The sequence below is a fragment of the Streptomyces microflavus genome (assembly GCF_014650075.1).
Classification (GTDB): domain Bacteria; phylum Actinomycetota; class Actinomycetes; order Streptomycetales; family Streptomycetaceae; genus Streptomyces; species Streptomyces microflavus.
Map to the genome: position 1 here is coordinate 1 of NZ_BMUG01000018.1, position 114,065 is coordinate 114,065.

At 69.4% G+C, this 114,065-nt stretch carries 102 protein-coding genes, 3 pseudogenes, 4 CRISPR repeat arrays and 1 riboswitch (1 of these 110 running past the window's edge); of the genes and pseudogenes, 51 read left to right on the forward strand and 54 right to left on the reverse strand.

The annotated features are described in order from the left end of the window. The first annotated feature begins 164 nt into the window (after window positions 1–164). The 10 genes from clsA (at window position 165) to IE264_RS35425 (ending at window position 10,203) form a co-directional block, all read left to right on the forward strand. On the forward strand, window positions 165–773 hold the full coding sequence (clsA, locus tag IE264_RS35380) for a cardiolipin synthase ClsA (protein WP_032758974.1): 609 nt from the start codon (window positions 165–167) through the stop codon (window positions 771–773). A gap of 113 nt (window positions 774–886) precedes the next feature. Beyond that, window positions 887–3,382 (forward strand): mannose-1-phosphate guanyltransferase, encoded by a 2,496-nt coding sequence (locus IE264_RS35385; protein ID WP_015607273.1) that lies wholly within the window; start codon window positions 887–889, stop codon window positions 3,380–3,382. Between the two features lie 101 nt (window positions 3,383–3,483). Beyond that, entirely contained in the window at window positions 3,484–4,398 is a 915-nt protein-coding gene (locus IE264_RS35390; protein ID WP_078618638.1) for a DUF881 domain-containing protein, read from the forward strand. Then, a complete protein-coding gene (locus IE264_RS35395) occupies window positions 4,395–4,727 on the forward strand; it encodes a small basic family protein (RefSeq protein WP_003970459.1) in 333 nt (110 codons plus the stop codon). Before IE264_RS35390 ends, IE264_RS35395 begins: the two co-directional genes overlap by 4 nt. Before the next feature lie 5 nt (window positions 4,728–4,732). Then, window positions 4,733–5,563 carry a DUF881 domain-containing protein gene (locus tag IE264_RS35400; protein WP_032758973.1) on the forward strand — a complete coding sequence of 277 codons (831 nt, stop codon included), beginning with the start codon at window positions 4,733–4,735 and terminating at the stop codon, window positions 5,561–5,563. Window positions 5,564–5,753: 190 nt separating this feature from the next. Further along, entirely contained in the window at window positions 5,754–6,539 is a 786-nt protein-coding gene (locus tag IE264_RS35405; RefSeq protein ID WP_078618637.1) for an FHA domain-containing protein, read from the forward strand. A gap of 42 nt (window positions 6,540–6,581) precedes the next feature. Continuing rightward, window positions 6,582–7,325, forward strand: a complete 744-nt coding sequence (gene ftsR, locus IE264_RS35410; protein ID WP_015607269.1) for a transcriptional regulator FtsR — start codon at window positions 6,582–6,584, stop codon at window positions 7,323–7,325. A gap of 53 nt (window positions 7,326–7,378) precedes the next feature. Further along, window positions 7,379–7,852, forward strand: a complete 474-nt coding sequence (locus tag IE264_RS35415) for a bifunctional nuclease family protein (RefSeq protein ID WP_006123076.1) — start codon at window positions 7,379–7,381, stop codon at window positions 7,850–7,852. Window positions 7,853–8,020: 168 nt separating this feature from the next. Continuing rightward, window positions 8,021–8,638, forward strand: coding sequence for a MerR family transcriptional regulator (locus tag IE264_RS35420; RefSeq protein ID WP_015607268.1), 618 nt, complete (start codon window positions 8,021–8,023; stop codon window positions 8,636–8,638). Between the two features lie 98 nt (window positions 8,639–8,736). Further along, a complete protein-coding gene (locus tag IE264_RS35425; protein WP_032758972.1) occupies window positions 8,737–10,203 on the forward strand; it encodes a DNA polymerase IV in 1,467 nt (488 codons plus the stop codon). Here IE264_RS35425 and IE264_RS35430 read toward each other — a convergent pair. Continuing rightward, window positions 10,125–10,496: a PRC-barrel domain-containing protein gene (locus tag IE264_RS35430; protein WP_032759006.1), complete on the reverse strand. Its 372-nt coding sequence runs from the start codon at window positions 10,494–10,496 to the stop codon at window positions 10,125–10,127. The two genes, IE264_RS35425 and IE264_RS35430, sit on opposite strands and share 79 nt — an antisense overlap. Before the next feature lie 132 nt (window positions 10,497–10,628). Further along, window positions 10,629–10,726: riboswitch (glycine riboswitch) on the forward strand. Window positions 10,727–10,920: 194 nt separating this feature from the next. Here IE264_RS35430 and gcvP point away from each other — a divergent pair. Beyond that, window positions 10,921–13,806, forward strand: coding sequence for an aminomethyl-transferring glycine dehydrogenase (gcvP, locus tag IE264_RS35435; protein ID WP_032758971.1), 2,886 nt, complete (start codon window positions 10,921–10,923; stop codon window positions 13,804–13,806). A gap of 94 nt (window positions 13,807–13,900) precedes the next feature. On the opposite strand, the gene IE264_RS35440 is transcribed toward gcvP, so the two are convergent. Together IE264_RS35440 and IE264_RS35445 are read right to left on the reverse strand one after the other, a co-directional pair. Beyond that, entirely contained in the window at window positions 13,901–14,107 is a 207-nt protein-coding gene (locus IE264_RS35440) for a DUF5999 family protein (protein WP_032758970.1), read from the reverse strand. A gap of 316 nt (window positions 14,108–14,423) precedes the next feature. Then, window positions 14,424–15,017 carry a hypothetical protein gene (locus tag IE264_RS35445; RefSeq protein WP_015607263.1) on the reverse strand — a complete coding sequence of 198 codons (594 nt, stop codon included), beginning with the start codon at window positions 15,015–15,017 and terminating at the stop codon, window positions 14,424–14,426. A 485-nt stretch (window positions 15,018–15,502) separates the two neighbouring features. On the opposite strand from IE264_RS35445, the gene IE264_RS35450 reads away from it, so the two are divergent. After that, entirely contained in the window at window positions 15,503–17,008 is a 1,506-nt protein-coding gene (locus IE264_RS35450) for a glutamate-cysteine ligase family protein (RefSeq protein WP_015607262.1), read from the forward strand. A 181-nt stretch (window positions 17,009–17,189) separates the two neighbouring features. Here IE264_RS35450 and IE264_RS35455 read toward each other — a convergent pair whose 3' ends face one another. Further along, the gene (locus tag IE264_RS35455; protein ID WP_190167872.1) at window positions 17,190–18,980 is read right to left on the reverse strand and encodes a substrate-binding and VWA domain-containing protein; all 1,791 of its coding nucleotides are present in this window, start codon (window positions 18,978–18,980) and stop codon (window positions 17,190–17,192) included. 196 nt (window positions 18,981–19,176) lie between these two features. On the opposite strand from IE264_RS35455, the gene IE264_RS35460 reads away from it, so the two are divergent. Further along, on the forward strand, window positions 19,177–19,956 hold the full coding sequence (locus IE264_RS35460) for a CPBP family intramembrane glutamic endopeptidase (protein WP_032759003.1): 780 nt from the start codon (window positions 19,177–19,179) through the stop codon (window positions 19,954–19,956). Between the two features lie 51 nt (window positions 19,957–20,007). Here IE264_RS35460 and IE264_RS35465 read toward each other — a convergent pair whose 3' ends face one another. The 5 genes from IE264_RS35465 to IE264_RS35485 form a co-directional block, all read right to left on the reverse strand. Next, entirely contained in the window at window positions 20,008–20,829 is an 822-nt protein-coding gene (locus IE264_RS35465) for a PhzF family phenazine biosynthesis protein (protein WP_032758969.1), read from the reverse strand. A gap of 113 nt (window positions 20,830–20,942) precedes the next feature. After that, on the reverse strand, window positions 20,943–21,188 hold the full coding sequence (locus IE264_RS35470) for a hypothetical protein (protein WP_032758968.1): 246 nt from the start codon (window positions 21,186–21,188) through the stop codon (window positions 20,943–20,945). Continuing rightward, entirely contained in the window at window positions 21,172–21,423 is a 252-nt protein-coding gene (locus IE264_RS35475) for a DUF6400 family protein (protein ID WP_032758967.1), read from the reverse strand. The genes IE264_RS35470 and IE264_RS35475 overlap by 17 nt, the downstream gene beginning before the upstream one ends. A 207-nt stretch (window positions 21,424–21,630) precedes the next feature. Then, the gene (locus IE264_RS35480; protein WP_032758966.1) at window positions 21,631–22,908 is read right to left on the reverse strand and encodes an MFS transporter; all 1,278 of its coding nucleotides are present in this window, start codon (window positions 22,906–22,908) and stop codon (window positions 21,631–21,633) included. A gap of 214 nt (window positions 22,909–23,122) precedes the next feature. Beyond that, window positions 23,123–24,154 carry a saccharopine dehydrogenase family protein gene (locus IE264_RS35485; protein ID WP_032758965.1) on the reverse strand — a complete coding sequence of 344 codons (1,032 nt, stop codon included), beginning with the start codon at window positions 24,152–24,154 and terminating at the stop codon, window positions 23,123–23,125. An 81-nt stretch (window positions 24,155–24,235) separates the two neighbouring features. Here IE264_RS35485 and IE264_RS35490 point away from each other — a divergent pair, with 81 nt between their 5' ends. Next, on the forward strand, window positions 24,236–24,826 hold the full coding sequence (locus IE264_RS35490; RefSeq protein WP_032758964.1) for a TetR/AcrR family transcriptional regulator: 591 nt from the start codon (window positions 24,236–24,238) through the stop codon (window positions 24,824–24,826). 526 nt (window positions 24,827–25,352) lie between these two features. Here IE264_RS35490 and IE264_RS35495 read toward each other — a convergent pair. Next, window positions 25,353–25,847, reverse strand: a complete 495-nt coding sequence (locus IE264_RS35495) for a hypothetical protein (RefSeq protein ID WP_032758963.1) — start codon at window positions 25,845–25,847, stop codon at window positions 25,353–25,355. A 294-nt stretch (window positions 25,848–26,141) separates the two neighbouring features. Between IE264_RS35495 and IE264_RS35500 the strand changes: the two genes are divergently transcribed. Further along, entirely contained in the window at window positions 26,142–26,756 is a 615-nt protein-coding gene (locus IE264_RS35500) for a PadR family transcriptional regulator (RefSeq protein ID WP_078657557.1), read from the forward strand. A gap of 73 nt (window positions 26,757–26,829) precedes the next feature. On the opposite strand, the gene IE264_RS35505 is transcribed toward IE264_RS35500, so the two are convergent. Next, the gene (locus IE264_RS35505; protein ID WP_032758962.1) at window positions 26,830–27,267 is read right to left on the reverse strand and encodes a type II toxin-antitoxin system Rv0910 family toxin; all 438 of its coding nucleotides are present in this window, start codon (window positions 27,265–27,267) and stop codon (window positions 26,830–26,832) included. A 62-nt stretch (window positions 27,268–27,329) separates the two neighbouring features. Then, window positions 27,330–27,542, reverse strand: a complete 213-nt coding sequence (locus tag IE264_RS35510) for a hypothetical protein (protein ID WP_015607250.1) — start codon at window positions 27,540–27,542, stop codon at window positions 27,330–27,332. Between the two features lie 255 nt (window positions 27,543–27,797). Between IE264_RS35510 and IE264_RS35515 the strand changes: the two genes are divergently transcribed. The 3 genes from IE264_RS35515 (at window position 27,798) to IE264_RS35525 (ending at window position 30,571) form a co-directional block, all read left to right on the forward strand. Next, a complete protein-coding gene (locus IE264_RS35515) occupies window positions 27,798–28,340 on the forward strand; it encodes a Clp protease N-terminal domain-containing protein (RefSeq protein ID WP_078657556.1) in 543 nt (180 codons plus the stop codon). Window positions 28,341–28,418: 78 nt separating this feature from the next. Then, window positions 28,419–29,444, forward strand: a complete 1,026-nt coding sequence (locus IE264_RS35520) for an EamA family transporter (protein WP_032758961.1) — start codon at window positions 28,419–28,421, stop codon at window positions 29,442–29,444. Between the two features lie 161 nt (window positions 29,445–29,605). Further along, entirely contained in the window at window positions 29,606–30,571 is a 966-nt protein-coding gene (locus IE264_RS35525) for a DMT family transporter (protein WP_015607247.1), read from the forward strand. Between the two features lie 63 nt (window positions 30,572–30,634). On the opposite strand, the gene IE264_RS35530 is transcribed toward IE264_RS35525, so the two are convergent. Next, a complete protein-coding gene (locus IE264_RS35530) occupies window positions 30,635–31,330 on the reverse strand; it encodes a pyridoxamine 5'-phosphate oxidase family protein (protein WP_032759001.1) in 696 nt (231 codons plus the stop codon). 47 nt (window positions 31,331–31,377) lie between these two features. Between IE264_RS35530 and IE264_RS35535 the strand changes: the two genes are divergently transcribed. Next, window positions 31,378–32,709, forward strand: coding sequence for an aminotransferase class I/II-fold pyridoxal phosphate-dependent enzyme (locus tag IE264_RS35535; RefSeq protein WP_078657555.1), 1,332 nt, complete (start codon window positions 31,378–31,380; stop codon window positions 32,707–32,709). A gap of 95 nt (window positions 32,710–32,804) precedes the next feature. On the opposite strand, the gene IE264_RS35540 is transcribed toward IE264_RS35535, so the two are convergent. Next, entirely contained in the window at window positions 32,805–33,872 is a 1,068-nt protein-coding gene (locus IE264_RS35540) for a DMT family transporter (protein WP_229887942.1), read from the reverse strand. Window positions 33,873–33,945: 73 nt separating this feature from the next. Between IE264_RS35540 and IE264_RS35545 the strand changes: the two genes are divergently transcribed. After that, on the forward strand, window positions 33,946–34,869 hold the full coding sequence (locus tag IE264_RS35545; RefSeq protein ID WP_015607243.1) for a LysR family transcriptional regulator: 924 nt from the start codon (window positions 33,946–33,948) through the stop codon (window positions 34,867–34,869). Here IE264_RS35545 and IE264_RS35550 read toward each other — a convergent pair whose 3' ends face one another. Then, the gene (locus IE264_RS35550; RefSeq protein ID WP_015607242.1) at window positions 34,870–35,343 is read right to left on the reverse strand and encodes a pyridoxamine 5'-phosphate oxidase family protein; all 474 of its coding nucleotides are present in this window, start codon (window positions 35,341–35,343) and stop codon (window positions 34,870–34,872) included. Between the two features lie 134 nt (window positions 35,344–35,477). Between IE264_RS35550 and IE264_RS35555 the strand changes: the two genes are divergently transcribed. After that, window positions 35,478–36,146 carry a cysteine hydrolase family protein gene (locus IE264_RS35555; protein WP_032758959.1) on the forward strand — a complete coding sequence of 223 codons (669 nt, stop codon included), beginning with the start codon at window positions 35,478–35,480 and terminating at the stop codon, window positions 36,144–36,146. A 19-nt stretch (window positions 36,147–36,165) separates the two neighbouring features. Here IE264_RS35555 and IE264_RS35560 read toward each other — a convergent pair whose 3' ends face one another. From IE264_RS35560 to IE264_RS35575, 4 genes are all read right to left on the reverse strand, one after another. After that, window positions 36,166–36,612 carry a Rieske (2Fe-2S) protein gene (locus tag IE264_RS35560; RefSeq protein WP_032758958.1) on the reverse strand — a complete coding sequence of 149 codons (447 nt, stop codon included), beginning with the start codon at window positions 36,610–36,612 and terminating at the stop codon, window positions 36,166–36,168. Between the two features lie 117 nt (window positions 36,613–36,729). Further along, complete coding sequence (locus IE264_RS35565; protein ID WP_032758957.1) at window positions 36,730–37,083, reverse strand: UBP-type zinc finger domain-containing protein; 354 nt, start codon at window positions 37,081–37,083, stop codon at window positions 36,730–36,732. Further along, window positions 37,080–38,567, reverse strand: a complete 1,488-nt coding sequence (locus IE264_RS35570; RefSeq protein WP_032758956.1) for an ATP-binding protein — start codon at window positions 38,565–38,567, stop codon at window positions 37,080–37,082. Before IE264_RS35570 ends, IE264_RS35565 begins: the two co-directional genes overlap by 4 nt. After that, window positions 38,564–40,240 (reverse strand): NAD(P)/FAD-dependent oxidoreductase, encoded by a 1,677-nt coding sequence (locus IE264_RS35575; protein ID WP_032758953.1) that lies wholly within the window; start codon window positions 40,238–40,240, stop codon window positions 38,564–38,566. The genes IE264_RS35570 and IE264_RS35575 overlap by 4 nt, the downstream gene beginning before the upstream one ends. Window positions 40,241–40,502: 262 nt before the next feature. Between IE264_RS35575 and IE264_RS35580 the strand changes: the two are divergent. Together IE264_RS35580 and cas3 are read left to right on the forward strand one after the other, a co-directional pair. Further along, window positions 40,503–40,613 (forward strand): annotated as a pseudogene (locus tag IE264_RS35580) (HipA family kinase); the annotation flags it as partial. A gap of 1,078 nt (window positions 40,614–41,691) precedes the next feature. Next, window positions 41,692–42,331: direct repeats of the CRISPR family, unit length 29 nt; unit sequence CGGAACACCCCCGCGTCGGCGGGGAGGAC. A 91-nt stretch (window positions 42,332–42,422) separates the two neighbouring features. After that, window positions 42,423–44,097: direct repeats of the CRISPR family, unit length 29 nt; unit sequence CGGAACACCCCCGCGTCGGCGGGGAGGAC. A 289-nt stretch (window positions 44,098–44,386) separates the two neighbouring features. Further along, window positions 44,387–47,206, forward strand: a complete 2,820-nt coding sequence (gene cas3, locus IE264_RS35585) for a CRISPR-associated helicase Cas3' (protein WP_229887944.1) — start codon at window positions 44,387–44,389, stop codon at window positions 47,204–47,206. Between the two features lie 143 nt (window positions 47,207–47,349). On the opposite strand, the gene IE264_RS35590 is transcribed toward cas3, so the two are convergent. Then, window positions 47,350–47,520 carry a hypothetical protein gene (locus IE264_RS35590; RefSeq protein WP_158706563.1) on the reverse strand — a complete coding sequence of 57 codons (171 nt, stop codon included), beginning with the start codon at window positions 47,518–47,520 and terminating at the stop codon, window positions 47,350–47,352. A 284-nt stretch (window positions 47,521–47,804) separates the two neighbouring features. Between IE264_RS35590 and casA the strand changes: the two genes are divergently transcribed. From casA to cas2e, 7 genes are all read left to right on the forward strand, one after another. Further along, entirely contained in the window at window positions 47,805–49,391 is a 1,587-nt protein-coding gene (gene casA / locus IE264_RS35595; protein WP_032759000.1) for a type I-E CRISPR-associated protein Cse1/CasA, read from the forward strand. A 74-nt stretch (window positions 49,392–49,465) separates the two neighbouring features. Next, complete coding sequence (casB, locus tag IE264_RS35600; RefSeq protein ID WP_063605774.1) at window positions 49,466–50,077, forward strand: type I-E CRISPR-associated protein Cse2/CasB; 612 nt, start codon at window positions 49,466–49,468, stop codon at window positions 50,075–50,077. Continuing rightward, window positions 50,074–51,237 (forward strand): type I-E CRISPR-associated protein Cas7/Cse4/CasC, encoded by a 1,164-nt coding sequence (gene cas7e, locus IE264_RS35605; RefSeq protein WP_032758951.1) that lies wholly within the window; start codon window positions 50,074–50,076, stop codon window positions 51,235–51,237. The genes casB and cas7e overlap by 4 nt, the downstream gene beginning before the upstream one ends. Further along, a complete protein-coding gene (cas5e, locus tag IE264_RS35610) occupies window positions 51,234–52,010 on the forward strand; it encodes a type I-E CRISPR-associated protein Cas5/CasD (RefSeq protein ID WP_032758950.1) in 777 nt (258 codons plus the stop codon). Before cas7e ends, cas5e begins: the two co-directional genes overlap by 4 nt. Further along, on the forward strand, window positions 52,007–52,657 hold the full coding sequence (cas6e, locus tag IE264_RS35615; protein ID WP_032758949.1) for a type I-E CRISPR-associated protein Cas6/Cse3/CasE: 651 nt from the start codon (window positions 52,007–52,009) through the stop codon (window positions 52,655–52,657). Before cas5e ends, cas6e begins: the two co-directional genes overlap by 4 nt. Window positions 52,658–52,713: 56 nt before the next feature. Then, window positions 52,714–53,652: a type I-E CRISPR-associated endonuclease Cas1e gene (gene cas1e, locus IE264_RS35620; protein ID WP_078657553.1), complete on the forward strand. Its 939-nt coding sequence runs from the start codon at window positions 52,714–52,716 to the stop codon at window positions 53,650–53,652. After that, complete coding sequence (gene cas2e, locus IE264_RS35625) at window positions 53,652–53,969, forward strand: type I-E CRISPR-associated endoribonuclease Cas2e (protein WP_032758946.1); 318 nt, start codon at window positions 53,652–53,654, stop codon at window positions 53,967–53,969. Before cas1e ends, cas2e begins: the two co-directional genes overlap by 1 nt. A gap of 16 nt (window positions 53,970–53,985) precedes the next feature. Further along, window positions 53,986–56,028: a CRISPR direct-repeat array (repeat unit 29 nt; unit sequence GTCCTCCCCGCCGACGCGGGGGTGATCCG). 91 nt (window positions 56,029–56,119) lie between these two features. Continuing rightward, window positions 56,120–56,453: a CRISPR direct-repeat array (repeat unit 29 nt; unit sequence GTCCTCCCCGCCGACGCGGGGGTGATCCG). 440 nt (window positions 56,454–56,893) lie between these two features. Here the strand turns inward: cas2e and IE264_RS35630 are convergent. Both IE264_RS35630 and IE264_RS35635 read right to left on the reverse strand, forming a co-directional pair. Beyond that, window positions 56,894–58,150 carry an MFS transporter gene (locus IE264_RS35630; protein WP_051821941.1) on the reverse strand — a complete coding sequence of 419 codons (1,257 nt, stop codon included), beginning with the start codon at window positions 58,148–58,150 and terminating at the stop codon, window positions 56,894–56,896. After that, complete coding sequence (locus tag IE264_RS35635; RefSeq protein ID WP_190167873.1) at window positions 58,147–59,532, reverse strand: NAD(P)-binding domain-containing protein; 1,386 nt, start codon at window positions 59,530–59,532, stop codon at window positions 58,147–58,149. The genes IE264_RS35630 and IE264_RS35635 overlap by 4 nt, the downstream gene beginning before the upstream one ends. A gap of 100 nt (window positions 59,533–59,632) precedes the next feature. Between IE264_RS35635 and IE264_RS35640 the strand changes: the two genes are divergently transcribed. Further along, on the forward strand, window positions 59,633–60,007 hold the full coding sequence (locus tag IE264_RS35640) for an ArsR/SmtB family transcription factor (RefSeq protein WP_051821940.1): 375 nt from the start codon (window positions 59,633–59,635) through the stop codon (window positions 60,005–60,007). Between the two features lie 22 nt (window positions 60,008–60,029). Here the strand turns inward: IE264_RS35640 and IE264_RS35645 are convergent, their stop codons facing one another. After that, entirely contained in the window at window positions 60,030–60,356 is a 327-nt protein-coding gene (locus tag IE264_RS35645; RefSeq protein ID WP_032758944.1) for an ArsR/SmtB family transcription factor, read from the reverse strand. A 69-nt stretch (window positions 60,357–60,425) separates the two neighbouring features. Here IE264_RS35645 and IE264_RS35650 point away from each other — a divergent pair, with 69 nt between their 5' ends. Next, a complete protein-coding gene (locus IE264_RS35650; RefSeq protein WP_032758942.1) occupies window positions 60,426–61,475 on the forward strand; it encodes a flavin-containing monooxygenase in 1,050 nt (349 codons plus the stop codon). Between the two features lie 4 nt (window positions 61,476–61,479). Here the strand turns inward: IE264_RS35650 and IE264_RS35655 are convergent, their stop codons facing one another. Continuing rightward, entirely contained in the window at window positions 61,480–62,784 is a 1,305-nt protein-coding gene (locus tag IE264_RS35655; RefSeq protein ID WP_158706562.1) for a hypothetical protein, read from the reverse strand. Window positions 62,785–62,907: 123 nt separating this feature from the next. Here IE264_RS35655 and IE264_RS35660 point away from each other — a divergent pair, with 123 nt between their 5' ends. Beyond that, window positions 62,908–63,642 (forward strand): TIGR02391 family protein, encoded by a 735-nt coding sequence (locus IE264_RS35660; protein ID WP_032758941.1) that lies wholly within the window; start codon window positions 62,908–62,910, stop codon window positions 63,640–63,642. A gap of 17 nt (window positions 63,643–63,659) precedes the next feature. Here IE264_RS35660 and IE264_RS35665 read toward each other — a convergent pair whose 3' ends face one another. From IE264_RS35665 to IE264_RS35675, 3 genes are all read right to left on the reverse strand, one after another. Next, window positions 63,660–64,715, reverse strand: a complete 1,056-nt coding sequence (locus IE264_RS35665; RefSeq protein ID WP_032758940.1) for an ArsO family NAD(P)H-dependent flavin-containing monooxygenase — start codon at window positions 64,713–64,715, stop codon at window positions 63,660–63,662. Window positions 64,716–64,851: 136 nt separating this feature from the next. Continuing rightward, a complete protein-coding gene (gene arsB, locus IE264_RS35670; RefSeq protein WP_032758939.1) occupies window positions 64,852–65,949 on the reverse strand; it encodes an ACR3 family arsenite efflux transporter in 1,098 nt (365 codons plus the stop codon). Next, a complete protein-coding gene (locus tag IE264_RS35675; protein WP_032758937.1) occupies window positions 65,946–66,254 on the reverse strand; it encodes an ArsR/SmtB family transcription factor in 309 nt (102 codons plus the stop codon). The genes arsB and IE264_RS35675 overlap by 4 nt, the downstream gene beginning before the upstream one ends. A gap of 91 nt (window positions 66,255–66,345) precedes the next feature. Between IE264_RS35675 and IE264_RS35680 the strand changes: the two genes are divergently transcribed. From IE264_RS35680 to pstS, 3 genes are all read left to right on the forward strand, one after another. Beyond that, the gene (locus IE264_RS35680; protein WP_032758936.1) at window positions 66,346–66,759 is read left to right on the forward strand and encodes an arsenate reductase ArsC; all 414 of its coding nucleotides are present in this window, start codon (window positions 66,346–66,348) and stop codon (window positions 66,757–66,759) included. Continuing rightward, window positions 66,756–67,745: a thioredoxin-disulfide reductase gene (gene trxB / locus IE264_RS35685; protein WP_032758935.1), complete on the forward strand. Its 990-nt coding sequence runs from the start codon at window positions 66,756–66,758 to the stop codon at window positions 67,743–67,745. Before IE264_RS35680 ends, trxB begins: the two co-directional genes overlap by 4 nt. 251 nt (window positions 67,746–67,996) lie before the next feature. Beyond that, window positions 67,997–69,115, forward strand: coding sequence for a phosphate ABC transporter substrate-binding protein PstS (pstS, locus tag IE264_RS35690; protein WP_032758933.1), 1,119 nt, complete (start codon window positions 67,997–67,999; stop codon window positions 69,113–69,115). 50 nt (window positions 69,116–69,165) lie between these two features. Here pstS and IE264_RS35695 read toward each other — a convergent pair whose 3' ends face one another. Further along, window positions 69,166–69,537, reverse strand: a complete 372-nt coding sequence (locus IE264_RS35695; RefSeq protein WP_051821938.1) for an ArsR/SmtB family transcription factor — start codon at window positions 69,535–69,537, stop codon at window positions 69,166–69,168. Window positions 69,538–69,689: 152 nt separating this feature from the next. On the opposite strand from IE264_RS35695, the gene IE264_RS35700 reads away from it, so the two are divergent. Beyond that, a complete protein-coding gene (locus tag IE264_RS35700) occupies window positions 69,690–70,361 on the forward strand; it encodes an arsenate reductase/protein-tyrosine-phosphatase family protein (RefSeq protein ID WP_051821937.1) in 672 nt (223 codons plus the stop codon). A 188-nt stretch (window positions 70,362–70,549) separates the two neighbouring features. Here the strand turns inward: IE264_RS35700 and IE264_RS35705 are convergent, their stop codons facing one another. The 6 genes from IE264_RS35705 to IE264_RS35730 form a co-directional block, all read right to left on the reverse strand. Continuing rightward, window positions 70,550–70,840: a hypothetical protein gene (locus IE264_RS35705; protein ID WP_158706561.1), complete on the reverse strand. Its 291-nt coding sequence runs from the start codon at window positions 70,838–70,840 to the stop codon at window positions 70,550–70,552. A gap of 9 nt (window positions 70,841–70,849) precedes the next feature. Continuing rightward, on the reverse strand, window positions 70,850–71,644 hold the full coding sequence (locus tag IE264_RS35710) for a response regulator transcription factor (RefSeq protein ID WP_032758931.1): 795 nt from the start codon (window positions 71,642–71,644) through the stop codon (window positions 70,850–70,852). 49 nt (window positions 71,645–71,693) lie between these two features. Further along, complete coding sequence (pstB, locus tag IE264_RS35715) at window positions 71,694–72,542, reverse strand: phosphate ABC transporter ATP-binding protein PstB (RefSeq protein WP_032758929.1); 849 nt, start codon at window positions 72,540–72,542, stop codon at window positions 71,694–71,696. 68 nt (window positions 72,543–72,610) lie between these two features. Continuing rightward, entirely contained in the window at window positions 72,611–73,519 is a 909-nt protein-coding gene (pstA, locus tag IE264_RS35720) for a phosphate ABC transporter permease PstA (RefSeq protein ID WP_051821936.1), read from the reverse strand. Then, window positions 73,516–74,466: a phosphate ABC transporter permease subunit PstC gene (pstC, locus tag IE264_RS35725; protein ID WP_032758928.1), complete on the reverse strand. Its 951-nt coding sequence runs from the start codon at window positions 74,464–74,466 to the stop codon at window positions 73,516–73,518. The genes pstA and pstC overlap by 4 nt, the downstream gene beginning before the upstream one ends. After that, window positions 74,466–75,440 (reverse strand): PstS family phosphate ABC transporter substrate-binding protein, encoded by a 975-nt coding sequence (locus tag IE264_RS35730; protein WP_032758927.1) that lies wholly within the window; start codon window positions 75,438–75,440, stop codon window positions 74,466–74,468. Before IE264_RS35730 ends, pstC begins: the two co-directional genes overlap by 1 nt. 401 nt (window positions 75,441–75,841) lie before the next feature. Between IE264_RS35730 and IE264_RS35735 the strand changes: the two genes are divergently transcribed. Beyond that, window positions 75,842–77,938 carry a PhoX family protein gene (locus IE264_RS35735; RefSeq protein ID WP_229887945.1) on the forward strand — a complete coding sequence of 699 codons (2,097 nt, stop codon included), beginning with the start codon at window positions 75,842–75,844 and terminating at the stop codon, window positions 77,936–77,938. A 611-nt stretch (window positions 77,939–78,549) separates the two neighbouring features. Here the strand turns inward: IE264_RS35735 and IE264_RS38290 are convergent. From IE264_RS38290 to IE264_RS35745, 3 genes and pseudogenes are all read right to left on the reverse strand, one after another. Further along, window positions 78,550–79,487 (reverse strand): annotated as a pseudogene (locus tag IE264_RS38290) (MFS transporter). A gap of 89 nt (window positions 79,488–79,576) precedes the next feature. Beyond that, window positions 79,577–80,203 (reverse strand): DUF305 domain-containing protein, encoded by a 627-nt coding sequence (locus tag IE264_RS35740; RefSeq protein ID WP_032758926.1) that lies wholly within the window; start codon window positions 80,201–80,203, stop codon window positions 79,577–79,579. Between the two features lie 89 nt (window positions 80,204–80,292). Beyond that, complete coding sequence (locus tag IE264_RS35745; RefSeq protein ID WP_229887947.1) at window positions 80,293–80,709, reverse strand: DUF6153 family protein; 417 nt, start codon at window positions 80,707–80,709, stop codon at window positions 80,293–80,295. 692 nt (window positions 80,710–81,401) lie between these two features. Between IE264_RS35745 and IE264_RS35750 the strand changes: the two genes are divergently transcribed. After that, a complete protein-coding gene (locus tag IE264_RS35750; protein ID WP_032758925.1) occupies window positions 81,402–82,439 on the forward strand; it encodes a C40 family peptidase in 1,038 nt (345 codons plus the stop codon). Window positions 82,440–82,470: 31 nt separating this feature from the next. On the opposite strand, the gene IE264_RS35755 is transcribed toward IE264_RS35750, so the two are convergent. From IE264_RS35755 to IE264_RS35790, 8 genes are all read right to left on the reverse strand, one after another. Continuing rightward, window positions 82,471–83,889 carry an NADH-quinone oxidoreductase subunit N gene (locus IE264_RS35755; protein WP_032758924.1) on the reverse strand — a complete coding sequence of 473 codons (1,419 nt, stop codon included), beginning with the start codon at window positions 83,887–83,889 and terminating at the stop codon, window positions 82,471–82,473. Then, entirely contained in the window at window positions 83,886–85,391 is a 1,506-nt protein-coding gene (locus IE264_RS35760; protein ID WP_032758922.1) for a complex I subunit 4 family protein, read from the reverse strand. Before IE264_RS35760 ends, IE264_RS35755 begins: the two co-directional genes overlap by 4 nt. A gap of 4 nt (window positions 85,392–85,395) precedes the next feature. Continuing rightward, entirely contained in the window at window positions 85,396–87,270 is a 1,875-nt protein-coding gene (locus IE264_RS35765) for an NADH-quinone oxidoreductase subunit 5 family protein (protein ID WP_032758921.1), read from the reverse strand. After that, complete coding sequence (locus tag IE264_RS35770; RefSeq protein ID WP_032758920.1) at window positions 87,267–87,572, reverse strand: NADH-quinone oxidoreductase subunit NuoK; 306 nt, start codon at window positions 87,570–87,572, stop codon at window positions 87,267–87,269. Before IE264_RS35770 ends, IE264_RS35765 begins: the two co-directional genes overlap by 4 nt. Next, on the reverse strand, window positions 87,569–88,132 hold the full coding sequence (locus IE264_RS35775) for an NADH-quinone oxidoreductase subunit J (protein WP_032758991.1): 564 nt from the start codon (window positions 88,130–88,132) through the stop codon (window positions 87,569–87,571). Before IE264_RS35775 ends, IE264_RS35770 begins: the two co-directional genes overlap by 4 nt. A gap of 19 nt (window positions 88,133–88,151) precedes the next feature. After that, window positions 88,152–89,093 (reverse strand): complex I subunit 1 family protein, encoded by a 942-nt coding sequence (locus IE264_RS35780; RefSeq protein WP_032758990.1) that lies wholly within the window; start codon window positions 89,091–89,093, stop codon window positions 88,152–88,154. Beyond that, window positions 89,086–90,357 carry a hypothetical protein gene (locus tag IE264_RS35785; protein ID WP_308428544.1) on the reverse strand — a complete coding sequence of 424 codons (1,272 nt, stop codon included), beginning with the start codon at window positions 90,355–90,357 and terminating at the stop codon, window positions 89,086–89,088. Before IE264_RS35785 ends, IE264_RS35780 begins: the two co-directional genes overlap by 8 nt. 77 nt (window positions 90,358–90,434) lie before the next feature. Next, window positions 90,435–90,791: an NADH-quinone oxidoreductase subunit A gene (locus IE264_RS35790; RefSeq protein WP_229887949.1), complete on the reverse strand. Its 357-nt coding sequence runs from the start codon at window positions 90,789–90,791 to the stop codon at window positions 90,435–90,437. A 129-nt stretch (window positions 90,792–90,920) separates the two neighbouring features. On the opposite strand from IE264_RS35790, the pseudogene IE264_RS38295 reads away from it, so the two are divergent. Next, window positions 90,921–91,136: pseudogene (locus tag IE264_RS38295) on the forward strand (class I SAM-dependent methyltransferase); the annotation flags it as partial. 273 nt (window positions 91,137–91,409) lie between these two features. On the opposite strand, the gene IE264_RS35795 reads toward IE264_RS38295, so the two are convergent. Beyond that, window positions 91,410–92,324: a M56 family metallopeptidase gene (locus IE264_RS35795; RefSeq protein WP_032758918.1), complete on the reverse strand. Its 915-nt coding sequence runs from the start codon at window positions 92,322–92,324 to the stop codon at window positions 91,410–91,412. Next, complete coding sequence (locus tag IE264_RS35800; protein WP_032758988.1) at window positions 92,321–92,689, reverse strand: BlaI/MecI/CopY family transcriptional regulator; 369 nt, start codon at window positions 92,687–92,689, stop codon at window positions 92,321–92,323. The genes IE264_RS35795 and IE264_RS35800 overlap by 4 nt, the downstream gene beginning before the upstream one ends. Before the next feature lie 449 nt (window positions 92,690–93,138). On the opposite strand from IE264_RS35800, the gene IE264_RS35805 reads away from it, so the two are divergent. Beyond that, window positions 93,139–93,843: a SanA/YdcF family protein gene (locus tag IE264_RS35805; RefSeq protein WP_032758917.1), complete on the forward strand. Its 705-nt coding sequence runs from the start codon at window positions 93,139–93,141 to the stop codon at window positions 93,841–93,843. A 131-nt stretch (window positions 93,844–93,974) separates the two neighbouring features. Here the strand turns inward: IE264_RS35805 and IE264_RS35810 are convergent, their stop codons facing one another. Then, complete coding sequence (locus IE264_RS35810) at window positions 93,975–94,625, reverse strand: TetR/AcrR family transcriptional regulator (protein WP_032758916.1); 651 nt, start codon at window positions 94,623–94,625, stop codon at window positions 93,975–93,977. Window positions 94,626–94,918: 293 nt separating this feature from the next. On the opposite strand from IE264_RS35810, the gene IE264_RS35815 reads away from it, so the two are divergent. Then, a complete protein-coding gene (locus IE264_RS35815; protein WP_229887950.1) occupies window positions 94,919–95,482 on the forward strand; it encodes a hypothetical protein in 564 nt (187 codons plus the stop codon). Window positions 95,483–95,582: 100 nt separating this feature from the next. On the opposite strand, the gene IE264_RS35820 is transcribed toward IE264_RS35815, so the two are convergent. Then, on the reverse strand, window positions 95,583–97,040 hold the full coding sequence (locus IE264_RS35820; RefSeq protein WP_051821933.1) for an MFS transporter: 1,458 nt from the start codon (window positions 97,038–97,040) through the stop codon (window positions 95,583–95,585). Window positions 97,041–97,204: 164 nt separating this feature from the next. Between IE264_RS35820 and IE264_RS35825 the strand changes: the two genes are divergently transcribed. Next, window positions 97,205–98,050 (forward strand): AraC family transcriptional regulator, encoded by an 846-nt coding sequence (locus tag IE264_RS35825; protein WP_051821942.1) that lies wholly within the window; start codon window positions 97,205–97,207, stop codon window positions 98,048–98,050. A gap of 30 nt (window positions 98,051–98,080) precedes the next feature. On the opposite strand, the gene IE264_RS35830 is transcribed toward IE264_RS35825, so the two are convergent. Continuing rightward, complete coding sequence (locus IE264_RS35830) at window positions 98,081–98,950, reverse strand: F510_1955 family glycosylhydrolase (RefSeq protein WP_032758915.1); 870 nt, start codon at window positions 98,948–98,950, stop codon at window positions 98,081–98,083. A gap of 671 nt (window positions 98,951–99,621) precedes the next feature. Here IE264_RS35830 and IE264_RS35835 point away from each other — a divergent pair. Then, on the forward strand, window positions 99,622–101,325 hold the full coding sequence (locus IE264_RS35835; protein WP_373301952.1) for a VanW family protein: 1,704 nt from the start codon (window positions 99,622–99,624) through the stop codon (window positions 101,323–101,325). Between the two features lie 42 nt (window positions 101,326–101,367). On the opposite strand, the gene IE264_RS35840 is transcribed toward IE264_RS35835, so the two are convergent. Next, window positions 101,368–102,039 carry a TVP38/TMEM64 family protein gene (locus IE264_RS35840; protein ID WP_032758914.1) on the reverse strand — a complete coding sequence of 224 codons (672 nt, stop codon included), beginning with the start codon at window positions 102,037–102,039 and terminating at the stop codon, window positions 101,368–101,370. Window positions 102,040–102,398: 359 nt separating this feature from the next. Between IE264_RS35840 and IE264_RS35845 the strand changes: the two genes are divergently transcribed. Both IE264_RS35845 and IE264_RS35850 read left to right on the forward strand, forming a co-directional pair. After that, a complete protein-coding gene (locus tag IE264_RS35845) occupies window positions 102,399–103,040 on the forward strand; it encodes a GNAT family N-acetyltransferase (protein WP_051821932.1) in 642 nt (213 codons plus the stop codon). A 100-nt stretch (window positions 103,041–103,140) separates the two neighbouring features. Next, the gene (locus tag IE264_RS35850; protein ID WP_229887954.1) at window positions 103,141–104,031 is read left to right on the forward strand and encodes a M15 family metallopeptidase; all 891 of its coding nucleotides are present in this window, start codon (window positions 103,141–103,143) and stop codon (window positions 104,029–104,031) included. A gap of 170 nt (window positions 104,032–104,201) precedes the next feature. On the opposite strand, the gene IE264_RS35855 is transcribed toward IE264_RS35850, so the two are convergent. Together IE264_RS35855 and IE264_RS35860 are read right to left on the reverse strand one after the other, a co-directional pair. Next, complete coding sequence (locus IE264_RS35855) at window positions 104,202–105,056, reverse strand: M56 family metallopeptidase (RefSeq protein ID WP_078657562.1); 855 nt, start codon at window positions 105,054–105,056, stop codon at window positions 104,202–104,204. A 53-nt stretch (window positions 105,057–105,109) separates the two neighbouring features. Continuing rightward, a complete protein-coding gene (locus tag IE264_RS35860) occupies window positions 105,110–105,478 on the reverse strand; it encodes a BlaI/MecI/CopY family transcriptional regulator (RefSeq protein ID WP_267884120.1) in 369 nt (122 codons plus the stop codon). Window positions 105,479–107,059: 1,581 nt separating this feature from the next. Between IE264_RS35860 and IE264_RS35865 the strand changes: the two genes are divergently transcribed. The 4 genes from IE264_RS35865 to IE264_RS35880 all read left to right on the forward strand — a co-directional run bounded on the left by IE264_RS35865 (window position 107,060) and on the right by IE264_RS35880 (window position 111,565). Beyond that, window positions 107,060–108,175, forward strand: coding sequence for a PLP-dependent cysteine synthase family protein (locus IE264_RS35865; RefSeq protein ID WP_032758911.1), 1,116 nt, complete (start codon window positions 107,060–107,062; stop codon window positions 108,173–108,175). Beyond that, window positions 108,172–109,464, forward strand: coding sequence for an MFS transporter (locus IE264_RS35870; RefSeq protein ID WP_032758910.1), 1,293 nt, complete (start codon window positions 108,172–108,174; stop codon window positions 109,462–109,464). The genes IE264_RS35865 and IE264_RS35870 overlap by 4 nt, the downstream gene beginning before the upstream one ends. Before the next feature lie 73 nt (window positions 109,465–109,537). Beyond that, window positions 109,538–110,764: a DUF1015 domain-containing protein gene (locus IE264_RS35875; RefSeq protein ID WP_032758909.1), complete on the forward strand. Its 1,227-nt coding sequence runs from the start codon at window positions 109,538–109,540 to the stop codon at window positions 110,762–110,764. Window positions 110,765–110,821: 57 nt separating this feature from the next. After that, window positions 110,822–111,565 carry a hypothetical protein gene (locus IE264_RS35880; protein WP_158706560.1) on the forward strand — a complete coding sequence of 248 codons (744 nt, stop codon included), beginning with the start codon at window positions 110,822–110,824 and terminating at the stop codon, window positions 111,563–111,565. 777 nt (window positions 111,566–112,342) lie between these two features. Here IE264_RS35880 and IE264_RS35885 read toward each other — a convergent pair. Beyond that, window positions 112,343–112,957, reverse strand: coding sequence for a TetR/AcrR family transcriptional regulator (locus IE264_RS35885; protein ID WP_032758907.1), 615 nt, complete (start codon window positions 112,955–112,957; stop codon window positions 112,343–112,345). 102 nt (window positions 112,958–113,059) lie between these two features. Here IE264_RS35885 and IE264_RS35890 point away from each other — a divergent pair, with 102 nt between their 5' ends. Next, window positions 113,060–114,065, forward strand: partial view of an MFS transporter gene (locus tag IE264_RS35890; protein ID WP_032758905.1) — the 5' portion only. Its footprint extends 392 nt past the window's final position; 1,006 of the gene's 1,398 nt are visible here — the first part of the coding sequence; its start codon is at window positions 113,060–113,062; its stop codon lies beyond the right edge, outside the window.

Below are 114,065 nucleotides of genomic sequence, written 5' to 3' on the forward strand. Positions count from 1 at the left end.
CGCCGAACAATTTTTCCGGGAAAGCCCCGCACCTATGGTGCGGGGCTTTTCTGCGTTCAGGCGCTGCAGCAGCGTCGCTCCGCCCACCCCCGTGCATGGGCCGGCGGAAGCTGAGGGTAAGGTCGGGGAGCATCATTCGCACGTTCTTCACAGGAGGCTCCCGGGTGGAGGTCCAGGAGACTCGGGTCCAGACGGACCGGGTCCTCACCATCCCCAACATCCTCAGCATGGCTCGCCTTGTCGGGGTCCCGCTCTTCCTGTGGCTGATTCTCCGCCCCGTGTTCGGCGGGCCCAACAGCGATGGCTGGGCGCTGCTGGTGCTGATGCTCAGCGGCATCAGCGACTACCTGGACGGCAAGCTCGCCCGGCGGTGGAACCAGATCAGCAGTCTCGGCCGGCTCCTGGACCCGGCTGCCGACCGCCTCTACATCCTCTCGACCCTTCTCGGCCTCACCTGGCGCGAGATCCTGCCACTCTGGCTCACCGCGGCCCTCCTGGCCCGTGAGCTCATGCTGCTGGTGATGGTGGCAATCCTGCGGCGCCACGGCTATCCGCCACCGCAGGTCAACTTCCTGGGGAAAGCTGCAACGTTCAACCTGATGTACGCGTTCCCCTTGTTGCTGCTCAGCGACGGGAGTGGTTGGCTGGCTACTGTGGCCGCCATTTTCGGATGGGCGTTCGCAGGATGGGGTACAACGCTGTATTGGTGGGCAGGGATCCTTTACGTGGTCCAGGTCCGCCGGCTCGTCAAGGCGGATGAAGTAGCCGATTGAGCTCGTTGATGCGGTGCCGTGCAGTGTGGCCGGCCCGCGGTGTGATGACTTGAATGATGCCCCGACGGGCGAACTCGGCTGACCGTCGTCTCTTATAGGAGGACGTTTCCGACATGAAGGCCGTCGTGATGGCTGGTGGCGAAGGCACACGCCTTCGCCCCATGACCTCGAGCATGCCCAAGCCGCTCCTGCCCGTGGCCAACCGGCCGATCATGGAGCATGTACTGCGGCTGCTCAAGAGGCATGGGCTCAATGAGACAGTAGTGACCGTCCAGTTCCTCGCCTCCCTCGTCAAGAACTATTTCGGGGACGGCGAAGAGCTCGGGATGGAGCTCACCTATGCCAACGAGGAGAAGCCACTCGGCACCGCGGGGAGCGTGAAGAACGCCGAAGAGGCGTTGAAGGACGACACCTTCCTCGTCATTTCCGGTGACGCGCTCACCGACTTCGACCTCACCGACCTCATCGCCTTCCACAAGGAGAAGGGCGGCCTCGTCACGGTCTGTCTGACCCGGGTCCCCAATCCGCTGGAATTCGGCATCACCATCGTCGACGAGAACGGGCAGGTCGAACGCTTCCTGGAGAAGCCGACCTGGGGCCAGGTCTTCTCCGACACCGTGAACACGGGCATCTATGTCATGGAGCCCGAGGTCTTCGACTACGTCCAGGCCGATACCTCCGTCGACTGGTCGGGTGATGTCTTCCCGCAGCTGATGAAGGAAGGCAAGCCGATCTACGGCTATATCGCCGAGGGCTACTGGGAAGACGTCGGCACGCACGAGAGCTATGTGAAGGCTCAGGCCGACGTCCTGGAGCGCAAGGTCGACGTGGAGCTGGACGGCTTCGAGATCTCGCCCGGTGTATGGGTGGCAGAAGGCGCGGAGGTCCATCCGGACGCCGTGCTCCGCGGGCCGCTGTACATCGGTGACTACGCCAAGGTCGAGGCGGATGTCGAAATCCGCGAGCACACGGTCGTCGGGTCCAACGTGGTCGTCAAGACCGGTGCCTTTCTTCATAAGGCCGTGGTCCACGACAACGTCTACATCGGACAGCACAGCAACCTCCGGGGCTGCGTGGTCGGCAAGAACACCGACATCATGCGGGCGGCCCGGATCGAGGACGGCGCTGTCATCGGTGACGAATGCCTGGTCGGCGAGGAGTCGATCATCCAGGGCAATGTGCGGGTGTACCCGTTCAAGACCATCGAGGCCGGTGCGTTCGTCAACACCTCGGTGATCTGGGAATCCCGTGGGCAGGCGCATCTCTTCGGGGCGCGCGGTGTCTCCGGAATCCTGAACGTCGAGATCACCCCCGAACTGGCGGTCCGGCTGGCCGGCGCCTATGCCACGACCCTGAAGAAGGGGTCGACGGTAACGACCGCCCGTGACCACTCCCGAGGCGCCCGCGCCCTCAAGCGGGCCGTCATCTCGGCCCTCCAGGCCAGCGCCATCGACGTACGGGACCTGGAGAACGTACCGCTGCCCGTGGCCCGGCAGCAGACGGCTCGGGGCAGTGCGGGCGGCATCATGATCCGTACATCGCCCGGAGTGCCCGACTCGGTGGACATCATGTTCATCGACGAGCGGGGCGCCGACCTCTCGCAGGCGCAGCAGCGCAAGCTTGACCGGGTCTACGCACGCCAGGAGTACCGCAGGGCCTTCCCCGGCGAGATCGGGGACCTGCACTTCCCGTCCAGCGTCTTCGACTCGTACACCGGCTCCCTGCTCCGCAACGTCGACATCGCGGGCATCGCCGACTCCGGGCTCAAGGTCGTCGTGGACGCCTCCAACGGTTCCGCCGGGCTCGTCCTGCCGAGCCTGCTCGGGCGGCTCGGGGTGGACGCCCTGACGATCAACCCGGGACTCGACGAATCGCGGCCCACCGAGTCCGCCGAGACCCGCCGCGCCGGCCTCGTACGGCTCGGCGAGATCGTCTCCTCGGCCCGGGCGGCCTTCGGTGTCCGGTTCGACCCGGTCGGTGAGCGGCTCTCCCTGGTGGACGAGCTGGGCCGGATCATCGAGGACGACCGGGCCCTGCTGGTCATGCTGGACCTCGTCGCCGCCGAGCGGCGCAGCGGACGCGTCGCCCTGCCGGTGACGACCACGCGCGTGGCCGAGCAGGTGGCGGCCTACCACGGCACACAGGTGGAATGGACGACCACCTCGCCCGACGACCTGACCCGGGTGGGACGCGAAGAGACCACCATCTTCGGAGGAGACGGGCGCGGCGGGTTCATCGTTCCCGAATTCAGCAGCGTCTTCGACGGGACGGCCGCTTTCGTCCGGCTCATCGGACTCGTCGCACGGACCCAGCTCACCCTGAGCCAGATCGATGCCCGCATTCCCCGTGCCCACGTCCTGCGCCGCGACCTCGCGACGCCCTGGGCGGTCAAGGGTCTCGTCATGCGCAGCGTCGTGGAGGCGGCCGGGGACCGCAGCGTGGACACCACGGACGGCGTCCGGGTGGTCGAGGCGGACGGCCGGTGGATCATGGTGCTGCCCGACCGGGCGGAGGCCGTCACCCATCTGTGGGCGGAAGGGCCGGACGACGCCTCGGCGCAGGCGCTGCTCGACGAGTGGTCCGCCGTGGTGGAGAGCGCGGGCGAGTGACCTCGTGACGCCGGGTGCACCGGAACTCCCTGTCCAGGGCGTTCCGGTGCACCGGTGGGGCCATTCGGCGGCAGCCGTGGTGACGTGCGACGATGTGCGGCATGTCGCAGCAGCCCCCCGATCGGAGCACACCCTCGCCGCCCGCACGTCCCGACGCCTCCATGTCGCTGCTGAACAACGTGATGGACCACAGCCTCGACGACGGTTACGCGGAGGCCTCGGCCCGCCGCAGGGCCGACGGGAGCGCGGGGCTGCCCCGTACGCTCAAGTCGAAGCTCGGCCTCGCCGCCGGTCTGGTGGTGGCCGCCCTGGTGGTCACCCTCGGTGCCGCCGAGGCGCGGGTGTCGGCGCCGGTCGTGGCGAAGGAACGGGAAGAGCTGATCGACCGCATCAACGCGGAGACGCGGGCGGCCGACACTCTGGAGTCGGATGTCGACAAGCTCCGCACCGACGTGAGCGAGCGGCAGCGCAAGGCCCTGGAACGTCATGGCGGGGACCAGGGGGAACTGGTGGCCCTGCTGTCCGGGGCGACCCCGGTCGAGGGCCCCGGGGTGAAGCTCGTCGTGGACGACGCCAAGAACACCGATCAGGGCGGCGGCGGACCCCGTGAGTCGTCGAGCTTCGCGGACACGGGCCGGGTACGGGACCGGGACATGCAGCGGGTCGTCAACGGCCTGTGGGAGTCCGGCGCCGAGGCCATCGCCATCAACGGGCAAAGACTGACGGCACTGTCGGCGATCCGCGCCGCGGGCGACGCCATACTGGTCGACAACCGGCCGCTCGTACCGCCGTACACGGTGCTCGCGGTGGGGGACGGGAAGAATCTCGCCGCCGCGTTCCAGGACAGCGCCGACGGCCAGTACCTCAACGCGCTCAAGGAGAGCTTCGACATCCGCACCAGCTTGTCCGAGCAGGCGAAGGTGCGGCTCCCCGCCGCGCCGAGCCTGATCGTCCGTACAGCAGAGCCGAAGGCCGCCGGCAGTGATGCGGCAGAATCAGGGAAGGGCACATCGTGATCGCCGTACTGGGCCTCGTCGTGGGAGTCGTGGTCGGACTGTTGGTCCGGCCCGAGGTACCGGCGGTGGTCGAGCCCTATCTCCCGATCGCCGTGGTCGCCGCGCTCGACGCGGTCTTCGGCGGCCTGCGGGCCATGCTCGACGGCATCTTCGTCGACAAGGTCTTCGTGGTGTCGTTCCTCTCCAACGTCGTCGTCGCCGCGCTGATCGTGTTCCTCGGCGACAAACTGGGTGTCGGGGCGCAGCTCTCCACCGGTGTGGTGGTCGTGCTCGGTATCCGGATCTTCTCCAACGCCGCCGCGATCCGTCGGCACGTCTTCCGGGCTTGAGGCCGATGAACAACGACGAGAACGCGCACAGCCAGCAGCCCGGACAGCCGGCACAGCCGGACGCCGGTGTGTCCGGCGCCCCGGACGAGCCGGGGCAGCCGCCCGCCGCCGAGGAGGTCTCCGGACGCCAGAGGCTGCTGGCGGGCCTGTGGCCGCCCCGGCTGAGCCGGGCTCAACTCATCGTCGCCGTGCTGCTGTTCGGACTCGGCCTGGGGCTGGCCATCCAGGTGCGGTCCACCAGCGACGACAGCACGCTGCGCGGGGCGCGGCAGGAGGACCTGGTCCGGATCCTCGACGAGGTCGACGACCGGACCCAGCGCCTCGCCGACGAGAAGCAGCGCCTGGACGACCAGCGCACCGAGCTGGAGAACAGCTCGGACCAGGCCGAGGAGGCCCGGAAGCAGACGCTGGAAAAGGAACGGCAGCTGGGGATCCTCGCGGGTACGGTGGCCGCCCAGGGGCCCGGCATCACGCTGACGATCAGTGACCCGTCGGGCGCGGTCGCGGCCGACAAGCTCCTCGACACCGTCCAGGAGCTGCGCGCGGCCGGGGCCGAGGCCATCGAGGTCAACGGCGTCCGAGTGGTGGCCAATACGTACTTCGCCGGGGACGGCGGGGACATCCAGGTGGACGGCAAGAAGATCGACGCACCGTACGAGTTCAAGGTGATCGGCAAGCCGCAGGACCTGGAGCCCGCCCTCAACATCCCCGGCGGTGTGGTGCAGACGCTGGAGAAGGAACAGGCCACGGCGGTCGTGGAGCGGTCCGACGACATCGTCGTCGACGCCTTGCGACCGGCGAAGCGGCCTGACTACGCTCGGTCGTCGTCCTCATGAGTGCGCCGGGCCCGGGGGCCGGTGGACGAGGGCGCGAGGTTGCGGGGGGTCGGCGCACCGGATTGGTGGCGCGTGGTGGAAACTGTCGGGTGGATACGGACGTTGTGAAGATGTCCGGGTCGGCAGGTGTGTTCATTCAGGGTTCGTCCTGCCCCACGGGCGGGTCTATGTCGGTCAAGGGGAATCGCCCGTGAAGTTGTTTGCGAAGTTGTTCGGGAAGAGTGCACGCGAGGACAGCAACAGTGCTGCCCGCCACCGCGCTCCGCGCCACGGCCAGGGCGAGGAGCAGGAGGCGGAGCGTCCGCTCTTCCGCGATGAGGTGTCCGGTGACGCCACTCAGGCTGGGCTCAGCGTGTCGTCCGTTGACCCTGCCGGTGCCGGCCGCATAGGTTTCGGCGAACCATCAACCTCACGTACGGGTGGAGGGTTCACCCCGGAGGGCTCGTCGATGCCGGTCTGTACGAGGTGCGGTCACCGCAATGCGGAGGCCAGCCGTTTCTGCTCCAACTGCGGAGCACCGTTGCGGGGCGGTGTCCCCGAGCGCGCCTCGGAGACGACGTCCACGATCTCCATCTCCGGTCTTGAGGCGTACGAGGCCGAGGCGACGGGCCAGACGGCTCTGCCCTCGCTCTCGCCCGAGGCCCAGGCGGCCGTCGACGCGCTGCCCGGAGGCTCGGCGCTGCTCGTCGTGCGCCGCGGTCCCAATTCCGGGAGCCGTTTCCTGCTGGACAGTGACCTGACGACCGCCGGCCGTCACCCGCAGAGCGACATCTTTCTCGACGACGTGACCGTGTCGCGGCGTCATGTGGAGTTCCGCAGGGGTCCGGACGGTAGCTTCACCGTGGGTGACGTGGGCAGCCTCAACGGCACCTATGTCAACCGTGAGCGCATCGATTCGGTCCTGCTGTCCAACGGCGACGAAGTCCAGATCGGAAAGTACCGCCTGGTCTTCTATGCGAGCCCGCGGGGCGTGTGACCAGCCCCCGGACTCCGTCCGGGGGGACCCCCAGGAAGGCCCATGCTGCGAACACCGACAGGCGGTGCCGGTGACGGTACCGCCACCGCGGACGCGCGCTGGGTGAGCATCGGAACGGTGCTCACCCGGCTGCGCGACGAGTTTCCGGAAGTCACGATCTCCAAGATCCGCTTTCTTGAGGCCGAGGGGCTCATCGAGCCGCAGCGGACTCCGTCCGGGTACCGGAAGTTCGCTCCCGGCGATGTGGAGCGCCTCGCGCAGGTGCTCCGCATGCAGCGGGACCACTATCTGCCGCTGAAGGTCATCCGGGAGCATCTGGACGCCCTGGCCCGGGGCGAGCAGCCCGTGCTGCCCTCGCCGGGCGGTCAGCGGGACCTCGGCGACGGGGTGTGGGACTCCGGCCCCGGTGCGGCGACCGCCGCACGGATCGGGCGGGCCGAGCTCCTGGCGGCCGCCCAGGTCGACGAGGAGCAGCTGGAGGAGTGGGAGTCCTACGGACTCATCGTCGTGGCTCCCGAGGGCGGCTACGACGCCGAGATGGTGACCGTGGCCAAGCTTGTGGCGGATCTGGGGCGATTCGGCCTGGAACCGCGCCATCTGCGCGCCATGCGTGCCTCCGCGGACCGTGAGGCGGGGTTGGTCGAGCAGCTGGTCGCCCCGCTGCGCCTGCACCGCAATCCGCAGACCAGGGCCCATGCCGAGGCCACTGCGAACGAGCTGGCCGAGCTCTCCGTAAGGCTGCACGCGGCGCTCGTCCAGACGGCTCTGCGCAGCCGTCTGCACTGAGCTCGGGGGAGCCCGACTACCCAAACATGGCGAGCACGTCCTAGGGTTGCTGTGTGAACGAGCTCGACGTTGTCGGTGTCCGGGTGGAAATGCCCTCCAACCAACCGATCGTTCTCCTGCGTGAAGTGGGAGGCGACCGGTACCTCCCCATTTGGATCGGTCCTGGGGAGGCGACCGCCATTGCCTTCGCCCAGCAGGGCATGGCTCCGGCCAGGCCGCTGACCCATGACCTGTTCAAGGATGTGCTCGAGGCCGTGGGCCAGGAGCTCACCGAGGTCCGCATCACGGACCTTCGCGAAGGGGTCTTCTACGCGGAGCTCGTCTTCGCCAGCGGGGTCGAGGTTAGCGCCCGGCCCTCCGACGCCATAGCGCTCGCCCTGCGGACCGGCACGCCGATCTACGGCAGTGACGGCGTGCTGGACGATGCGGGCATCGCGATCCCCGACGAGCAGGAGGACGAGGTGGAGAAGTTCCGCGAATTCCTCGACCAGATCTCACCGGAGGACTTCGGTACCAACAGTCAGTGACCGTCCCGCAAGGGTGTCGTCAGCGCATCCGACAAGCCTTTCCCGGAAGCGAGACACGGGAAACCACCCTCAGGGTGATTATCACTCGGCGTGCCGAGTGTGGCGATCGTTGACGCACCCCCAGTGACTGCCTACCTTCGAGTGGGCAGGTCAAGGACGGAGGTCGGCGTGAGAAGCAGCGGCGACGGTACGGCGGCGGGTGGGCCGTATCCGCAGCACGGCAGTGGAGCCGACCACGCCATCAGGCAGCCGGTTCAGCCGGCCGCGGTGGCAGCGGACGGCGTGGCAGCGGCGAGCGATATCGGCTATCGCGGACCGACGGCGTGCGCGGCGGCGGGGATCACCTACCGCCAGCTGGACTACTGGGCCCGCACGGGGCTCGTCGAGCCCAGCGTGCGACCGGCCTACGGGTCGGGGACCCAGCGTCTCTACAGTTTCCGGGACGTGGTGCTCCTCAAGATCGTCAAGCGGTTCCTGGACACCGGGGTCGCTCTGCAGAACATCCGCACCACGGTCCAGCACCTGCGGGCCCGGGGTTTCCAGGACCTTGAGCGCATGACGCTGATGAGCGACGGGGCGACGGTCTACGAGTGCTCCTCGCCCGACGAGGTCGTCAGCCTCCTCCAGGGCGGTCAGGGCGTCTTCGGGATCGCCGTGGGGGTCGTCTGGCGGGACGTGGACGTGGCGCTCTCCCAGCTCCACGGGGAGCGGGTCGACACCGGTGAGACCCTCATCGGCAACAACCCGGCCGACGAGCTCGCCCGGCGCCGCAACCGCGCCGGATGAGCGGCTGAGCGCACAGCGCAGGACAGAACGGGACGGCCCGGCACTCCACGGAGTGCCGGGCCGTCCCGTTGTCAGTGGCGTAGGGCAGCATCGGAGGTGTGAGACCCGCGCCGACCATCCTCCACCTGGACATGGATGCCTTCTACGCCTCGGCGGAGCAGGCGGCCAAGCCCAGCCTGCGCGGAAAGGCGGTCGTCGTGGGCGGCCTCGGCCCCCGGGGAGTCGTCGCCACCGCCTCGTACGAGGCACGGGTCCTGGGCGTCCACTCCGCGATGCCGACGGCCCAGGCCAGACGGCTCGCGCCGAACGCGGCCTACCTGGTGCCCCGGTTCTCGCTGTACCGCACCGTGAGCGAGCAGGTGATGGAGCTCCTGGGGCGGCTCTCGCCGCTGGTGGAGCCGCTGAGCCTGGACGAGGCCTTCGTCGACCTGGAGGCGGGCGGGGTGGCGGACGATTCGGTGTCGGCCCGGGCGATGGGGGAGCGGCTGCGTACGGCCATCCGGGAGGTGACCGGGCTCAGCGGATCGGTCGGGCTCGCCGGATCGAAGATGCTCGCCAAGATCGCCTCCGAGCAGGCCAAGCCGGACGGCCTGGTGCTCATAGAGCCGGGCACCGAGCGCGAGCTGCTGGCCCCGATGTCCGTACGGACCCTGCCGGGCGTCGGACCCGCCACAGGGGACCACCTCCGGCGGGCCGGCATGACCACCGTCCACGACCTGGCGGAGGCCGGTGAGGCCGAGCTCGTACGGCTGGTCGGCAAGGCCCACGGCCACGGTCTCTACCGGATGGCGCTGGGGCTCGACGACCGGCCGGTGGTCGCCGAGCGGGACGCCAAGTCCGTATCGGTGGAGGACACCTTCGATGTGGACCTGCACGACCGGGTGCGGGTGCGGGGGGAGGTGGAGCGGCTGGCGGTGCGGTGCGTGGAGCGGCTGCGGTCCGCCGACCGGTCGGGGCGTACGGTGGTGCTGAAGGTGCGCCGCTACGACTTCTCCACCCTGACCCGCTCCGAGACCCTCAGAGGCCCCACGGACGACCCCACGGTGGTCCGTGAGGCGGCCGCCAGGCTCCTGGAGGCCGTGGACACCACCGGGGGCGTACGGCTTCTGGGCGTGGGCGTCACGGGGCTCGCGGACTTCACCCAGGAGGATCTGTTCGCGCAGGCCGCCGACGCCCGGGAGCTGGCGGCGCGGTCGGAGGCGCCCGAGAAGCCCGCCGCGGACGACGGTGAGCGGGGCGGGGGGCCGGCGGACAAGGAACCCGCAAGGGAGAGCGCCGAGCAGCTCGCCGCGCGTCGCTGGCCCGCCGGACACGACGTACGCCACGCGGAGCACGGACACGGCTGGGTGCAGGGGAGCGGGGTGGGCCGGGTGACCGTCCGGTTCGAGGAGCCCGGTGGGCCCGTCGGCCGGGTCGTCACGTTCCGCATCGACGACCCGGAGCTGAGCCCCGCCGATCCGCTGCCGCTGGTCCGCGACCCGGTCGACTACTCCTCCTGGCCGGCCAGCCTGCCGAAGTCACGGTCGGGGCCGCTCTCCGCCGCCGGAGGGGAGTCCAGACCGTAATGACGGTAGAGCTGCAGCTCCTGCTCCGGGGAGAGGTGCCGGCCGACGCCGAAGTCCGGCGCGCCCTTGATCAACGCGCGGTCGAAGGGGACCCGCAGCGTGTCCTCGACGAATTCGCTGGGTTCCAGCGGGACGAAGGCGTCCCTGCTGAACAGGCCGGTGCGGACGGCTGCCCACTCGGGCACCCCCGTCGCGTCGTCGAGATAGACCTCATCCACCGTTCCGATCTTGGTGCCCTTGCGATCGAATGCCTTGCGGCCGATCAGGCGGCGCGGATCGATATCGGTCTGCACGGTGCCTCCCACTGGTCGCAACTGCTCAGGGTGGACCCTGTCGCTCCACCAGCACCACACAAGTGCAGATCCGTGGTGTCGGCCACTCGAGAGCTCCGGCGCGATGGCCGCTGGTAGGCTGGCAGTGGCTGCTGACCCCGTGCGGGAGAGTCCTCCGGTGCAGAATCCGGAGGCGCCGAAGGAGCAAATCCTCCCCGGAATCTCTCAGGCCCCCGTACCGCACGGACGAGGTCACTCTGGAAAGCAGGGCGGGTTTCGTGCGGGCACATGCCGGGACGGACCCGACCCTCACCGACGGTGAAAGTCGGCACGCCCCCGGGCGCGCCGGTGAAGCTCTCAGGTTGAGATGACAGAGGGGGAGGCCGTTCGGGCACCCGCGCCGTGGTGCCCCTCGCAGGTCGTGACAGACCAGGAGGCCTCCACCATGACCCCCCGTCGCACTCCGCTCTCCCAGCTGGAGCAGGGCATTCCGTTCGAGCAGCGCCACATAGGGCCCGACGCCGGAGCCCAGGCGAAGATGCTCGCCCAGGTCGGCTACGGCTCCCTCGACGAGCTGACCGCCGCCGCGGTGCCCGACGTGATCAAGAGTGCGGAGGCCCTGAACCTTCCCTCGGCCCGCACCGAGGCAGAGGTACTGGCCGAGCTGCGGTCGCTGGCCGACCGCAACAAGGTGCTCGCCCCGATGATCGGCCTCGGCTACTACGGCACCTTCACGCCGCCCGTCATCCTGCGCAACGTCATGGAGAACCCCGCGTGGTACACGGCCTACACGCCGTACCAGCCGGAAATCTCCCAGGGCCGCCTCGAAGCCCTCCTGAACTTCCAGACGATGGTCGCCGAGCTGACCGGGCTGCCCACCTCCGGCGCCTCCCTGCTCGACGAGGGCACCGCGGCCGCCGAGGCCATGGCGCTCGCCCGGCGCGTCGGCAAGGTCAAGAACGGCGTCTTCCTGATCGACGCCGACACCCTGCCCCAGACCATTGCCGTGATCCAGACCCGCGCCGAGCCGACCGGCGTCGAGGTCGTCGTCGCCGACCTGAGCGACGGCATCCCCGCCGAGATCGCCGAGCGCGGCGTCTTCGGCGTCCTGCTCCAGTACCCGGGCGCCTCGGGTGCCGTGCGCGCCATCGAGCCCGTCATCGAGCAGGCCCACGAGCTCGGCGCGATCGTCACCGTCGCCGCCGACCTGCTGGCCCTCACGCTGCTCACCTCGCCCGGTGCGCTCGGCGCGGACATCGCGGTCGGCACCACCCAGCGCTTCGGCGTCCCGATGGGCTTCGGCGGTCCGCACGCCGGCTTCATGGCGGTCCGCGAGAAGTTCGCCCGCTCCCTGCCCGGCCGCCTCGTCGGCGTCTCCGTCGACGCCGACGGCAACAAGGCCTACCGCCTGGCCCTGCAGACCCGCGAGCAGCACATCCGCCGCGAGAAGGCCACCAGCAACATCTGTACGGCGCAGGTCCTGCTCGCCGTCATGGCCGGGATGTACGCCGTCTACCACGGCCCCGACGGACTGCGCACGATCGCCCGCCGCACCCACCGCTTCGCCACGATCCTCGCCGAGGGCCTGCGCGCCGCCGGCGTGGAGGTCGTGCACGGCACCTTCTTCGACACCCTGACCGTCAAGGCGCCCGGCAAGGCCGCGGACATCGTCGCCGACGCCCGCGAGCGCGGGGTCAACCTCCGCCGCGTCGACGCCGACCATGTCTCCATCGCCTGCGACGAGACCACCACCCGCGCGCAGCTCTCCGCCGTCTGGGCCGCCTTCGGCGCCGACGCCGACATCGAGGCGCTGGACGGTTCGGCCGCCGACGCGCTGCCCGAGGCGCTGCTGCGCTCCGACGACATCCTGACCCACCCGGTCTTCCACCAGCACCGCTCCGAGACCGCGATGCTGCGCTACCTGCGCAAGCTCGCCGACCGCGACTACGCGCTGGACCGCGGCATGATCCCGCTCGGCTCCTGCACCATGAAGCTGAACGCGACCGCCGAGATGGAGTCCATCACCTGGCCCGAGTTCGGCGCGCTGCACCCCTTCGCCCCGGCCGACCAGGCGCAGGGCTTCCTCACGCTCATCCGTGAGCTGGAGGAGCGCCTGGCCGAGGTCACCGGTTACGACGCCGTATCCATCCAGCCCAACGCCGGCTCCCAGGGCGAGTTCGCGGGCCTGCTCGCGGTGCGCGCGTACCACCGGGCCAACGGCGACGACCAGCGCACCGTCTGCCTGATCCCTTCCTCCGCGCACGGCACCAACGCCGCGAGTGCGGTCATGGCGGGGATGAAGGTCGTCGTGGTGAAGACCGCCGACGACGGCGAGGTCGACATCGCGGACCTGCGCGCCAAGATCGAGCAGCACCGCGACGAGCTGGCCGTGCTCATGATCACCTACCCCTCCACGCACGGCGTCTTCGAGGAGCACGTCGCCGACATCTGCGGCGAGGTGCACGACGCGGGCGGCCAGGTCTACGTCGACGGCGCCAACCTCAACGCGCTGGTCGGGCTCGCCAAGCCCGGCAAGTTCGGCGGCGACGTCTCGCACCTGAACCTGCACAAGACCTTCTGCATCCCGCACGGCGGCGGCGGCCCCGGCGTCGGCCCGGTCGGCGTCCGCGCGCACCTCGCCCCGTACCTCCCCAACCACCCGCTCCAGCCCGCCGCGGGCCCGGAGACCGGTGTGGGCCCGATCTCGGCCGCCCCGTGGGGCTCGGCCGGCATCCTGCCGATCTCGTGGGCGTACGTCCGCCTGATGGGCGGCGAAGGGCTCAAGCGCGCCACGCAGGTCGCCGTGCTGGCCGCCAACTACATCGCCAAGCGCCTGGAGCCGCACTTCCCGATCCTGTACAACGGCCCGGCCGGACTGGTCGCGCACGAGTGCATCGTCGACCTGCGGCCGATCTCCAAGGCGACCGGCGTCTCCATCGACGACGTGGCCAAGCGCCTGATCGACTACGGCTTCCACTCGCCGACCATGTCGTTCCCGGTGGCCGGCACGCTGATGATCGAGCCGACGGAGAGCGAGGACCTCGCCGAGCTCGACCGGTTCTGCGACACCATGATCGCGATCCGCGCCGAGATCGAGAAGGTCGCCTCCGGCGAGTGGAGCGCGGACGACAACCCGCTGGCCAACGCCCCGCACACCGCGGCCGCGCTCGGCGGTGAGTGGAACCACGGCTACAGCCGCGAGGAGGCCGTCTTCCCTGCCGGTGTCTCCGCCGCGGACAAGTACTGGCCGCCGGTCCGCCGTATCGACGGCGCCTTCGGCGACCGCAACCTGGTCTGCTCCTGCCCGCCGCTGGAGGAGTACGACAACTGACGCTCGGGGGGAAACGCCTGACATGCGTCGGGGCCGGTGCGGGGATCTCCCCGGGCCGGCCCCTTCTCCGTACAGCCTTGTCCGTAGGTGTGCCTCAGGCGGCCTTCACCACGCGGCCTGCCACCAGCGGCCGGTGCGGTGCGATGATCTGACCGTCCGGCAGCAGCTCGCCGGTGTCCTCGAAGAGCAGGACACCGTTGCACAGAAGGCTCCAGCCCTGTTCCGGGTGGTGTGCCGTCAGGCGGGCCGCCTCCCTGTCGGGGGAGTCGGCGGTGGGGCAGGGTGGCTGGTGCTGGCACATGGATGCGTTCTTTCGCTGCGTCGAGTCGAGTGTCCTGCGGCTGGATGAGAGGTTCATGGCCGCCCCCGTATCAGTCGGTCCGGTCCCAGTGTTGCCCTACGGGGTTGATTCCGCAGGGATTTCGCTGCAGCTCCCGTACTCCTCTCATGACGCATCACCCGCGCGGACGGTTCACCGCAACTGCACTGTCACTTCGGGTGGTTCGGGGTGGCCGGACCGGGCTAGTCCGAGTGGGTAAGAGGGAGCCCCCGCAGTGACCCGTTCCGCCGTCGGGCGTTACGGGCCACTGCGGGGGCCGGTGGTCCTCGGCCGCCGGTCAGGCGGAGCTGAGCAGCGGGCCGGGTGCCACCCGCAGGGTCATCACGGGCAGCAGATCGGCGACCCGGTGCGGCCGGTGCGCGGCGATGCCCGGCGGCGCCGGCGCCAGGGGCACCAGGACGTCGGCCGGGGCGAGCACACCGCCGGAGGCGTCTGAGGCGTCGTCCTCGGTGCTGTCGTGCAGCCAGAGGGTGAGCATGTACAGCTCGGGGATGGAGAGAAGTCTCGCCTGGTACGCCGTGGGCGAGGCCTCCGCCTGGCGGACCGCGAGCTCCGTCGAGGCGAGATAGGGGCCCTCGAAGAAGTGCGAGAAGCTCCAGCCGTCCGGGGTGAGCATGGTGTCCGCGGCGGCGATCGCGCGGCCTTCGCTCCGGATCAGGAAGCGCCAGGCCGCGAGGCGGGTTCGAGGTGCGGTCCTGGTCGGAGCGATCCGGTCCAGAACGTGCACGGGAAGCGGCAGTTCGGGGCTGAGCGGTCCCTGGACGGACCGGAGGGCGGAGGTGCGCGCCTCGCGGACCGCGGTGGGAGAACCGAGGGCCGCGAGAACGCTGCGCAGGGCGGGCGCGGGAGCCGAGGGGACATGCAGCGGCATAGTGGGTCGCCTCTCACTTCGGAGACACGGTGATGCGTGGGCGGGTGCAGACGGCGCTGTCGGCGTGCGGGGCCAGAGGAGGCCGGTGACGGGCCGGTTGCGTCAACTCTCTGCCTCGTCAGGCGGAGTTTATACGACACGTGTTCACTCAGTGTTTCCGCTAGCTGCCGGGGACATTTCGCGCAAGGCGACAACCGGACTTCGAAATGCGGTTTTCCTGGTGATTTGCTCGGCCGATTTCAGCCCTCGCCTGTGCCTCTTTCGGTGGCGCGGTCGGCCGAAACTCGTCGGTGATTCCACCACGCACTCTCCGGGCGAAAATGCCGATGGGTACGTGCCGTAGGAATGTGCCCCCGGTCTCCGTCATCCAGCCTATCGGGTTTCCGGTGCTCCGTGGGGCGTTACGGATCACTTCCACTGGGCATTATCGATCGTGATGCGCACGGCCCGGTCAGCGGGCCGACCACTGGAGGAGGGACCCCTAGATGGGGGAGAAGGTCGTGGCGGGAGCCGTTGACCTGTCCGATCGGCAGGCATACCGCTCCAAGCTCAACCAGTGCCTGGAGGGGCTGGGCAGACTGCTGGCGGAGCGGAGGTTCGACCGTCCGAGGAACCTGATGGGGCTGGAGATAGAGCTGAATCTCGCGGGCTCCGACGGCATGCCGAGGATGATGAATCAAGAAGTGCTCCAGCGCATCGCGAGCCGGGATTTCCAGACCGAACTCGGGATGTTCAATCTGGAAGTAAATATCGTTCCGCACCGGCTCGGCGGCCGGGTATTCGATCAGCTCTCGGAGGAGTTGCGGACCGGTCTCGCCTACGCCCACCGCAAGGCCGGCGAGGTGGACGCGGGGATCGTCATGATCGGAATCCTGCCGACGCTCGGCGAGCACGACGTGGTCTCGGCGAATCTCTCGGACGTGGACCGCTACACCCTGCTCAACGATCAAATGGCGGCGGCCCGGGGAGAGGATTTCGCCCTGGATATCGAGGGCGTCGAGCACCTGGTCTGCTCCTCGCCCTCGATCGCCCCCGAATCGGCCTGCACCTCGGTCCAGTTGCACCTCCAGGTGACGCCCGCCCGGTTCGCCGACGTGTGGAACGCGGCCCAGGCGATCGCCTCCGTCCAGATCGCGCTGGGTGCCAACGCCCCGTTCCTCTTCGGCAAGGAGCTCTGGCGGGAGTCCCGCCCCCCGCTGTTCCAGCAGGCCACCGACGTACGGCCGCCGGAGCTGGCCAACCAGGGAGTCCGGCCCAGGACCTGGTTCGGGGAGCGCTGGATCACCTCCGCCTACGAGCTGTTCGAGGAGAACCTGCGCTACTTCCCGCCGCTGCTGCCGATCTGCGACGAGGAGGAGCCGCTGCGGGTCCTCGACGAAGGAGGGGTGCCGGAGCTGGCCGAGCTGGTCCTGCACAACGGGACGGTCTACCGCTGGAACCGCCCGGTGTACGGGATGGCCGACGGCGTCCCGCACCTGCGCGTGGAGAACCGGGTGCTGCCGGCCGGGCCGACCGTCACGGACGTCATCGCCAACGCCGCGTTCTACTACGGGCTCGTACGGGCGCTCGCCGAGGAGTCCCGGCCGGTGTGGAGCAGGCTGCCTTTCGAGGCCGCCGAGGAGAACTTCGACGAGGCCTGCCGGCACGGCATCGAGGCCGAGCTGCTCTGGCCGCGGCCGGGCCGCTCCGGCGGACTCGCCAGGATCCCCGCCGTACAGCTGGTGCTGGAGGAACTGCTGCCGCTGGCCGCCGCGGGCCTCGACGCCTGGCACATCGAGCCCACCGACCGGGACCGCTACCTCGGGGTGATCGAGGAGCGCTGCAAGCGGCGGGTGAACGGGGCCTCCTGGCAGGTCGCCACCTACCGCCGGGCGCTGGAGGCGGGGCTCGGCCGGGAGGCGGCGCTGGCGGCCACCACCCGGCGGTACGCCGAGCTGATGCACGCGGGGGAGCCGGTGCACACCTGGCCGGTGGGGTTCCCGGCGCCCTGATTCCCGGCGCCCTGAGGCAGTTCCGTACGCGCACGGGGTGCCGCGGTCCTGTTACGCGGACGGGGCGGGCCCGGGCGGGGAGCGGGGCAAGGTGTGCGGCGGGCCGGTGGCCCGGCACGGGGCGGGTGCCACCCGGGCGGTTCGTACCGGCCGGGGTGCCACCCCGCCGGGCCCGCCGTCCTCACTCCTGGGCGGCGCGTCCGTTCTGCCCGGCCGTCATGATGGCCTGGAGGATGACCGCCTGGATCTCCACCGGGTCGCTCACCTCGTACCCGTCGCCCCCGGTGATCCGCGCGATCTCCGCCACCTCCTCCCGGTCGGCGTCCGGGCCCACCGCGATGGCGATGATCGGAACGGGACGCTCCGGGTCGGCGAGCTCCTTGAGCTCGGCGACCAGCGCACTCCGGGAGATGCCGTCCTCGTCCTGGTTGGAGCCGTCGGTGAGGATCACCAGGGCGTTGAACTTGCCCTTCAGATACGAAGATTGGGCCTCCTTGTACGAGGCCAGCATCGTGTCGTACAGCCCGGTCGCCCCGCCCGGTACGGGCTGCAGCCCCGCGAAAGCCGCCGCGAGCTTCTCCCGGTGGGTGGAACCGCCCTGGGCGGGGTCGCCCAGGCGGCGCGTCGGCATCAGCTTGCGGTAGTCCTTCTTGCCGTCCAGCGTGGTGGCGAACTCCCACAGGCCGATCTCGTCGTCCGCGGTGAACTGGGTGAGCGCCTGGATGAGCGATTCCTTGGTGACGTCCATCCGCGACTGGCCGCGTCCCGGCACCGGTGTGGACATCGACCCCGAGGCGTCGACGACCGTGGTCAGCCGGGCGCTCTGGACGGTGATCGTCCACATTCCCAGCATCTCCTGGAGATCCTTCGCCGACGGCGCCTCGGCCGCCGATGTGGCGTACGGCTGCGGAGACTTGCCGCCCGCCGCCGTGACGACGGCGTTCTCGGCCTCTCCGCCGGCGGGCCGGAACCCGTACCGGGCGAACACGGCCCGCGAGCCCGTGTCGTTGAGCAGGGTCATGAAGCGCAGTGCCGCCCGGGACTGGGCCAGGGTCAGCTTCTCCTCGTCGACCAGCGTGTACGGGTAGTCGAGCAGCGGGGTGCCGTCCTTCGGGTAGAAGAGGTTGAGCCTGCCGCTGCCGGCCGCCTCCGCGTTGTGGGTGAAGGCGGCCTGCTCGGATATCAGGACCGCCTGGTTACGTTTCGGATTGCCCTCCTCGGCGCCGGAGCCGCTCCGCGCCAGGGTCTCCAGCACCTGCGCGTCGCTGTCCGACATCCGCTCGGCCAGCACCTTCGCGGTCTCCGCGACCCTGGTGTCGCTGTCCCCGCCCTGCTGCCCGGACGAGGCGGCGATGCTGGTGAGGGCCAGCAGACCGGTGGCGCTCCGCGCCGGATCGGCCGCGCCGAGGCGGACCTTGTCCGACGTGAGGGCCGCGGTGACCACCTCGGCCCAGGAGTACGTCTTCTTCGGCCAGCCCAGCCGCTGCGACGCGGACGGCACCATGGCGAGACCCACCGGTGAGGAGGCCACCGAGTCCGAGGGGGAGATGGGGGTGCCCGTGCCGAGCCCCTCGGCCCGGTCCAGCCAGAGATCGGAGTCGGGCAGCCAGACCTGGAAGTCCGGGGCATCGCCGCCGCCCGCGAGCGCGTCGGCCACCTTGTAGGAGTCACGGGCCACCACGTCCACGTCGAGGCAGTGGCCGTCGGATCTCACCTCGTTCGCCAGGGCCTCCTCGGCTATGGCGCGGACCGCCGGTGCGATGTCCGGTGAGGCGGCCAGGGACAGGTGCACGGCGGAGTCCTCGCAGGACTCGGAGAACGACAGCAGGCCGCCCTTGACCGCCACCCCTGTTCCGGTCGCCACCGCGAGGACGAGCAGCGTGGCGATGGCGATGGTGCGACGCCGGCGCCGGGGAGACGCGTCCCCGCGTTCTTCCGGCGCGTAGGCATCGGGCAAGCTGTGACGTCCCATGTCGGTGGTGCCCCCTGAAGACGAACGATGAACGATGAACAAGGAAAAAGGGGGACCTCACCATCGGCGATGGTGGTCGTCCCCCGGCTTGTCGCGCATGATCTTCGTACCCGCATTCGAGACCCTAGCGGGGCGGTGGGTGGGATGAGACGCGATTGCAGAACAAAAGGCAGGTGTACCGGTGGAGGTGGGGCGCGTGGCTGATTCTTATCCCCAAGAGGGCGCATCACGAAGGATCTTGCGGTCGGAGACCGTGCTGGTCCTGGCGCTCTCGCTGGGCGCGAGTGCGGTGTCCGCGCTCATCAGTTTTGTCGGATCGCTGACGAAACCGGGGGGTTTGAAGGATCAGGCGGCGACGCTGAACGGTTCGTACGCCCCGGGCCGTCCATGGCTGGATCTGGCTTGGCAAATGTTCGGAATCGCAACGGCCCTGGTGCCGGTCGCCCTGGTGGCGCACCTGCTGATCAGGGAAGGGGCCGGCCTGCGGACCATCGGATTCGACCGCACCAGGCCGGGGTTCGACCTCGGTCGCGGAACCCTGGTCGCGGCCGGCATCGGCAGCGCCGGGCTCGCCTTCTACCTGGTGGCCCGGGCGAGCGGGTTCAACCTCACCGTCGTACCGGAGTCGCTGCCCGACGTCTGGTGGAAGTTCCCCGTACTGATCCTCTCCGCGGCGCAGAACTCCGTGGTCGAGGAGGTCATCGTGGTCGCCTACCTGTTGCGGAGGCTGGACCAGCTGGGCTGGACACCGATGGCCTCGCTCGCGGCCAGCTCCGTGCTGCGTGGCTCGTACCACCTGTACCAGGGCATCGGCGGCTTCGTCGGCAACCTGGTGATGGGCGTCGTCTTCGTGCTGCTGTACCGGCGCTGGGGGCGGGTGGGGCCGCTGGTCGTCGCCCATACGCTGCTCGACATCGGGGCGTTCGTCGGGTACGCGCTGCTCGCCGGGAGGGTGGACTGGCTGCCGACGCCGTGAGGAGGGGCGGGGCTTCCTGCGGGTGGCTTCGCAGGAAGCCCCGCAGGACGATCAGAAGGCTGTGAGCAGTTCCCCGTCGATGACGGTGACCGCCGTGCCCGTCAGCAGGGTGCGCCCGCCGCGCAGTGCCGTGCGTACGAGGCCCGAGCGGGCGGACGCCTGCAGACCGGTGAGGTCGTCCCGGCCGAACCGGGCCGACCAGAACGGGGCCAGCGCGGTGTGGGCGCTGCCGGTCACCGGGTCCTCGTCGATGCCGACCCCGGGGAAGAAGCCGCGCGAGACGAAGTCGTAGCCGAGGGCGGGGTCCTCGGCGGCGGCCGTGGCGATGATGCCGCGCCGCGAGTGGGCCACGAGGGCGGCGAAGTCCGGGGCGAGAGCCCGTACGGTCGCCTCGTCGCGGAGCTCGACGAGCAGGTCGCCGATGTGCTCACCGGTGTCGTGGACCGAGACCGGCTCCGCCCCCAGCGCCTCGGCGAGCCCGGGCGGCGCGGTCTCCTCGCGGAGCGGGGCGGTGGGGAAGTCGAGGGTGAGGGTGCCGTCCGGGTGGGCGGTGGAGGTGAGGATCCCGCAGCGCGCGGTGAAACGTACGGTGCCGGTGGCCCGCCCAGTGGTGTGCAGGACGTGCGCGGTGGCGAGCGTGGCGTGCCCGCACATGTCGACCTCGGTCGCCGGGGTGAACCAGCGCAGCGCCCAGTCGGCCTCGCCGCCCGGCGGCAGCGGGTGGGCGAAGGCGGTCTCGGAGAGGTTGACCTCGGTGGCGATCTCCTGGAGCCGTTCGGCGTCCGGGAAGGCGGCGGATTCCAGCAGGAGGACACCTGCGGGGTTGCCGGAGAAGGGGCGGTCGGTGAACGCGTCGACGATACGAATCCTCATGGGGCGACCGTAGGGCGCCCGCGCGGCGACGGACCAAGGCCAATCCGGGGTTCCTGGCCCCCGTGCCGGTGGTCCCGGCCGGAGGGGGGCCGGTCCGGGCACGCGTCGGCGGTTCAGGGGCAGGGGGCGCTGCCGTTGCGGCGGGGGAGGCCGGGCCGGGTGTCGTGCGACCAGGTGTGGGTGCAGCCGGGGCACTGGAGGTGCAGGACCGGACCGTCGTTGGCGATCAGATAGCGCCAGTGCTCGCCGCAGGTGCGGCGGTCCGCGCAGGTCGCGCAGTGGCGGGCGTCGTCGCAGGCGGGGCAGGCCGGCCAGGCCCGGCGGGCGATGTCCGCCTGCGGATCAATGGGCAGCCGCACGGCCCGGATCCCCGTCCGGAAGGACACCGGCGGCCACCAGCCGGTCGTAGGTGCGCTGCTGATCGGCGTCCAGGCCCGAGTAGAGCAGGGTGTAGGCCTCGTCCTCGCCGCGGAGCGCGGACATCGGGTCCCAGTCGGGCCCGAGCGCGGCGACGACCGCGGCCCGTCGCCGCGCTTCCTCGAAGGTCAGGTCGATCGTGAAGGGGACGAGCTCGGTGGTCCTGTCCTGGTTCATGGCTGCGCTTCCGGGGTGTGGGGGGTGAATCCTCACCATCTGTACCAGGCCTCCGGGACGGCAGGGAAGGGTGACCTAAGTCGCCCGGCCGGGAGTCGGCTCCGCCTTCCCGGCGGTGTGTTCCCGGATCGGCGGGCGAGGACGGGCGGTTGTGGGTACGGGGCGCGACGGGGCGGCCCCGTCCCTCGCGTGGCCTTGTGGCACAGGTCATAGCGGGAGCCTCCGGCCCAGGCGGACGAGCGGGGAGGTGGCCATCACCGCCGGGGACAGCATCATGCCCGAGGCCGTCACCAGGAGGCTGGTGCGCAGCCCCCACTCCTGCGCGAGGACGCCGCCGAGCAGCGAGCCGAGCGGGGTGCACCCCATGCCGACGAAGGTGATCGTCGCGGCCGCGCGGCCCTGCATCCCGTCCGGGGTGACGGCCTGCCGTACCGACATGACCGTGACGTTCACCAGCTGGCCGAAGGTCCCGAACACGAAGTTGACCGCCAGGAGCGCGGCCACCGTCACCGTCGAAGAGCCATGCAGGGCGGGCACCCACAGCAGCGCCCCGTTACCGAGCGCCGCGGCGGACACGAGGACCACGCCATGGCCGTACCGGCCCGGCAGGCGCGCGGCCAGGACCGAGCCGAGGAGCGCGCCCGGGCCGGTCGCCGCGAGGGCGAGGCCGACGGTGGCGCCCGTCAGGTGCAGTTCGCGCGGGAGGAAGAGCAGGTAGACGGTCATCAGGGCCGCGAAGGAGAACTGGAAGGCGGCCGAGGCGAGGCACACGGCCCGCAGCAGGGCATGGCCGGCGACGAAGCGAAGCCCTTCACGGATCAGCTGCCGGACCCGCGGGGGGCGTTCCGGACGCTCCGCGACGGGTGTGGCGCGCCCGGGTACGGCCTCGGCCCGGCGGATCCGCCGCAGGGACACGAACGACACCGCGAAGAAGAACGCGCCGGAGGCGGCGGCGACCGGCGCCGACAGCAGCGACACCAACGCCCCGCCGAGAGCGGGGCCGCCGATCTGCGCGGCGGACCGGCTGCCCTCCAGCGCACTGTTGCCCTGCATGAGCTGATCGCGCCTCACCAGCCGTACGAGGGAGGCCTGATAGGCCACGTCGAAGAGGACGGACAGCGCGCCGACGGTGAAGGCGACGACGAACAGCGCGGGGAGCCCGAGCAGCCCGAGGAGACCAGCCACGGCGGCCGCGCCCAGCGCCACGGCCCGGGCGGCGTCCGTCAGCACCATCACCGTGCGGGCTCGCCACCGGTCCACCCACGCGCCCGCGAGGAGGGAGAGCAACAGGATGGGCGCCTGCCCCACGGCACGGAGGGCGCCCAGCTGGCCGGCGCCGGCGTCGAGGGTCAGGACGGCGAAGAGCGGTAGAACGACGAGCGTCGTGTGTTCGCCGAGCTGGGAGGCCGTCTGGCCCGCCCAGAGTCTGCGGAAGTCGGCGTCCCGCCATATGGAGGAGGACGAAGGGGAGGAGGGGGACGGCACAGAAACCCCTGGAGTCGCCGGAACGAGGACCGCCCGCCCGGCGCGCGAAGGCGCGCCCGGGCTCCGGGCGGGGAAGTGGGCTCGCTGTGCCGCGATCTCAGAGGCAGCACGCGATGACGGGCCGGTCTCGGCCTACGACGTCAACGCGCGCTCGGACGACCGGGCATGCCTCACCGCTTCCCTTTCCCTCGTGGGTGACTCACCGCCCCGAACGCTATCGGCTCGCGGCAGGGTCCATGTCGCCGGGTGCGTCGACGAAGATGGCGCCGATCTCCGCCAGCCGCTCGGCCGCGTAGGCCGGGTCGATCAGGGATTCAGGGGTGTGGATGCCCGGCGGGACGGCTTCGCCACGCAGAGCGAGCTGCCGCTCGACGCCGAGGGCGATGCCGAGTGCGGTCAGGGGGCGCTGCCCTGCCGGGTGGACGAGGTAACGGCTCGTGCTGAGCGGTGCACCCGTCGGGCCTACTCCTTCGAGGTCGACCCGGATCTCGATGGAAGCGGGGTCGCCGCGGCGCCGGGCGGCGGATTCACCGACGGCCATGTCGAAGCGGACGTTCGCCGCGCCCGTCGCAAGGGCGAGGCTCGGTACGTCGAGGATGGCGATGCTCCGACCGGGCAGGACGACGCCGTCGGTACTGGGCACATCCGCCTGGGCGTCGGGGCCGTCGACCCAGGTGAAGACGCCGTCACTGCGCACCGTCCCTGCCGTGGTGGCGGTGGCCCACCGCTCCAGATCCGCTGTTCCCGCGGGCCCGCCGGTGTCCGACTCGTCCAGTACGGCGCCGATCCGGATGGTGTCGACCCGGTGGAACTCCCGGGCTGTTTCCAGCGTCGCGAGGACGACGATGCCGGCGCAGAAGTGGCTGGCCACCAGGATCGGCGAGGTGCTTGCCCGCCGTGCGCCCGCGACGACTTCGGGTGCGATCTCCACCAGGCCGCTGGAGATGCTGAGGTAGGGCAACCCGTGGTCCTGCGCGTAGTGCAGCCCGTTCAGGCGGTCGTCCCACAGGGCGGCGACCACTGCCGAGTAGCTGTGTTCGGCCGGCAGACCGAGATCGCTGCGCCGCAGGTCGATGGTCACGGCTGTTGCGCCGCCGAGTTCGTCGGCCACTCGTTGCGCGCGGCCGATATCGCGACCCGCGATCGTCAGTGGCAGTTCCGGGTGCCACTGACGCAGGAGAGCGGCGGCCCCCGAGCCCGCCTGCCCCGAACCACCCAAGATCAGTACTGGCTCCGACTGTTCCACTGTGGGTCCTCACTCATATGAAGCTACATTTTGTAGCCTACGTTTTGTAACATAGGCTGGAGTGCGACACAACGGAGGGCCATGGCCACCACCTCGACCCGCCTGTCCAAGCAGGCCAGGCGGGAGCAGCTGCTCAACACCGCCGTGACGATCGTGCGAACCCAGGGCGCCGACGGCCTGACTCTGGTCACCCTCGCGGAGGCGGCCGGAGTGAGCAGGCCGATCGTGTACGACCACTTCGGCACTCGCCCCGGTCTGCTGCTCGCGCTCTACCGACGCCTCGACGAACGTCACCGAGCCGCGATCGCGGAGGCGTTGCAGGAGGCCGGACCCACGGCTGGCGAGATCGCCCGCGTCATCAGCGCCGCGTACTTCGCCTGCGCCACGGACATGCCGGAACTCGGCGCCGTTTCCGCCGCGTTGAAGGGGAATCCGGAGATGGGGACGATCCAGCGCGAGATGCTCGACAGTTACACGGACCTGATGGCCGCCCAGCTGCTGCCGCACTCCGGCCTCGCACCCGAAGCCCTCCGGCTACGGTGCGTCGGAGTGCTGGGCGCGGCCGAGGCGGTTGCCGCCGAGCTGAACCGAGGGCGGGCATCTGCCGACGACGCGGTCACCGCACTGATCGACCTGATCATGGGCGGCCTCGGCACCCGGACCGACCGTTAGCCCCAGGGCCACTCGCCTGCCGGTGGGCAGGCCGTCCGCCCGTCACCCTCAGAAGGTGCCGAAGAAGCGGTGCCACCAACTGGGGCGCTCCACGTGATGGTGCAGCCGGCTCGGTCCGTCGTAGGTGCTCTCCAGGAGCTCTTCGGGAAGAACCGCGTAGCCGAGATCCTCAGCCCCAACCCTTGGTGCTCGGACGAGTGCTTTGACCAGGAAGTCCTCCAGCGATCCAACCAGCAGGAATGCGCGGCCTGCGGAACGTCCATCGCCGACCGCAAGCCGGGAACCCGCCGCAAGTGGTGTTCGGGCACCTGCCAGCAGAGAGGGTTCCGCTGGCGAGCGGAACTCCGCGACCGTACTCGCCTTGTTCGCGAGAGAACCGACAGTCGAAGTTCGCCGCTTCGGGAGTCACTTGAGTGATTCCCGGAATCGAACTGCGTGCGCTTGGTGACATCGCTGAGCGGGCGCCTGGGGCTTCTCCTCAGATCAGCTCTGCGAGGATCGGGAGACCCTCTGAACGGCTATCGCTCTACCCGGCGTCGAGCGCGGCCGCAATGCGGTCAAGGATCCCGACGAACTCCTCGGCCGGGATCTCGACCACGAAGACCGTTCCGGCGTCTTCGGGGTGGTTGAGCAGGTGTTCCTCACGCCAGAACTCCAGCGTGATCACCAGGCGGTCCTCTTCGCGGAACAGGAAGGCCGTCACGTTGTCGGTGGTGGGCCCCCAGAGCAGGACCCGAAACGGGCCCAACTGGCAGTCGGCCCCGGGCTCGTCGTCCCCCGAGCACTGCATAAGACGCCGGTGTGTGGCTTCGGCGGACACGCCAGCGAACGGGAGGGGAGAACCTTCACCGGACCGCAGCCAGGCGGCGGCCAGCACATCGCGGCGGAACTGGGGGACGTAAGCCACGTTGTCGTCGCAGGTCAGCCACTTTCCAGCTGCCCAGAGGTCGACCCGGCACAACGGGCCTGGCTCGCCGACCTCTGCGGCGAACCTGAACTTGTCTCCCAGAAGCACGTTCACGTCAGTGACCGTCGCAGGTCCAGCCCTTCATGAACAATCGAATACTTCGCCGGGGCAGCGGCCGGCGTGCCTCCGCCGCACCGTGTGAGTCAGCGCTAGCTCAACCTCGCTGTCACAGAACATGCAGTGACTCATCTTCGATGGCACAAACGGACATCGGCCCGACTTCCGTGGCAAACGCTCCGTCTTCGATGGCACAGGTCAACGGTCCATCACGGCGATGCCTTGCCAGGCGATAGCTTCCGATATATCGTTGACGTATCGCGACAGATCGACGATGGAAGGAGTGTAGCGATGCGTTCAAACGGATACGAGCATGAGCACGGACCGGGGCATTACGGGCCCGGTCATCACGGTCGGGGCGGTCGAGGAGATCGCGACGGACGCCGGGCCGCCTTCGGGCCGTTCGGGCCGCCGTTCGGCGGGGGGCCCTTCGGTGGCGGGCGTGGTCGGGGTGGGGGGCGGGGCAGGGCGCGGCGCGGTGATGTGCGTGCGTCGATCCTGGCCCTGCTGAAGGACCGGCCGATGCACGGGTACGAGATGATCCAGGAGATCGGCGAGCGCAGTGGCGGGGCCTGGAAGCCCAGCCCCGGCTCGGTCTACCCGACGCTTCAGCTGCTGGAGGACGAGGGGCTGATCATCAGCGCGAGCGAGGGCGGCAAGAAGCTGTTCACGCTCACCGAGTCCGGGCGCGGTGAGGCCGAGTCCGGGCCCGAGGCTCCCTGGGAGGAGGCCGGGCGCGGTGCGGACTGGGAGGGCGTGAACGAGATCCGGCAGGCCGGATTCGGTCTGATGGAGGCGTTCGGGCAGGTCTGGAAGACCGGCTCGGCCGATCAGCGGAAGAAGGCGCTGGCCGTCATCAACGACGCCCGTAAGAAGCTCTACCTGATTCTCGCCGACGAGCACTGAGCAGGTGGTCGCCGGCCGGCGCGAAAGGGGCCCCGCTCCCGGCGGGGCCCCTTTCGCGTCCGTGCGGTGAGGGTCAGGGTGTGACCAGGCCGTCGAGCTTGCGCAGGGACTCCTGGAGCGCCGCCGTCGCGGAGTCCTTGAGTTTGCCGCCCATCAGCGAGACCGCCGCGCCGGTGAACTCGCCCTCGATGCGCACCGCGGTGGCGTCCCCGTCCGGAGCCGGCGTAAGGGAGTAGCGCATGGCGAGGTTGACCCCCATCGGGCCCTTGCCCCGGGTCGTCAGCAGGCGACTGTTCTCCAGCTCGTCGACCGTCCAGGTCACTTCGGCGGGGAAGCCCATGAGCTTCATGTTCTCCTCATAGGTGGCCCCGAGCTCCAGGGTGGCCGGGCCGCCCTTGGGGAAGCTGGTGTGGGTGGCGTTCCACTCGCCGTACGACGAGAAGTCCGTCAGCTGCGCCCAGACCTTCTCGGCGGGTGCTTCGATGCGTGCCTCCGCGCTGACTTCGGCCATGCGACCACCCCTGGTTCGTCCGGTTACGGTGCCGCGGAACGTAACGGCAGCGGGACGAACATTCAATACTGATGCACCGTCAGATGTGCCGGGGTCGTCGGGTTCCGCCAGATCTCCGCCGCGTCGAAACGGTCCGACGCGCGTGGGTGCGGGCCCTCGTCGTGGCAGTGGAAAGCGGCCCAGAACAGATCGGCGGGCAGGGCGTCGTCCGGTGCGTATACGCGGTAGACGTACTGCATCCCGTCCTGGGCGAGCAGAGCGACCATCCAGAACACCCGTGGTTCCCTCCGCCCGGAGCCGATGCGTGCTGTTGCGTGCTGTGGAGTGAGTGACGTACGGGCAGGGGGTGGCGGTTGCCCGGGGGCGTGCGGAGCCAGGCGGCGCGCCCCCCTGCGGGCGATGGTTGTACGCCGTGGCGCGATCTCATCCGCAGGGATGAGGGGTCGCTCCGGTGTGCCCAACTTGGGTGGGACGCGTGAATGGGTCGCTCCGCCGATGCTTCGCCGCCCGGGGACTGATGGGGTGGAGATGTGCAAAACCGGACGCCGCGGATCCCCGAACAGCCCGCCCCCAACCCCGTCGGACCCGACGCCAGATTCACCGTCGAACTGGCCTCGGTGGTGACGGGTGCGCGCAGGCGTGCGCTGCGGGACGGTGACCGGCAGATCGACACCGCCCACCTTCTGCACTCGCTCATCGAGAGCGACCCCGAGGTCCGCGAGGCCTTCGACGGCGGACCGCGGCTGGCGAAGGTGCTCGGCTACCTCGTGCAGCGCAGCATCGGTTACGGGCTCCGCTGGCAAGGGTCGGTGGAGGACTCCGGGGCGGTTCCCGTTCTGCGGGACCCTGCCGCGGAGGGGTGGTCGCCGTCGGCCGTCACCGCGATGGAGGGTGCACTGCACCGGGCCGGGCTGCGTGGGGAGCCGCGCGCCGGCGGGCTCGATCTCCTCGCCGCACTGGCCGCAGACGGGGAGTGCCGCGCGGTGGAGGTCCTGGCGCGCGCGGGCGTGGACGCGCGGTGGCTGTCGGGCCGTGCGGCGGAGCGTACGGCCGAGGCGTCGCGGCGGGTGTGACGGCACGTCGTACGGCCGGATTGTCTCGACAGGTGTCACAGAGGTGACGGTGCTGTCGGCTGCTGTCATGATGTGCCGATGCACGCGTCTCGGGGTACTCAGAAACGTAGCGCCGGCCTGGGGCTCGCCCTGCTTTCGGCCTTCGCCTTCGGCGGCTCGGGGGTAGCCGCCAAGCCGCTGATCGAGGCGGGACTCGACCCGCTGCACGTGGTGTGGCTCCGGGTGGCGGGCGCCGCCGTCATCATGCTGCCGATCGCCTGGCGCCACCGGAACCTGGTCCGTGAGCGGCCCGCCCTGCTCGCCGGGTTCGGGCTCTTCGCCGTGGCCGGTGTGCAGGCCTGCTACTTCGCCGCCATCTCCCGCATCCCGGTCGGTGTCGCGCTCCTCGTCGAGTATCTGGCCCCCGCGCTCGTCCTCGGCTGGGTCCGGTTCGTCCAGCGCAGGCCCGTCACCCGGGCCGCGGCGCTCGGTGTGGTCCTGGCGGTCGGCGGCCTCGCCTGTGTGGTCGAGGTCTGGGCCGGGCTCGGCTTCGACGCCCTCGGGCTGCTGCTCGCCCTCGGTGCCGCCTGCTGCCAGGTGGGCTACTTCGTCCTCTCCGACCACGGCGGCCAGGAGGGCAAGGGCGACGACAGCCAGCGCGTCGAACCTCCGCACCCGCTCGGCGTCATCGCGTACGGACTGATCGTCGGAGCCCTTGTCCTGACCGTTGTCGCGCGCCCCTGGGGCATGGACTGGTCGCTGCTCGGCGGCACCGCGGGCATGAACGGCAACGGGGTCCCCGCCTGGCTGCTGCTCGGCTGGATCGTGCTGATCGCCACGGTGCTCGCGTACGCCACCGGTGTCGTCTCCGTCCGGATGCTCTCGCCGCAGGTGGCCGGGGTCGTCGCCTGCCTGGAGGCGGTCATCGCCACCGTGCTGGCCTGGGTGCTGCTCGGCGAGCACCTCTCCGCCCCGCAGCTCATCGGCGGCTTCGTCGTCCTGACCGGTGCGTTCATCGCGCAGTCGGCGGCCCCGAAACCGCCGTCGGGGCCCGTCGCCGCAGGTGGGGGCGCGGCGGCCGGCGTCACGGAGGGCGAGTTGTCCGCCGGGCGGGCCTCGCATTAGTGTGCCGGTCATGCATCTGACTGTGCTTCCGCCGCCTGCCGCCTAGCGCGGGCGGCCACTCCTGACGAAGACCGGGCTCGGGCAGTCCCCGAGCGGTTCGTCGCTGCCCGCGTGCGGAGTCGAGCGACCACCATCCCGTCTTCCTCCTCTGGAGCGGTCATATGTCTGTTCCCGTTGTTCCCGCGCTGCCCGTCGGGCGGAGCCTGCTGTATCTCGTCATCGCCGGAGTCGCCTGGGGGACCGCCGGTGCGGCAGCCTCGCTGATCTTCCGGGTCAGCGATCTCGGTCCCCTCGCCCTGTCCTTCTGGCGCTGCGCCGGCGGCCTCGTCCTGCTGGCGGGGGCGCTCGCCGTACGTCCCCGGCGCGCACCCCGGCAGCCCGAGCCCCGGCGTCGCCGGCTGCTGCGCATCCTCGGCACGGGGGTCGGTCTCACCGTGTTCCAGAGCGCGTACTTCGCGGCCGTCGAGGTCACCGGCCTCGCCGTGGGCACCGTCGTCACGCTCGGTGCCGGGCCCGTCCTGATCGCCGTGGGCGCACGGCTGATGCTCGGCGAACACCTCGGCCGGGGCGGCCTGGCCGCCGTGACCGGGGCGCTGACCGGTCTGGCCGTGCTGGTCCTGGGCGGTGAGGGCGGCGACGTGGTCCCGGCCGGGGTGCTGCTCGCGCTGCTGTCCGCCGCCGGATACGCGGCGATCACCCTGCTCACCCGGTGGCTCGGGCGGGACGGCGGCGGCGGTGACGCGACGGTCACCAGCGCCTGGGCGTTCGGCATCGGGGCGGTGGGGCTGCTGCCCATGGCCGTGGCCGAGGGCCTCGTGCCGCACACCGCCGAGACGGGACAGGTGCTGTGGCTGCTCGTCTACGTGGCGGCGGTGCCCACCGCGCTCGCGTACGCGCTGTACTTCGCCGGGGCCGCCGCAGTCCGCTCGGCCACCGTCTCCGTCATCATGCTTCTGGAGCCGGTGAGCGCCGCGCTCATCGCGGTGACCGTCCTGCGGGAGCGCCTGACGGCGGCCACCGTCGTCGGAACGCTGCTCCTCCTGGCCGCCGTGGCCGGGCTGGCCCTTGCCGAGGCGCGGGGCGCCGCGGTCACGCGCCGGCGGGAGGCCGAGCCGGTGGCGGTGTAGCGGGCAGGGGCCTGGAGCCCGGTGTCGAGGCTCCGGGCCCCGCCTTCCTCCGGGTGGCCGGGATCAGAGAGCGCGGAGGTAGTCCGGTACGCCGATGGCCGGGTCCAGGTCGTCCGCCGGGACCGGTGCCGCGTAGCCCCGGGTGAGCGGCACGATCCCGGTCCAGTGGGGGAGGGCGATGTCCTCCGGCTCGTCGTTGGGGCCGCCGGTGCGGACCTTCGCGGACACCTCGTCGAGGTCCAGCCGGATCACCGCCGTCGCGGCCAGCTCCTTGGCGTCTGCCGGGCGCGCGTCCCGTGAGCGGCCGGGAACGGCCTGGTCGACGATCGCGTCGAGGGCGATGCGCCGCTCCTCTGGGTCGGTCACAGCGGTGGCGGTGCCGTGGACCACCACGGAGCGGTAGTTCAGCGAGTGGTGGAAGGCGGACCTGGCGAGCACCAGGGCGTCGACATGGGTGACGGTCAGGCAGACCGGCAGACCGGGGTCCGCGGCCCGGGCGTTCCGCAGCGGCCGGGATCCGGTCGACCCGTGGACGTACAGGCTCTCCCCGACCCGGCCGAACATGGTCGGCAGCACGACCGGCGCCCCGTCCCGGACGAAGCCGAGGTGGCAGAGGTAGGTCTCGTCGAGTATCGAGTGGACCAGCTCGCGGTCGTAGGAGGCGCGCTCCTTGGCCCGGGTGGGGACCGTGCGGCCGGTGGGTGTGTAGGGGGCGGTGACGCCGGGGCCCGTGGTGCCGGGCGGTGCGGTGTCCTGCATGGCGTACTCCATTGCGGATCTCATTGCACTAGTGCATACTGTTGTTTGTGCTAGGAGAGTATCGGATCAGTGGGCGGCGCGCATCGGAAATTGCCGCCAGTGTGGAGCGCGGGGTCGGTTCCGGAGGCCTCGCGCCCGGTCATGTGCTGCCCCCGATGCGGGAGTTGGCCGCACGGCTGGAGGTCAACCCGAACACCGTGGCGGCCGCCTACCGGACGCTGCGCGAGCGCGGAGTGATCGAGACGGCGGGACGGCGGGGGAGCCGCGTGCGGCCGCGTCCGGCCAGTACCCCGCGCGGCTCCCTGCGCATCGAGGCACCGCCGGGCGTACGCGATCTGGGGGAGGGCAACCCCGATCCGGCCCTGCTGCCGTCGCTCGGCCCGGCACTCGCCGCGGCCGCCGCGATCGACGCCGGGCATCCGGGTCTGTACGGGGAAGTGTCCGTGGTTCCGGAGTTCGCCGCGTACGCACGGGGGGCGATGGACGCCGACGGGGTGCCCGAGGGGCCGGTCGTGGTGACCTCCGGCGCCCTCGACGCCATCGAGCGGGTGCTCGCGGCGCACCTGAGGCCGGGCGACGCGGTGGCGGTGGAGGACCCGGGGTGGGGCAGTGTGCTCGACCTCGTACCGGCGCTCGGGCTGCGCGCCGTACCGGTCGGCGTGGACGACGACGGGCCGCTGGTCGCGGACGTGGAGCGGGCGCTGAGGGCCGGGGCGAGGGCGCTCGTCGTCACCGACCGGGCGCAGAACCCGACCGGCGCCTGCGTGAGCGGGCGCCGCGTCGGGGAGCTGAAGGCCGTGCTCGCCCGCCACCCGGACGTGCTGCTGATCGAGGACGACCACGGCCACGCCATCGTGGACCTGCCGCTGCACCCGCTGGCGGGCACCACGGACCACTGGGCGTTCGTCCGGTCGGCGGCCAAGGCGTACGGGCCCGATCTGCGGGTCGCCGTGCTCACCGGGGACGCGGTCACGGTCGACCGGGTCGCGGGCCGGCAACGGCTGGGCCCCGGTTGGGTCAGCCGGCTGCTCCAGCGTGCGGTGCTCCACCTGTGGACCTCCGACGCCGTCGACACCGCCGCCGTCGCGCGGTCCTACGCGGAGCGGCGTGACGCCCTCGTGCACGCCCTGGCCGAGCGCGGGGTGGTCGCCCGGGGGCGTAGCGGGATGAACGTGTGGGTGCCCGTCAGCGATGAGACCGGGGCCATCGCCCGGCTGCTCCACGCGGGCTGGGCCGTGGCCCCCGGGGCGCGCTTCCGGATGGCCGCGCCCCAGGCGGTACGGCTCACCGTCTCCCCGCTGACGGCCGCGGACATCGGGCCTCTGGCGGACGCCGTGGCGGCGGCGGCCGGGCCCGCGCGGCCGGTGACGTACGGCTGAACAGCCTTGCCGTGCCGGCTGGTCAGGTCCGGCTGAGGGCACCCCGCCGTGCACCGCGTCAGGTCCGGTCCGAGGAGCCTTGCCGCGTACGGCGGTCAGGTCCGGCTGGGCCGCTCCGTCCGGTCGCCTGCGGTACGGCCGCCTGCGGTACGGGCCCGTGCCGAGGGTGACGGGCGGCTCTGGGTGAGGGCCGCGCCCGCCAGGACGATCACCGCGCCCACCGGGGTGTTCCAGCTGAGCTGTTCGCCGAGCAGGGCCACACCCGCCGCGGTGGCGATCACCGGGATGAAGTAGGTGACCATCTGCCCGGTCGTCGGGCCGACCTCCTGGACCAGCCCGTACTGGAGCAGGACCGCCAGACCCGTGCCGAGTGCGCCGAGCGCCAGGACGGACAGGGTCGGCAGCAGCGGGAACGTCTCCGGGGCCGAGGTGAACACCGGCGTCACCACGGCCAGTTGCAGCGTCCCGACGAAGAGCTGGCTGCCGGTGAGCGTCAGCGTCGACGAGCCGGTCCCGGCCAGCGTACGGCGGACGTAGATCCAGCCGACCGCGTAGCTGAACGAGGCCAGCAACGCCATCCCCGTACCGGGCAGGTCCAGGCCGGAGAAGCCCTGCCAGGCACCCAGCACCGTCAGCACGCCGAGGAAGCCGACGCCCAGCCCCGCGACGCGGCGGCGGGTCGGGCGGTCCTCGGAGAGGGCGACCACCGAGAGGGCCATGCCCCACAGGGGCGAGGTCGCGTTGCAGATGCCGGCGAGGGTGGAGGGGATGGTCAGCTCGGCGTACGAGAAGAGGGAGAACGGCAGCGCGTTGAGGAAGAAGGCCGCCACGGTGATGTGCCCCCAGGTCCGGGCCGAGCGCGGCAGCCGCTCGCGGCGCATCGCCATCGCGACGGCCAGGACGGCGGTCCCGGCCAGCAGCCTGCCCAGCGTGACCTGGAACGGCGCGTACCCCTCGGTGCCCACCTTGATGAGCAGGAAGCTGAACCCCCAGATCAGGGAGAGCGCGGCGAACCGGATCCGCCAGTCCACGGCCGGGCGCGGAGCGGCGGGGGCCGGTGGGAGCGGAGCGGCGGGGCCGGGCGGGAGTGGGGGCACGGTCGCGGCCGGAGGGGCGGTGGACTGCTGGAGAGGGGCGGCGGGCTGCTGGCAGGGGACGCTCATGGCTCAACGATGACGAACAGCACTGCTTAGAACAAGCGAGAGTTTCTGCGTCCGTTCGCGTAGCATCGCTTACATGTTGAATCTGGAGCGGCTGCGCACCCTGGACGCCCTCGCCCGGTACGGCTCGGTGAGCGGGGCCGCCGGGGGTCTGCATGTCACCACGTCGGCGGTCTCGCAGCAGATGGCCAAGCTGGAGCGCGAGGTCGGACAACAGCTGCTCGCCAGGAACGGCCGCGGGGTCCGCCTCACCGACGCGGGCCGGCTGCTCGCGGATCACGCCGCGCGGATCCTGTCACAGGTGGAGCTCGCCCAGTCCGACATCGAGGCCCAGCGGGGCGAGGTGGTCGGCGAGGTGACGCTCTCCGCGTTTCCCACGGCAGCGCGCGGACTGCTGCCCGCCACGCTCACCGCCCTGCGCGCGGACCACCCCGAACTGCGGGTCCGGACCCGGGAGCTGGAGCCGGAGCAGGGGCTCCTGGCGGTTCTGCGGGGCGATGTCGACGTGGCAGTGGCGCTCGACTGGAGCAACAAGCGGCTGCCCGTGCCCGGCGGCCTGACCAAGGTCGAACTCCTCGACGACGCACCGGACATCGCCATGCCCGCCGGGCATCCGCTGGCGGACCGGGCCGAGGTGGAGCTGGAGGACTTCGCACAGGACGAATGGGTCTCCTGGCCCGAGGGCGAATTCTGTTACGAATGGCTGATGTTCACCCTGCGCTCCCGGGGGATCGAGCCGCGCATCTCCCACCTGGCCGGAGAGCACCACACGCAACTCGCCCTGATCGCCGCCGGGTTCGGGGTCTGCGTGGCGCCCCGGCTGGGCCGGGGTCCTGTCCCTGAGGGAGTCTCCCTGGTGCCGGTGCGGCAGACCATGCGCCGTCACATCCATGCCGTCTGGCGTACGGACGCCGACCGCCGCCCCTCGGTCCGCGCCGCCGTCGAGTCGCTGCGGGCGGCGGGGCGGCGCGTGGCGGCCGGGGCGCCCGCGGTGGGGTGACTACCGTCCCGGCCCCGCGAGTTTGCGGAAGTCCCACGAGGTGATGGTCTCCGGGGTGAGCCGCAGCCAGGCGTGCCGCCCGTCGTGCGGCATCTCCGTCATCCCGAAGTACTTCGCCGGGAACAGCCGCTCCGGTACGTCGAGTCCGGGGCACGGCTCGCCCGTTCGCGGGGCCTCGCCGACGAACTCCGCCGTACCGGACAGCTCCACGCCGCGCAGTTCGTCGTACGCCTCCCCGTCGTCGACCACGACGGCGATCCTCGGGTCCGCGCGCAGCTGGGACCAGCGCAGGCTGCGGGTGATGGAGTACAGCCAGAGCGAGGAGCCGTCCCAGACGAACCAGAGCGCGCCGATGTGCGGAGCGCCGTCGGCTGCGAGCGTGGCGACCCGGCAGGTGCGCTGCTCGCCGAGGTAGGCGTCCCGCTCCTCGGGGGTCATCATGATCCGGCGGCCGCGTCGCTGGGTATCGGTCATGCGGTGTCCTCCCCTTGTCATCTGACGATGTGTCAGAAATCATGGGGGCTTCTTCCGTACGGCGCAATGCCGTTCGCCGTACGGAAGACGCAAGGAGCGGAACAGGCAGAAGCAGCAGACGGAGGAGGAGCGTTGTGGCATCCGCAGCATCCCAGGAACGGCTCGCCGCGCTGCTGGCCCCCGCCACCACCGTACTGCTGACCGTCGAATGCCAGCAGGGGGTCGTGGGGCCGGACAGCGCCCTGCCCGAACTCGCCGGGGCCGCCCGCTCCTCGGGCGCGCTCGACAACATCGCCCGGCTGGTCGCCGCCGCCCATGAGGGCGGGGTCCAGGTCATGCACGCCGTGGCGGAGAGCCGCCCCGACGGACGCGGCGCCAACCGCAACGCCCGGCTCTTCCGCGCCGCCGCCCGGCTCCCCGTCCAGCAGCACGCCGGTACCACCGCCGTACGGGTCGCGGCGCCCATCCAGGTCGCGGACGAGGACCTCGTCGTACGCCGGCTGCACGGGCTCTCGCCGCTCGCCGGTACCGACGTCGACGCCCTCCTGCGCAACCTGGGCTGCCGCACGCTCGTCGTCACCGGGGTCTCGGCCAATGTCGCGATCCCCAACGCGGTGTTCGACGCCGTCAACCTCGGCTACACGGCCGTCGTCCCGTCCGACGCGATCGCGGGGGTGCCCACCGAGTACACCCCCGCCATGATCCGCAACACCCTCGCCCTGGTCGCCACCATCGCCACCACCGACGACATCCTGGGCCACTGGAAGGCGCCCCGCAGGCGGGCCGGGGCCACGCCGAGGTGACCGGGTGGGCTGGCCGGGGCTACGCCAAGGTGATCGAGTCGCCCGCCACCGAGATCTCCCGCGTGGGCAGCGGCTGGGTGGCGGGTCCGCCGGTGGGGCTGCCGGTCGCCGCGTCGAACGTCGAGTTGTGGCAGGGGCAGGTGATGACGTTGTCCACAACGTCCTTGACCGCACAGCCCTGATGGGTGCACGTGGCCGAGAACGCCTTGAACTCACCGGCGCTCGGCTGGGTCACCACGACTTTCTGCGCGGCGAAGACGACCCCGCCGCCCTCGGGGATGTCCGCCGTTTTCGCCAGCACGGCCCCGCCCGCACCGCCGCTCCCCGGTTGCTCGACCGACTCCGCGCCCCCCGGCCCGTCCGACCCTCCGCAGGCGGTGAGTGCGGCGGCCGCTCCGGCCGCACCCACCGCCAGGACGACGGTGCGGCGTTCGAGGAGGGTCCGGCGCTCCTGGGCTGCGCTCATCGTGGCAATTCCCTTCATCGGTATCCATGAATGTGTCCTGCTGCCATGGATACGGAGAGCGGGGCGCCGGTGTTCAGGGCGAGCCGTTGCCCGGCCGGCCGGGCTCGGGCGCTGCGGTCAGGGGTGCAGCAGCCGCTGCCAGTCCTCCGGGACCCGGTCGGACGGGCCGGGGGTCGGCTGGTCGGCCGGGTGGGCGTCCGGCGGGGTGAGTGCCGGGCCGGACTCGTACAGGTCGCCGGTGGCGAAGTTCCAGTACCACCCCTCGCCCGGTTCGAAGCTCTGTGCCAGCGGATGCCCGCTGGACTTCCAGTGAGCGGTGGCGTGCTGCCCGGGTGACGAATCGCAGCAGCCGACGTGCCCGCACTGGGCGCATCTGCGCAGGTGGAACCACCAGCCGCCCGTCGTGTCGCAGTCAGCGCAGCCGCTGCCGCTGGGTGGGGTGCTCGGGTCGACTCCGTCGATCTCGGTCATGAGGACTCCTCGGATGTACTCGATCCATCTTCGGTCCGGGCATCGGTCCCCGCATCAGGGGCGGTCAGCGGCAGGAGCACCCGGAACCGGGTGTCGCCCGGCACGGACTCGACCTCCAGGCTGCCGTGGTGCTTGTTGACCACGATCCGCCAGGAGATGTCCAGCCCCAGCCCCGTACCCTGACCGACCGGCTTGGTCGTGAAGAACGGGTCGAAGATGCGGCCGCGGATCTCCTCGGGCACCCCGGGACCCGTGTCGCGGAACTCCACCAGCAGGCGGTCGCCCTCCCGGGCCGTGCGCACCGTCAGCGTGCCCTCACCGCCGGCGCCTCCGATCGCCTGTACCGCGTTGTCGACGAGATTGGTCCACACCTGGTTCAGCTCCGCCGGGTACGCGGGAACCTGGGGCAGGGAGCGGTCGTACTCCTTGACCAGGCGCATCTGCGGGCCGATCTTGCCCGACAGCATCAGCAGCGTGCTGTCGAGGAGTTCATGGACGTCGACGTCGCGGTACGGGGCCCGGTCGAGCTGTGCGTACTGCTTCGCCGCGTCGACCAGATGGGAGATGCGCGTGGTGGAGTCGTTGATCTCATCCATCAACAGCTCGATCTCCACGGTGTAGTTGAGCCAGCCCACCGCCCCGGGCAGGATCTCCTCGTCCACCGTCACCGCGACCTGCTCCAGCCACTGGGTGTCCAGCCCCGCCTGCACGAAGGTGGGTGCGATCCGCCAGCCCTCCGACACCCCGTGGTCCTCCAGCCAGTCGCTGATCCCGTCCTCGCGGTCGGCCGCCTCCAGAGGGCTCAGCACCGGCGCCTTGGCAACGCGTTCGGCGGTACGTTCCTGGATCTCGATCAGTGAGGCCAGTGCCTCGCGCGAGTACGTGCCCTGCGCGATCAGGGACAGCTTGTGCCGCATCCTGCCGACCCGTTCCCGCAGCGTCGCCGTCGCGCGGACCGCGGCCGCCGCCGGGTTGTTGAGCTCGTGCGTCAGCCCCGCGGACAGGGACCCGAGGGCCAGCAGGCGCTCGCGCTGCCCGATGGCCCGCTGGGTGTTCCTGGTCCCGAAGAACAGGCCCTCCAGCAGGTGCGCCGCCATGGGGAACCACTCCCGCATGACGTCCGCGAACGACTCGGCGGGCAGGACGAAGAACCGCGTCGGCTCCGTCACCCGCATCGAGTTGTTGTACGTCTGGGGAACCCGGTCGCCCAGATACGCCTGCATCGCGCCCGAGTACACACCGCGCTGTGAGGTGCGGGTGACCTCGATGTCGTCCCCGCCGACCCGGCGGGAGAGGACCACAGTGCCCTCGATCATGACGTAGAAGCATGTGGCGGGGTCGCCCTCCGTGTACACGGGACCGGGCTCGAACCGTTCCACGCGGCCCTCGGCGCACAGTCTCCCGAGCTGTTCGCCGGAGAGCTTCTCGAACAGGAAGAGCGACCCGACCTCCTGCCGGTCGCATGGCAGGACCTGTGCGTTCACGACTGCTCCAGATACCGGTGGACGAGCATCACGGCCATCGCGCCCTCGCCCACGGCGGACGCGACGCGCTTCGCGGACAGGGCGCGGGCGTCACCCGCCACGAACACGCCGGGGGCGCTGGTCTCCAGGTGGTACGGGGGCCGGTCGAGCTCCCAGCCGACCGGTGGCCGTCCGTCCGGCGTCAGGTCCGGTCCGGCGAGGATGAAGCCGTACCGGTCGCGCAGCACCGTCCCGTCCAGCCAGTCCGTCAGCGGGGCCGCGCCGATGAAGACGAACATCCACTGCACGTCGACGCTCTCGCTGCCGCCGGTCGCCTCGTCCCTCAGCGTCAGGCGCTCCAGGTGCTCCGCCCCATGGGCCTCGCCGACCACCGTCCGGGTCCGGACCGTGATGTTGGGGGTCTCCTCGATCTGCTGGATCAGGTAGTAGGACATGGACGCGGTGAGGGACGCGCCGCGCACCAGGAGGGTCACCGACTTCGCCCCTCGTGAGAGGAACACGGCCGCCTGCCCGGCGGAGTTCGCGCCACCGACGACGTACACGTCCTGACCCTCGCAGGACGACGCCTCGGTCAGCGCGGAGCCGTAGTACACCCCACGCCCCGTCAGGTCGTCGCAGCCCGGCGCCCCGAGCTGCCGGTAGGACACCCCGGTCGCCAGGATGACGCTGTGCGCGGCGATGGCCGAGCCGTCGGAGAAGCGCACCACACGGGCGGCGCCGTGGGCCTCAAGACCGGTGACTTCACGGGCTGTGAGGATCTCCGCTCCGAAACGGGTCGCCTGACGTCGGGCGCGGTCGGTGAGCTGGGCACCGGAGACACCGTCGGGGAAGCCGAGGTAGTTCTCGATCCGGGAGCTCTGACCGGCCTGGCCTCCTGTCGCCGACCGCTCGACCAGCACCGTACGCAGTCCCTCGGAAGCTCCGTAGACGGCTGCACCGAGCCCGGCGGGACCGCCGCCGATCACCACGAGGTCGTAGAAAACGGCGCTCGGCGCGGTCGCGAGACCGACGTGCGCGGCGAGGTCCGCCGGCTCCGGTTCGGTCAGCACCGTGCCGTCCGGGGTGAGGACCAGCGGCAGGCGCCGGCCGTCGGCACCGGCCGCCTCCAGCAGCCGGCTCCCCTCGGGCTCGTCCGAGGAGTACCAGCGGTAGGGCACCTGGTTCCTGGCCAGGAACTCGCGTACCCGTGAGGAGGGAGCCGACCACCGGTGCCCCACGACCTTCGTCGCCGGTACCGGCCGGAAGTCGCTGGAGCGCCACGCCGTGAGGAGGTCGTCCACGACCGGATAGAGCTTCTCCTCCGGCGGGTCCCAGGGCTTGAGCAGATAGTGGTCCAGGTCGACGACGTTGATCGCGTCGATGGCGGCATCGGTGTCCGCGTACGCGGTCAGGAGCACCCGCCGCGCTCCTGGGTAGACGCCGATGGCCTCTTCCAGGAACTCGATGCCGTTCATCTGCGGCATCCGGTAGTCCGCGAGGATCACGGCGACCAGATCCCCCCGCAGCTTCAGCTCCCGCAGGGCCTCGACGGCGGACTCCCCGGACTCGGCCCGCACGATCCGGTAGTCGCCCCCGTACCTGCGCCGCAGATCCCGCGCGATGGCCCGCGACACCCCGGGGTCGTCATCCACCGTCAGAATGACGGTCCGTCCTGCGTCGGTGGCCTGCGCCATGATCCTCCGCCCTGCGACGTGCGCGCTGTTCGAGCTGCCCGCACCGGCCCGCTCATCGTAAGCTCGATCGCTCGGCCCCGCTCTCCGGCCCGGCGGCCCGGACGCTCCTCGTCGGCGATCACCCCTGGTCACTATGCTCGCCCCATACCGGGAGCCGGCAGCGGAAGTGAAGCGGCGCGGCACCGGAGGGGTGTTCCACGGCTCCACGCCCCGCAGAAGTTGTCCATGGATGGCAAGGCTGAAGAGATTGGTGGCCCGGGAAGTGCTGGAAGAGGTCACCGCGACCCGCTACGTCACGCCCCTGCGTGAGGGCGGCTCGCTCCCGGGGATCGTCGAGGCCGACGATCTCGGTACGTACGTCATGAAGTTGTCTACCGGGTGGTGCTGACCTGCACCGATGCGGCTGTACCCACCCCTGACCTGCGCGGACAAGTCTTTCAGCTCTTTCGGGATCTTGCTGCGTTACGCGGTCGATTCTCCCCACGCGCTCCCCAGGACCGTCGACACTCCCCAGATTCTCCCCAGGAGGTGCCGTGAAGGCGGGCGTGGTGGCACGGGGCGTCATGCCGCCGGAGGTGCTGCCCAGGGTACGTTGAGTGACTACCCGCGGGCAGGGCAGAATCCTGGCGCCGAGCGGATGAGCGTCAGGTGTGGGTTTTCGCTGGAAGTAGACGTCTTTCCGATGACGCATCACGTGGAGTGCGTCGCGATCCTCGAACCGGTCACAAAGGCAGCCAGACCTGCAGGTTCGAGTGGTGTTCGTTATGTGCACTGTGGGCGTTACGGGCGATATCTTGACGCTGAAATGACGCTCTCAGAGGCATCGTGACGCTCATTTGACGCTCGTTCTGATGGGCCGTCAGGCGCGTTGCCCCGCTGATCAGGCGGTGCGCTGACTGCGCGGGTGTTGCAAGGCGCCGGGGATTTCGTGGTGCTGAGCGGTCCCACTCAGCCACCTGCGCAGAGTGCCACTAGGTTCTTCGTCTGCTGGTGGTACACGCCTCCCATGGTCCCCTCACCAGCGGAAATGGCCACTACGCGGCCAAGCCGTAGGCGGCTGGTCCGCGTATGGCCCGGATCTTGGTCGGCACGGAGTGCACCCCTGACGGTCGGCCCGTGGCGGCGGCGAGCTGGCGGGTCGCTCCGGGACCGGCTTGGCGCCGTGTCGGCGGGAACGACGGCAAGGGCTGGGACGACTGCCTCCCGCGCAGCGGAACACCTCCGCGTCCGCAGGGAGGGTCACCACCCGCGCCGAGCGCCTTCCCTGGTGAGCGGAGCACCCTCGCGTTGGCGGGGAGGACGGAGGAGGACGACGGCATGGCCGGACCCCGGTAGGGCCCCCGCGTCGGCGGGGAGGACGGCCAGAGCCGTACCGGCATCACGTGGGGGCACGGAACACCCCGCGTCGGCGGGGAGGACATGGTGAGTACGAGGGCGACGGCCCCGAGGATCGGAACACCCCCGCGTCGGCGGGGAGGACCGTGACGCCAGCCGCGGACTCGGCCGCGCCGCCGGAACACCCCCGCGTCGGCGGGGAGGACGGCAGGTACGGGGCCAGGCGGTCCGCGATCTCCGTAACACCCCCGCGTCGGCGGGGAGGACCCACGCAGGGCGGCCGACATTTCCTTGATGTACGGAACACCCCCGCGTCGGCGGGGAGGACGACATCCTCCTGCTCCTGCACCACGTCGGGAACGGAACACCCCCGCGTCGGCGGGGAGGACTCGCTCCCGTCCGTCGTGCGGATCTGGAATTCCGGAACACCCCCGCGTCGACGGGGAGGACGACGTGCGCGGGAGGTCGACACCGGCCGCCTTCGGAACACCCCCGCGTCGGCGGGGAGGACGTGAGACGGACTGGTGTCCCCGAGGCGTGGGCCGGAACACCCCCGCGTCGGCGGGGAGGACGCGCCGATCGTGAGCTGGGCGGATGCTGCCAGCGGAACACCCCCGCGTCGGCGGGGAGGACGTGGCTTGCCCGTACCAGGCGCCGCCGACGGACGGAACACCCCCGCGTCGGCGGGGAGGACATGGTCGGCTACCGGGCGTCCGCCGCACAGGGCGGAACACCCCCGCGTCGGCGGGGAGGACAGAGGACCAGGCCGCGTGAGCACCGCGACCGACGGAACACCCCGCGTCGGCGGGGAGGACGGTCCGGCGCCCCTGCGTCTGGCTGCTCGGCACGGAACACCCCCGCGTCGGCGGGGAGGACAGGTACGCGGCGACCGACGCGGCGGTGACCTTCGGAACACCCCCGCGTCGGCGGGGAGGACGTGAGCCGCAGAACCTGTGTGGGGACGGGCCCCGGAACACCCCCGCGTCGGCGGGGAGGACGCCATGGTCGCCTGGATCGGGGGGCCGATGTCCGCAACACCCCCGCGTCGGCGGGGAGGACCAAAATGAACGGCGGATACTGCCACTCGTCCTCGGAACACCCCCGCGTCGGCGGGGAGGACCAATACGCCTGCCACATGATCCCCCGTGCGCCCGGAACACCCCCGCGTCGGCGGGGAGGACTACCGGCGGAGTCGCGGGTTGGCCCAGAACAGCGGAACACCCCCGCGTCGGCGGGGAGGACGGGGCCTTCCGGCCGAGGAACTCGGCGACCTCGGAACACCCCCGCGTCGGCGGGGAGGACGCCATGTAGATGAGGCCGACGCACAGGACCAGCGGAACACCCCCGCGTCGGCGGGGAGGACTCGACCGTGTCGTCATCGAGAGACCGGGTGGTCGGAACACCCCCGCGTCGGCGGGGAGGACACGGCTCAACCTTCGGATCCTCCGCCCAGGGTCGGAACACCCCCGCGTCGGCGGGGAGGACCTTCATGTGGTGGATCAGGCGGCGGTGGCGCGCGGAACACCCCCGCGTCGGCGGGGAGGACATCTGCCTCGGCACCAGTGCGGGCGTCGCGGGCGGAACACCCCCGCGTCGGCGGGGAGGACGCGAGCAGCTCCGCACCACCGGTCACGATGAGCGGAACACCCCCGCGTCGGCGGGGAGGACCAGGTGCACCCGTCGCTCTCCTCTGCCTGCTGCGGAACACCCCCGCGTCGGCGGGGAGGACGTCTCCTACGAGAAGAAGGAGAACCCGGTCCACGGAACACCCCCGCGTCGGCGGGGAGGACCACCACCTGAGAGCCGCGGGCGGACCGGAAGGCGGAACACCCCCGCGTCGGCGGGGAGGACAACGGCAGCCACACCGCGCCCGTACGCCGGGCCGGAACACCCCCGCGTCGGCGGGGAGGACATATCGGCGCAGAAGTACACCATTTTGCCGAGCGGAACACCCCCGCGTCGGCGGGGAGGACGGTCCACTCGGTGGGGACGGTCAGCGGCTCGGCGGAACACCCCCGCGTCGGCGGGGAGGACGACCCACACGACAGCGGTGTGGCCACCCAGAACGGAACACCCCCGCGTCGGCGGGGAGGACATGGACCGGGTCATGGGCAAGCTGGCCAAGGGCGGAACACCCCCGCGTCGGCGGGGAGGACGCCGCACGCAGCGACGTCAACGCCTGGTTGAGCGGAACACCCCCGCGTCGGCGGGGAGGACGGCTCTGCGGGCCGGACCCGGCATCGTCAACGCGGAACACCCCCGCGTCGGCGGGGAGGACGATCCGGACCCAGGCGGGGCTGGTGGGCGCCCCGGAACACCCCCGCGTCGGCGGGGAGGACCTCCTCAGCCCCAACGAGACGTGCACCGAAGGCGGAACACCCCCGCGTCGGCGGGGAGGACTCCTTGCGGCACGGGGCGCACTCCTCGATGTGCGGAACACCCCCGCGTCGGCGGGGAGGACGCCTTGCCCCAACCGTGGTCGTCGCGGGCGGTCGGAACACCCCCGCGTCGGCGGGGAGGACACTTCCTGACCTGCGCCTTAAGAAGGGCTTTGCATTTTCTTTGCCATTCTTGAGGGGGTGAGGCGCTCGGTCAGACGCATGCCGTCACTCTATCCAGCTGCAGCTTGCAAGGCCGCCCAGCGAGCGCCGAGCCACGTTACTGAGCGAGGAACGCCGTCGGTACGCGAGTAGCGACATCAATGTCAGTGCCGGGTGCTTGTATGCAATGGGTGGCGGGTTCGCTTCCGTTGCCAGATCAGGTTCGAGTGGTGGAGCGGAGAGGGCTGGCGTGCTGCATAGGCGGAGCGTGGTGGATGAGTCGGTGTGGGGAAAGGCCCGGGGGCTGGATCCGGCGTTGCCTCCCTACCCGCTGGTGAGGCATCTTCTCGACGCGGCCGCGATGGCGCTCCACTTGTGGGACGTTTATCTGGCGGGCAACCAGAGGGCGCGTATAGCCGACGGGATGGGCTTGGTCGGGGAACCGGATCGCGCTCGGGCGCTCGTCGGCCTGTGCGCTGGCCTGCACGACATCGGGAAGGTGTCGGGGTTCCAATTCTGTTCACGGCCGGCTGCGCAGTTCCTCAGCGGCGGGCTGGCGGCGGGCAGCGAGCGGATGAGTGCCGAACGGGCCGGGCACGACGTAGCGGGCATGACTGCTGCGGCTGCGGTGCTGGAGGTCCTGGGCTTCGACGATGAGGACGAGATGAGCGCCGCTGAACGAGTGGCGGAGATCATCGGCGGTCATCACGGGCGCTTCCACCGTCAGGTGGACGGCGCCTATCCGGCGTTTCTCGGCGGCGCGGCGTGGGCTGGCCAGCGGATCGCGCATGCCACAGCGGTGCACGAGGCGCTGGGATCCCCGGCAGCGCCCGGCTCGTTTGAGGCTCCCGTTGCCGTGCTGGTGACGGGGGTGGTGATACTCGCGGACTGGCTGGTCAGCCAGGAGGGATACCTGCGGAGACGCCAGCGCACGCTCAAGCCTTCATTGGCCGCTCATTTCCGGCGCTCGCAGGCTGACGCGGCCGGATTGCTGCGGGATGCCGGGCTGACTCCTGTGGAACTGGAGCGCAAGGACTTCGCCGAGGCGTACGGCATCGCGGGGGAGCCGAATCCCTTGCAGCGGTCGGTTATGGACGACCTGCTGGCTGCGGCGGGTACCGGGAGCCGAGGCGGCATTATGTTGGTGACTGCCGCGCCTGGTGACGGGAAGTCGGAGACCGCGTTGGAGGCGGAGCGGATTCTGTCGAAGATTTTCGGCACGCACGGGTATGCGTTTTTGCTGCCGACGATGGCCACCAGTGACCAGATGCACGACCGGGTCGCCAGGACCTTGGGAAACCAGTCCGGGGAGGAAGCCGGGCTGACCTTGGTTCACAGCATGGCGTGGCTGAGCAGCTCCTACGCCGACGAAGACTTGGACGGCGAGGCGGTGGTGACCTGCGATGGCGACGAGGCTCCGGCCGGGCGCCGTCGCCGGGAGGCCGACATGCGGCCGGGACGGTGGTTGCGTGGACCGAAGAGGCCGCTGCTGGCGCAGTTCGCGGTCGGGACAATTGACCAGGCGCTGATGGCTGTGCTGCCTGTTCGGCACAACGCTCTGCGGATGCTGGCTCTCTCGAACAAGACTTTCATCGTGGACGAGGCGCATGCCTACGACCCGTACATGCAGGTGCTGCTGGGTCGGCTGCTGAACTGGCTGGGCTTCTATGGCGTGCCGGTCGTGCTGCTGTCGGCGACTTTGCCGTGCTCGGTCGGCGACCGCTTGGTCAAGGAGTACCTGCGGGGCGCGGGCCACAAGTCGTCGGCACTGAAACGGCAGACCTTTCCGGCGCCCTACCCGGGCTGGCTGTACGTGGACGGTGAGACCGGCAGATGCGCCCCGATGTCCCAGATTCGCCAGCTGGAGCAGGCCCGTACGCGGAACATGCGGCTCAGGGTGGACGTCGAGCGAGTCGTCCACGGCGGGAAGGGCGGGGCGGGGGACCGGATAGCGGTGATCAAGCGGCTGCTGGAGCCGGTCGCGACGGGTGACGGTGGTACCGCTTTGGTGGTGTGCAACACGGTGGGCGACGCGCAGGAGACCTATGTGCAGCTCCGGGCAGAGATCGACCGGCGCTCCCATGAGGAAGCGGGCGATGTTCAGCTGCTGCATGCTCGCTTCCCCGGAGATGTGCGGGAGGAGCGCACGGCCGGGGTCACCGCGGGGCTGGGCCGGAGCGGTCCGAGGCCGGTCCGGCGGATCGTGGTGGCCACGCAGGTCGTCGAACAGTCCCTGGACCTGGACGCGGACATCGTCATCAGCGATCTTGCCCCCCTGTCATTGCTGCTGCAGAGGGCGGGCCGCTGCTGGCGGCATGAGAATCACTGGCAGAGGCACGGGTATCCCGACGGTCGCGGCCGCCCCGGGTGGGCGGACGAACCTCGTCTGGTCGTGCTCGATCCCTTGGTGGGCGGTGGGCGGGTGCCGGTGCAGTGGGGTGAGGTGTACTCCGAGCACCTGCTTGGCAAGACCTCCCGGATGCTGGCCGAGGTCGAGGGTGGAGGCATCGCCATTCCGGACGATGTGCAAGGGCTGGTCGAGGCGGTCCACGGTGACAGCGAGGAATTCGACTGGAATGTCTCCGGCGGCCGCGAGGCGAAGGCTTGGGCGGAGCACAAGGGCAAGGAGACCGCGGAGCGGAGCATCGCTGCTCTGTGCGCCGTGCCGCGTGCCCGGCAGGTTGCCGAGCTGCATGACCTGCATGCCTTGGAGGGTGCAGAGGACGAGTGGGAGGTGTCGACTCGTCTGGGCGCTGACTCGGTGCGCCTGTTGTGCGCCTACGCGCAGGAGGGCGGCCAGCTGACGCTCGACGCCGAGGGTAGGCAGCCGCTGCCCGAAATGCCCGAGGACGGCAGGATGCCGGCCCCGCGTGTCCGAGAGGTGATGCGCCGTACGATCCCTGTACGCGCCGACTGGTTCCGTGACGCCGAGCCGGACACCCTCATTCCGCCCTCCTCGTGGGCCGAGCACCCCATGCTGGGAGACCTCCGAGTCCTCCGTCAGCCGGTCCGCCAGGGCAAGGCCCAGGCCGTGAAGGTCGGCGACAGAATTCTGAGCCTCCATCAGGACCTGGGCCTCGTCCGCGAATAGGCGGGAACAGCCCCTCAGGTGAAGCACCCCCACATCGGCGGGGAAGGCGTTGAGCTGTGCTCAGCCCCGCGCTCTCCAACTGGTACACCCCCACGTCGGCGGGAAGCGGTCGCGCCTGCGCACGGCGACTGCTTCCCACGAGGCTATCGGGAGAAGCCGTGGTACGCCTTCCCTGCCCCAGCCAGCAGCAGCAGGCACGATCCGGTGGTGGCCGGGTCGGGTCTCATGCTGATGACGATCACGATGATCGCGATCACCAGCACCCAGGGTGCCGGTGAAGCCCAGGACGCGGATGCGGTTGGGACTCGGTTCACGAGGTCTCCTCGGAGTCAACTCTGGTGTGATGAAGGGCAGTTCTAACGGACACCGCCCCCGGTGCGCAAGTTGATCAAGCCCCCCTCCTCTTACTCCACCCCTCTCTCCAACCTTCTGGGAATCCGTCACGCACATCCCCGGAAGGTGCTCTACTGATCGGCAGCACGGAACGGAGCCCCTGTGTCAGTGGTGGCTGCTTGAATGCGAAGCGTTACTCAGGCGGCGGTTCGCTGGGGCCTTGCCGTGCTGCTTCGCGCTGACCATGTTTGTGGAGGGGCTGTTGATGTCTGGGGGGTTCGACCTGCGGGACGAGCCGTGGATTCCGGTGCGGCTGCTGACTGGGGAGTCGGCGCGGCTGGGACTGCGGCAGGTGTTCAAGCAGGCTCATGAGATCGAAGACCTGGAGTTGCCGGTGCCGCCGGCAGCGGCTGGGCTGATGCGGATCCTGGCAGCGATCACAGCCAGGATTGCCGCCGATGAAGACGGCCGTCTCGATGACCTTGACGTCGCCGAGAACGTCCAGGACTGGATCGTTCTGCGTCGGCGAGTCCTGCGGACGGGCCGATTCGATCCGGATGCCGTGGACAGCTACTTCGACAAGGGCGTGCCGTCAGGAAGGTTCGACCTGTTTGACCCGCAGAGGCCGTTCCTGCAGGATCCTCGGCTTCGAACCGAATGCGTGGACGCCAAGGGCGCGCCGAACCCGTCGGGTGTGAACAAGCTGGTGATGGGCCGGCCGACCGGCGTCAACGGAGCGGTCTTGTTCGGCCACTTCACCGACACAGCTCCCGTCCCCGTGCCAGCCGCGGAGGCCGTCTGGCATCTGATCGCCCAGCTCTACTTCGGGCCGTCCGGCCAGTGCACTCCCCGGCGCATCACCGAGGAACGGACCGGCAGTGGGGACGCGGCACCTCTGCGGAAGTCGGTCTCGTACTTCCCGTCGGGTAGTGATTTGTTCACCTCGTTGATCCTGACCGTGCCGAGGCTGCCGGACGAGGAACTCGACGAGGACGAGGACCTGTGCCCGTGGGAGGGCGAACTTCTTCACCCTCTAGAGCCTCGCATTCCAATGACGTGGCCGGGTCGGATGCTGACCGGCCGGTTCCGGCACGCCGTGCTGCTCGTTCCGTCCTCTGACGGCCGACAGGTGACGGACGCGTACATCACCTGGTCCACGCACGCACCGGCCCCTGTGGTGCGTGACCCGTACCAGATCCTCGACCGGCGCAAGGACGGGAATTTTCAGCCCCGCGAGGCCGATGGTGCCCGCGCGCTGTGGCGTGACCTGGACGCCCTGTTGCTGAAGGACGACCGGCAGGACGCCCAGCGGCCGCCTGCCTTCGGCGCACTGCCCAAAACGCTGCTGCCCACTTTGCGGGTGCGGGCCTACGGTTTCGATCAGGACGGCCAGCAGAAGGACAGCGTCTGGTTCGCGTCGACGACTCCCCGGGTCCTGACCTGGCTTGAGGAGAACGACGAGGAGATGGCGCACCACATCAAGCGCTGTCACGCTTCCGCAGAAGAGGTGGGTGACCGGCTGGACTTCGCGGCCAGGGTCGCCTGGAAGATCGCCACGGATTCCAACGTCGATCCCTCGCCGAAGGCGAAGGTCAAGCTCGACGCCCGCAAGCCCGGCCCGTGGGCCTCCGCCGCGCTGACACGGTTCTGGCCGAAAGCCGAGACCGAGTTCTGGCAGCTGACCAAGCCTGAGCGGCGGGTGGTCCGGCCCCGGGAGCCGTTCGTTCACGCCGCCCTGTCGGCGCTGGACGCAGCGATCGGCCCGTCCAGCCGGGCGGACATCAGAGTGGCGCGTGCCCGGCACCGCGCCCGCTCGATGCTCCTCGCGCTCCTGGGCCCCAAAACCGGCTGAGCCGGCTCCGGCCATCCTGCACACGCTGACCGTCTGTCAGCGCTCTCACCCATTCCCCCTACCAGGGATGCCTCATGACCGATTCCACGGCGGCCGCTGCGCCGCCGAAACACGACAGATTCATCTCCTACATCCATGACCTCTGCCGGGACAACCGCACCCGTGCCGAGCTGCGCCGGGGCCTGGGCCTGCCGGTCGAACGGTGCAACTACATGCACCGCTACCTCGTCCCCTGGCTCCACCAGCACGACGACATCAGTTACCCGGACACCCGCCGCGCCTACTACTCGGTGGCCTCGCTGATCGCGGCGCGCCCGCGCGCCGCCCGGCACACCGAGCCCGCGGACACATCGGCCACCTCCTGGTACCTGCGTCCGAATCTGGGGGCCGCGCTCGGCGAGGCTGTCCGGAGGGACGTCATGAAGGCGGGCACGGCCGAGAGCGCTCTGCACCTGATGTCCCGGCAGAGCAGCGACGCCGTTCACCGCGCGCTTCCCTCCCTGACCCGGCAGCTCCTGAGCGGTGGCACCGCGGTCGACTGGTCTGTCCTGCTGAAAGACCTGTCCTGGTGGACCCAGGACCGCGACGTCATTGCTACTCGCTGGCTCGACCAGTACTTCCGCTGCTCCACGCCCTCTGGCGTCCCCGACACCACTACTACTCTTCCCGAGGAGAACGAGCGATGACCCTCTACCTGGACCTGAACGCGCTCCAGTCGGTGCCGGCCGCGAACCTGAACCGCGACGATCTTGGATCTCCGAAGCAGGTGCGTTATGGCAACGCGCTGCGGATCCGGGTCTCCAGCCAGTCCTGGAAGCGGCCCATCCGTCTCGGTGTGGAGAAGGACCTCGGGGAGAAGGCGGCCCGAACCCGCCTCGTCCCCGTGAAGGTGCAGCAGACGCTCGAGCGAGCGGGCTGGCCCACCGAGCTGGCCGCGTTCGCCGGCTCTCAGGTGGCGGTGAGCGCCGGAAAGAAGGGCATCGGACTGGAGGCCGCAGGTCACACCTCGGTGCTGTTGTTCCTGCCGGAGGCGGCCGTCGAGGAGCTCGCCACCGTGTGTGCCGAGCACCGCGAGGCCCTGGAGGCCGCCATGGAGAAGGCGGCGAGTGCCAAGAAGGGCGCCAAGGCCCCGCAGACGCTGCCCCCGAGCACGATCGAGGAGATCCTCAAGCGGCGCACCGCCTCCATCAGCCTGCTGGGACGCATGCTCGCCGAGCTGCCGGACGCCAATGTCGATGGTGCCGCTCAGGTCGCGCACGCCTTCACCACGCACGCGGCGGAGCCGCAGCGGGACTACTTCACCGCGGTCGACGACTGGCTGGGGGAATCCGAGACTGGTAGCGGGCACCTGGACACCGCCGAATTCGCCGCCGGCGTCTTCTACCGGTACGGGACCGTCAACGTCACCGACCTGCTGAAGAACCTCGAGGGGGACGTCAAGGCCGCCCGCACCGTGCTGGGCTCGTTCGCCGAGCACTTCCTGATGTCACTGCCGCAGGCCAAGAAGAACTCGACGGCTCCGCACACGCTGCCGGACCTCGCGTACCTGGCGGTGCGTGAGCACCGGCCGCTGTCGCTGGCCGCCGCGTTCGAAACCCCTGTGACCGCCGACCGGCAGGGAGGCTTCTCCAAGCCGTCCCGCCACGCGCTCGACACCTATACCGTCAACATCAACCGGCTCACCGGTGACCGTAACCGGCCCTTCCACGGGCACACGGTCATCGACCCGCAGGAGAACCCCAAGGGGCTCGGCACCGCCCACGAGTCCTACTACACGCTCGTGGAAGCAGCCGTCGAGGCCGCGATCAGCGCCGCCGACAGCACGGTCGTGGGAGCCCAGCAGTGAGTGGACTGCTCCTGAGGCTGGCCGGTCCCCTGCAGTCCTGGGGTGAACGCTCGGCGTTCACCCCTGTGCGGGAGACCGCCCTCTTCCCGACCCGTTCCGCGCTAATTGGAATGTTCGCCGCTGCCCAGGGCATCACCCGGGGCGACACGGCCGGCCTCAAGAAGTACGAGCAGGTGCGGCTGACGATGCGGGTCGACCGGCCGGGCACGCTGCTGGAGGATTACCACACCGTTGGCGGCGGCTTTCCCAAGGAACGCACTGCCGCCACCAGCGGCGGCAGCAACAAGGACGCGGCCGTCATCACCCGCCGCCAGTATCTGACCGACGCGGTCTTCGTCGTCGCCGTCACCGCCCCCGACGACCTGACGGCCCAGCTCGCGGCCGCCCTACGGCGCCCCTACTGGGCGCCGTACCTGGGCCGACGCTCCTGCCCGCCCGACGAGCCGTTCCTCCTGCGCCGACACGTCGACGACCCCGAGAATGAGCTGCTGACCGGAGTACCTCTCACCTCTCCCGAACCCCGTGACGGTGCAGAACAATCGGTAGCGGTGCAGTTCCTCCGAGAGCGTGCACTTCCCGAAGGCGGTCCCGGCGCGGCCGCCGACGTCATCGACGTCAACGACATGCCGGTCAGCTTCGCCCCACACGGACGGGCCCATGCCAGCCGCCGTCTCTACCGCACCGTTGAGCCGGTGCACCGCTCTCTGGCAGGACCGCAGAAGAGCCTGCTCACGCGTCTGATCGACTACGCCCACGGCGAGGAACACGCATGAACGACGAGCCGGTGATCGCCCGGATCCGCCTTAACCCGCACAGTCGTGACGTACAGCGGGATCTTCGCGACGCTACCGAAATGCACCGCACGATGATGCGCATGGTGCCCGACGGCCTCGGCGAATCGCCCCGCAGCCATGTGGGCTTGCTCTACCGCATCGAGGAGACCGACACCACCAGCACCCTCCTCGTCCAAGCGAATCGCCTCGACCCCGTCCGTCTCCCCGCCGGGTACGGACAGGCGGACATCAAGAGCCTCACCCCTATGTTCACAGCCCTGCGGAAAGGGCTGGCCGTCCGCTACCGCATCGTCCTCAACCCCGCCAAGCGCGAGCGCCTCCCGCTCGAGGCAAAAGGCAAGCGAGGCCGGATCGTGCCACTGTCCGGGGCGGACGCCGACCAGTGGTGGCTACGCCGGGCGGCCGAATCGGGCCTGCACGTCCACGTCCTGACGCCCACCAACATGCCGCCGGTCTGCCCCCGCAGGCAGGATGCCGACGGCATGCGGCACAGCCTGATCCGCTACGACGGCACCGCAATCGTCACCGACCCCGACGCCCTCCACGAGGCCGTCCTGGCCGGCATCGGACGCGGCAAACCGTACGGAGCCGGACTGCTCAGCCTGGCCCCCGCACCGGTCGCATGAGCGCCCCGAGAAGGGGAGGCGACGCCCGGCGGCGCCTCGCCTCACCAACCCTCGCCATGCTGCCCCGCGTCGCCGACTCCCTGTCATTCCTCTACCTCGACATGGTCCGCGTGGTACAGGACGACACCGGAGTCTGCGCCCAGATCCAGGTAGACGCCCAGCGCACCGACCTCGTCTACATCCCAACCGCGGCACTCTCCTGCCTCCTCCTCGGCCCGGGCGTCTCCATCACCACACCTGCCCTGAACACCCTGGCCCGCCACGGCACCAGCGTCGTCTCCGTCGGATCCGGCGGAGTACGTGCCTACGCGGGCATTCTCTCCGACTCCCTCACCACCCACTGGCTGGAACAGCAGGTCGCTTGCTGGTCCGACTCCGGACGACGCCTCGACGTCGCCGTCCGCATGTACCGCATGCGCTTCCAGGACGCCGACCTCCCCGAAGCCGTCACCCTCGACCAACTCCGCGGCCTCGAGGGCCAGCGGATGAAAGCCTTCTACAAGATCCTGGCCCAGCAGCACGGCATCGGCCGCTTCCGCCGCAACTACCACCCCGACCAATGGGACTCACAGGACCCCGTCAACCTCGCCCTGTCCGCGGCCAGCGCCTGTCTCTACGGCATCGTCCACGCCGCACTGCTCGCGCTCGGACTCTCTCCCGCCCTCGGATTCGTCCATACCGGTAAGCAGCACTCCTTCGTCTACGACATCGCCGACCTCTACAAGGCCGAGACGACCCTCCCCCTGGCCTTCGCCCTCCACGATGCCGACAATCCCGAACAGGAAGCACGTCGCCGCTTCCGTGAAGACCTACGACTCCTCAAGCTCCTCCCGCGCATCGTCCGGGACGTTCAGAGCCTCCTGACGCCACGCTCCACGGATGCCACCGACGAAGACGAGCCACAGGAGAAGCGCGATGTCCAACTGGTCCACCTCTGGGACCCCAAGGTCGGCGCCCTGCCCGCGGGCGTCAACTACGCGGCCCGAGGTGAATGATGCCGTCCATGCTTGTGATAGCCACCACGGCCGTTCCTGATCACCTCCGCGGAGCACTCAGTCGTTGGACCAGTGAGGTCGTCCCCGGCATCTTCGTCGGGAGCGTCTCCGCCCGCGTCCGCGACCAACTCTGGCAAGCCGTCACCGAAACCGTGGGCAACGGAGCCGCCGTCCTCGTCCACCCCGCCCCCACGGAACAGGGCTACGCCATCCGAACCGCAGGCACCCGTCGCCGCGTACCCGCCGACTTCGACGGGCTTACCCTGATCAGTATGACCGCGGCACCAAAGGCAAAGGAAATGCAAAGCCCTTCTTAAGGTGCAGGTCAGAAAGGTCCTCCCCGCCGACGCGGGGGTGATCCGTCGGAGGTGGCTGCCTGGTGCTTGATCATGGCGTCCTCCCCGCCGACGCGGGGGTGATCCGGTCCGGCAGGGCTTCCTGACCATGTCGCCGTCGTCCTCCCCGCCGACGCGGGGGTGATCCGGCGGTGCAGCTCGGCGTCATCGAGGAGGGCCAGTCCTCCCCGCCGACGCGGGGGTGATCCGGAGGTGTCCAGGGAGTCGGTCATGTCCTGAGAGTCCTCCCCGCCGACGCGGGGGTGATCCGGACGTCACCGCGGCCGATGCCGCGGTGAAGGCGTCCTCCCCGCCGACGCGGGGGTGATCCGGAGACACCGACGTGACGACCACGACGGCCAAGGTCCTCCCCGCCGACGCGGGGGTGATCCGTCCCAGACCGCCTGACCTGAAGGAGACCCGTGGTCCTCCCCGCCGACGCGGGGGTGATCCGGCGTGGGTCACCCAGGCCGAGAGGAAGAAGCTGTCCTCCCCGCCGACGCGGGGGTGATCCGCTTCCAGAGTGGGCCCGGCGTGGTGGTGAGACGTCCTCCCCGCCGACGCGGGGGTGATCCGAACGCGTGCGCGGCGGGGCTGCTGGCGTCGATGTCCTCCCCGCCGACGCGGGGGTGATCCGCGCTGATCGACCTGCGGGACATCTATGAGAACGTCCTCCCCGCCGACGCGGGGGTGATCCGCAGATCGAGTCCGGCGGCGACTACCGCGTCATGTCCTCCCCGCCGACGCGGGGGTGATCCGCCCGACGTGTTCGAGGCGGGGACCGTGCCCACGTCCTCCCCGCCGACGCGGGGGTGATCCGATCCCGGGCGTCGACGACATGAAGTCGATGCCGTCCTCCCCGCCGACGCGGGGGTGATCCGGCTGCGCTCGCAGAATTCCTTTGCTTGGCCGAGTCCTCCCCGCCGACGCGGGGGTGATCCGGAGGGGTCCGCGGGAATCAGCCGCGTCGCGAAGTCCTCCCCGCCGACGCGGGGGTGATCCGGACCGGCGGCCGGCGGAATCCCCGCCCGACGCGTCCTCCCCGCCGACGCGGGGGTGATCCGCTCGGCCTGGTCGTCGCGGGCTACATCGGCCGGTCCTCCCCGCCGACGCGGGGGTGATCCGTCCCCAGTTCCTCAGGGGGACTTCCTCTGGGGGTCCTCCCCGCCGACGCGGGGGTGATCCGGACCGGCGGCCGGCGGAATCCCCGCCCGACGCGTCCTCCCCGCCGACGCGGGGGTGATCCGCCCTGGGCGACGAGGTGGCCGAACTGGTGGTGGTCCTCCCCGCCGACGCGGGGGTGATCCGCACGCCGACTGGCTCGTCGACTCCGAACACACGTCCTCCCCGCCGACGCGGGGGTGATCCGCAAGTCATCCGCGCATCCGAGGCAATCCAGCAGTCCTCCCCGCCGACGCGGGGGTGATCCGTTCGCGCCCGATGTCCATCAGACTCCTCCGTAGTCCTCCCCGCCGACGCGGGGGTGATCCGATGTCGACCGGCTCGACGGCCGCCCAGTTGACGTCCTCCCCGCCGACGCGGGGGTGATCCTCGGCTGCGAGCTGGACGGGCCCGCCCTGAAGCGTCCTCCCCGCCGACGCGGGGGTGATCCGTAGGTGCCGCTGATGCCGCACCGGATACGCGTGTCCTCCCCGCCGACGCGGGGGTGATCCGTTGACCTTCCGCAGGTTGCCCATGCCGGCGGAGTCCTCCCCGCCGACGCGGGGGTGATCCGTGCGTGCACACCCCTGTTGTACCGCGGCCTACGTCCTCCCCGCCGACGCGGGGGTGATCCGATGACCGGCGGTCTGTCTATCGACTCACCTACGTCCTCCCCGCCGACGCGGGGGTGATCCGCCGTGAAACTCTCCCGCACCGTCGCCGCCAACGTCCTCCCCGCCGACGCGGGGGTGATCCGACGTCCAGGGCCTCCCGGATGGGCTGGACCAGGTCCTCCCCGCCGACGCGGGGGTGATCCGGACTGCATTCCGCTGTGCGTCTCCCGCCACCGGTCCTCCCCGCCGACGCGGGGGTGATCCGTAACGCACCGTCCTCCCCGCGCCCGCCCTCTCGTCCTCCCCGCCGACGCGGGGTGATCCGACGACCCGCTCGTCGCCAAGTGCCGGGAAGGCGTCCTCCCCGCCGACGCGGGGGTGATCCGGTCCCCGAGCTGACCGAGTCGATGCTCGACCCGTCCTCCCCGCCGACGCGGGGGTGATCCGGTGCCGCTCCTCGTCCTCGACGACCTCGGCTCGTCCTCCCCGCCGACGCGGGGGTGATCCGGCAGCGTCCGGTGAGCAGAAGAAGGTCGCGGAGTCCTCCCCGCCGACGCGGGGGTGATCCGCGGCGATGAACCGCTTCGGGCGGACGACGACGGTCCTCCCCGCCGACGCGGGGGTGATCCGGGCACCTACGACCAAGGAGGCTACCTACAGCCGTCCTCCCCGCCGACGCGGGGGTGATCCGCAGCTGGTCCTGTGGGGGCCGCCACCCCCGGCCGTACCCAGTCGAAACGGCCCTCTGACCTGCAGTTTTGCCCTGTAGGTTCCGGTTCCTGGCTTCCGGTTGCCTCGGTCTGTTCCCAGGTGTTTCTGTCTGTTCCTGGGCGCTGTTGGTCACGCGTTGGTCATGCACCCCTCCTGAGGCAGCTTCTACCGGTGACTGGCCGGATACATCGATCAAGGCGCGGTCGGCCCCACTCAACGGCCTGACACAGCACGCAGCCCTGGAGAGGATTCTCCGGGGCTGCGGCATGTTCGCAAAAGGTCGAGGCGGTCGGTGCCGTGGGCGCGAGGAAGGGAGGTCTACCTTCGGGCGGGTAGAGCGTGCCGAAGGCGGGCCGAATTTGGGGGGGAGTGGTGCCCGCCGGGCGCCATGACCCCAAATCAGCTGCTCAGCCGGGGCAGTCAGTTCTTGCCCTCGCGGTGGCGTACGGCGTGGGTGGCTGTCCAGGGTGCGATGAGTGCTGCGGTCAGGGAGAGGGCGGTCAGGAGGAGGAAGAGCGGTTCGTAGCCGCCGAGGGGCATGGCGAGGGCGGCGCCGGCGAAGGGTGCGAGGGCTGTTGCTGTGTGGGCGGGTGCGGTGAGGAGTCCGGAGAGGCGGCCGTAGTGGGTGGTGCCCCAGCGGTCGGTGATGGCGGTGGCTTGGAGGAGGGTGAGGTTGCCGCGGACCATGCCGGCTGTGATGGACATGGCGATGATCAGGGCGTAGGGGCCGGGGACTGCGGCGAAGGCTGCGGTGGTGATGGCGCCGAGTGCGATGAGGGTCGTGGTGCGGGTTGTTGCGGTGGTGCGGCGGGCGAGGGTGGCGTAGAGGGTGCGGCCGAGGGTTTGTCCGGCTCCGCCGATGCCGAGGGCCCAGGCGGCCTGGGTGGTGGTGTATCCGCGTTCCAGGAGGAGGGGGACCAGGGCGATGAGGACGGCGTACATCGCGAAGCCGGACAGGGTGAAAGCGGTGGCGAGGAGTAGGAAGGGCCGGCTGCGCGTGACCTCGCGCACGTCGGCGTGTTCCGTTCCTGGGGCGGCTCCGGGTGCGGGGGTGGTGGGGGCGTCGGGCCAGGGTGCGCGCAGGGCCAGGGCGTGGGTGGGGATGGTGAGGGCGAGGATGCCGGCGAGGACGAGGTAGGTGTGGCGCCAGGTCAGGTGCTCGGCCAGGGCTGCGGTCAGGGGTGCGAAGACGGTGGATGCGAGGCCGCCGGCGAGGGTGACGATGGTGAGTGCGCGGATGTGGTCGGGGGCCCACCAGCGGGTGAGGGCGGCGAACGCGGGTTGGTAGAAGGTGGCGGCCATCGCGAGTCCGGCGAGCGCCCAGCCGGCGGTGAACAGGGGCAGGTTGGGGGCCGTGGCGACGATCAGGAGGCTGGTGACGCCGAGGGCGGATCCGGTGGTCATGACGGCACGGGGGCCGCGATGGTCGAGGATCCGGCCGACGCGTATCCCGGCGATGGCGGACACGACGAGGCCGAGTGAGAACGCCGCGGTGGTTGCCCCTGCTGGCCAGCCGGTCGCGGTGGTGATCTGCGGGTTCAGGACGGGGAAGGCGTAGTAGACGATGCCCCAGCTGATGATCTGCGTGGCGCACAGGGCGGGGAGCACGGCGCGGGGCCGTGACCGGACCCCCGTTCCGGTCACGGCCCCGCGCTCAGGTGTGCTGAGGCCGGTCACGAGCCGCAGCAGCCACCGGCCGTGGCGGGGATCGGTGCGCCGCCGAGCTGCACCAGCGCGGGTTCCGGCGTCGCACAGGAGCCTGCGGCGTCGCTCTGGGCGGCAGCCGGGTCGTCGAAGAGTCCGGCCCCGCCGCAGACTCCGGTTTCGGGCAGGGTGAGTTCGACGCGGTCGGCCGCTTCGAGATCGCCGGCGAGGGCGGCGGCCACGGAGCGGACCTGCTCGTAGCCGGTCATGGCGAGGAACGTCGGCGCGCGGCCGTAGGACTTCATCCCGACCAGGTACACGCCCTTTTCCGGGTGGGAGAGCTCGCGGTGGCCGTGAGGGTAGACGGTGCCGCAGGAGTGCTGGTTGGGGTCGATCAGCGGGGCCAGTTCGGTCGGGGCCTGCAGCCTCTCGTCCAGGCCGAGGCGCAGCTCGTCGAGGAAGCCGAGATCGGGGCGGAAACCGGTCAGCACGATGACCTCGTCGACCGCATCCAGGCGGCGCCCGTCCTCGCCCACCAGGACCAGGCGTCCGTCCGCGTCGCGCTCGACCGCCTCGGTGCGGAACCCGGTGACCGCGTCCGCGTGGCCCTCGTCGACGGCGGCCTTCGCCGCCAGGCCCAGAGCGCCGCGTGCCGGGAGCTGGTCGGCCTCGCCGCCGCCGAAGGTGGATCCGGAGATGCCTCGGCGCAGGACCCACACTCCCTTCGTGCCCCTGCCGTCGTCGGACGTGGCGAGGCCGGCGAGATAGGCGAGGGCGGTGAACGCCGAGGCCCCGGAGCCGACGACAGCCGTGCGCTTGCCTGCGTACCGGGCGCGCACGGCCGCGTCCTTGAAGTCGGGCACGCGGTAGGTGATCCGGTCGGCGGCGGCCTTTTCGCCGAGGGCGGGCAGGCCGGAGGCGCCGGCCGGGGACGGGGTGGTCCAGGTGCCGGAGGCGTCGATGACGGCGCGGGCGAAGATCCGCTCCTCGCGGCCGTCGGCGTGGGTGATGTGCACGACGAACGGCTGCTGATCGCGGTCCGCGTCCACGATCCGGTCGCGGCCGGTTCGGGAGACGCCGGTGACCCGGGCGCCGAAGCGGACCCGGTCACCGAGCACGTCGGCGAGCGGCTGGAGGTACTGCTCGGCCCAGTCCCCGCCCGAGGGGTAGGTGCCGGGGTCGGGGTGCGTCCACCCGGTGGGGGCCAGCAGCTTCTCCGCAGCGGGGTCGACGACCTCATTCCAGGTGGAGAAGAGCCGTACGTGTGCCCAGCCCCGTACGGCGTGGGCCGCGGTGGGCCCGGCTTCCAGAACAAGCGGAACGAGGCCGCGCTCGACGAGGTGGGCGGCGGCGGCGAGGCCGGCGGGGCCCGCTCCGATCACGACGACCGGCAGATCCGCAGGGGCAGTGGTCATGGCGGTGATGTCCTCCGGGGGCGACGGGGCCGAGCATTGATTCGATCGATGTCTATATTCTGAGCTTGCCACTTACTTTGGCGACTGTCAAAGTAGACCGATGTCGAAGTATCAACCTGCGGAGCAGCCGCCCCTGACTGCGGTCGTGCCGTGCTGCCCACCCATCACCGACGGAGAACTGTCCGCGCGCGAAGCGGAGCGCATCGCCGCGACGTTCGAAATCCTCGCCAACCCGGTGCGCCTGCTTCTGCTCTCCAGGGTCGCCTCGCACCCGGCCGGTGAAGCGTGCGTGTGCGACATCCAGGACGTCGGTGTCACCGGGGCGACCGTCTCCTACCACCTGAAGAAACTCCGGGAAGCCGGCCTCCTCGTCTCCGAACGCCGGGGGACATGGGTCTTCTACCGGCTCGCCCCGTCCTTCGAGGCCGCCGGACCGGCCGCCTGCGTCCCCCGCACGGTTACCGGCAGCACCTGAACCGCGGCCGCACCGGCGGGCGTCAGCAGGCGGCACCGGGCGGGCAGCAGACCGCCAGGTACGCCTGGAGCGTGGAAAGCCGTCCGGCCATGGTTTTTCCGTCGGCGCGGTAGAACACCTCCCTGCCTTCCTTGCGGGAGACGACCAGGCCCCCGCGGCGCAGCAGGCTCAGGTGCTCCGAGGCGGTCGACGGTTTCAGGCCGCACCGCTCCGCGACCTCACCCACCGTCAGCTCGACGCCACCGGCGAACTGGAACATCACCCGCTGGCGGGTCTCGCTCGCCAGCGCCCTGAGAAAGTCGGCGGTCGCCTGATCGAGCGCGGCCGCTTCACCACTGTCGTCCGCCACTGCTTCACTCGCATCCAATATTTCGTCACTTCCCGAAACAACGACCCATCATGGAAGGTCTACGTTCTCATGGAACACGCTGATCTCATCGTCATCGGTGCCGGGCAGTCCGGTCTCGCCACGGCGGCACTGGCCCCGCGTCACGGCTTCGCCCGCGTGCTGGTGCTGGAGAGCGCTCAGGAGCCGGGCGGGGCCTGGCCGCGCTACTACGACAGCCTCACCCTGTTCTCCCCGGCCCGGTACTCCGCCCTGCCCGGCATGCGCTTCCCCGGCGACCCGGACCGCTACCCCCGCCGCGACGACGTCGTGGACTACCTGCGCGCCTACGCCGAGCGGCTGCCCGCCTCGATCCGCACCTCCACGACCGTCACTTCCGTTACACGCCAGGAGAGCGTGTGGAGGGTGCGCTCCGAGGACGGGCGGGAGTTCACCGCGGCCGCGGTGGTCGCCGCGACCGGCGACTACAGCACACCGTTCCTCCCCGATATCCCGGGCCGTTCGGAGTTCGGCGGCCGTGTCCTGCACGCCGCCGACTACCGCAGCCCCCACGTGTTCGCGGGGCAGCGGGTGATCGTGGTCGGGGGAGGGAACTCCGCGATCCAGATCGCCGCCGAACTCGGCCCGCTCGCCGACACCACCCTCGCCACCCGCCGCCCGGTCGCATGGACACCCCAGCGACCGCTGGGCCGGGACCTGCACTGGTGGCTCAAGCACACCCGGCTCGACACCGCACCCATCCGCCGACTGCTCGCCAAGGTCCCGGTCTCCGTGATCGACGACGGCACCTACCGGGCCGCACTCGACCGGCACGGCGTCGACCGCCGCGCTATGTTCAGCCGCTTCACCACCGGTGGCGTCCTGTGGGCAGACGGGTCCAAGGAGGACGTCGACGCGGTCGTCTTCGCCACCGGCTACCGCCCCGTGTTCGGCTACCTGACCGGCTCGGGAGCCCTCGACGCGGCGGGAGCGCCCGTTCACCGGGGCGGCGTGTCCACCACGGTGAAGGGGCTCGGCTTCGTCGGCATGGAGTTCCAGCGGAGCTTCTCCTCGAAGACGCTGCGTGGAGTGGGCCGTGACGCCGCCTGGCTCCTTCACCGTCTGTCAGCGGCCCGCCGCTGACACCTCAGGCGTTGCCGCTCTGTGGCCACAGCTGCTCGAACTCGGCTACCTCTTCCGAGGTGAGCTGGCTGTGGCCCAGGACCCTCACCAGTGTGGTGTCCCAGGGGCGGTTGCCGCTGTGGTTCGGGGTGAGCATCACGCCGACGCTGCACAGTGAGTCCGGCCGGCCGGTGCGTTCGCCGACCTGGTGGTGGCGCAGCATGACGTAGCTGCCGAAGGACGCTTCCACGTACTTGTCGAACCGTGTCGCGCAGACGAACAGCATCTGCCGGTCGCCGGCCGCTTCTTGGTGCAGTTGGCGGCGTGAGCGCCACATGACGTGGCCGTCGGGGGCCTGCTCGACGTCGTCGAGCATGTCGAGGAGGAGCTGGCCCCATTCCTCGCGCATGCCGACGGGGAGCCGGTCGAGGTCGGCGAGCACTGTCTGCCGGTCGCTCTCGGAGATGTCGTCGCGCAGCATGCTGATGGCCACGTCTTCGAGCATGTACCGGATGACTAGATGGGTGTTGGTCTGTCCGGCCCCGGCCGGGACCTGGGGAAGCAGGGGCGTGGAGAACCGGCGGCCGCCCGGGCCGACGAGTTCGGTGTCGATGTCCACGGGCGGTGCGGCGGCGTCGGCCGCCGCGAGTTCGTAGTAGCGCACCGGCTCGTCGCCCAGCGCGATGGGCGGCGCTTCGGCCGCCCGGAACAGGTAGTCCAGCACCGCGGTGGTGGAGCGCAGCTGGTCGAAGAGGAAGTCCCAGTCCCGGCGGGTCAGGGTCAGCGCGGGCATGCCGATCGGCTCGAACGTGGGCACCATCGCGTCGGGAACCTGGTCGTGGTCGAGCAGGGACACGGCCATCCACTCGTAGGCGTCCCCGGCCACGGACAGGGAGGTGCCTCGCCCGTTGACCATGTCGGCCGCCTGGAGGCGCAGCATGCGCACGGTCCCCTTGGCCTGGCTCATCGCCTTCTTGGTCACCTTCTGGATCCAGGCCCGCTCCTCCGCGTCGCCCTTCGGTTTCACGGTGCGGCTCTTGATCTGGATGACCGCACCGCGGTTGCCGCTGAGCAGGAGCCGGTCCCCGAGTTCCCGCTGCCCGGAGCCCTTGCGGGTGAGCGAGGACTGGAACACGAAGTCGGGCAGGCCCCAGGTGGCTGCTGCGGTGTGCGCGGCCTTCTCGGCGCCGATGCCCGGTTCGACATCGGGGGGCAGGGGCATGGCCGGGGGTATTCGGCGCACGTGCGTGCCGGCGGGCGTCTCCACGATCAAGCTGACGGAGTCACTGCTGGGGTTGGTGAAACGCCACAGGGCGTCAGATGCGGTCACCGCACCCATTAGACGCCTTTCAGCCACCCAAGTACCCATATTTTCAGCGACCGCTGTCAGGCGACCAAAGCCTGCCGGTTACGGGACGGCGCGATACCAGTGACCCACGGAGATGATGTTCGGATGAGCATCGATATCGAGTGGGCTCGTGGTGAACTCGCCGGCTTTCTGAAGCTGACCGAGCTGTGCCCATCCCCTGGCCTTCTTTCGGCCGGTCGCCGCTTGTCCAACCGCGGCGGAGAACGCGAGATCGTGGCCGGCGCCCAGGTTGTGGAGCAGATCCTGGACAGGGTCTTGCCGCGGTGGCGCACGGAGGTCCCCGAGGACCGCAACAAGTCCGTCAATCGCTGGTGTCAGCACCGCGAAGCGGCGCAGCGAGCTGAGGTTGTCCTGCTGCGGGACGCGGAGGTTCGTGAGCGGCTCGGGGATGGTGCACCTCAGCTCAGTGCGGCTTCCATGCACCGGTGGGTGTGGGACGGGGCCAGGTCCCTGTGGGGCAGCGGGCATTTTCGTGAGGCGGTCACGGCCGCCGCGCGGAAGGTCAACGCGGAGGCCCAGAACAAGGTCGCCCGCCGCGACGTGAGCGAAACGGCCCTGTTCCAGAGTGTGTTCTCCAAGGACGCGGCGAAGCCCGGCCGGCCTCGCCTGCGACTGATGGCGGACGACGGCAGTGACACGTTCCGCAGTGTGCACCGCGGCGTCATGTCCTTTGCCGAGGGTTGCTTCGCGGGCATTCGGAACCCCAACAGCCATGAGGACGGGCTGCCGGAGCTGCCGGAGCACGAGGCCCTGGAACAGCTCGCGGCCTTCAGCGTCCTGGCGCGCTGGGTGGACAGCGCTGCCCTCGACGCCCCCTGAGCCTGGCCCGGGGGCTGTCAGCGCAGCAGGGCGGTGATCTCGCGGACGGCGTCGCGGGCGGGGCGGCCGACGCCGATCAGGGTGGCCGAGGCGGGCCCGGTCCAGTCGCCGTAGCCGAGGAGGTGCAGTCGAGGTTCGTCGGCGGCCCGGGTGCCGTGGGTGGGGATATGGCCGTGTTCGCCACGCAGTCCCAGCGGGGTGAGGTGGGAGAGGGCGGTGCGAAAGCCGGTGCACCAGATGATTGCTGCGGCTTCCGCTCTGGTTCCGTCCGCCCACTGCGCACCGTTCTCGGTGAGGCGGGCGAACATCGGCCGGGCTTTGAGGAGGCCGGCATCCCGTGCGGCGCGGACCGGTGCGACGGCGACGATGTCGCCGAGGGAGGCGACGCCTCCCGTGTCGGTGTTCCCGGTGTCCAGGGCTCTGCGGCGGGCGGTGGCGGCGTCGAAGAGGGCGCGGCCGTCGATGTCGTCGGCCAGGAAGCGTGCGGGCCTTTGGGTGACCCAGGTCAGGTCGGTGTGCGGTGCGAGGTCGGCGGCGATCTGGGCCCCGGAGTTGCCGCCCCCGATCACGATGACCCGTCGGCCCGCGAACTCGTCAGGGTTGCGGTACTGCACGGTGTGGAGCTGACGGCCGGTGAAGGTCTCGCGGCCGGGTACGGCGGGGAGGAAGGGCCGCCACCATGTTCCGGTGGCCGAGACGACGGCGCGGGCGGACCAGACGCCTGCGTCCGTCTCCACACGCAGCCGCTCGCTGTCACGGTGTACGGCCTTGGCGCGGACCGGCCGCACGACGGGCAGGGTGTAGCGCTCCTCGTACGCGGTCAGGTATTCGACGGCATGGTGCGCGTCCGGGTACTCCGCCCCGTCCTGGGCGGGCATGAGCCAGCCTGGCAGGGAGGAGTACGCGGCCGGGGAGAACAGGCGGAGCGAGTCCCATGTGTGCTGCCACGCGCCGCCCGGTGAGGGCTGGGCGTCGAGGATGACGAAGTCGAGGTTCTGGCGGCGCAGGTGGTAGCCAGCGGCGAAGCCCGCCTGGCCGCCACCGATCACCACCACGTCCACCACGTGGGTCACCAGGCCACCTCTGTAGCAGGGTCGGGCGTCCCGGCGCCCGCCCCACTCCTGCGCGGCACAGCTTTCACCGCCGGGCGGACGGTGAAGCGGGCCGGGGCGCGGACGGCGGGATGGGGGCGGGAACCGGGGCGGTGCATCAGTGCCGCGTGGTGATCGCGGACGGGGCGAACTTCTTGCGCCAGGCCAGGGCCACGTAGACCAGGGCGATCAGGACCGGGACTTCGATGAGGGGGCCGACGACGCCGGAGAGGGCCTGGCCGGAGGTGACGCCGAAGGTGGCGATGGCCACCGCGATGGCGAGCTCAAAGTTGTTGCCGGCGGCCGTGAAGGCCAGCGTGGTGGTGCGGTCGTAGGCGAGGCCGATGGCCTTGCCGATCAGGAAGCTGCCGAAGAACATGATCGCGAAGTACACGAGCAGCGGGAGGGCGATGCGGACCACGTCCAGCGGCTGCGAGGTGATCGTCTTCCCCTGGAGGGCGAAGAGGATGACGATCGTGAAGAGCAGGCCGTACAGGGCCCAGGGGCCGATCTTCGGGAGGAACTTCGCCTCGTAGGACTCGCGGCCCATCTTCTTCTCGCCCAGGCGGCGGGTGAGGAAGCCGGCGAGCAGGGGCACGCCGAGGAAGATGGCGACGTTCAGCGCGATCTTCCACATGGAGATGTCGAGCCGCTCCCCGTCGCCCAGGCCCAGCCAGCCGGGCAGCAGGTCGAGGTAGAGCCAGCCGAGCAGGCCGAAGGCGATGACCTGGAAGACGGAGTTCAGGGCGACCAGGACGGCTGCGGCTTCACGGTCGCCGCAGGCGAGGTCGTTCCAGATGATGACCATGGCGATGCAGCGGGCCAGGCCGACGATGATGAGGCCGGTGCGGTACTCGGGCAGGTCCGGCAGGAAGATCCACGCCAGGGCGAACATGACGGCCGGGCCGATGATCCAGTTGATGACCAGCGAGGAGGCCATCAGCTTGCGGTCGCCGGTGACGGCGTCGAGCTTGTCGTAGCGGACCTTGGCCAGGACCGGGTACATCATGATCAGCAGGCCGACGGCGATGGGCAGCGAGATGCCGCCGACCTCCACCTTGGCCAGTGCGTCGTTCAGGCCCGGGATGAGCCGTCCGAGGCCGAGGCCGAGGGCCATGGCCAGGAGGATCCAGACGGCGAGGAAGCGGTCCAAGGTGGACAGCTTCTTCACGACCGAGGGTTCCTCGGTCGTCGCGGGTGCTTGCGTGGAGGTCACGGACAGGCCCTCTTGTTCTCGGTGGCGGTACGGGCGGAGTCGGCCAGTTCGGCGAACTGGCCGGCGAGCTGGGCGATGACGTCCGGGCGGAGCTTGTAGTACGTGAAGCGGCCGCACGGTTCGGTCTCCACGACCCCGGCCTCGCGCAGGACCCTCAGATGGTTGGAGAGATTGGTCTGCCGGGCACCGGTCTCCTCCACCAGATGGCTGGTGCACAGCGTCTCGCGGGCGAGCAGGGTCACGATCCGGAGCCGGAGCGGATCGCCCAGCACCCGGATCAGTTCAGTGTCGACTGACGTCATCATGGGCTGATACTCTCACATCAGTGGCTACTGACGCCATTGGGTGCTGATGTCCCGGGCATCTGAATTCACCGCACAACGAGAGAGACCCCTGATGTCCGAAAAGCCTTCTGTGCTGTTCGTCTGTGTCCACAACGCCGGCCGTTCCCAGATGGCCGCCGCCTGGCTGACCCACCTGGCCGGGGACCGCGTCGAGGTCCGCTCCGCCGGCTCCAACCCCGGCGACACCGTCAACCCTGCCGCCGTGGAGGCGATGGCCGAGGTCGGGATCGACATCTCCGCCGCGACGCCGAAGATCCTCACCGTCGACGCCGTGAAGGAGTCCGACGTCTGCATCACCATGGGCTGCGGCGACACCTGCCCCGTCTTCCCCGGCAAGCGCTACCTCGACTGGCAGCTCGAAGACCCCTCCGGCCAGGACGTGGCCGCGGTGCGCAGGATCCGGGACGACATCAAGTTCATGGTCGAGGGCCTGATCAAGGAAATCCTCCCGGAGGGATCCAAGTGAGTTCCCCGACGGACATCCGCGACGTCATCGTCATAGGCTCCGGTCCCGCCGGCTACACCGCCGCCCTCTACACCGCCCGCGCCGACCTCAAACCCCTGCTGTTCGGCAGCAGCATCTTCGTCGGTGGCTCGCTGACGACCACGACCGAGGTCGAGAACTTCCCCGGTTTCCCCGAGGGCGTCGACGGCCCGGTCCTGATGGAGAACATGCGGGCCCAGGCCGAGAAGTTCGGCGCCGAGATGATCGACGACGATGTCGTGTCCGTCGATCTGACCGGCGACGTCAAGCTCCTCACCGACTCCGCAGGCACCGTTCACCGCGCCAGGACGGTGATCATCGCGACCGGCTCCGGCTACCGCAAGCTCGGCCTGCCGAAGGAGGACGAGCTGTCCGGCCGCGGCGTCTCGTGGTGCGCGACCTGCGACGGGTTCTTCTTCAAGGGCCGCGACATCGTCGTGGTCGGCGGCGGCGACACCGCCATGGAGGAAGCCACCTTCCTCACCCGCTTCGCCCGCTCCGTCACCGTCGTCCACCGCCGCTCCACCCTGCGCGCCTCCAAGGTCATGCAGGACCGGGCGTTCGCCGACGACAAGATCTCCTTCGCCTTCGACAGCGAGATCACCGAGATCACCGAGACCGACGGCATGCTTGCCGGCGTCGTCCTGCGCGACGTCCTCACCGGTGCCACCCGCGACCTGGACGTCACGGGGCTGTTCATCGCCATCGGCCACGATCCCCGCACCGAACTGTTCACCGGCCAGCTCGACCTCGATGCCGAGGGCTACATCACCGTCGCCGCCCCGAGCACCCGTACCAGCCTGCCTGGCGTGTTCGCGGCCGGCGACGTCGTCGACCACACCTACCGCCAGGCCATCACCGCCGCCGGCACCGGCTGTGCCGCGGCCCTGGACGCCGAGCGCTACCTCGCGGCCCTCACCGACACGAAGCGGGCCGCAGAGCCCGAAAAGACACCGGCAGCCGCCTGAACGTCCTGCTGAACCGGTCCTGCCCACCCCCTCGGGACACACCTTCCGCACCTTCCGCACGGGAGATGTGTGCGAGGCCGACGCCCGCGCCGTAGTCGAGACGCAGTGCCTCGCCGCGGCGCCCGTATGTCACGCGCAGGCCATCCACCCAGTCGTGTTCCGTCAGCTGCTGTTCGTCGGTGCGTCGCCTCCCGGGCGTTTGCATCGGCAAGCATCTATCCAGCTGGCTGGCCGTCTGGAAGGAAGCACCGGTGCATCACCGAGGGTCGAATCGACGCACTTCACTGAGAGGCGCCGCGGCAGTAGCGGTCGGCGTGTTGCTCCTTTCGGCCTGCGGACGGGGCGGCGGAGGCGAAGCCGCCCCGTCCCCCTCACGGCCGAGTCACATCTCCTGTGCGCCGAGGGGTGAGGTGGCCGGCTCGGGCTCTACAGCCCAGCAGAACGCGATGGAGTACTGGCTCCGGGAGTACCAGAGCGCCTGTCCCGGGGTGCAGCTCCGCTACAACCCCATCGGTTCCGGCGGCGGAGTGGCCCAGTTCCTGCGCGGAGCCACGCACTTCGGTGGCAGCGACACCCCGCTGTCGCAGGACGACGTCGAGTTCTCCCGCCGCACCTGCCCCGGGAGCAGGGCGATCGGCCTGCCGATGGTCGGCGGTCCCGTGGCCATCGGCTACAACGTCGAGGGCGTGGACAGCCTCGTCCTCGACGCACCGACGCTCGCCCGGATCTTCGACTCGCGGATCACGATGTGGAACGACCCGGAGATCCGGCGCCTCAACCCCGGCGCACGGCTGCCCGAGACCGGGATCAGTGCCGTGCACCGCTCCGACAACTCGGGTACCACGCAGAATTTCAACGCCTATCTGGCGGACGCTGCACCGGAGCAGTGGCCGTACGAGAAGGTGAAGGCGTGGCAGGCCAGGGGTGGTCATGCGGCACCGGGTTCCGACGGGGTCGTGTCCACCGTGAGCGGCCAGAACGGTTCGATCGGCTACTTCGAGCTGTCCTTCGCCAAGGCGGAGGGCCTGCCCACCGTGAAGCTGGATACGGGTGCCCCCGAACCGGTCACGGTCTCCGCGCGGAGCGCCTCCGCCGGCATCGCCGCCGCCAGGGTCGCCGACGGCGGCCAGGACCTGACGCTGGAGTTCGACTACCGCACCAGAGTCCCCGGCGCGTATCCGATCGTGCTGGTCACCTACGAAATCGTGTGCGCCGACGGCAACCCGGCCGATGTGCTGCCCGCACTGAAGTCTTTCCTGACCTACACAGCCAGTGAGGAGGTCCAGGCAGGGCTGGCGCATATCCACTACGCCCCGCTGCCTGAGAAGGTGGCCTCACGGGTGCGGCACGTGGTGAGCACGCTGTCCTGACCCAGGCCGCCGGGGAGTCGGCACTGCCAGGCGACCAGGACGGGAGGCCGTCAGCTGGTCGTCCGCTCCAGGATGTCCCGGACCCTGCGGAGCCCTTCGGGGTCGACCGAGAACCAGGCCCAGGTTCCGCGCCGCTCCCGCTTGAGGATCCCGGCTTCCGTCATGATCTTCAGGTGGTGGCTCACGGTGGGCTGGCGCAGGCCGAGGCAGTCGGTCAGGTCGCACACACACGCCTCACGGGTGGGGGAGCGTTCGATCAGGCGCAGTATCTGCAGCCGGGTGGGGTCGGCGATGGCCTTGAGGGCCGCGGCCATGCGTTCGGCCTCTTCGCGGTCGATCAGCAGGCAGGACAGCTGTGGCACGCACGTGGGCGCCTGGTCGTCCGCGACGGTCTCCGTCGCCTCGTAAGCAGTGATGGCCATCTATCCACCATATGGGCCGGTGAGCGGCCCCTGGGGCGCCTGTGGCTCTTGCCACTTTGAATTCACTTACCGTTCACTCCCATCTATATCGATCAACTTAGATATAGATGAGCGACTATGATGAGTGCCGGATTTCGAAAAGGGGTGCAGTCATGGATGAACCACCACCACTCGGCCGCGCCACCCCGCCCCTGCGGAGCGCCGACGCGCTCCTGGCGCGGATCACCGCCCGGCTCGCCGTGCGCCACCGCCGCACCTTCTCGCAGGCCACCGTCGCCCAGTACGTGGAGGAGTGCGCCGCTCTCCTTACCGGCCGGGCCCGTGCCGTCAAGCATCTTCCGGTCCTGGTGGAGCGGTTCGCCGATGAGCGTCTGCGCGGCCTCGCCCGAGCCCGCGGGCTCTCAGGCACGTCCCTGCCCGCGGTGCTTTTCGTCTGCACGGAGAACGCCGGGCGCTCCCAGCTGGCCGGTGCGCTGCTGCGCCGGCGCGCGCTCGGTGCGGTCAGGGTCATGACGGCGGGATCGGGGCCGGCGGCCGGCATCTCGCCCGTAGTGGTCCGGCTGCTGGCGGAGCAGGGGCTCGACACCGGGGAGGACTTCCCCAAGCCGCTCACCACCGAGGTCGTCGACGCCGCGGACCTGGTGATCACGCTCGGCTGCGCCGATGCCTGCCCTGTGCGTCCTGGCCGCCGTTACCTCAACTGGGACCTGCCGGACCTCGGCGGTCTCGACATCGAGAGCGCACGCGCCGTGCGGGACAGCCTGCACACGCGTATCGACCGCCTGGCGGCAGAGCTGACCGCGCCGTCTGCGTCCCCTGCGTGACCGGCCGGGTGTGACGGGCCGGCCAGGAACCGGTGCTTCGCCCTGGGGAGCGGGAGCGCTCAGCTGGCCGGATACCGCACGGTGGAATGCCCCGGGCGGACAGCTGCGTCGGACCCCCAGGATGTGAGGCCGGCCGGCGGGGCACCGCCAAGCAGCCCGCCGGCCGGTGTTCGGGCCGATGCGCCCCGCTAGGGGTGCGCATCGGTGAGGCAGAGGGAGATCAACGTCCGGGCTTCCGCGAGGGTGCGGGCCGCGATGATCTCTCTCATGGTCTGGGAGTCGGTGGTGAACGTCTGTGAGGTCGACTGGCCGGTGGCCTGGAACCGGACACGGACCTTCGCCGACCACCACCGTTTTCGGTGGAAGAGCGTGCCGATCCTAGGGATGTGATGCCGCCCGTGCACAGCGCCGCGGCGGGGATAGTGCACGGCCCAGGGAGGCAGGTCGATGTACGAGTCGTCCTCCTGCCTCTCGGCCATCACGGCTGCCTATGTCCGGGCGGCCGGCCGGGAGGAGGAGAGCGGTGGCCGCATGGGGTCTGAGGGCCTGCACTCCAGGCGGTAGCCCATGCCGCGGATCGCGTCGATGGTGCAGCAGCTTCCCGCGCCTTCCCGCAGGCGTTGCCGTACGCGGCGGACGTGGACGGTGAGGGTGTTGCTGTCCAGGCTCTTCGTGCCCCACAGGACCTGGGTCAGCTCCGGCCGGGAGACGAGCCGGTTGACGTTCTGCATGAGGTAGCGCAGCAGCATGAATTCACGGACCGGCAGCTGGAGCGAGCGTCCTCGTACGTAGACGTGAAACCCGACGGGATCAAGCTCGATGTCACCGACGACCAGCGTTGCGGCCGCCTTGTCGTCCGGTGTGAGTCCTGCTGTGAGGAGGGGGAGGATTTCCTCGATCCGGTAGGGCCGCGCGACGAAGGCGACGGCACCCGCGGCGAGGGCGGCGGTCGCCTCCTCGGTCCCGTCCGGTCCGGCACCGACGATGACGGGCACAGGGCTGAGCCGGTTGATCAGGCGGGTGACGTCTGCGGCGTTCACCACCGGCAGCGGTGCTCCGAGCAGTACGGCGCCGGGGTGCTGTGCTCCGACCTGGAGCAGGGCTTCGGCGCCGTCGTGGCAGGCGATCACGCTCACGCCGGCGGCCGAGAACCGTGCCATGGCCTGCTTTGCCAGCTCCTCGTCGGGCTCGGCCATCAGCAGGGCCGGGGTACTGCTGTCGTCCGGGCCGTCCGGAGACCTTCGTGCGGCGGTCTCCGGTGGTCGTCGTGCGTCGGGGGTCACCCGGGTACTCCTTTACGTGGCGGCGCAAAGAGCAGCATTGGCTTCGGGGTCAGCCGAAGCGGCCCGAGATGTAGTCCTCGGTGCGCTGGTCGGAGGGGTTGGAGAAGATGCGTTCGGTCTCGTCGTACTCGACGAGGCGTCCGTGGCGGACCCCCGCGTCGTCGACGTCGGCGGTGAAGAAGGCCGTGCGGTCGGAGACGCGGGCGGCCTGCTGCATGTTGTGGGTGACGACGATGATCGTGAACTCACGGGCGAGGTGCGTCATGAGGTCTTCGATCTTGGCGGTGGCGATCGGGTCGAGGGCCGAGCAGGGCTCGTCCATGAGGATCACCTCGGGCTTGACCGCGATGGTGCGGGCGATGCACAGCCGCTGCTGCTGACCGCCGGAGAGGGCGAGCGCGGACGTCTTGAGCTTGTCCTTGACCTCGTCCCAGAGCGCCGCGTGGGTGAGGGTCTCCTCGACGAGGTCGTCCAGGTTGCCCTGGAACCCGCCGACGCGGGGGCCGTAGGCGATGTTGTCGTAGATCGACTTGGGGAACGGGTTCGGCTTCTGGAAGACCATGCCGATCCGGCGGCGGACCTCGATCGGGTCGACGTCCCGGCCGTAGAGGTCCTCGTTGTGGTAGTGGACCTTGCCGGCCACGCGGGCGCTGGGGACGAGGTCGTTCATGCGGTTGAAGCACCGCAGCACGGTGGACTTGCCGCAGCCGGAGGGGCCGATCATCGCGGTGATCTGCCGGTGCCCGATGGTCATGTTGACGTCGCGTACGGCCTCGTGGTCGCCGTAGAAGACGGACAGGCTGCCGACCTCGAAGACGGGTCCGGCCAGCGAGGGGGCGCTGCGGAAGGCGACCTGCGGAATCCTCGTGCCGCCGGTGGCGTCGGAGGGAGGGGTCATGGCGGTCTCCTGCACAGAGTCGGCGGGGTCGAGGTGTCGGGTCGCGGAGGGTGGGGAGGTCATGGCGGTCACCAGGTGCGGGAGTAGCGGTTGCGGAGCCAGATCGCCACGGAGTTCATCGCCAGCAGGATCGCCAGCAGGATCACGATGGCGGCGGAGGCGAGCGAGACGAACTCGGCACGGGACTGGCTGATCCAGTTGAAGATCTGGATCGGCAGGACGGTGAACTGGCTCTGCACGCCGCTGGGGTTGAACGTGATGAACGTCAGACCGCCGAGCAGAAGCAGCGGTGCCGCCTCGCCGATGGCGCGGGACAGGGCCAGGATCGAACCGGTGGCCATGCCGGGCACGGCCGCGGGCAGGACCTGGCGCCAGATGGTCTGCCACTGCGTGGCGCCCAGGGCGAGCGACGCCTGCCGAATGGACTGCGGGACCGCCCGGATCGCCTCCCGGGAGGAGATGATCACCACCGGCAGGACCAGCAGGGACAGCGTCAGGGACGCGGTCAGCACGGTCTGCCCGAAGCCGAGGCCGCGGGAGATGATGCCGAGGCCGAGGATGCCGTAGACGATCGAGGGCACGGCGGCCAGGTTCTGAATGTTGATCTCGATCGCGCGGTTCCACCACTTGTCCGGGTCGGCGTACTCCTCCAGGTAGATGGCGGTGAGGATGCCGGTCGGGAGGCAGTAGGCGGCGGTGAAGCCGATGACCCAGACCGTGCCCATGATCGCCGACTGGGCCCCGCCCTGCGTCGGGTCGATGTAGTCGGGGAAGTTCATCCACAGCCGCGGGTCCAGCCGCGACCAGCCCTCGCTGAGCACGTAGGCGAGCAGCGAGGCGAGGAAGACGACGGCGACGGCGAGCGAGACCCACAGACTCAGGTGGAAGACCCGCTCGCGAAGCGGGGTCCCCTTGCCCTTGAGCCGGGGAGCGTCCTGGTGGATGGTGGCATCGCGATCGATGACTTTAGAACTCATTCGTACACCTCGCGGTACTTGCGCACCAGACGGATACTCAGCAGGTTCATCACCAGCGTCATCACGAACAGCAGGGCACCCACGGCGAAGATCGTCTGGTAGCCGGTCGAGCCGGTGGGCAGGTCGCCGATGCCGGCCGCGGCGATGAACGCGGTCATCGTCTGCATGCCTTCGAGCGGGTTGAAGGACAGGTTCGGCTGCCCGCCCGCCGCGATGGCCACGATCATCGTCTCGCCGAGCGCCCGGGAGATACCCAGGACGACGGCGGCGACGATGCCGGACAGCGCGGCGGGGAACACCACGCGGGTGGAGACCTGCATGCGGGAGGAGCCGAGGGCGAACGCGCCGTCGCGCAGCGCGCGGGGCACCGCGCTCATCGAGTCCTCGGCGAGCGACGCGATCGTCGGGATGATCATGATGCCCATGACGAAGCCCGCGGCGAGCGCGTTGAAGATCTGCGGCCCGTCACCGGCGGGCCAGATGCTCTGCAGGACCGGGGTGATGGCCTTCAGCGCGAAGAAGCCGTACACGACCGTGGGGATACCCGCGAGAACCTCAAGCAGCGGCTTGAAGATCTTCCGCACGCGCTTGTTCGCGTACTCGCTCAGGTACACCGCGGCACCCAGGCCCAGCGGAACAGCCACCAGCAGGGCGATGAGCGTGACCATCAGGGTGCCGCCGACCAGCGGCAGGACGCCGAAGGAGGCGGGCTTGAACAGGGGCGCCCAGTTGGTTCCGGTGAGGAACTCACCGAAGTCGACCTTGGAGAAGAACTCGCCGGCCGGGGGGATCAGGGCGATGACGATGCCGATCGTGGTCAGCACCGAGACCAGGGAGGCGGCCACCAGGAGGACCTTGATGACCTTCTCGCCGTAGCGCGGCTGGGACCGCTTCAGGAAGCCGGGGCTTCCTGAAGCGGCCCGCCGTGAAGAGAGGGTGGAACTCATCAGGAGTGCTGCTCCCGCAGAGTCGCGAGGTCCTTCTCCAGCTCCTTCTGCTGCTCGGCGTTGAGCGGCACGAACTGGGCCTTCTCGGCGATCTCGGCGCTGTTCTCGACGTAGTACTCGACGAACGCCTCGGCCTCGGGCTTCTCCAGGGAGGATGCCTTCGGGTAGATGAACAGCTGCCGGCCCAGCGGCGTGTAGGTGCCGTTCTGCACCGTCTCGACGCCGGGGGCGACGCAGCCCTTGCCTCCGTCGATCTTGAGGGCCTTCAGCTTGTCCTTGTTCTCCTCGAAGTAGGAGAGGCCGAAGTAGCCGATGCCGCCCTTGGAGCCGGACACGCCGCGGACGGTGACGTTGTCGTCCTCGCTCGGGTTGTAGTCGGTGCGCGAGGCGCCTTCCTCACCGTTGATGGCGTCGGTGAAGTAGTCGAAGGTGCCCGAGTCGGTGCCCGCGCCGAACAGGTCCATCTTCTGGTTCGGGAACTTCGGGTCGACCTGGTTCCAGTTGTTCACCTTGGAGCCGGGCTCCCAGATCTTCTTGAGCTGCTCGACGGTCAGGCACTCGACGAAGTCGTTGTCCTTGCTCACCACGACCGACAGGCCGTCGTTGGCGACCGAGAACTCCTCGAACTTCACGCCCTTCTTCTCGCAGAGGGCCTTCTCCTCGTCCTTGATCTCCCGGGAGGCGTTGGAGATGTCGGTCTCGCCGGCGCAGAACTTCTCAAAGCCGCCGCCGGTGCCGGAGGTCCCGACCGTGACCTTCACGCCCGGGTTCGCCTGCTGGAAGAGCTGGGCGGCCACGGTGGACAGCGGGGCCACCGTGCTCGACCCGTCCACCTTGACGGTCCCGGACAGCTTGTCGCCACCCTCACCGCCCGAACCGGCGTCGGCACCGCCGCACGCACTCGCGGCCAGCATCACAGCAGCCGTCAGAGCCAAAGGAGCCTTGGCCCGGCGCAACGAAGTGGAAATGTTCACGACTCTCGACCCTCGTGTCTGCCGGTACACCCGGCTGTCTGCATCAGGTGCGCAGCGCACCCCGTTCGGACTCCTTCATCGAAGTCTGCCTATATGAACACGGGGTGTACGAGGGGCCCATCGGGTATGAACGATAGCTAGTCATCTCTATAGATGGATAATGATGTTTGCGTGCGGGGTGCGCTTCTCGGTCAACGCCTCGCCTTCATCGCCCCGACCGTTTGGCCGGAACGCGCGCCACGGGCGTGGGGCAAGGGGCTCCTCCAGCTCCGGCTCCCCTGCAGAGTTGGGCTCCCGTTCACCTTTCGGATGCCCCTCGGTGCCCACGCTGCGCCTAGCGTCACGGATCGATGGTCACCTATATGGGGCCGCTTTTCGTATCCGACCGCGTGGAGGACCTCGTGCTCGAACAGCCCGAAAGCCACACAGACCGCTCAGCGGACCTGCCCCTGCTGCCCAGCCACAACACGGCACGCTCAGCTCTCACCTGCCGTTACCGGTGCGGCGACGCCTGCTCCCACGACGCTCCCAACCGCTCGCTCAACACCTACTTCGGCGACATCGTCCACCAGGTGTCCCGCCGCGGAGCGCTCAAGAGCGGCGCGGTCCTCGCCCTCGCCGCAGCCGCCGGAACAGCGGTCGCCACACCCGCGGCGGCGTCCGGCACGGCCACCACGCCCGCCGCCCACCGCGGTCCGGACCGAGGTGCGGGCCGCCTGCCTCGCGGTCTGCGCTTCGAGGCAGTGCCGCCGAACACCGCCGACGCCGTCACCGTTCCGTCCGAATACGCGCAGCAGGTCGTCATCCGCTGGGGTGACCCGGTCCTGCGCGGTGCGCCCCGCTTCGACGCCCGCCGCCAGAGCGTCGCGGCTCAGTCCCGACAGTTTGGTTACAACTGCGACTACATGGCCTTGCTCGACCTCCCGGCGCACTGCCACGGCGACCAGCTGCTCGTGGTCAACCACGAGTACACCAACGAAGAGATCATGTTCTTCGGCTACGACCCCGCCAACCCGACTCGCGAGCAGGTCGAGATCGCCTGGGCCGCCCACGGCCTGACCGTCCTCAGCGTCCGCACCGATCGACGCTCCGGCCGACTGTGGCCGATCAGTGGCGACGCGCTCAACCGCCGCATCACCGCCACCACCCCGTTCGAGCTCACCGGCCCGGCGGCCGGCAGCGACCTCCTCAAGACCAGCGCCGACCCCGCCGGCCGCACCGTGCTGGGCACGCTGAACAACTGCGGCGGCGGCGTCACGCCGTGGGGCACCGTCTTGTCCGGCGAGGAGAACTTCAACCAGTACTTTGCCAACGCCGCCTCCGTCACGGACCCGACCGCCAAGCAGCGTCTGGCCCGCTACGGCCTGCCGACCGGCACCAGCCAGCGCAAGTGGGAGCGCTTCGACGACCGCTTCGACCTCGGAAAGGAACCGAACGAGGCCAACCGGCACGGCTGGATCGTCGAGATCGATCCGTACGACCGCGACTCCGTACCTCGCAAGCGCACGGCCCTCGGCCGGTTCAAGCACGAGGCCGCCGAACCCCGCCTGACCAGCGACGGCCGGGTCGCCCTCTACATGGGTGACGACGAGCGATTCGACTACCTCTACAAGTTCGTCTCCACCTACCGGTTCAAGAAGGGTAAGAGCCGGGCCGCCCGAGGGCACAACCTCCGCCTACTCGACGAAGGCACCCTCTTCGTCGCCAAGTTCACCGGGGACAGCCCGATCGCCGAGATCGACGGCACCGGCACTCTCCCCGAGGACGGCGACTTCGCGGGCTCAGGTACCTGGATCCCGCTCGTCACCGGCAACACCTCCCACGTCGCAGGCATGGCCGCCGATGAGGTCTATGTCTTCACCCGGCTGGCCGCCGACAAGGTCGGCGCCACCAAGATGGACCGCCCCGAAGACGTCGAGCCCCACCCTCACACCGGCCGCCTCTACGTCGCGCTCACCAACAACAAGGACCGAGGAGCCGTCGGCAAGACCGGCCCCGACGAGGCCAACCCGCGCAACGGCAACAAGCACGGCCACATCCTCGAACTCGACGAACGCCGCGCAGACGCGGCAGCGACGTCCTTCAACTGGCGCCTCATGTTCGTATGTGGCGACCCCAAGGACCCCTCCACCTACTTCGCAGGCTTCGACAAGAGCCAGGTCAGCCAGATCTCCTGCCCCGACAACATTGCCTTCGACGAACACGGCAACCTCTGGCTCGCCACCGACGGCGCCGCCCTCGGTGCCAACGACGGGCTTTTCGCCGTCCCGGTCACGGGGCCGCACCGGGGCCACGTCAAGCAGTTCCTGACCGTCCCCAAGGGCGCCGAGACCTGCGGCCCGATCATCACCGACGACCGCATCCTCATCGCCGCCCAGCACCCGGGCGAACTCGACGGCGCCACCTCGGAGAACCCTGGCTCGGCCTGGCCCGACGGGCCCGGAACGATCCCCCGACCGTCCGTCGTCGCGGTGTGGGAGACCGGTTACCCCCACTGACCTGCAGAGGCAGCGTTGCCACATGCATACATGGTCCGCCTGCGCCGACTTTGAGTAGTGACGCCGGTCGCGACCGGCGGCCCCGTCCTCCTCGTCAGCCAGGGGCGTCGCTCTCCCGACCAGCACGGGTCACTCGCGCCGGAGAAGTAGGCACCCGACTGGGCAAGTTAAACCGGGTGCGTTGGTCACGCGTTGGTCACACAGTGGCTCCAGCATCTGTCTTTTGCCTGGTCAGGGTGGGTATTTGAAACGACGGCCGGGGCCACCACCCCCGGCCGCACTCGGTCAGAACAACCACCTGACCTGCAGGCTTATCGCCCGGGCTTAGGTTTTCGTCTTCCGGCTGTATCGGCCTGCTCCCAGGCATTTCGGTCTGTTCCTGGGCGCTGTTGGTCACGCGTTGGTCATGCGCCCATCCATGGGTCGGCTTCTGTGGGCTGTGGCGTCGTGAGTGCCTCCTGTTGGGGGCGCGGCCCATCCGGAATCCAGGCGAGCGGAAGCGAGACGCGTGTTGAGATTCGACAGCGTATGAACCGAGCCCATTCTCCATGAAGGAGGCTGGGCGAACGGGCGGGAATGAGCAGGCCCCCTTAGGTCGCCGCAGGAGCGCACTACCTTCCCGAGGCTGTTCGTGGACCTGTGCGCAGTGCGGACATGGAGGCGAGAACGGAAACCGCTGCCAGTGCTCCAAACAGCTGTGGGTAGCCGTCCAGTGGTATGGCCAGTGCGGCTCCTGCGAAGGGGCGAGGGCGGCGGCGGTGGTGGTTGGCTCTGCGAGGAGGCCGGACAGGCGGCCGTAGTGGGTGGTGCCCCATCGGTCGGTGATCGCGGTGGCCTGGAGCAGTGTGAGGTTGCTGCTGAAGATCCCGGCGACTACCGAGAGAGCGATCAGAGGGGCGTACGGGCCCGGGGCGAGCGCGAGTGCCGCGGTGGTGAGGCCGCCGAGTGCGATCAGTGTGGTCGTGCGCGCGGTGACTTTGGCGCGGCGGGTGGTGGCCGCGTAAAGGGTGCGTCCGAGGGTCTGTCCGGCGGCGCCCAGTCCGAGTGCCCATGCTGCCTCGCTGGTGGAGTAGCCGCGTTCCAGCAGGAGGGGAACAAGGGCAACGACCGCGGCCGAGACGGTGAACGCGGAGAGCGTGAGTGCGACCGCGAGCCGCCGTCTTTGCGGACTGGCTCGCGTCTGCTGTCGAGGGCGACGGTGCTGAAGGCCAGGGGGCTCTGAGTGCCAGCGCGTGGGCGGGAATCGTGACGGCGGCGAGCACCGTGTAGGTCATGCGCCATTGCAGGTGGTCGGCCAGTGGCGGCGAAGGCGGGCTGGTAGAGGGTGGCCGCCATGGCGGAGCCCGCGAGCACCCAACCGGCGAAGATCAGCGGCAGGTTCGGGGCGGCGGCGACGATGAGGACGCTCAGCACGCAGAGGACAGAGCCGGCCGTCATGACGGTGCGGGGACCGACCGTGGTGATGGATGATTCGGCCCACGCGTATGCCGACAAACGCGAAGGAGCGTTCCCGTGCGCGCTTCCTCGGCGGCTGGCCCGCTTCCCTCACGCGGGGTCTTGGCTGATCGGGTCGGCCGGAGCTGGCGGCAGTTGTGTGGCGTGGACGGTGCTGCCCTGCACCGTCCACCCCACGTCAGCTCAGTCCTTGCCCAGCAGCTTGTTCATCTGCTCGATCTCAGCGGTCTGGCCCTTGATGATCTCGTCGGCCAGTTTCTTGGCCGGCGGGTACTCGCCCTCGGTCTTCTCGGTCGTGGCCATCGCGACTGCCCCCTCGTGATGCCTGACCATCATCTCGAGGAACATGGTGTCGAACGCGGCACCGGATGCCTTCTCCAGCTTCTCCATATCCTGTGCGCTCATCATCCCGGGCATGTCCGCCGAGTGGTCCATGCCCGGCATCTCCTCGGGCACCTTCTCGCCCCACGCGGTGAGCCAGCCGGACATGGTCTCGATCTCTGGGTCCTGCGCGCCCTTGATCTTCGTGGCGAGGTCCTTCACCTCGGTGGAAGACGCTCGGGTGGGAGCCAGGTCGGCCATCTCGACTGCTTGGCGGTGATGCGGAATCATCTCCTGCGCGAAGGCTGTGTCCGCCTTGTTGTGCGCGCCGGCCTGAGCGGAAGTGGTTGCCGACGACGGGGACTCGGACTTCATCGATCCCATGTCGTGGCCTTCGTCGCTGCCCCCGCAGGCGGCCAGCACCAGAGCGGCGCTCGCGGTCGCCGCGACGAGCGCGGCGCGGCGGATCAGTGAACGGTTCGACTTCATGACTGAACTCCTGGGCATTGCGGTGAGTGAGTACGCCTGCTGGCGATGCCGGAACCGGTTCAGGTCACGCGGCACCGCAGGGGTGTGCTCTATATCCGCAGAAGCTGGAGTTCGGCCAGGGTCGGAGGAGCACGGGCTCCCTCGGGCGCTCCGTACAGGGAGGCGGGGACTGCCTCCACTCTTGGCAGCAGGCACTCTGGCGAAGGGGTCAGTCCGGGGAGAGCGGGGCCCCCGCCCACCGCACCTGACGAACAGGTGGCTTCCGAGTGGTCGGCGCCGCCGTCGTGGCAGCTGCCGTGCGGATCGGAACGGCACTCGTCGTGAGCGGACGCGGTCTCGTTCCCATGCCCGGCGACCATGGCGGCAGCGACCGGGCGCTCCGGCATCGGCAGGGCGCCGGGCGCCAGTGCGTGCATTCCGAGCAGCCCTGCCAGCAGCCCGAGGACGAGCAGCGCGCGCAGCCGCGGCGAGGGCCGCGGTTTTACGACGTGCTCGATATGGGTCACGTGTTCATCCTAAGCATGTATCCGTCCCAGCGATCAGCCAGCGTGTGTGTGTCGCCTCGATCGCTCATCGTGATCACGCAGCTCATGGCCCACACGGGGACACGACCCCGACGAGCCTGCAGCGACCTACGTCTCCTCGTGGTGCACCGCCGCTCAAGGCACCTTGCACTGCCTGACTGGCCGCGCTATCGATGAAGCCCTGGCAGGGTGATCGGCACCGCGATCAGGCTGTCTGTCGGCCTCCGTGGTCGCCGGTCAGGGCAGAGCGTGCCGGAGTGGGAAACACCTTCACCGACCTTGGGTAACCGGGACAAGCACGTCGTGACGTGCAACGTGGACAAGGGCGGCAGTCGGTGTGGGGCTTCCGGTCTCGATCGCCTTGAACCAGCCGATCGCTGACAAGGTGGAGGTCGAGCGCGGCGGAAAGTGGCAGCGTCTCCGGCCGTCGAGGGCTCCTGGGACTGGATGAAGGGCCGCGACGGCAAGGCGACCCGTGCCGGAGGGGGTGCCGTGGACCCCTCTTGGAATGAAGTCACTAAGGTGGTTAGTATGCACAGTCGAACCTTCGCCCGGTCGATCACCCGACAGGGGTGGCGGCGAAGGTACCGCCGAATCCGCAATGTCCACGCGGAGTCGAGGAGCTTGAATCACGCGCTCTCGGCAGGCGGCTGAGGAAGAAGGAGCTCGCCCCAGTGGCGTCCCACCGTCGTCCCAAGCAGCCGAACCACTCGTATGCGACCGTGCTCACGGCGACCGCGGCCGCCGCCGTGGCTCTCTCCACGCAGACCGCGTCGGCCGATCCGCTGCCGGACCCCAGTAAGAAGGGGGTCAAGGCGCAGGTCGACCGTCTCTACGAGGAGGCCACACAGGCCACGGAGAAGTACAACGGTGCGGACGAGAAGCGGAAGACGCTGCAGAAGCAGGTCGAGGATCTGCAGGACACGGTCGCCAGCGGTCAAGCGGAGCTCAACTCCCTTCGCCACGGGTTGGGATCGATGGCCAGAGCGCAGTACCGCAGCGGTGGCGTCGACCCGTCGGTACAGCTTCTTCTCTCCTCCGACCCCGATGGGTACCTTGACAAGGCGTCCAGTCTTGACCGCCTGAGCGCCCAACAGGTCAGTGCGGTCCAGGAGTGGCAGTCGAAGCAGCGGGACCTCCAGCAGAAGCGCAATGAGGCGACGGTGAAACTCAAGGATCTTGAGAGCGCCCGCAAGGATATCGGGAGTAAGAAGAAGGAGATCCAGGGCAAGCTCGCAAAGGCCCGGGAGCTCCTCAATACCCTGACGGCCGAAGAGCGGGCCAAGATCACCGCTGAAGAGGATCGGGCCAACCGGTCCAGCGAGCGAGTCGAGCTCGGCAATGAGGCTAGCGCGTCGCAGCGTGGTGCCGCAGCCTTCGCTGCGGCCAAGAGCAGGGTCGGCATGCCGTACGTGTGGGGAGCGGCCGGGCCGAACTCCTTCGACTGCTCCGGTCTGACCTCCTGGGCATTCCAGCAGGCGGGTGTCGCCATTCCCCGCACATCGCAGACACAGGCGAATGCTGGCACCCGGATCAATTCCCTCAGCGCTCTCAAACCGGGCGACCTCATCATCATGCGTACCGACCTGAGCCATGTTGGCTTCTACGCTGGAAACGGGCAGATCCTCCACGCACCGAAGCCCGGTTCCCAGGTGCGCTACGAGTCGATCAGCCGCAGTGGGATGCCGTTCATGTGGGGCGTCCGCATCTGAGCACCCTCAAGCCCGCTTCACACCGGGCGCTTCAGCCGGCGAGCGGGCCGTCGAGAACCGCCAGAACAGGTCCTGCGGACAGACCGAGCACGAGGGAGGTCGCGGACGTGGTGTAAGCGACGATCCGCGAGGGTCGGTCACAGCCATAGCCCCTTGAGCCATCGCCTCGGGACATGGTCGGAACGATCCAGCGCAGGTAATAGAAGAGCGAGGCGACGGTGTTGACGGCGGCCAGCACGGCCAGCCAGGCGTAGTCGGCGTCGAAGACGGCGCTGAACGCTTGCAGTTTGCCGACGAAAACCGCAGTGGGCGGCGTCCCGACCAGGCCCAGCAAGCAAATGACGAGGCTTGCGGCAAGCAATGGCCGCTGTCGTGAGAGCCCCCTGTAGTCCGTGAGGTTACGGGCCTGGGGAAGCGCGGAGACCACCGCGAAGGCGCCGAGGTTGGTGACGGCGTACGCGGCGAGATAGTAGAGCAGCGCCTGTTGCGCCAGGTCCGATCGGCCGGCTACCGCAACGGGCATCAGAAGGTAGCCGACCTGGCTGACTGTGGAGTAGGCGAGCAGCCGCTTGACGTCACGCTGGAAGAACGCGGCGAGGTTTCCCAGCGTCATGGAGGCGGCTGCCAGTACGGCGATGAGCGCTGGCCAGCTGGGCATGTTGCCGGAGAGAAGGACGGCTCCGAGACGGTAGAGGGCCGCGAGCGCCCCGATCTTCGGCAGAGTGGTGAGAAGCGCGGCTACTGGGGGAGTGCTCCCCTGGACGGCGTCGGGGACCCAGAAGTGGGCCGGTACCGCCCCGGCTTTGAATGCGATCCCGGCGAGAAGCCCGATCGTGCCGACGGTGAGAAGGGCCCCGGGGGCCGTACGCAGTTCCGTGCTCAGCATCGGATACGCGGTGCCTCGCCCTGCGGCGTACAGCAGGGTGATACCGGTCAGCATGACCACGCCGAGGAGAGCTCCGACCACGTAGTACTTCAGTGCGGCTTCCGTTCCGGGCCCGTCCTTGCGGAAGCCCGCGAGCGCGTAGGCGGGAATGCTGGCCAGAAGATATCCGGCTGCGAGCAGCAGCAGGTCCTGCGCGCCGGCGAGCATCAGGGCTCCGAGCGAGGCGAGTTGGACCAAGACGTAGAACTCGCTCTCCCTCGGATCGGCACGCAACGGGCCAACGGCCAGTCCCAGGACGGTCAGAGTGCCTCCGAGGATCACGATCCTGGAGGTGGTGGTCACGGGGTCCACGGCAAAGGCCGCACCGAAGGCGGTGGTGGGGGGCGTGGTTGCTGCCACGGAGGCTGCGGCGATGCCTCCGACGGACGCCGCTGCGGCTAGGACGGCAACGACCCACTGCCGATTGCGCGGCAGCCACGAACCGAGCAGGAGTCCGAGGACTGCGGCAGCTGCCAGGAGGATTTCGGGAAGGATGTCGAGGGGGTTCTCGTTCATGCCGGTCATCGCGCGAGCAGCTCCAGGACGGCTTGGGAGGCGGGCTCGATGACGTCGAGGAGGAAGCGCGGGGCCACCCCGAGGACTACGGCCAGGGCCAGCAGCGGGACGACGGCTGCGCTTTCATGGAGGCGGATGTCAGGAAACACGCGGGGGGTACCCGGAGTGTCCGGCAGCCTGAGTGGGCCGAGGAAGATCTGCTGGAACGCGCGCAGGAAGAGGCCGGCGGTGAGCAGGATGCCGAGCAGTGAGACGGCGGTGGCCAGCGGGCGTGGGCCGAGACTGCCTGTGAAGATCTGGAACTCGGCGATGAATCCGGAGAAGCCGGGAAGTCCCAGTGAGGCGAAGGCGGCCATGGCGGTCATGCCGGCGAACGCGGGTGCTTTGGCGGCGATCCCCGAGTACGCGCCCATGTCGTACGTTCGCCCCCGCTCGTACAGCACTCCCGCGAGCAGGAACAGCGCGCCGGTGAGCAGACCGTGGCTGACCATCTGCGTCACTGCCCCGGTGACGGCGAGGGTGCGCGCTTGCTCGGACCCCTCGCTCACGGCGGCGGCCGCACCGACCGCGAGAAGGATGTAGCCCATGTGGTTCACAGAGGTGTAGGCGATCATGCGCTTGAAGTCCGTCTGGGCGAGTGCGACCAGCGCGCCGTAGACCACGGAGACGACCCCGATGACCACGATCACGAGCGCGTAGCGCCGCCACACGTCGGGGAGCATGGGCATTGCGATCCGCAGGAACCCGTACGTCCCCATCTTCAGCAGCACGCCGGCGAGGATCGCGGACCCTGCCGCGGGCGCCTCGGTGTGGGCGGGCGGCAGCCAGGTGTGGAAGGGCACTGTGGGTGTCTTGACAGCCAGACCGATTCCAATGGCGAGCAGGACCAGAGCCGCGTAGACGGAGCGGCCCGCGAGAGGGTTCTGTTCGGTCAGCTCGACCATGTCGAAGGTGTTCGGCGAGGCAGCGAGATAGAGGCCGATGAAACCCAGCAGCAGGGCGAGCGATCCGATGAAGGTGTAGAGGAAGAACTTCAGTGCCGCGTGGGCGGCGTTCTTGTGGCCCCACCCCGCGATGACGAAGTACATCGCCACGATGGACAGGTCGAAGAAGACAAAGAAGAGGATCAGGTCGAGAGAGACGAACAGCCCGAGGCACGTGGTCTGGAGAAAGAGGAAGAGCGCGGCGAACTCGCGGACCCGGCGGGTCTCGCGCAGCGAGTGGACAGCGCACGCGAGGAACAGCACGCAGGTCAGAGCGAGTAGGGGAAGCGACAGTCCGTCCACGCCGACGTGGTACCCCACACCGGCGCTGGGGATCCAGCGTGCCCTGACCTCGTACTGCAAGCCTGCACCGTTCCGGTACCCAGACCACAGCACGATGACGAGTACGAGTTCGGAGGCCGCGACCGCTACCCAGATGGTGCGGAAGGCTGCACTCGGGGTGCGGCGCGGCAGGCCCAGCAGGAGGAGTGCGACGGCAGTCGGCGCGAAGACGAGGGCAGTGAGCAACAGGTCACCTCACGAGGGCGAATACGACGGCGAGGACGGTGAGGCCCGCGACGGCCTGGGCGAGATATTGGTGCAGCTGGCCGGTTTGTGGCCGCCGGGCGAGCCGACCGAGTGCCCTGGTCGCGGCTGCTGTCGCACCCACCGCGTCGTCGACAGCGCGTTCGACCGTGTGGTCAGTCCAGACTGCGAAGCGGAGGGTTGAGTACGCGGCTCCGTCGATGCACTGGTCGAGGATGCGGTCGTCGAAGGCTGCCGCAGTGCGGGCGAGCCAGAACACGGGCCGCACCACTAGCTTCTGCGCGACGCGCTCCAGAGTCAGCCAGTCTCGGCACCAGTTCTTCACCGGGCTGGGCAGGGCGAGCGTGCGATCCGCCCATGCCCAGGTGGCTCCCGCGGCGGAGAGGGCAAGTGCGCCGGAGAGAGCGAGTTCCCATCCGTGCGGCTGGGGTTGTGAGGTGCTGTCGAGTACGAGGTCCACATGGTCGCGCAGTGGCTGAAGGGTGAGCGGGGTCAGAGCGATGCATCCAAGGGCGAGCAGCACCAGAGGTGGCCCGGCTGAGCGTGGTACGCGCCGGGTGCCGTGCTGCTCGGTGTCGTATCTCTGCTGTTCCACCGCTGGCTCCGGGCGCCAGACGAACCACAGAGCTTTGGCACCGTAGACGGCGGACAGTACGGCGGCTGCCAGGCCAGTGACGTACAGCCATGGGCTGCTGCCGAGTGCAGCGGAGAGCAGGACGTCCTTGGCCGCCCACAGAGAGAGCGGCGGTAGTCCGGCCAGTGTGAGGGCGGCCGCGGTGAAGGTGACGCCGGCCGTACGGTAGCGGCGGGCCGCTCCACGCAGCGCGGGCAGCGCCTTCGTTCCGAGTGCGGTCAGCCACGCGCCCGCGACCAGGAACAGCAGGCTCTTCGCAGCGGCGTGGGCTACCAGTTGGAGGGCACCGCCCGTGATGGCGCCGGACCCTGCCGCCAGCACCATGAACCCGATCTGGGAACAGGTGGACGCTGCCAACAACTGCTTGAGATCAGTCTGCGCGACGGCGACGAGGCCGAGAGCGACGGCCGTCACGGCTCCTGTCCAGGCCACCGCCTCGCTACCCCAGCCGGACGCATCCAGCAGCGGTCCGGTCCTGAGAAGCAGATACGCGCCTGCCACGACCATCGTCGCGGAGTGCAGCAGAGCGGAGACCGGGCTGGGGCCCTGCATGGCACGGGACAGCCAGAAGCTGAAGGGGAGCTGAGCGGACTTGCCGAAGGCGGCGGTCACAATGCCTGCCGTGATGACGGATAGCCAGGGCTCCCCGGCACGCCCCAGATCATCAAGGCCAAGTGTCCCGGCCTGGCCGCTCGCGAGTGCGGCACCCGCTGCCAAATACAGGCCGAGATCGGCGGTGCGGGTGGTCAGGAAGGCTGTGTTGGCGGCGTCGACGCGTACCGGCTCCCGCCACCAGAAGCCGATCAGGGCCCATGAAGTGGCGCCCATGATCTCCCAGCTCATGAGCAGAACCGGCAGCGTGACAGCGGTCACCGTCACCAGCATGCTCGCAGCGAAGAGCAGCATCAGCCCGAAGAACCGGGCCCGTGCCTCGTTGGCTCCGAACTCTGTCGCGCTGAAGGCCAGGACAGCGAGGGTGATCGACGTGACGGTGACGGCCATCAGCCCCGACAGCCCGTCGACCCCGAGCTGGACCGGCAACTGATCGAGGAGCGGTGCCGACGCGGAGGGGCGCTGGAACGCGGCAGTGACCGCGAGCCCCAGGTCGGCGACGCCGACACCGAGCGCCACGGCAGGCGCGAACCGGTCGACAGTCCGGCCGCAGGCAAGCAGCAGCATCCCGGTGACCAGAGGGAGCCCGACGAGGGCCCACAGGAGGGTGCTCACTCCTTCAGCTCCGCCGCCATGTCGGTCATGTCGATTTCGCGAGACCGGAACAGGGCGGTGACCACCGCGAACCCGATCGCCATCTCCAGGGCCATGGCTGTGACGGCCAAAACCACCAGTACCTGTCCCTCGGCGGCGGCTGGCGCGATGTAGTGCCAGGCTGCCGCTGCGGCGACGATCACCCCGCCCAGCATCAGTTCCAGGCCCATCATCAGCATGACGACGGACTGTTGGGTGAGGGCCCCGAACAGCCCGATGCAGAACAGAGCCGTGGCCAAGAGCAGGAAGAGCTCCAGATTCACCGGCCGACACCTCCGCGGATCGGGTCGTCGGTGCTGGGGGCACGCAAGCTGTCGCCGAGCCGGTCGTACCGTCCACGCCGCGTGGCCAGTACCACCGTGGCGACGATGGTCGCGAACAGAGCCATGCCCAAGGTCATCATGGTGAGCATCTGCGGGCCCATCAGTGACATCCCGAGGTCCATAGTGGCGTCGGTCGGCGGCTTGCCCCGCCGGGCGGGCCACGGAGTGGAGAGGATTCCGGCGGCCAGCAGGACGAAGGCGGCGGCACAGATGGCGGTGGCACCCTGCTTGTTGTGCATCATCGTCATCGGCGTGAGACCCGCCGGATTCATCATGTACATGATCATGAAGACGGCCATGATGGCCATCTCGATCGTCATCATCAGCACGATGACGATCCCCAGATAGTCCAGGCCCAGCAGCAGCACCTCGCCCCCCACGCACAGCAGGGAGGTGAGCAGGGCGAAGGTCGCGCGGGCCATGGAGTCGAAACGGAAGACCATGACGCCGCCGGCCACCGCGAGGGCGGCCAAGCCCCAGAAGGCGACTTCGCTCAGCACGTACGGCACCCTCTTCCCGTCACCGGACCAGCACCACCAGAGCGACCACCAACGCCTGCAGGATCGCGAGCGGTGTCAGGACGACCCAGGCCACCTCCATGTAGCGATCCATGCGCAAGGTCGGAACCTTGCGCCGGATCCAGACAAGGAACGCCAGCACGGCCACTGTTTTGAGGACCGTCCAGAGCCACGGGGGAAGCAGCGGTCCGTTGCCCCCGCCGAGGAAGAGCGGGACGCTGAAAGCAGCAGCCACAGTCAGTAGCAGCCAACGGCCGCCCAGAAAGACGATCCGATCAACTCCCGAGAGCTCGGCGGCCGCACCGCCTGCCACATCCCGCCCGGCAGGCTGATCGAACGGGCCCCAGAAGGCCATCGCCATCGCACTCAGAAGATAGATGGCGAAGGCGACAGGCATCCATACGGCGAACCACAGGCCCGCCTGGGTATCGACGACCTCTCCCACCCGCAAGGACTCCGCACCCAGCGCGGCGGTGGTGATCGCGAGCATATGGGGAAGTTCGTAGGCAAGTCCCTGTGCAAGGAAGCGATAGCCGCCGATCAGTGCGAGCGTCGAATTCGGCCCCCACCCCGCAAGCCACACAGCCGCCCATGCGAGGGCCTCCATCGCGTTGAACCACACGATTCCGTCAGCGAGATCGCTGACGGACCGGAAACCGAGAGGGACTACGGCGGCGGCTAGCAATGCCGCGACCGGCAGGAGGACCACGCCCAGCCGAGTCAGGGCCACATCGGCCGCGGTCGTACGACGCCGTTGCTGCACCAGCAGCCTCAGCACTTCCCGACCAGGTGCGCCCGCAGCCGCAGCAGCCTCAAGGGGTGACCGGGGTCGCGGCCTCGCCGCTGCGAACGAAAGTACGGCATCGAAGGAGGCCGCCCCAAGCGCGGCTACGGCCAGCGCCATTGGCAGCAGAGCGGTTGCCCAGAGAGGGGCCTCACTCATGGGCCACACGCGAATCCACCACGGGGACGAGCTCGTCGAGATCAGGATCCAGGCTCGCGACGATGATGCGAGCGCCCGCGAACTCGGCACCCTCCAGAAGCCCCGGCAGCACGTCCAGTAGCGCCTGAGAAGGCGGCACTGGCCCGTTGAGCCGGCCGCGCGGCCCGCTCAACTCCGTGGCATCGAGCACGCGGGTATCCCCGCACACAGCCGCGGCCCGCTCGATCTCGTCCAGCCAGACAAGCAAGCGGCAGTACGCATCCCCGCCCGCGACCAGCGCCGGACCCGTCACGCCCGCGGCCGCCGCTCGCTCGGAGGACAACTCGCCCAGCCCTCGCGTCAGCCAGCGCAGGGTGCGCGATCGGCGGAGCTGCCGGGCCCACGGCCTGAGCAGTACGCCCAGTTCCTCCACCGAGGCTCCCGCCAGGACCCGTCGGCGTGCGGAACGCGCGCGCTTCGCCTCGTCGTCCCATCCGGACACGGCCAGGAATCGGCCGACGCTGTCCAGGTGAGCCGCACACAACCGGCGGGCAGCGAGACCGCGCTCGACGCGTTCCCCCGCGATCACGCGCAACCATGGGTCGTTCCAGAAGGGGTGCCTGGACGAGGCGCGCACGGAGATCTGATCAACCTCCGCCTGCTGCACCACATCGCCCTGCAACGCCAGCCGCAGCACCAGACCGGCCGGCCAGTCGAGCAAGGCCGGGCCCAGAGGTACGTGCAGCCGATCCAGCCTCAACCCGTCCCGATCGTCCGCACGGTCCGCCATGGGCAAGCCGGCCACGACCGACATGGCATGCATGTCATGCCCGTGACCCCCGCCGTGTGTGCCGTGCGCTTCGTCCTGTCCGTCACCTGAGTGACCGCTGTGGTGGCTCTCCGTCTCGTGCTCCGCGCAGTCGTGATGGGCAGCGCCGTCTCGAACGGCATGCGCGGGGCCATCAGGGGCGTGACCCTCCCGGCGTCGGGAACCGGCGCGTCCCGAGGGAAGGACCCCGTTCATCCGGCGTTCTTCCCTCGGAGAGACCGAGACCTGATCGTCTGGACCGAAAAGTGCCAGGTGGCCGTCATCGAGTGCGGCGGTCGCCTGTTCTGCTTCCCGGACCACGGCCCTGGACTTCGGTTCCGGAATGCCGTTCCACAGGTTCTCGGCCCAATCGGCTCGGGCGGGGTCGGGGTCGCCCACGACGACGAGCAGGTTCGCGGATGCGGGGCCGGCGACGACAGGCCAGCTTCTGCGCAGTAGCTCTTCCTCGACGGCCAAACGCGCCCGGGTAGCGCCTGGACAGGCTGCCAACAGGACCCCGGGGTGGGCTACCGCCAAGCGTGCGGCCTTGGACCTCAACTCCATCGGAACGCCCCCTCCCGCCATGCGTATGCCACGCCTGCGAGAAGTACGCCGAGGAAGAGAAACATCTCGATGACGGCGCTGACACCGACCGCACTCACCACCTTCGTCCACGGGTACATGAACAACATCTCCATGTCGAAGGCCAGAAAAATCATGGTCACCGGGTACCAGCGCACGTGGAACCGGGAGAACGGATGCTCGTCCGGATCAAGGCCCCCGCTGAACGGTCTCGTGTTCAGCGGCTCACTCGTCACCCTCAATGAGGCGCCGACGCCGTAGAGAAGGACGAGGCTTGCGGCAGCCACACCGAGGAGAAACAGCACCGGCTGCCACTCGTAGCCGCTCACCCAGCCCCCTGCGTCCTGCCTCTGGTCCATCCCTGACTGCCGTCGTAACGCAGACTGCCAGTAGTTCCTTCCGCTCGGTATGTGAAACGCCCAGAAGTGGCATATGTCGGGTGATATCAGTCCGACTGGTTGGGTCCAAGACGCAGACGGCTGCACGAGGGCTGCCTTTTTCCGGTCGAGGTTCTGTCCGGTACGGCGGCGGAACTGCTGTTTCCGGACAACGGGTTCGATGTCGTTGTGTCATCGCTCGTGCTGTGCTCCGTCAGCGACGTCGATCGGGCTGCCGCGGAGATGCGCCGCGGGCTCAAACCTGGTGGCGAGCTCCGGTTCTACGAGCACGTCCGCTCCGAGCGGACGAAGTTCGCCCGGGTACAGCGCGCTCTCGACGTCCTACGGCCCGTGCGCGGTGGTGGATGTCACCTGTCCCGCGACCCAGAGTCCGCAATGATCGGGGCGGGACTGAGGGTGGAAACCGTGCGACGCTTCGAGCTCACCATCAACGGGCGTATCAGTCCTTCCTCCCTTTGCGTCATCGGCCCGTGTCATCAAGGCATGTGCATAGGGTGGTTCACCGTCGGCGGCTGGCTCTGGAGGCAGAACCACAAACAGGGACGGTGTTCACGCGTGACCGGGAGAGCAGAAAGCCACCAGGAGAGGAAGGAGTGGCACTGCTACGGCAGCGGCAGCGACGCACCCCCAGAGTGCGGGATGCGCTTCCCGGCGGGGCCCGAGGAGGCGCTGTATGCGCACCGATACGCTGTGCCCCCCTGCGGCGAAGGCGCCCTTCGGAGCATGAGCCGCGGCCATTTCGTACATTGCGGAAGCGAGCACATCGTGTGAGTGACGGCGCAGCGCCCGGTCGTCCGCGATCATCTCCAGCAGGATCGCCGTCTGCTCCTTCGCATGCCGGGCCAGCGGCACCCTTCCGAAGACGGTGGTGAATGCCTCCGCGGCAGCGAACACCAAGTGGTGACGGCCGACAACGTGGGCCCGCTCATGCTCCAGTACGGCATCGAGCTGGTCCGTGGAAAGCAGCTGTACGGCGCCCTCGCTGACGACGATCCGCGAACGACGCCCAGGCAGGCAGTAGGCGGCGGGGGAAGCGTGCTCGATCACGGTGGCATGTAGCTGGCCACAGTGGCGCCCGACCATGTCCAGGACGTTGCGGTGTCGGGAGCGCGCCCGGCGGCCGCGGGCAACGTGGAATGCGAAGCTAAGAAGCAGGGCCAGAAGTACAGCGACAGGAAGGGCGATGGCCATCAGATCTGCTGTGTTGGGGTCCCCGGTGCCCATGCTGAGAACAACCCCGCAGGAATGCAGGATCCCCACCAGTCCCGCGTGAAGGTGTTCGGTGGGAGATGCGAGTTGGTATGCCGCCAGAGCGACTGACATCGCGAATGACACGGCGAGTGCGTGCCACACGGATGCGGCAAGCGCGGGGGCTCGGTGGGGCCAGCTGCTGCGTAGCATCGCCTGCGGGGCGACATAGCCGATGGCCACCGCATAGCCCATGAGCGCGGGGGCGGCGTTCACGCCTTGGTCTGCCGTCCATTGGTCCGCAGTGCCTTGCGCAGGGCAGCGACCTCTTCTTCGGACATCCGCTCCACAAAGTGGGCCAATGCGACCGGGCGATCCTCGCTCGCACCTAGAGCGTCCTCCATGAGAGCTGCCGAGTACGCCTCCCGGCTGCGAACCGGCGTGTAGAGCCAGGCCCGGCCCTGCTTGCCGCGGAGCAGCCAGCCCTTGTTGAAGAGAATCGTGGCGACGGTCATCACCGTGGTGTAGGCGACAGGGCGGCGTTCATTGATGTCATCGACGACTTCACGCACCGTCGCGGGCCGATTCCATCGCCAGAGGCAGTCCATGATCTCCGCCTCGAGCTCCCCCAGCCGTCGCATGAGCCCGCCCTTTCCGCCGCCGTTGTACGTAAGGCCATGGTAGACGGCAGTTCGATCGGTCGCGGCGAGGCGGATGCGCACCAAGACGCCGGCCACACCCACGCCCCCAGCGTATACTAAGCTACTACGTAGCCCCTTGTATGGTGATCGAGCATGCGGCAGCCGCGCGATGGCCGTTGCTGACTACCCGCACAGTGCGACCGAGGGGCCTCCCGGCCTGCGCTGTTTCTGCAGGGCGGGCGGGACGTAGAGCGGCGGAGCTTACTGCAGGGCATCGAAGAACCAGCAGCGACCGGGGATCCTCCACGACGTCCTGCTGCAGGGTGCGTGGTGATCAAGTGCGGCGTCCTTCGTTTGTCAGGGGGCTAGTTGCTGTCCAGGACGACTAAAGCCGAGCCGCTCAAGCCGCAGCCGAGTACGGCTGCCCACGAACTAGGAGAATCACTGTCATGCGCCTGCCGCGCCCACATGCGAGCGCCATCATCAGGCCGTGTCTGCCGCGCACCCGCGCGGGGCAGCGGCGGGTCGTGCAGGCGGTGATGCTCCTGTGCGTGCTGGCGCTGCTGCCCGCGATGTGGGTGTTCACGGTGGCGGACGGGCGGCTGCGGACGACGGCCGAGGCCCCGCGCAGCGGTGTGGCCGTGGTCTTCGGTGCGGGCTTGTTCGGGAACGGCGAGCCGTCGATCTTTCTAGCCAGCCGCCTCGACGCGGCGGCGGAGCTGTACCGCGAGGGCCGTGTCGAGGCGGTTCTGGTCACTGGCGACAACAGCAGTGAGCACTACAACGAGCCACACGCCATGCGCCGCTACCTCACCCATCGCGGCGTCCCCGACGCTCGCATCGTCAGCGACTACGCCGGCTTCGACACCTGGGATTCATGCGTGCGGGCCAAGAGGATCTTCGGCGTTGACCGCGCCATTCTCGTCAGCCAAGGCTTCCATATCCGCAGGGCGGTCGCCCTCTGCCAGGAGGCGGGCGTCGACGCTTACGGCGTCAGCGCGGCCGACCACCACGACGCGATCTGGTACTACAGCGCCACCCGCGAAATGTTCGCAGCGAACAAGGCGGTCCTGGACGCGGTGTTCAAGCCGGACCCCCAGTTCCTCGGGCCGAGGGAGCCGGGGGTGGAGCGAGCGCTGACGGGCGCCCGGTGATCTGGTGTCGCCGGTGAGCGCGTGTCGGCTGACCGCGTGCTTTGTAGTTAGATGCGAAGTGCTGCAAGAACGGTGGAGGTCTCCACCCAGGCTGACGCGGAGTCGCGGGATGGGCGGGCGATTCGGGCGATTCAGTGCCCTGAGTGTCCTGCGGGGTGGCCGTGGTGCTCGTGCCGGCGCGGCGGCCTCCGGTCGTCCGGTCCGGGGTGCGCGTCGCGCAGCCCGGACAGGGTCACTGTGACGAGCCGGTCGGTTGCCGCTTCGGAGGGCAGGGCGGCAGCGGCCGTGAGGGCGTGAAGGCAGTACGTGGCCAGCTCATCGGGCGCGATGTCGTCACGGAAGACGCCGATCTGTGCCCCCTCGGCCAGTAGATCCCGGATCATGCCGTGGAGCTGCTGCTGTGCTCGGACAACGCGCTTGTCCCGGTGAAGGAGCGCCGAGAGCTCGGTGCCCTGGTGCACCCGGGCCTGGCGTGAGATGTGAGCGAACGCCCGTAGGACCGCCTCAAGTTGTTCGCCGGCTCCATCGGTCTGATCGCGGACCTCTGCGAGCTGTCCCAGGTGCTCGGTGATCTGGCGGTCGTGCCAGGCGAGCAGGATCGCCTCGACGTCCGGGAAGTACTTGTACAGCGTGGCCCGTCCGATGCCGGCCTTCTCGGCGATCTGCGACATCGTCACCGACCGCAGGCCGTGCTCGGCGGCCAGCTCCGCGGTGGTGTTCAGGATCGCGTCGCGCACGGCGCGGCGGTGCGCCTCGATCGTCTCGTTCCACAGCTTCGGCACTCGATCAGTGTACGTGGTGGCGATGTCGATACACCGTGCTCTATGCCGTAGACATCATGTCTCGTAAACTGCTGCTGACGACGAACGGCATGACGTCCACGCACCGTGAGGGACACGCATATGGTTGATTCACCTTCTCGCCCTGACGCCGCCAGTCAGGGGACCGGTCCGGCGGCACATCCCGGCATGCCGCGCTGGGCGAAGACGCTTGTGATCGCCGCTGGTGCAGCCCTGCTTGTGGCGTTCGTGCTTATGCACACGCTTGACGGCAGCATGGGGGACCACTGATTGCGATGACTATGAACCCTCGCCTCCGTAAGTTCGCGCTCACCGTGCACGTCACTTCGTCAGTCGGCTGGCTCGGTGCCGTCGCCGTCTTCCTTGTCCTCGCCGTCGCGGGTCTGACCAGTCAGGATGCACAGACGGTGCGGGGCGCCTATCTCGCGATGGAGCTGACCGGCTGGCTGGTCCTGGCGCCATTGAGCCTCGCTTCGCTGCTCACGGGAGTCGTCCAGGCCCTGGGCACCTCGTGGGGCCTGTTCCGCCACTACTGGGTTCTGTTCAAGCTGCTGATCACCGTTATCGCGACCTTTCTTCTGCTGTTGCACATGCAGGTGGCCAGCCACGTCGCCGATGTCGCAGCAGAGACAAACCTGTCCAGTAGCGATCTCGTCGGGATGAGGATCCAGTTGCTGGCCGACGCCGCCGCTGCCTTGCTGGTCCTGCTCGTGGCGGTCACGCTGTCGGTGTACAAGCCGAGGGGCCTGACCCGTCACGGATGGCACAGGCAGCATGAGCCGCGAGAGAAGCGGCCCGTAGGCCGAGGCGACCAGGCAGCAGGTCTGACCGTCTCCTGATGCCGGGACAAGTAGAACGCGCCTGCCGGCAACCGCCGAGTCATGTCAGGTGCCGCTTCGATCAGCGACCTGTGATCACCGGATTAGGCAAGCGCGACCGCTATCCCTGGTCTGCTGAAGTTTCGCGAGTGTCGACCGTATGCCCCGCGTGCTGATTCTTGCCGAGCAGAGTGGCTACGAGCACGCCGCCGAGCACGAGGAGGGCGGCTGTGACGGTGAGCGCTAACGAGAAGCCTTCCGTCGCGGCATGCTGCGGGGTGGCGGAGTCGGCCAGATTGTCGCTGTGGCGCGCCGCCAGAGTGACCAGAGCAGCCAACCCCACGGCGCCGCCGACTTGTTGCACGGAGCTCAGGACTGCCGAGCCGAGGCCGGCGTTCTCCCCAGTGGTGCCCGTGAGCGCGGCAATGGTCAGGGCGGGCAGGCTCAGTCCGCATCCGAGGCTCGTGACGAGCATGCCAGGCAGCACTCCGGATGCGTAGCCGTCGCCCGCTGCCACGTCGGAGAGCAGGAGCAGTCCGGCTGCGCTGATCAGAAACCCCGTGACGAGCGTCAGACGTACCCCGATCCTGAGTACCGCACGGGAGGAGAGCCACATGCCTGCAAGGATGCCGACGCCGTAGGGCAGGTAGGCGACACCGGCTGTGAGCGGACTGTAGTCCAGAACAGTCTGCAGGTGCAGCATCAGAAGGAAGGCCATCGCATAGAAGGCGGCCGAGAACAGCAGCGCCGTACCGTTGGCGACGGCGCGGATCCGCGACGACAGGAAGTTCAACGGTACGAGGGGCTCGGCGGTACGTGTCTCGACCGCAAGGAACGAGACCGCCAGGACGATGGCAAGAACCAGGGGGACGATGGAGGCTGCGTGGCCCAAGCCCGACTCCCCGGTCTGGAGCAGGCCGTAGACCAGGGATATGAGGGCGCCGGTGCCCAGCACCGCACCAGGTACGTCTATGTGTGCCTGGCGGTGGGCCCGGCTCTCGGCGACCAGGCGGGGGAGCAGTGCGAGGGCGAGCAGGGCCACTGGCAGGTTGATGAGGAAGATCCAGCGCCAGGACGCGAGGCCGGTCAGCGCACCGGAGATCACCAGGCCCAGCGTGCCGCCCAGACCCGCGATGCCGCCCCAGACGCCGAAAGCCTTGGCGCGCTCCTCAGGGCCGGGGAACAGGAGTGTGATCAGTGCCAGCGCGGCGGGGCTGGCCATGGCAGCGCCCGCACCCTGGATGAACCGCCCGGCCACGAGCTGCCAGGGTTCCTGGGCGAGCCCGCAGGCCAGGCTCGCCGCACCGAACAGCGCGACACCGGCCAGGAAGACACGTCGGCGGCCCAGCAGATCGGCCGCGCGGCCGAACAGCAGCAGCAGTCCGCCGAAGGCGAGGAAATAGGCGTTGACGACCCAGGCCAGACCGGCGGTGCTGAAGCCGAGATCGCCCTGGATGCTCGGGAGCGCGACGCTCACCACGGTGTCGTCCAGGACGAGCATGAACTGCACGAAGCATAGGACGATCAGCGCGGCGCGACGGCGGTTGGTGCCTTGGACCGGAGCCGGCGTCGAGGTCATACCCGACATCCAGTCGTCGGCCTGGCCGGCACGTTCGTACAGCGAGGGTGCCCACTGTGGGGCGGATCAGCGATCTGCATGGGGCGAGGCTATGCACCGGTGGAATTGGCCGCGATGCGCTATGGGGCCAGGTCGTAGCGTATTGAGGACATATGCTGGGACGCATGGATGAAGTTGTCGCGTGCGCGGCGCCCAGGGGGATAGGAGCAATCGTCGTCGGGAGCTTCCCCCTGTCATCGGGGCAGTGGTTCGATGCGCACAGCCATCCGCAGCACCAGTTGGCCTGGACCCGACGTGGTGTGCTTGGCGTCGCCGTCGGCGACGCCTACTGGATCCTGCCGCCCACACGGGCGTTGTGGTTGCCCGCGGGGGTCGTCCACCGGACCGGCGCGACCCGCGACGCGGTCCTGTGCAGCCTCTATCTCGAACCGGACCGCTGCGGCCTGGACTGGGCCGAGCCCACGCCCGTCGGTATCGACGGGCTGCTGGCCCACCTGATCGCCCACCTTGCCCGCGAGGACCTCGCCGATGACGCGCGACTGCGGGCCGAGGCGGTCGTATTGGACCTGCTGCGCCCGCTGCCCACCACACCCATCGACGTGCCGTATCCCGTCGACGACCGCCTACGCGCCGTGGCCGACACACTGCTCGCCGACCCCGCGGACTCGCGTCGCCTCGATGCGCACGCGCGGGCCGTCGGAGTGAGCCGACGCACTCTGACACGGTTGTTCGTCCACGACACCGGCATGAACTTCGATCGCTGGCGCACTCATGTGCGACTGCGGGCCGCACTGTCTCTCCTCGCCGAAGGCCAGCCTGTGTCCCGTGTCGCACACACCGTGGGGTACGCGACAGCGAGCGCCTTCCTGGCCGCGTTCCGGCGAACTGTCGGCACCTCCCCGAGTCGCTATCTCAGCGGCGACGCCCTGTTCGGGGCGTCCGAACCGTCGCGCAGCGATGAGGAGCACACGGTGGCGAAGGAGGGGCCCGCAGATGCGCGCTTCCGCTGAGCGGGTGCCTTTCGGCTTTGCGAAGCTGGGTCAAGAAGTACGTGGCGCCAGTTCGGAGAAGGTCTTGCCGCCGTCACGCGATTCGTACACGCCCGTCATCGTCGCCGCGAGGATGTGGTTGGCGTTCACCGCGGTCAGGGCCTGAGGCTGCCCGCCGGGCACGGCCGTGAGCTCCTTCCACGACGTGCCTCCGTCCGCGCTGCTGCTCAGCTTGCCGGAGGTGCTGATGCCGAAGAGAGACTTCTCCGCGGGCCACGACACAAACGCCTGCATCGGCTTGGCACCCTTGCCGAAGGTCCGCCCGCCATCAGTGCTGGCGACGACGCCCTCCGCCGTGGTGGCCAGCAGCTTCTCCCCGGAGGGGTTCACCGCGAGGTCGAGGGCCTCCAGCGCGGCCCGGTCGTCCCAGCTCTCAAAGTCGCTGCTGACCCGGATCCGACCTCCCTCGTATCCATAGACAGTGCCCTTGGCTGAGTCCAGGGAGTGGAAGTCGGCCTCTCTGGACAGGGACCGGGACGTCCAGGTGCGGCCCGCGTCCTTGGTCTCGATCAGGCCGAGGTTGCCGGGGCGGCCGCTGCCCGGGCCGCCGTGTCCGCTGGCGACGAAAGTGCCTTTGTCGGTCACAGTGAAGCCCATGAAGTCGTCCATGCGGTCACCGACGAGCTTCGGCTTCTCTCCCTTGGCCACGGTGTAGAGACCGCTGTGGGTGGCGACGTACACGCGTCCGTCGGCTGGATCGACACCCAGGCCGTGCACATGGGACAGCGTCCCCGACGCGTCGGATGCGTCTGCTGCCGCATTTGCGTCGGAAGATTCGCCTCCGCAGGCGGCGAGGACCAAGGTGGCGATCGAGGTGCCAGCGATCGCAAGCAGGGGGCGGACGGTCGGGCAAACGGTCACGGTGATTCCTCGGATGGTACGGGGGGTGGTGCTCAGGGCCTGCTGGCCGCGGAGAACGGAATGGAATCCAACGGACGGTCTCCCCGTGGGGACGGAGACTCATCATCTGCACCCCGCTTCGCGACCATCAGCGATCGTGACCGAGGTTACCGTATCCAACTAAACGACTTAGTTACCTAGCAGGCTAGGGTGTGTGCCAAACCGGCCGAGGGAAATCGGCCCGGCGGTGAGGCGGAAGGGAACCGCCGCTCTCGAGCACTCTGGATAGCAGGAGCTGTCGTGCCATTGCGCAGTATTCGGACCGTGCCACGCCGTCGATCGCCCGGGGAGTGTCTGCCTCGCTCGGTCAGTGGAGGCAAGTAGTGGCGGGCCTCGGCGGGTCTGTCACCCCGGAGCCTGGGGCCGAGCCGGCGCGCACAGGGAGCTCGGCGCGGCGGAACCTGCGGCAGGGCCTGTCCTCCGGTGCGCCAACGCCCTGACCCCCGCCCTGTCGGGAAGGCAGCCGCCGGCGCCTGAGCCAGCCTGGCGAGGGCATTAACGGAATCACCACAAACTCTTTTCTATCATTACTCGGCAAGAGGCCCTCCGTACGGGCCCAGTCCGCAGCACGCCGCAGTCACAGACGAGGAGAACCAGTGAGTCGCCCACCTCTTCCCGGCCCACCCGCCGACATCACGTCGGCCGGTCGTCGCCGAATAGGCCGCCGCGTCGCGCTCGTCGCGGGAGCGGCGGGTGTGGGCTTCGGCGGGCTGTATCTGGTGGGGCTGCTCGCCGCCGGCGACACTGTTCCCGCGGGTACCCGGGTGGGCGGCGTGGACATCGGGGGGCTGAGCAGCTCGCAGGCGCGGGAGAGGCTGGACAGCAGCCTGGGCGGGGCCTGGTCGGAGCCGGTGAAGGTGCGCCTCGGCGACAGTGATAGCACCGTCCGTGTATCCGGCATCTCTCTGGACACTGAGAAGACCGTCGCCCGCGCCGCGCAGGCGGGGTCCGATCCGTTCACCGTGATCGGCCGCCTGTTCACGAGCGGTGACCGCGAGGTCGAGCCGGTGATCCGCGTGGACGAGGCGAAGGCCCGCGCATCACTGGCCGAAGAGGCGAAGACGTACGACCGGAAGGCGCGGGAAGGCGCTGTCACCTTCCACGCGGGCGAGCCGGTGCCTGCGCGGCCGGTCACCGGGCGATCCCTGGACGTGGACGGCGCTGTCGAGGAACTGGCTTCGGGGGTCCCGGACCAGGGGAAGGAGCCGGTGCGGCTTCCGGTCCGCACGACCGAACCGCGGGTCGGCGCGGCGGCAGTCAACCGCGCGATGAAGGAGTTCGCCACCCCCGCGATGTCGGCGCCAGTCACGCTCACCGTCGGCGGTCAGGAGATCCAGATCAGCCCGGCGACGCTCGGCAAGCACCTCACCATGAAGCCCGACGGGGACAAGCCGCTGGCCCCAGTGCTGGACGGCAAGGGGCTCCTGGCCGATCCAACGGTGGCAAGTCCGCTTGCGCTGGCCACCGACGAGCCGGTCAACGCCCAACTGAGCCTGGATGGCGGCCGAGTAGCGGTGGCCTCTGACGGCAAGGCCGGACAGGGGGTCACGGCGGCGGCGCTCCAGAAGGCCGTACTGCCGCTGCTGGCCAAGAGTGGGGCAGCCCGCACAGGGGCGGTGGGCGTCGAGGAGATGGAGCCCAAGCTGACCCGGGACAACGTAGGCCGCCTGGGCATCAAGGAGCAGATGTCGACCTTCACGGTCGATTTCGAGCCCGCCCCCTACCGCGTCACCAACATCGGCCGTGCCGCAGAGCTGATCAACGGGTCTGTTGTACTGCCCGACGAGACCTGGAGCTTCAACCGCACTGTGGGCGAGCGGACCGAGGCCAACGGGTTCGTAGAGGGCATCATCATCAACAACGATCAGTTCGAGAAGGCGGCCGGAGGCGGTGTCTCCGCAGTGGCCACCACGGTCTTCAACGCCATCTTCTTCGCCGGCGTGAAGCCGGTGGAGTACGGAGCGCACTCGTTCTACATCGAGCGCTATCCGGAGGGCAGGGAGGCGACGGTAGCCTGGGGCAGCCTCGACCTGAAGTTCCGGAACGACTCCGGCAACGCCATATACATCGACGCGCGCGCCACGGACACCTCCGTCACGATCACCTTCCTCGGCACCAAGAAGTACGACAAGATCGAATCGGTCAAGGGTCCGCGCACCATCGTGAAGCAACCGGCGAGCCGCGAGGGAGCATCCGGAGAGAAATGCGTGCCGCAGACTCCGCTCGAAGGCTTCAACGTCGCGGTCGACCGGGTCTTCAAGGACAGTGGCAAAAAGGTCAAGACGGAAACCTTCGAGACGCGATACGTGCCTCGCGACGAAGTTACCTGCGACTGAGCGACGTCCCAGCAAGGGACCACCGACCCGTCCCGCCGTTGGTCAAACCGGCTTGACGGCCTTCGGCGGAATGCCCTTACGGCGTGACCGCCGCACGATGGCGAGGCTGAGGACCATCATCGCTACGATGGCAGCGATCGACAACAGAAAAGCCGGCGAAGCGGGGGATGAGGCCGTGGCTCCGGCGATCACGTAGGCGGCGGTGCCGGGCACCACGCCGAGAGCGGTCGCGGCCGTGAAGGACCACGGGCGCACCCCGGAGAAGGCAGCGGCGAAGTTGACCCCCTGGAACGGTACGCCGGGCACAGCGCGAAGCAGCAGCACGCTGACGAAACCCTGATCGGTGAGGCGGCGGTCGATAGCGGCGAGGATCTTCCCCCGCAACAGTGGCTGGAGAGCCTCACGGCCGAGGCTGCGGCCGAGGCCGAAAGCGAGCAGTGCGCCGAGGGTGGTCCCGATCACAGCCAGCGCCAGCCCTTCGGGGATGCCAAAAACGGCCCCGGCCGCGACGTTGAGCACCGGCTTCGGAAAGAAGGCGAGAGTGCCCAGCGCGAAAACCACGGCGAACGCCGGCCCTGCCCAGGTCCCGGGCGCCATGGATGTGAAGCCTTGGGTGAGTAGCCGCTCCGGATTCCACGCCAAAAGTGAACAGGCAGCGGCCGCGAGCAGCCCGATGAGCAGCGCGAGACGAGCCTTGGGCCGCAGCGTCGGCATCTCATCTTCCTTGTCCGTTACAGGTCGGTATGAGTGTAGCCGACGAGATCTGAGCCCGTCCCGAATGCTGCGCATCCACTTGGCCTCGGCGGGCCGATTCTCCTCACGTCGCCGTAGAGCTTCCCCGACAACAACAGTAGGGCCGCTCTTCTGCGCGTTCCGAAATGTCTCGATCCCAGTGTACTGAACTACTAAGTTCCTACGCAGTGTAGTAATTTGGCTCCGTGGACGCCGACATGCACTCAGCCGCATACCCGAGCCCTGCCCGAGTTGCCCCGGGCCAGATCCCCGCCGGGCCCTCAAGTCCGGCGGGGAGAGACGACTGCCCTCCGACGAACATCGGCCTTCGCATACGGCCCATGGACCCTGACGACCTCCCGTTCGTGGTCGCCGAACATCTGAGGCACTTTCCGGACAGCTTCTTCGCCCGCCTGGGGTCGAAGTTCTTGACTGCGTACAACGGGACCTATCTCACCGGTCCGGACGCGCGCGCCTACGTCGCGGAGATGGGTGGGCAGCCGGCGGGCTTCCTTATCGGTGCGACCGACCCGGAGGCGCACCGCCGTCATGTGCTGCGCCACTACGGGCGCGGACTGCTGTTTCGCGCCCTGGGGAGTCTGTGTCTGCGGCCCCGTCTGGCGCTGTACTTCCTGCGTACTCGGCTGTTGCGCTACGGCCGCAAGCTGATACGAAACCGAAAGGCCCGGCAGGCTCCCGCCGTCGGTCACTCCGGCGTCATCGCAGTCCTGGACTACATCGTCGTGGCCGAGCATGCCCGTCGCCGTGGCATAGGGGCTGGGTTGATCGCGCAGTTCGCGGAGGATGCCACCGATGCGGGCCGCACGCGTGTCACTCTCGTCACCGCCATTGAGGGTGGGGCAGGACCGTATTACGACCGGCTCGGTTGGGGGCGTCAGGTAGAGATCCGCACGCCCGAGGGTCGCCGCCTCCTCGCGTACAGCCTTCCGCTGAGCGAGGGGACGACGCCAGACCGGCACTGAGGCACCACGTCTGACTGGCAAGACCCGACCAACCAGATCTTCCCGTACGGGACACCCTTGCCCGGCACGGGTGTTCCGGCAACACTCCAGGAGATTTTGCTTGAGCAGCCGTGCACCGGAGCCGGCGCGCATGCGCGACGCGGCCCGCTTCCACCACCCGAGCAGGGACACCGCACTATCGGCGCGCGCGGGTGGACGGCGGCGGAAGCTCACCCTCGGCAGCCTCGCACTGCTCACTACGACGGCAATTCTGACCGGCGGCTGCTCGTCCTCGTCGGCCAAGGAGGCCGCCCCGTCAACGCCAGGAGCCGACAGCTCCGATGAAACTTCGGCGCGGCCCCCCACCCCTTCCGGCCCGACCCGCACCGCTTCCCCCGCACCGTCCCTGGACGCCACCGTCAAAGAGATCACGGACGCGCAGTGGTCCCGCATGGTAGCGACGGGACTATGGCGCAAGGGCTGCCCCGACGTCCGCGACCAGCTGCGCCGCGTGGAGATGAACCACATGGGCTTCGACGGCAAGGTGCACCGCGGCGTCCTCGTAGTCAACGCTGATGTGGCGGCCAGCGCCATCCGCATCTTCACGCAACTGCTCGAGGAGGGCTTCCCCATCCGTCGTATGGAGCCGATGGAGTCCTATGACGGAGACCTGAACGCGAGCCTGCGCGCAGACAACACCTCCGCATTCAACTGCCGTCGCCCCGAACAGATCAACGCCCCGTTCAGGAAGTCCCCGCACGCCAACGGCCGCGCGATTGACATAAACCCATTCGAGAACCCGTGGAAGGATCTGCGCACCAAGAGCTGGTCGCCGAGTTCCAAGTACGCCGCGCGGACCGAGGGAAGGGGCAAGATCCTCAAGGGGGGCCTGGTCTGGCGGGCCTTCACGGAGGAGGGCTGGATCTGGCAGAACATCAAGGTGCCCGACTACATGCACTTCGACACCGGGTACCCGTCTGCGCCCTTCAAGGGACCGTCCGCCACCCCGTAGGAGGCCGAGGAGTCAGCCCCCGCCGGATGAGTGGGGAGCCCGGTCGGCGGCGTCAAGGCGCGTGCCTCGGACTTCGCAGACGTCGCCGCCCTGCCGTGAGCTGCGAAGAGGGCCGGGTGGGCCGCAGGATGGCGGAGGCCGGGAAGCGCGAGCTCTCCGCATCCACCGGGCTATGCGCTACATGCGACCAGGAAGGGGAGGGCCGGAGTCAGGCCGGCGGCCAGGAGAATCGTGCTCCGCAACGCGGGGTGGTGCGCGGGAGCGGGGGTGAGGACCCGGCGAATGCGCACCAGGGCGCCGGATCCACCTGCTGCGAATGCTGCCTTGGGCGCGCTGCCTGCGGCCACCTCGCACAGGGCGACGGCTACAGCGTCGCCACCGTGGCGGCGTACCGCCCGGTCGTCGGCCAGCATTTCCAGTAGCAGAGCTACCTCGGCGTGGCTCTGCCGCGCGAGTGGGAGGGAGGGGAAGGCCCTTCCGAATGCCTCCACGGCGGCCAGTACGAGGTGGTGGCGGCCTGTGATGTGGGCACGTTCGTGTGCGAGGACGGCTGCGAGCTGGAGCGGAGAGAGCGTGTCGAGCACCCCTTGCGTGATCACGATGCGGGGGTCGCGGCCGGGCAGGCAGTAAGCGGCCGGCGCATCATGCTGCAGGACAACGGCTTGGTGCCGCGGCGCGTAGCGCCCTACGAGATCTACTGCGGCGGCGTGCCGCCGCCGCCATCTACGGCCCCGCAGCAGGGCTCGGCTGTACCAGAAGCCGACCCAGAGAGCCACAGCGACCGGCGGTATCCAGCCGGCGACAGCGAGCGCGGCTTCTCGTGCTCCAGGAGCGTTCGCTGGTGTCCCCAGCGCCAGGCCGCAGGCGTGCAGGAGGCCGATCAAGCCGATGTGCACGCGACTATCAGGTGGGACAGCCTGCGCCGCAGCCAGGATCACGGCGGCGATGAAGGAGAGCGAAAGTCCCAGCCAGACTGCGAGCGCGGGCCCGGGTGATCGATGGGCCCAAAGTGGGCCCCGCAGCATCAGTGGCCCGGCCACGCCCACGGCCGCCGCGTAGGTAAGCAGAGCTACTGCGGTCACCTTGTGCTCCTACGGCGCGCTGTTCGCAAAGCGGCGCGCAGCTCTTCAGCCTCGTCGGGCGTGATCCCTTCGACGAAGTGTGCCAGCGCGGCAGTGCGGTCCGGGCTGTCGCCAAGTGCCTCCTGCATGAGCCCGGCAGTATACGCCGCGCGACTGCGGGCGGGGGCGTAGAGCCAGGCCCGGCCTTCCTTTTTCCTGCCCAGCCACCCTTTACGGTGCAGGATGTCGGCCACGGTCATGACGGTGGTGTACGCGACCGGCCGCGTCTCGTTCAGATCATCGACGACTTCCCGGACCGTGCCGGAGCCCCAGGACCACAGCCTGTCCATGATCTCCGCCTCAAGTTCACCGAACCCACGGACCACTGCTCCACCTCAGCTGAACGCCACCGCACGTCTGCGAATGCCTCGTTGGATGACCCGCGTCAAGTGGCTTGTAGAGGGCCATCTTAATCTACTTAGTTCATTCATTGAAAGAGGGGCTGCCAGCCACTCGACTGGATCCGCAGAGACTGGATGCAGCGACCGCCGTCGGGATCGGAGCCGCCGGTGAACGGATTGGGGTGTGGTGCTCGCTTCCTGGGTTCACTGGTGCGTGGAAAAATAGCTGAACCGTAAACAGTTATCAGACCCCTACGTCCGCACATACCCGCCAGGAACCCGCCATTACTGGACGGGCTGGACTTCCCCTTCGCCGCCACACCGGCGTGGCAGTTCAGCCATGAAGACCGATAGCCGGAAGCCGCTGACCCCTGTGACCACCTGAAATCAACATTCGCGCATTGTCGCGTTGGCCAATTCACACACTGTTCAGGTGGGATGTTGCTGGAGCGTGCTCCTAATGCCGTTAGGATTACGGCATGGTCACGGCCCGGCGGTCTCTCAGCCTGCTGCGGACCCGCTCTGAACCGGCGGGTCCGCTGCGCCTGCTGTGGCTGCTGTGGCTGGTCATGGTTCTGTTCAGCCTGCTGTATACCCACGGCCTGAGCGGGGAAAGCGCCGCTGGCCACGTGATCAGCGGCCCGCCGGCGTCAGCGGCCGTCCCCGCGCACGGTGCCTCGACGGGGCACGGCAAAGCCGAGCCTGCCGCCAGATCGGCCGGGCAGGGCGCTGCTCCCGACGGCCACGGTAATCACGAGACGGCTCACGGGGCGGAGGAGTGCGCCTCCGGGCAGCCGCAGAACGGCGCAGATCTGCCTGCCCCCAGCACCACTCCGCTGGATGCCGTCCAGATGCGGAACGCTCATGCGTGGGCGGCCGCACGGCCGGCGACGAACGAACCGGCGTCACCACCATCGGCAGCCCCAGCGGTCCTGCGGATCTAGGCCCAGCGCTCCCGAACTGGTCGACCTGTCTCACGTGACGCCATCTTTGGTCACTTTGAGCTACTGACAGAGTGCGAACAGTTCCCGGTGCCTGCACAGCCGCATCGCCAACGCCCGTCAGGGGAGGCGACGGTCATGTCGCGAGGCCGCATTGCTGACCGTCTGACCTGCCCGCCGCGCACCCGGAGTCCCGGCCCGCGGCTGTCGTTCGGAGCATCTGTGACGCCCGGTTCCCCTATACACCCCTTGGCGGCATGGCATCCAACCCGGTTGCCCCTGCGCCGCGTTATCCGTAGCCCTTCGAGTTCGGCACACCGGCCGGGACTGGCCCCGCCAGCGCACCCGTTCCGTGCCACAGCCCTGCCTGCCGACTCCCTGCCCCCTGACGCGGGGGAGCCCATGACCCGGCGGACGGCGTCCAGTTCCGCCCATGGGGCGACTTTCCCAAGCATGTTCGCGATCACGCTGCTGCTGTCGCCGTGTAGGGCGCGTGGGCGGAGCAGACCGGATGGATCGCAGACAGGGCGACAGAAGCTCGCCGTGATCTGCCGGTGGCGGATCTAGGCCAGCACTTCACGCGAGATGAGTAGTCCCCCACACGCACATCGATCGAGAGCGAACCATGCACCCTCTGACAGCCAACAACCTCACATCCGCCAACTCCGGCCTCTCCGGGCTGGTCGGAGACACCCCGCTACTTCGGGTCGCCGAACCTCTGGCACCGGCCGGACACGGCTTCTGGGCAAAGCTTGAGGGCTTCAATCCCGGTGGCATCAAGGACCGCCCGGCGCTGCATATGGTGGAGCGTGCCCGTGCCCGTGGGGACCTGCGTCCTGGCGGAATGATCATCGAGTCCACCAGCGGCACGCTCGGCCTGGGGCTGGCTCTGGCCGGCATGGTGTACGGACACCCGGTCACCCTTGTCACCGACCCTGGTCTCGAGTCGTCCATGACTCGACTGCTCGCCGCCTACGGGGCACGGGTCAACGTGGTGTCCGAGCCCCATCCGACCGGCGGCTGGCAGCAGGCACGCCGCGACCGTGTCACCCAGCTACAGGAACAGCACCTCGACTCCTGGTGCCCGGACCAGTACAACAATCCCGACAACGTCTCTGCCTACACCCCGCTCGCGCTGGAGCTGGCCTCTCAGCTGGGCCACATCGACGTACTGGTGTGCAGCGTCGGGACGGGCGGGCACTCCGCGGGTGTCTCGCGAGTGCTGAGCCAGCTCTATCCCGACCTGAAACTGGTCGGAGTGGACACCGTCGGCTCGACCATCTTCGGTCAGCCGGCCCGCACCCGGCTGATGCGTGGCCTCGGATCGAGCATCTATCCGCGCAACGTCGCCTACGAGAACTTCTCCGAAGTGCATTGGGTCGCCCCGTCCGAGGCAGTCTGGACCTGTCGGCAACTGGCCTCCTCCCACTACGCCACCGGCGGGTGGAGCGTCGGGGCTGTCGCTCTGGTCGCCGGCTGGGTCGCGCGCACGATGCCCGCGGACACCCGGATCGCGGCGATCTTCCCCGACGGTCCCCAGCGGTATCTGGGGACGGTGTACGACGACCACTACTGCGAGGCCCATGGCCTGCTCGACGGCCCGCCGGCCGTCGAACCGGAGGTGGTGGGGCGCCCCGAAGAGAAAGAGGTCACCCGCTGGACCCGGTGCACTACCGTGATCGATCCAGTGAGCGTGCCGCAGGACGCCGAGGCGGCTTCGGACGGCGAGGGCCGGCTGTGAAGAGCCCCTTCGGTCAAATGCGCACGTTCGAGCGCAGCGTGCAATTGTTGATGGTCAATCAGTTCACCATCAATCTCGGCTTCTACATGCTCATGCCCTACCTTGCTCAGCACCTGGCCGGAAACCTGGGGATGGCCGCCTGGATGGTCGGCCTGATCCTGGGCGTGCGGAACTTCAGCCAGCAGGGCATGTTCTTCTTCGGCGGCACGCTGGCCGACCGGTTCGGCTACAAGCCGATGATCATCGCCGGTCTGATGCTGCGTATCGTCGGATTCGCTGTGCTTGGCCTTGTCGACTCCCTCCCCGCTCTGCTCGCCGCCTCGGCGGCCACGGGGCTGGCAGGAGCACTGTTCAACCCCGCGTCGAGGGCCTACTTGGCCCTCGATGCAGGGGAGCGGCGAGTGGAGGCATTCGCGCTGTTCAACGTCTTCTATCAGGCTGGGATTCTGCTGGGTCCGCTCGTCGGCGTACTGCTCACCGGCGTCAGCTTCCGCCTGACCTGCCTGGTGGCCGCCGGTGTGTTCGCAGTGCTGTCCATCGTGCAGATCCGGGCTCTCCCGGCCCGCGTCGGGCAGCACGGCGACGACAACTCGGTCTCGTCGGTGCTCTCGCAGTGGCGCACGGTGGTCTCCAACCGGCCGTTCCTCCTGTTCTCCATCGCAATGATCGGCTCCTACGCCCTGTCCTTCCAGGTCTATCTGGCACTTCCGCTGGAAGTCCGCCGTATGGCCGGGAACGAGACGGTCAACACCGTCGGCGTGGGACTGCTCTTCGCCGCCTCGGGGCTGGCCACCATCGTCGGACAGACCCGGCTCACCGCCTGGGCCAAGGAACGCCTCGGCACCGGAAGGTCGTTGATCGCCGGGCTGGCCACCCTCGGAGCGGCCTTTCTGCCACTGCTGGCGGCCACCGCGGTACCGGTGCCCGAAGAGGGACCCGCCCGCTGGGCACTGGCCGTCGTGCCGCCCCTGCTCTCAGCCCTGCTGCTGGCCCTGGGGACCATGCTGGCCTACCCCTTCGAGATGGACACGATTGTCGCACTCGCCCAGAACCGGTACGTAGCAACGCACTACGGCTTGTACAACACGATCTGCGGCATCGGCATCACCGTCGGCAACCTCCTAACGGGAGTGGCTCTAGACGCCGCACGCTCGGCCGGAGCGCCGGCCCTGCCCTGGATCGTCCTCGCCGCCATCGGGGGCGGCTGCGCGCTTGCCGTACTCGGCCTGCATCGAACCGGCCGCCTGACGCCGGCTCCAACGCCCGAGATGCGATCCGCGAAGGTCTGACCGATCCGGCTGGGGGCGGGCGCGACACGGTTCCCGCCCCCAGCCCCGCCGCGCCCACTTCCAGGAGCGATTGATGCCCACCCCCGAACCACCGGACTCCCCGGCTCTACGCCTGCACCCCTTTCGCGCGGTGCGCTACGACCCTCTCCGTGTCGGCGACATTTCCGGCATGGTGTGTCCCCCGTACGACGACATCGGCCCGGACCGAGTGCGCACACTGCGCTCCCGGCCACACCACATCACCCGGCTCCTGCACGCTGAGAACGCGCGAGGCACCGCCGCACACCTGGACCGCTGGCTGCGTCGCGGTGTCCTGGTTCGAGACCCTCGGCCCACCCTGTATGTGTACCAACAGCACACAGGCCAAGAGGTGCTGCAACGTGGCGTGATCGGCGCCTTGGATCTGCCCCGCGATGGGGAGAGCACGGTCATTCCGCATGAGGGCGTCCAACCGCATGTGGTCACGGCGCGTGCTGCGCTGATGAAGGGGCTGCGCGCCCAACCCGAGCCGCTGCTGCTCACCTACAACTCCGCGACGCGATCGGCAGCGGGGGTCATCGACAGCCTCACCCAGCTGCCACCCGTGGCTACGGTTCGCATCGGTGGCGTCACACACATGCTCTGGGCATGCACCAGTCCCGAGGACCAAGCCCTCATCGCAGCCGATCTGGCACCCCACCAGGCCCTCATAGCGGACGGCCACCATCGCTACGCGGCCTGCATCCAGCTGCGAGATCAGCATGGGCCCGGCCCGAACCCCTGGCAGAGTTGCCTGGCCCTGCTGGTCGACGCCTCCACCTATCCCCTGCGAGTGGCGGCAATCCACCGCGTCATTCCCGGCCTCGGCGCGGACAAGGCAGCCGCGGCAGCCGCCGATGTCGCCCGGGTACGGCCGTTGCCCGCGGGCGCTCGCCTGCCCGGGCCGGGCGAGCTGGTGCTGACGGGCGCCGGGCGCGCCTGGGCGGTCACCGATCCTGATCCGCAGGCGTTGAACGAGGCGCTCACTGGAAAGCCGCAGCAGTGGTGCGATGTGCCCGCTGCCGTCACCGACCATCTGTTCCTGGCCCAGGCATGGTCTGTGCAGAACCTGCCTGGTGCCGTACGCCACGTGCATGACGCAGGCGAAGCAACAGCTGCTGTGAGCAGGCCCGGAAGCGGAACAACCCTCCTGTTGCCCGCGATGACCGAGAGAGCCGTGCGGGAGCTGGCCGGTGCCGGGGTCCTGCTGCCCCGCAAATCCACCTCCTTCGGTCCGAAGCCGGCCGTCGGCCTCGTGCTGCGCGTCCTTGACAGCTCCTGAGCCCAGGCAATCCGCCCCTCTGTCCTTGTCCACGACCTGTACCTGAAAGGCTCAACCGTGTCTCCAGCCCAACTCGCCGACCGTGACGCAGCCACCGTGCCGCGGCAGAGCCCGCGGCCCGGCCGTGCAGAATTGCGAAGAGCGGGATCCCGCCGTGCACGCCGTGCCCGCCGCGGGGACTCCCTGTCGGCGCGCTACCTCGGCTACGTCGGATACTTCGTCGGCGCCGGACTCATCAGCGGCGCCGTCGTGCACTATCCACTGGACCCGGCCCGCTACACCCGGATCGCCGGCCTTGGCGTTCTGGTCTTTCTGGCTGCCACCGTCCTGAACGAGTTCGTGCTGACCCGCCAGCGTCCCGCTGTGCCTCGCGTGCTTCTGGTGATAGGTGCGTCGCTGCTTCTCTCATTCGGCATCGGGATGCTCAGCGGTGGCATGCAGCACTTCGACGACTTTCCGGACCGGGCAGCGGTTCTGATCCCCCTCGGGATAGCAGTGTCCTTCGTCGCGTACTACCTCAAGGAGGCGGAACGACCCGCGCGTCGAATCTTCAGCCTGTTCGGGCTCGTCGTTCTGGTCACCACACTTGCCGCCTTCTTCGGCCTGCGCCAGCTCGCTGCCGGCATCGGCGAGGAGCCCGAAAGCGGCGGGCACAGCCATGGCAGCGAGGAGCCTGCGAGCGGGGGCCAACAAGTCGGAGATGCACCTGCCGAGTCAGATCCACAGCCCTCGTCGCCCGCGACAGCTCCTGACTCGAGCGAGGGGGGTGGAGAGGAGGAAGGGGGCGGTCACGCTCACTAGTTGGAGGGGCATGAGGTGTCACTGCGCGAGTCGGAGTCGGACGCGCTGTTTGGAATTGGCGTGCCGCGGCGGAACGTAATACTGAGTGACAGGTGAGCATCAGAAGGTGCTGTCAATAGGGGCTTGGTGGTCGCAGCGGAGGACACGTTGGCCTGCTCGGCTACTGCGTGTCGAACGCCGTGCTGGATGGCTTCTCCAGTTTGTCCTCTCCGCGGCCGTCCTCATCCCGCTGTGCCGTGGGCGGAGCGGTGCATGGCTCCCTGGACGGCCAGGTCCTCGCCCAGGAGATCAGCCACCCTGACAGGGTCTTGATCTCCGGGGCCTGGGGACCTTCTTGACCTGTTCGGCGAGCGTCTTCACTTCGGCCGACTTGGCGCGGGATGGGGCAAGGTCTGCTATCTCTACTGCCTGGCGGTTGAGGCATCATCCGCGGCCTGGGGGCGGCTGTGCTAGCCCTGCGAGGCGGCAGCCGAGGCCGCGGCTTGGCCGTTGTGTCCGGCCGCGCTGTCGCCGCTGCGCGGCAAGTACCGTGAGCACCAGCAGCGCGAACAGCGGCACAGCGGGGCCGCGGCACGATCGGGTGCTGCTGGTCAAGCCCGCCGTCGTGCGGACACACGGGCAACAGCGTGACGTTGAGGTACCCGCGCGATGCCTGGCTCGGCGGGCATGGATCGCGCGAGGCATCCCATGCTGAGCTTGGCCCACTTGCACTTGCCGCCCTGGCTCGGCCGACTGTGAACCGTCCCGCGCTGAGCTCTCCGCCGTGGGCTGTTGGGACTACGCCTCGCCGCTGGTCTGGGGTACCGGCTTGCCCGGGGGTGTGAAGGCGGCGAGCACCGTCGCGGTGATGTGGTCAGCGGCATGGTTGGGCGTGAGGCGGCCGGCGCGGATCTCCTCTGCCGCGCTGTGCATGACCGTGTGCAGGATATTGACCAGCCACGCGATCGACAGGTCCGTACGGAAGACCCCCTCGGCCCGGCCGCGGGCGACCAGCGTCTCGACCCGGGCGGCGGGCCCGGCATGCAGGTCGCGGATGCGTCCAGCGGAAAGTTCGCGTTGAGCGGCGGCGAGCAGCGCCCGCGCCTGGTTCACCAGCTGCCAACCGGCCTCAATGTAACGCGCCAGGGCGAGCAGCGGATCGCCGGTCAGGTCGACCGCATCCAGTGCTTCGTTGCCCCGGTCGACGGCGCGGCTCATCGCCGCGTCGACGACCTCCGCCCGGGAGTTGAAGTGCGCATACAGCGTCACCCGGCCCACACCCGCGGCCCGCGCGATCTCACTCAGGCTCGCTTCCGGGCTCCTTCCGAGACATTCGCCTGCCGCCTGCACGATCGCATCGATGCTGCGCAGAGCGTCGGCACGCTTGGCGGCCGTGGAGTTCTTGCTGCCCATACGCCCACCCTACCCCGAAATCGTACAACCTTGTTTGGCTTGTACCCTCGGGGCGTATAACATGAACACCACTGTATGACTTAGTGATGGAAGGTGAGCGCCATGAGCGATACTGACAGCACCACCACACGCGCGCCGGATGCACCGCATCCGCAGCGCTGGACGGTCCTGGGACTGCTGGGACTCGCCCAGCTGATGCTGATCCTCGACATCACCGTCGTCGCGATCGCACTCCCCGACATGGGCGCGGAACTGAACCTGGACCGCGCGGCACTGACCTGGGTGGTCAGCGGATACGCCCTCACGTTCGGCAGCCTGATGCTGCTCGGCGGCCGGGCCGCGGATTTGTTCGGTCCCAAACGGGTCGTCCTCGCGGGGCTCGCCGTATTCACCGTCGCGTCGCTGGCCGCCGGATTCGCCACCGGTGCCCCGCTGCTGCTCGTCGCGCGGATCGCTCAGGGGATGGGCGCCGCGATGGTCTCGCCCGCCGCCCTCTCGGTGGTGGTGCGGCTGTTCGACGGCGACGAGCGCAACCGAGCCCTGGGCATCTGGTCGGCGCTCGGCGGAGGGGGCGCCGCCCTCGGCGTGCTGCTGGGCGGACTGATCACGGCAGGTCCGGGCTGGGCCTGGGTTTTCTTCGTCAACGTCCCCGTCGGCCTGATCGTCCTTGTTTTGCTCGCCCGGATCCTGCCGAGCCTGCCCCGCGCAGGCACCGGCTCCCTCGACATACCCGGCGCCGTCCTGGTCGCCGCCGCGACAGGCGCTCTCATCTACGCTCTGATCCGTGCCGGTGACCACGGCTGGCTCGACATCGTCACCGTGGCCTTGGTCGCCGCCGCGGCAGCTGCCTACGCCGCCTTCGCCCTCTGGCAGCGCCGAGCGGCGACACCGCTGATGGACCTGCGTCTGCTCGGTCGGCGCCCGGTGGTGGCGGGCACCTTCGTGATCGCCGTCACCACGGCGCTGATGGTGGGGGCCTTCTTCCTCGGCTCCTTCTACCTCCAGAACCATCAGGGCCACGGTGCCCTGATGACCGGCGTGCTGTTCCTGCCGGTGGCACTGCTGACCATGGCGGCCGCCGCAGCCGCCGGCCGCGTGATCGGCCGTC

Bases quoted from the DNA above. Each gene is read 5' to 3' on its own strand.
- IE264_RS35695 (WP_051821938.1), bottom strand. From the start codon at position 69,537: ATGGCCATCACTGCTTACGAGGCGACGGAGACCGTCGCGGACGACCAG.
- IE264_RS35540 (WP_229887942.1), bottom strand. From the start codon at position 33,872: ATGAGCGTCCCCTGCCAGCAGCCCGCCGCCCCTCTCCAGCAGTCCACC.
- IE264_RS35855 (WP_078657562.1), bottom strand. From the start codon at position 105,056: ATGCTGCGGGGCCCACTTTGGGCCCATCGATCACCCGGGCCCGCGCTC.
- casB (WP_063605774.1), top strand. From the start codon at position 49,466: ATGACCGATTCCACGGCGGCCGCTGCGCCGCCGAAACACGACAGATTC.
- IE264_RS35800 (WP_032758988.1), bottom strand. From the start codon at position 92,689: ATGCGACGGCTGGGGGAGCTCGAGGCGGAGATCATGGACTGCCTCTGG.
- IE264_RS35780 (WP_032758990.1), bottom strand. From the start codon at position 89,093: ATGAGTGAGGCCCCTCTCTGGGCAACCGCTCTGCTGCCAATGGCGCTG.
- IE264_RS35450 (WP_015607262.1), top strand. From the start codon at position 15,503: ATGGGGGAGAAGGTCGTGGCGGGAGCCGTTGACCTGTCCGATCGGCAG.
- IE264_RS35705 (WP_158706561.1), bottom strand. From the start codon at position 70,840: ATGGCCGAGAGGCAGGAGGACGACTCGTACATCGACCTGCCTCCCTGG.
- cas1e (WP_078657553.1), top strand. From the start codon at position 52,714: ATGCTGCCCCGCGTCGCCGACTCCCTGTCATTCCTCTACCTCGACATG.
- IE264_RS35525 (WP_015607247.1), top strand. From the start codon at position 29,606: ATGTCTGTTCCCGTTGTTCCCGCGCTGCCCGTCGGGCGGAGCCTGCTG.
- IE264_RS35740 (WP_032758926.1), bottom strand. From the start codon at position 80,203: ATGAAGTCGAACCGTTCACTGATCCGCCGCGCCGCGCTCGTCGCGGCG.
- IE264_RS35475 (WP_032758967.1), bottom strand. From the start codon at position 21,423: ATGAACCAGGACAGGACCACCGAGCTCGTCCCCTTCACGATCGACCTG.
- IE264_RS35545 (WP_015607243.1), top strand. From the start codon at position 33,946: ATGTTGAATCTGGAGCGGCTGCGCACCCTGGACGCCCTCGCCCGGTAC.
- IE264_RS35640 (WP_051821940.1), top strand. From the start codon at position 59,633: ATGTCGAAGTATCAACCTGCGGAGCAGCCGCCCCTGACTGCGGTCGTG.
- IE264_RS35500 (WP_078657557.1), top strand. From the start codon at position 26,142: ATGCGTTCAAACGGATACGAGCATGAGCACGGACCGGGGCATTACGGG.
- IE264_RS35445 (WP_015607263.1), bottom strand. From the start codon at position 15,017: ATGCCGCTGCATGTCCCCTCGGCTCCCGCGCCCGCCCTGCGCAGCGTT.
- IE264_RS35840 (WP_032758914.1), bottom strand. From the start codon at position 102,039: ATGCCGACGCTGCGGCCCAAGGCTCGTCTCGCGCTGCTCATCGGGCTG.
- pstB (WP_032758929.1), bottom strand. From the start codon at position 72,542: ATGACCCCTCCCTCCGACGCCACCGGCGGCACGAGGATTCCGCAGGTC.
- IE264_RS35805 (WP_032758917.1), top strand. From the start codon at position 93,139: ATGCGCCTGCCGCGCCCACATGCGAGCGCCATCATCAGGCCGTGTCTG.
- IE264_RS35520 (WP_032758961.1), top strand. From the start codon at position 28,419: ATGCACGCGTCTCGGGGTACTCAGAAACGTAGCGCCGGCCTGGGGCTC.
- ftsR (WP_015607269.1), top strand. From the start codon at position 6,582: ATGCTGCGAACACCGACAGGCGGTGCCGGTGACGGTACCGCCACCGCG.
- IE264_RS35845 (WP_051821932.1), top strand. From the start codon at position 102,399: ATGGACCCTGACGACCTCCCGTTCGTGGTCGCCGAACATCTGAGGCAC.
- IE264_RS35865 (WP_032758911.1), top strand. From the start codon at position 107,060: ATGCACCCTCTGACAGCCAACAACCTCACATCCGCCAACTCCGGCCTC.
- IE264_RS35660 (WP_032758941.1), top strand. From the start codon at position 62,908: ATGAGCATCGATATCGAGTGGGCTCGTGGTGAACTCGCCGGCTTTCTG.
- IE264_RS35825 (WP_051821942.1), top strand. From the start codon at position 97,205: ATGGATGAAGTTGTCGCGTGCGCGGCGCCCAGGGGGATAGGAGCAATC.
- pstC (WP_032758928.1), bottom strand. From the start codon at position 74,466: ATGAGTTCCACCCTCTCTTCACGGCGGGCCGCTTCAGGAAGCCCCGGC.
- IE264_RS35385 (WP_015607273.1), top strand. From the start codon at position 887: ATGAAGGCCGTCGTGATGGCTGGTGGCGAAGGCACACGCCTTCGCCCC.
- IE264_RS35505 (WP_032758962.1), bottom strand. From the start codon at position 27,267: ATGGCCGAAGTCAGCGCGGAGGCACGCATCGAAGCACCCGCCGAGAAG.
- IE264_RS35390 (WP_078618638.1), top strand. From the start codon at position 3,484: ATGTCGCAGCAGCCCCCCGATCGGAGCACACCCTCGCCGCCCGCACGT.
- IE264_RS35400 (WP_032758973.1), top strand. From the start codon at position 4,733: ATGAACAACGACGAGAACGCGCACAGCCAGCAGCCCGGACAGCCGGCA.
- IE264_RS35675 (WP_032758937.1), bottom strand. From the start codon at position 66,254: ATGATGACGTCAGTCGACACTGAACTGATCCGGGTGCTGGGCGATCCG.
- IE264_RS35635 (WP_190167873.1), bottom strand. From the start codon at position 59,532: ATGACCACTGCCCCTGCGGATCTGCCGGTCGTCGTGATCGGAGCGGGC.
- IE264_RS35815 (WP_229887950.1), top strand. From the start codon at position 94,919: ATGACTATGAACCCTCGCCTCCGTAAGTTCGCGCTCACCGTGCACGTC.
- cas2e (WP_032758946.1), top strand. From the start codon at position 53,652: ATGCCGTCCATGCTTGTGATAGCCACCACGGCCGTTCCTGATCACCTC.
- IE264_RS35530 (WP_032759001.1), bottom strand. From the start codon at position 31,330: ATGCAGGACACCGCACCGCCCGGCACCACGGGCCCCGGCGTCACCGCC.
- casA (WP_032759000.1), top strand. From the start codon at position 47,805: ATGTCTGGGGGGTTCGACCTGCGGGACGAGCCGTGGATTCCGGTGCGG.
- cas7e (WP_032758951.1), top strand. From the start codon at position 50,074: ATGACCCTCTACCTGGACCTGAACGCGCTCCAGTCGGTGCCGGCCGCG.
- IE264_RS35680 (WP_032758936.1), top strand. From the start codon at position 66,346: ATGTCCGAAAAGCCTTCTGTGCTGTTCGTCTGTGTCCACAACGCCGGC.
- pstA (WP_051821936.1), bottom strand. From the start codon at position 73,519: ATGAGTTCTAAAGTCATCGATCGCGATGCCACCATCCACCAGGACGCT.
- IE264_RS35560 (WP_032758958.1), bottom strand. From the start codon at position 36,612: ATGAGCGCAGCCCAGGAGCGCCGGACCCTCCTCGAACGCCGCACCGTC.
- IE264_RS35490 (WP_032758964.1), top strand. From the start codon at position 24,236: ATGGCCACCACCTCGACCCGCCTGTCCAAGCAGGCCAGGCGGGAGCAG.
- IE264_RS35700 (WP_051821937.1), top strand. From the start codon at position 69,690: ATGGATGAACCACCACCACTCGGCCGCGCCACCCCGCCCCTGCGGAGC.
- cas6e (WP_032758949.1), top strand. From the start codon at position 52,007: ATGAACGACGAGCCGGTGATCGCCCGGATCCGCCTTAACCCGCACAGT.
- IE264_RS35755 (WP_032758924.1), bottom strand. From the start codon at position 83,889: ATGACCGGCATGAACGAGAACCCCCTCGACATCCTTCCCGAAATCCTC.
- IE264_RS35820 (WP_051821933.1), bottom strand. From the start codon at position 97,040: ATGACCTCGACGCCGGCTCCGGTCCAAGGCACCAACCGCCGTCGCGCC.
- IE264_RS35875 (WP_032758909.1), top strand. From the start codon at position 109,538: ATGCCCACCCCCGAACCACCGGACTCCCCGGCTCTACGCCTGCACCCC.
- IE264_RS35550 (WP_015607242.1), bottom strand. From the start codon at position 35,343: ATGACCGATACCCAGCGACGCGGCCGCCGGATCATGATGACCCCCGAG.
- IE264_RS35465 (WP_032758969.1), bottom strand. From the start codon at position 20,829: ATGAGGATTCGTATCGTCGACGCGTTCACCGACCGCCCCTTCTCCGGC.
- IE264_RS35455 (WP_190167872.1), bottom strand. From the start codon at position 18,980: ATGGGACGTCACAGCTTGCCCGATGCCTACGCGCCGGAAGAACGCGGG.
- IE264_RS35650 (WP_032758942.1), top strand. From the start codon at position 60,426: ATGGAACACGCTGATCTCATCGTCATCGGTGCCGGGCAGTCCGGTCTC.
- IE264_RS35885 (WP_032758907.1), bottom strand. From the start codon at position 112,957: ATGGGCAGCAAGAACTCCACGGCCGCCAAGCGTGCCGACGCTCTGCGC.
- IE264_RS35440 (WP_032758970.1), bottom strand. From the start codon at position 14,107: ATGTGCCAGCACCAGCCACCCTGCCCCACCGCCGACTCCCCCGACAGG.
- gcvP (WP_032758971.1), top strand. From the start codon at position 10,921: ATGACCCCCCGTCGCACTCCGCTCTCCCAGCTGGAGCAGGGCATTCCG.
- IE264_RS35565 (WP_032758957.1), bottom strand. From the start codon at position 37,083: ATGACCGAGATCGACGGAGTCGACCCGAGCACCCCACCCAGCGGCAGC.
- IE264_RS35575 (WP_032758953.1), bottom strand. From the start codon at position 40,240: ATGGCGCAGGCCACCGACGCAGGACGGACCGTCATTCTGACGGTGGAT.